The organism is Sphingomonas oleivorans (assembly GCF_003050615.1).
Lineage (GTDB): Bacteria > Pseudomonadota > Alphaproteobacteria > Sphingomonadales > Sphingomonadaceae > Sphingomonas_H > Sphingomonas_H oleivorans.
This window is the reverse complement of sequence record NZ_NWBU01000010.1, coordinates 573369-666956: the sequence shown is the minus strand read 5'-3', so window position 1 is coordinate 666956 and position 93588 is coordinate 573369. Positions and strand designations below refer to the sequence as shown.

Sequence of the window (93588 nt, the reverse complement as noted above, 5' to 3'; positions counted from 1 at the left end):
ATCACCTGCTCCGCATGAACACGGAGCCCTATGAATCAGTGATTAGCCCGCTTGGGAATCCTGAATGTCGATCGGCCCTAGCCCGATCCTTCAGACCCGGTTGTCCGCAGGACCAGCCTCGCCCGCGGGCCACTCATATCGCTCCGCGCTCTTGTCGATCCTTCCTGCTCCCCCCAAGGTGAGGACTGATAGGAGGATGTCGACAAGCGATGAGGTCGGTCTTGATGAATCGCATGAACATGCGCCGGGTGCCCGCGGACGCCTCGCTTTGAATAGTCGTGACGGCATAGTCTTTGTTTCCAGTAGGACCGCGTTTCTCCGAATACCTTCCGGGGTGCCAGGGGCGGGCGGGCAATGATCCGATCGGGGGCCAAGGCGACGAACCGGGGCGTCGCCTATCTGCGTCCCGAACGATCCTCGATATTGCGGGCACGAACGGCGCGGGGCAGCCTCGTCTCGTTCACCCATGCCGTGGCCGCCGGCCGACCGCATATGACCGGTTCCTCACAGCTTGAAGACGGCCTCTTCGCCCTCATCCCCTTATGTCGGTTCCGCGCGCTTCATTGGTGCGGGGGGCGGCTTCAACCTGCGATCGATTATGAGCCCTTCGCCGCCTCGTTTCACGACATGCGCGAGAAGTGGCGGGCCGAGTTCACCGACGGCTTCGATCTCTGGCATCTCCATGTGCCGAGGGCGGCGCTCGAAGAAATTATTGGCCGGTCGAATGTGGAATGGGCGCTTCCGCCCGCCATGGCAGCGCCAGACCCGGTTCTGGCGTCGTTGATCGATGCTCTTCGCCCCACTCCGATCGGAGGATCGTCTTCACCGCTCTTCGTCGACCAGATGCTTGCCGCCATCGTCACTCATCTGGCGAGCCGATATTTCCAGATCGGTGAGGCCGCGGCGCCTCGTGCCGGGCTCGGCCCGGATCAGGAGAAGCTCGCCAAGGACATGCTCGAGGCTGTCGGCCGGTCTGGCAACAGGCTTGCCGACGTGGCGAGCGCGTGCGGCCTGTCGATCGGGCAATTCGCCCGTCGGTTTCGCGCGACCACCGGTCTGCCGCCCCATCGCTGGCTGACGAGCATGAGGGTCGCCCGCGCAAGGGACTTGCTCGCCCATTCAAACCTCACCCTTGCAGAGATCGCCATGCGATGCGGGTTTGCCGATCAGAGTCATCTTATCCGGGTCTTTCGGACAGCGATGGGGAGCAGTCCGGGACGATGGCGGCGTGAAATGATCGGATCGACGCTCGACACCGACGATGACGGGAGCCTCTGAACAATGTGGAAATGCTGCGCTTAGCAATTGCCCCAACGCCTCGAGAGGAACCAGACCCGCTGTTCTTCCCTGGCTCCCGGCCATTCGTGATTGGGGTATTCGCTGACGATGTGGCCCGCGATCTTGGCGCCGAAGTGCCACTCAGCCGCGTCGGTACTCGCGACCGCCGTGTCGAGGAGCGCCAGAGCCCTGTCTTCCGCAGCGCTGAGCATCACAAGACGCCAGGTCTCGGAGATGTGCCTGCCTTGGCCTGTCGCCTTACAGCTCGATTATGCCGCGCCTGGCGGCGATGGTGACGGCATGGGTCCGATCCGCAACGCCCAGCTTCGAGAAAATCGTCTTCATATGGCCCTTGACCGTTTCCTCGGCGAGCTCGAGCCGGTGCGCGATCTGCTTGTTGGAATTGCCGATCGCCGCCAATTGGAGCACGCGGATCTCCCTGGCGTTCAACGGTTCCTCGGCGACCCCGAAGGCGATCTCAGTGGCGATCTTCTGCTGCAGGTGCCGGCCTCCCTCGTGCACGGCCCGGATCGCCTCGATCAGTTCATTCCTCAGGCTGAGCTTGACGAGATAGCCGAGTGCGCCCGCCTTCAAAGCCCGCAGCGCCTGCGCGTCACCGGAATAGGTGGTCAGCACGATGATGCGCGCCTCGGGAAATTCACGGCAGATCCTTGAGATCGCCTCGACGCCGTCCAGAACAGGCATCTGAAGGTCCATGAGGACGATGTCGGGGCGCAGCTCGCGATACAGGTCGACCGCCTCGGCTCCGTCCTGCGCCTGGCCCACCACCATCATGTCGGGTTCCAGCGCAAGCACGGCAACGATGCCCTCGCGAAGCAGCGGATGGTCGTCGGCGATAAGGATGCGGATCGGATCCGAGCGCTCGTCGGACATGCTAACTCCTGAAGGGTTCGATCAGCCGGCTTAATGAGGACGCGCTCGGTCCGCCAGCCGAGACATAGGCGCGGGAGGCGGGGACCGAAAGCTCGATTGCGTCCCGATCCCCGGCTAGCTTGAAACCGCCAGCTCGCCACGGATCCGGCGAGCCCGTTTGGCCATTGCCTACCCTCGGTCGAGGGGCGCCCGACCCCCCGATCCGGGCTGGCGTAGCGCAGCCTGCCCACGGCAAATATGAACCATGTTGACCATCTCTCCGAGCTTTCCGAGCGGGGCTGCCGGCCTCGGGCTGTTCATCTCCGCAGCGCTCTGTTGTCTCGTATTGCTTGTTGCGTCGGCTGTTCATGTCCCTTCGCCTTTGGATGTCGCTCCACATGGAGCGCTTGCATTGCGCCCGTTTATCCGCCTCCATGGAGAGGGACGGCACCTATGACGACCAGAGCAGTGGGCCGCAAAGAGACAGAGATGCCGAGCGCCGACGACAGGCCCGAGATGCAGCTGACGCCTGAAGCCGACATGATTGCCGAATGGAAGCATCCCCTGCAGACCATTCAGGCATATGTGGAGGCGGTTGGTCGATGGAGCCGGCACGATCCCGTCAATTGCGACGAGATCGAATGCGCCCTAGACGGCATCGAAGCAGCTCTCGACCAGGCGCGGCTTCTCCTGGCGCATGTCCGCGCGCGCCAGTGCTGACGGACAGGCGAGGGCCGGGGGGCCATTCCGGCGACCCCGTCCGCTGAAGATCGAGTTTCGTCGTTTGCGCCGTTGCCGGCGAACGCCGTTCTTTGGGCGCTCCTGACGCGAACCTGAGGTGTTCGGACCGGTTCACTGATAGGCGATACGGGCCGGCACCAGCAGTCTCACCTCCGTTCCTCCATCCGACCGATTGACAAAGGTGATGGAGGCGCTGAGCCGCTCTGCACGCTCGCGCATGCCAACCAGTCCATAATGGCCGTCGCGTCGCTTCGCGGCCCGCACGTCCGCAGGAAGGCCAATGCCGTCATCGGCGATGATCACGGTCAAGACGTCCCGTCCATGATTCACCTCGATCATGGCGTTTTGGGCGCCGGCGTGGAGAATGACGTTGGTCAAAGCCTCGCCAGCGATACGAATGATCTCATCAGCGACGGGTGCGCAGATTTTGCGCGAGACGCCCTGCTCTTCGACAGTCCAACATATGGGCGAGGGGCCGACCACCTCAGCCGCTAATGCGGATAGCCGCGCCCGGAGGTCGACCGGCTCGGTTTCCTCGCGCAACGCGCGGACTCGTTCGCGGCCCTCGATCAGTATGTCGTCCGCCCGCTCAAGCGCGCCTTCCAGCGCAACGCGTGCCCGGCTGCCGGGAACAAGTTGCTCCACCACTGCCTGGAATCGCAGCATCAGTCCCTGGAAGCCTTGGAGCAGCGTGTCGTGGAGCTCGCGCGCGATCCGCTCTCGTTCCGCCAACCGTTCTTCGATCCGTCGGCGGACAGCGGTGGTAGCGACGCGCAGACGCCAGCGCGCGAGGGTCCAGAAAACGGCCCCGGTAGCGAGCAGAACGAGGGTCGCGAACCACCAAGTCTGCCAGAAGGCAGGCGCGATCGAGAAGGCGACGCCGGCTCCGGGCGTGATCCATGCACCGCGCTCGTCGTTGGTCTGCACCAGAAAGCGGTAGCGACCAGGGCCGAGATTGGCGAAGCTGACCTGGCGACGCGTCCCTACGGCAGTCCAGTCATGATCGATGCCGTCGAGGCGAATACGAAATCGACGGTGCATCGGCGTGCTAAGGTCCACCGCGCCATATTCGAACGTGACAGCCTTGGTTCCGCTGGGCAGGACCAACCCGTCCCATTGCGTCAGGCGACGATTGCCCATCACCACTGCGCGGACGGCAACGCCGATCGGCGGTGCCCGATCGATGGTGGGCGAAACATGTACGACTCCCTGGCGGGTAAGAAACCAGAGCCGGCCGTCGCCTCCTGTGGCCGCCTGGAAGCCGACGTTGCGCTGCCGGATGCCGACCGTTGCGTCATCGTCGTCGAAGATTTCGTGGGGAATTGGCTGCCGTGGATGCGCGAAAGCGTGCTCCAGATTCTCCTGCCGGATCCGGATGATGCCGCGATAGCCGGTCAGCCACACATAGCCGTCGGCGGACATCGTCGCGCCCACGATGCTCCTCAGCCAGGGATGGTCGCTGAAGTCGAGCTTCTCCACGCGGTCGCCCCGCAGGCGCAGCAGGCCGGTTAGGCCGCCGACTAGCAGGTCACGGGTGCCCGCGGAGAAGGCGAGCGGCCGCTCGAAGCCGATCCGGTCGCCATGCCAGATCATCATACGGCTTCCGTCTAGACGCAGCAAGTTGCGCCGCGCCAAAATCACGACCGGTCGGTTCCGCCCGTCAATGGCGACGGCCGCGGGAAAACCGAGCTGCTCGGGAATGGCATATCTGCGCCACGCGCCGCCCACATGTTGGATCAGACCGACACCCTCCGCCGCGACCCATAATGTGCCGCCCTGGTCCACGGCGCAGGAGATTTGGTCGGCGGTTCTGCCGGGATAGAAAAGGCGTCGATCCGGGCGCCCGTCGACGATGCGGACGATGCTGTCGCGCATGGAGACCCAGACGACCGCACGATCGCCCGCGCACAGCGCTTGGGCGGGTTGCGGCAGCAGCGCCCACAATTCGGGCGGCTGCCCGGGCAGCGCACGCCAAATGCCGCGTTCGGCCGCGAAATAGGGCACCCCGTCGCGATCGATCGCGAGCATATACCCTTGGGAGGCATTGCGCGGAATTTCCGGTTCCTCGCGCAGCACCGGTCGCGAGTATCGGTCGAGGCCGCGTTCGGTCCCGACCCACACATTGTTCTGCCGATCCACGAATAAGTCGTAGGCGCGATCCGAGGTCAGCCCATCCCTTTCGGTGATCCTGTGGATGCTTTTCTCACCTGCGGCGACATGGAAGATGCCGCTGACTATCGTCGCGCCCCATAGACGGCCCGTCCGATCGAATTTGGTCTTCAGATATCTGTTCGGCGGCGGCGGACCGCCCAGGCGCTTCGGCGGTCCGGTCTCGTCCTGATCATAAGCAGGCAAGCGCCACATGCCGCGCTCGTCGGTCAGCCAGACCATGTCCGCACCGTCGATCGCCAGCGATCCAATTCCCGCAACCTCGACTGGCGCTGCTTTTAGTTCCGCAGTTCCCCTCCGCGCGAAGTATACGCGATGGTCGGCGATCAGCCAGATCGTGCCGTTGCTGGCTGTTTGGAGCTCGTTGGCGTAGATGAAGGAGCGGCCGTTCGGCCCAAATACGGGCGACCATTTACCCTTGTGCATGCGCATGATCGCAAAGCGCCCATCTCCACCAGCGATCCACGGATCGCCATCAGCATCAATGGCGATGTCGGTGACTTCGGCCGGCGGATCGGGAACGCGCGCATCGCGTAGCTGACCGTTTCGAAACACAGCCACGCCGCCCCATCCCGCGTAGCCGACCCAGACGTCGCCGTTGGGCGCCGCCGCGAGCGCGGAAGCCGCGATGGCCGTACGCCGGTGCCCGGGAGGCGCGGCGATCTGGTCGAAGCTGAGGCCGTCGAAACGGAACAGGCCGTCCGCGCTGCCGACCCACAGGAAGCCGGCGCGGTCCTGCGTCAGCGACTGGATGAAGAATGGCGCGCCGGTCCGCGTCGTCCAGCTTCGGTGCGCAAGCGCGGGGCCGGCCGAGTTGCCTGCCGGTGACGCAATCGTCGCGCTCCAAGGCAGGAGCGCGACGAGGATCGCCGCCGCCCTCGCGAATAATTGATGTCGTGCGCGAAAGACCGGCAACAGCCAACTCCTAGCCATAGTTCGCTAGGTGCCTCGGACGCGCCAGTCAGGCAATGGTGCTGCGGGTCTGATCGGCCATCATCGGCTGCGGCGTGACCATGTTCGTCCCGCTGGGATAGATCCATAACGCAATTGGCCCGGTGAGGCGCCACTGCGGCAAGATCGAAATGGCTGCGATGAAGGATTCACGACACGAACATTCCACCGCAATGTCAGCCCGGTAGGGGCGTGCTATCCAAGCAAATCCACACCCGGTCAGGGACGAATTTTACCCGAAATCGCCGTTCCTGAGCATCGCAATCACGCTTAGAGCCCGTCTTGAATCTTAAGCGTAACGAGCGATGCGTCTGAGCAGGAAGATGGCAGCCGCAGCATACAGGAAAGCGGTAGCGGATTTTAGGGTTCGTTCGAAGTCCTTGCTGAGACGGCGGTTTCGGTTGATCCATGCGAAGGTTCTTTCGCCTCCCTCCGCCGGCCTTCCCCGTGCTCTGCACGCAGAACCACCGGAAAACCGTGCGCCAGGGCGGAAAGCTGTCGGGAAGAAGACGCCACGGAGAGCCCGCCCGTAATATGTAGAAAATGGCGTCGATGATCTGCCGCATGGACCAACGCCGCTGCCGACCGCGGTGGCGAGGCGGAGGCAGATATGGCGCAATTAAATGCCACTCCGCGTCGGTAAGATCGCCTCCATAGCGAAGGTCGGCACGGCTATGCTGTGCCCGGGCGGTCGACTTGCGGCAGCGATAGGCGCGATCATCCGTACCACCACTCCGCGGGACTAAACACCTAGTTCGTGCGCCGACCCGAACGTCGGCTCACCCAACTGAAGCCGCCGGCGGACGAAGCGCTTCGATCAGCTCGTTGGCGCGACGCATGTCAGCTGTGTTGCCGGCCGATGGGAAGTCAGCCAATGCGGCCTGCAGGCGGTCGAGGGCCTCCTCCGATCGCCCCTCGGCGGTGAACAGGGACGCGAGATCGGTGGTCGCCCTCAGCTCCCATGCGCGCGCGCCCTGGGAACGACCGAGCGCGATGGCGTCCTCCAGAATGGAGATCGCCCGCGCCTCGTCATTGGAGACAATCATGATCTCCGCCTTGATGCGGAGAAGCTCCGGCATCGCGAACCGCTCCCCGTTGGTTTCGCAACGGGCGATCGACGCGTCGATCAGTTCGCCGGCCTCGCGGATCCGGGCGTCGAGGATGAGGCCGCGCGCCAAGGCGATGGAGAACGGTGTGGTCAGCAGCTCGTAGCGCGCACCGCGCAGGCGGGCGAGGCTCTCCTCGACCGCGCCCAGGGCGTCCCGGGTCCGGCCGCGCAGGATCGCTAGCTCGCCCCGGAAGCCGGTCGCCGCCGCGATGTACGGGCCGAGCGCGTTCACCTCGGCGCATTCGGTGAATGCCTCGAGCGCCTCGTCCGCTGCATCGAGATCCTCCATCCAGGTGTGGACGGCGAGGGACCAGATCAGCGCGATGCAGTGCGTGACGGGATGGTTGAGCCGCGCGGCCGTGCTGACGGTATGCCTGGCGACTGCATCCGCCTGCGCAGAGTGGCCTGTCAGCCACAGAGCGCGCGCGAGCGCGATGCCCGACCGGTTCCGGTGGTCGAAGCCGTAGTGGATGGTCCGGCTGCGAACGGAGACGGGTGTCTTTGCGAGAGAGATCTCCAGTTCTTCGCGCGCCCTCATCTGGTCGCCTGCGAGGTGGTGGGAGATGCCCGAGAGTGAATAGGCAACACCGATCGCCTCCGCATCGTCGATCGCCTCCGCGACCTCGACCGCCCGCCGGGCGTGACTCATCGCGACTTCATACTCGCCGATGCGCTCATGGAAGATGTGCAGCCGGCCCAGCATGCGCAGCTGGTTCCAGCGGTCGTCGAGGGCGGTGGCGATCTCGAGCGCCCGGGATAGCGCGGTTCCCGCCGCCTCGCTGTTGCCGCGGGTGAACATCAGCGAGATGCCGAGCGATCCCTGAAGCTCCAGCTCAATGGCGGTGCCGCGCGAGGCATCCTCCATCTCCGCCAGCCCGCGGCCGCACCAGGTGCGGCATTCGATCAGGTGCGACAGGTTGAGGAACACCGGCGCGCTTGCGGCCGCTAGCCGCACGGCGATCCTGCGGTCGCCATCGCGGCCGAAGGCCCAGTCGAGCGCGCTGCGGATGTTGCCCAGCTGCTGGCGCAGTGGGCGCTGGTCCTGAAGGAAATCCTCCTCTTGCGTGGCGATGGCCTCAAGCTCGGCGAGGAAGAAGCGGGCATGGCGATGGGCGGTGCCGTTGAATGCGTCCAGACCACGTGCAATCAGCCGTTGCTTGGCGTACGCGCGCGTCATCTCCAGAAGGCGATAGGTGCCGGTACCCCGCGCGCGGTCAGGCTTGATCAGCGACTTCGAAGTGAGCTCGTCCACCGCGAAGGCTATCTCGTCGGACCCGAGCGTGTCGTCCACGACCACTTCGAGCGCGGCGTCGATCGAGAAGGGGCCCACGAACATCGCCAGCCGCTCGAGCACGGTGCGTTCGACGTCGGAGAGGAGGTCATAGCTCCAGTCCAGCGTCGCCTGGAGGGTCTGCTGACGGGGCAGGGCGGTGCGCCTTCCAGGCCAACCCAGGCTGAACCGCTCGCCGAGTTGCTTCGCAGTTGCCTGGACGCCGTGCGTCGCGACGCGCACCGCCGCCAACTCGATGGGCAGGGCCATGCCGTCCAGTCGCTGGCACATGGCGGCGATGAGCCGGGCGGCCGCCTCGTCGATCTCAAGCGAGCTGTCGGCGGCGGTCGCACGCTCGGAGAACAGCTGAACTGCAGGATAGGCGAGCAGCTGATCCAGGGTTAGGCGCGAGGGATCGTCGGGATAGGCGAGCGCGTCGAGGCGGTGGACGTGTTCATCCCGCACGCGCAGCGGCTCGCGCGACGTGGCGAGGATGCGGACCTGCGGAGCGTCCTCCGCGATGCGCTCGACGAGCCTCGCCGCAGGTTCGATGACATGTTCGCAATTGTCGAGCAGGAGGAGGAAAGAACGGTCCCGGACGTGGCCGAGGATGACCGCCAGCGGATCGTCGCTATGCACCGGTATGCCCATCGCGCCGGCGATCATTGATGGGACGAGCGTCGGGTTCTCGAGCATGCTGAAGTCGACAAAGGCGACCTGGCCGTCGAACGTGCTGGCGAGGTTGTGACCGATCTCGATCGCGAGCGACGTCTTGCCGACGCCGGCTGATCCCACAATCGTGAACAGCGGCGTGTCGACCACGCGGGCCTGCAGGAGCTGTACGTCGCTTTCCCGACCAATCAAATGCGGAAGTCGCGCGGGAATGTTGAGGGAGCTCGCGGCGGCCCGGGGTGCGGCCTCCTCGGCGATCATGGGCGCTGGGACGGGAGCTAGGCCCGGTAGGCCTTGCCTCTCGATGGAGGCCACGAAGGCGTATCCGACCCCGACCTGCGTCGCGATATAGCGGGCGCCGTCCGCGCCCTCGCCGAGCAGCTTGCGAAGGCCCGCCATGTGAAAGCGGAGACTACCGTCCTCGACGACCACGTCCGGCCAGACGCGCTTGAGGAGTTCGCGCTTCGAGAGGACGCGACCGGGTTGTTCGGTCAGGACGACCAGGAGGTCGAACGAGCGTCCCCCAATATCGAGAGGCTCGCCGTCCTTCGTCAGCAGCCGCTCGCTCGGCGACAGCGAGAACGGGCCGAAGGTGAGCCGTTCGCGAACGGGTTGATTCTCTACATCCGCCACGACTGCACCGCTCCCCATGCGATTGTGGCGTCACGAGCCGCCATTGAATAGACGGAGCCCATAGGGCCGGCCTGCCGCCCGCCGTGAAAGCCGGGTAGGGCGGAAAATGCAGGCGTGTTGCTGCTGATGATCTCGCTCTTTCGCACCATAGTCCCCCTCCCGTACCACAAGGCATGGCGTTTTTGAACTATCGTTCCAGTAGCGGCGCAATTCCGGCACGGTTTCCCACATCATCCGAACGTGAATGAGTAGGCCCGCACGCCCGGCCGCGAGAATTCGATGGTGACAGTCCGGTCCCGGATGACGCCGGCCTGCCGAACGAGCTGATAGAGCCGGTCCTCCCTGACCTCTCCCCAGCCGTCCGCGTCGACATCGGTGCCGTGGCTGGCCCCTGGCGCGGCGCCGTCGATCGTCACCCGGAAGCGGACCGGGCGGCCGTCGGGCGCGCCGCCGATGACGAGATGAGCGTCGCGCGCGTGGAAGCGGAATCGTAGCGCGCCGAGCGACTCGTCGAGCGTCGTAAACTCGCGGCCGACGGTCCAGGCGCCGGCCAGATCCCAGCCGTTGAGCGGCAGGCTCGCCGCCGAGGCGTAGCGAGCGCTGGCGTCCTTCCTGATCCCGCCCGGGGAGCGGAAGTTCACCGCCTTGGCATAGCCGACATAGGCTTCCGGGGAGCCGAGATTGCTCCAGTCGGCCTGCGCTTCGATGCCGGTGCCGGTGATTGGAGTGACGGGGACGTCGGAGGGATCGTGTCCCGCCTCTGCCAGCAGCTTGCGGATCAGCTGCTCCGAGTCGGCGTAGTTGCCCTCGCCGATACGGTAGCCGCGCACGCGTCCCTTGGCGTCGATGAAGTAGAAGCCGGGCCAGCCCTCATTGCCGAAGTCCTGCCAAACGGCATAGTCATTGTCCTGGAGGTTCGGATAGCGCACGGCGAGCTGGCTTGTGGCCAGCCGCACCTTGGCGGCGTCATGCTCGAACTGAAACTCGGGTGCATGCACGCCGACCACGACTAGGCCCTTGTCGCCGTACCTCTCCTGCCAGGCGCGCAGATACGGTAGCGCGCGCAATGAGTTGATGCACGAATAAGTCCAGAAGTTGACCACCACGACCTTGCCGCGGAGCGACTGGGGTCCGCCCGGAACTTCGGTGAGCCAGGGTTTCGCGTTCTGCAGCACGTCAGTTGGCCTCGAAGGAGCGCCGATCGGCGCGGATCGGGCTGACGTCAGGCTAAGCGCATCACCGAAGCAGACCGCGGTGGTGACGCCTGCAGTCAGGAGGGCGGTCGCGATGAAGCCGATCGAGCGCGTCTTGGTCATATCACTAGTCTTCAGTTGCAACCGGTGCCGGTTGATCTCGTGATCCGATATGTAATGCCCGCCCGTGACGCATCATGTTAGGGGGCGATGAGCGGTGTTAGTTTCTGAAAGGGGGCGGAGCGCCCGACTTTTCATCCTCGCAGGGAAGGTGCGCCACGCGGTTCGGGTGGATCGCGAACGCTAACGCGCCATCATTCCACCTAACGAGCGTCCCGCGCTCGCTCCTCTATTTTCCGGGACACCAAGTCCCCGGTTGAGGAGATCACAAGTGATCGGAGAGTATTCGACATCGCGCCGCCAGTTCGTGGTCGGCGCGGCCCTGGCCGGGGCGACGAGCGCTGTGCCGTCCGCGATACGCGCTCAAGTCAGCGGTGCCGCCATCCGGCCGTTCAAGGCCGTGATCCCGGCGGCGGACATTGCCGCGATGAAACGCCGCATCGTGGAGACCCGCTGGGCCGACGCGCAACCTGCGACCGACGACAGCCAGGGCGTGCGCCGGCAGACGATCGAACCGCTGCTGCGCTACTGGGCGAATGGCTACGACTGGCGCAAGATCGAGGCCCGCCTCAACGCGCTGCCGATGTTCATGACCGAGATCGATGGCCTGGACATCCACTTCATCCACATGCGCTCGCGTCACGAGAACGCGCTGCCGATGATCCTGACCCACGGCTGGCCGGGATCGATCCTCGAATTCCTGAAGGTCATCGACCCGCTGACCAACCCGACCGCCCATGGCGGCAAGGCCGAGGACGCGTTCCACTTGGTCATCCCGTCGATCCCAGGCTTCGGCTTCTCGGCGAAGCCTACCAAGCTCGGTTGGGGCTCGGATCACATCGGTCGTGCATGGTCGACGCTGATGCTGCGCCTGGGCTATGACCGCTACGTCAGCCAGGGTGGCGACTGCGGTTCGGTAATCTCGCAGCGCATGGCACTGCAGCATGTGCCGGGTCTCCTGGGCATCCACCTCAACATGCCTGCTGTCGTTCCGGCGGACATCGCCAAGACCCTCGCCGCCGGCGATCCCGCACCGTCCAATCTCACCGCGAAGGAGCGCGAGGCGTTCGACCAGCTCGAGGCATTCTACCGCGACAACTCCGCCTACGCGGCGATGATGAACACGCGCCCCCAGACCATCGGCTACTCGCTGGTCGACTCTCCGGTCGGCATGGCCGCGTGGATGTACGAGAAGATCGCGCAGTGGACCTACAGCGACGGTCAGCCCGAGCGTGTTCTCGGCCGCGACGCGATCCTCGACGACATCTCGCTCTACTGGCTGACCGGAACCGGTGCGTCGGCCGCGCGGATTTACTGGGAGGACCATTCCAACAACTTCAACGCGCGTGGCATCATTGACCTTCCGGTCGCCGTCAGTGTCTTTCCGGGCGAGATCTTCCGCGCGCCCAAGACCTGGGCGGAGCGCTGCTACCGCAACCTTTACTACTTCAACGAGGCCTCGAACGGCGGGCACTTCGCCGCCTGGGAGCAGCCTCAGATATTCACTGAGGAGGTGCGTGCCGCCTTCCGTCCGCTCCGCTGATCCACCGCATCCACACTGAAGGAGGAGAACGATGCCCGACACCAAGACCCTGTACACGGCCAACGTCCATGTGACCGGCGGCCGCGATGGCACCGCCCGCAGCTCGGATGGTCGCCTCGATCTCAAGCTCTCGACCCCCGGTGGGCTTGGTCAGGGGGTCAATCCGGAGCAACTGTTTGCCGCCGGGTGGTCGGCCTGCTTCGAAGGTGCGATAGCGATCGCGGCGAAATCCAAGGGGACCACGCTGCCGGATGATCTGGCGATCGATGCCGAGGTCGAGCTGCGTCATGGCGCGGACGGCTTCTCCCTCGCGGCGCGCCTGAACGTGCATGTTCCCGGCGTCGATCCCGAAATTGCCCGCCAGATCATCGAGACCGCGCACCGCACCTGCCCGTACTCGAAGGCAATCAAGGGCAACATCGACACGCTCGTCACCCTCGCCTGATTGGCGACATCGAAGAGGAGATCCACATGAACAGGTTCATTGCCGGCGGGCTCGTGCTCGCCGCTGAGCTGCTCGCCTCGACGGCCCAGGCACTACCCGCGGATTCCCAGCCCACCAAGCCGACGGTCGTGCTCGTCCACGGGGCGTTCGCGGACTCGTCGAGCTGGAACGGGGTGATCACCATCCTCGAGCGTGACGGCTACAAGGTCGTCGCGGCTCCGAACCCGCTGCGCGGCGTCCGTGCGGATGCCGACGTTATCGCAGACGTGGTGAGGGGCATTGACGGTCCGGTGGTCCTCGTCGGCCACTCCTATGGTGGCTCGGTCATCAGCGAGGCGGCCGAAGGCCGGCCGAACGTGAAGGCGCTGGTCTTTGTCGCCGCCTTCGCGCCGGAGGCTGGAGAGACCGCACTGGGGCTGACTGGCAAGTTCCCAGGAAGCACTCTGGGTCCGACGCTCGCCCCACCGGTGAAGCTCACCTCGGGCGGCAACGACCTCTACATCCTGCAGGCCCGGTTCCACGACCAGTTCGCGGCCGACGTGCCGGCGGCAGAGGCCCGGCTCATGGCCGCCGGTCAGCGTCCGATAGCCGAGGCGGCGCTGTCGGAGGCGTCGACCGAGCCTGCGTGGAGGAGCACGCCCTCGTGGTTCATCTACGGGGACAAGGACAAGAACATACCTCCCGCCGCCATGGGCTTCATGGCGGAGCGGGCGAAATCCCGACAGACGGTCGTGGTCAAGGGTGCGTCGCACGTCGTGATGGTCTCGCACGCCCCCGAGGTCGCCAGTCTGATCGAGCGGGCCGCGACAGCCCGCTGAGGTGCGGCGCCGGCGTCCTCCCTCTGTCGCCCCCAGAACCGGCGCGCATGCTCACGGTCGGTCATGCCATCGCGTGGCCGGCCGTGAGGTCATATCACCCGCCTGCCATAGGACAGGAGGTTTCCACATGAAAACCGCCATCGCGCTGCGCCACGTCGCCTTTGAGGATCTTGGCACCTTCGAGCAGCCGCTCGTCGAGGCCGTATACGAATTGCGCTACCACGATGTCGGGTTGGATACATGGGACGAGGACGGGCTGGATGCGGCTTGCCTGCTGGTCGTACTTGATGGTCCGATCGGGGTCTATGAGACCAAGGAAGACCCGTCCCTGGCCGACGAGTTGGCGTTTGTCCGGAAGCGTCTCGACGGCGGCGCACCGACATTCGGCGTCTGCCTCGGTGCCCAGGTCATGGCGGCGGCGCTTGGTGCCAGCGTATCGGCGACGGGTTAGAAGGAGATCGGCTTCGCGCCGGTCACGCTGACGGACGCTGGAAGGGCGGGACCATTGAGGCACCTCGTAGACGCCCAGGTGCTCCATTGGCATGGCGACCTGTTCGAAATCGCGGTTGGGGCCTCCCGGCTAGTCTCGACCGAAGTGCGCGAGATCCAGGCATTCTCGATTGGCCGCACCGCCCTGGGGCTCCAGTTTCACCAGAGGTGGACGCGTCCCACGGCTTCGAGCGGTGGCTGGTCGGTCATATGCTGGAGATCGCCTCCGCCGACATCGATCCGCGCTAGCTACGGGCACGAGCGCAATTGCACGCCGACGACATTCGGCGTGCTGGACAGTGCTCTGTTCAGGGCGTGGCTAGACGGGACCGCCGCCCTGTAGCCGGTCGGAGGCGCTCAAACCGGCCGAACCCTCACTGCGAATAGCCGGTGAAAACGAAGTCGGCACCGTGCTCGAGCTTCTCCAGCTTCACGTGGCAGGCGAAGCACGCCTGCACGACGGCCGGGTCCCTGTTCGGCAGTTCACCCTCAAACTGACCGTAGCCCCAGCCTCCCGTCGCGGCGTAGCGCTTGGAGTCCTTCACGCTCACCTGGATGTTGGTGGGCGGTCCCGCCACGAAGGACTGAGGCGCCAGGAACACCGCGTCGTTGCGATATGAGGACTGGTAGCGCCATGCGAGCCGGACGATAATCGTCCCATCCGGGAAGGGGCGCTTACCCTCCCTGAAGGCCTTCACCGCGATCTCATTTCCGAGGATGGCGCGAATGTCGTTGTTCTTACCGTTTTCCTGCGCGACGCTGATCAGCTTCCAGTCGCGATAGCCCTTAGGCAGCTTCACGCCGTAGATCGGCGACCTCAGGTCGTCTTTTCGCTGGGCGGCGGCGACCGCCGAGATGCCGAACACGATCGTCGCGAGGCCGAGCGCGCATGCGCCAATTCTCTTCATGGCATACTCCTCGGTTCAGTGCGGGATGCCGCCGCGGCGCTCATCACGCCAGTTTGGCGGCGTGCAGCACGGCCTGGGCGAACGCTGCCGGCGCTTCCTGGGGAAGGTTGTGGCCGATGCCGCCGGTGATGAGCCGGTGATCGTAGGGACCGGTGAACTTCGCGCGATACATGGTCGGGTCCGGGTGCGGCGCACCGTTCGCATCACCCTCCATCGTGATCGACGGGATCGTGATCGGAGGCCCAGCCGCCAGCTTGGCCTCCAGATCGTCGAACTTCCGTTCGCCCTCAGCAAGGCCGAGCCTCCAGCGGTAGTTGTGAATCACGATCGCGACGTGGTCGGGGTTCGCGAAGGATGCCGCCGAGCGCTCGAACGTCGCATCGTCGAACTTCCATTGGGGCGAGGCGAGCTGCCAGATCTGGCGATTGAAGGCATTGGTGTTCGCGGCGTAGCCCGCCTTGCCTCGCTCGGTAGCGAAGTAGAATTGATACCACCACTGAAGCTCCTGAGCCGGGGGCAGCGGCTTGGCGTTCCCGGCCTGGCTACCGATCAGATAGCCGCTGACCGAGACCAGCGCCTTGCATCGTTCCGGCCAAAGCGCCGCCATGATGTCGGCTGTGCGTGCGCCCCAGTCGAAGCCCGCGACGACCGCCTGGCGGATGCCCAGTGCATCCATCAGCGCGATGCCGTCGGCGCCAAGTGCGGCCTGCTGGGCGTTGCGCGGATCCGATGCCGAGCGGAAGACCGTCGTGCCGTGGCCGCGTAGATGCGGGATGATGACGCGGTGGCCCTTTGCCACCAGCAGCGGGGCGACCTCTGCGAAGGCGTGGATATCGTATGGCCAACCATGGAAGAGCAGGATCGGCGCGCCGCTCGCCGGACCCATGTCGACATAGCCGATCTTGAGGACGCCGGCGTCGACCTGCTTGATTGGCCCCAACGGTGCTGCGGCGCGCGACGGCATCGTTCTTGCGGCCGCCGTCTGCACGGTGCCAGCCCCCGCCATCAGAGTCGCCGCCACGGCTGCGGCGACCTGCACGAATTCCCGACGACGGGGGTCGGCGATCTCAAGCTGCTCATTCATGTTTCTTCTCCCTTCCAAGGGCGTTCGGGTATGTGGCTGGGATACGCGCGAGGTGCGGGCTGCGCTCGTTAATCGCTGTGATGTCCTGTGAGCGGCCAGGACCGGGCGAGCCGTTCCGTCCGGATGTGGGGGCGGACAGGGCCGCTCGAACGAACTAACACCAACTAACTGGCATCTTCGGCGAGGAGCGCCATTATCGACGTGAGCGGACGTCGACGGCTCTTGGGCGACCGGGCGCGGAAGGCGGAATGCTCGCTTCTTGGATTATGATGGAAGTCCAGATGTCCCGATTGAGTCCGGCCATGCAGCAGCGGGTCCGCGACGCTGAATGCGCCTGGAATACGCGCAGCTGCGACACGATCGTCCTGAGCAACACGATAGACTGCCAGTGGCGCAACCGCGTCTACTTCCTCTGGGGGCGCGAGCAGGTCAGGACCTACGTCGAGCGCCAGATGAGGCGGGAGATAGATCAGCGCATGATCTTCGAGCCCTGGGCGGAAGGGGAACGCCAGCTCTCGCTCCGGTTCGCCTCCGAATTCCGCAACGACAGCGGCTTGTGGTTCAGGGTGTACGGCTGCGAGGAGATGGAGTTCGATGAGGCCGGCCTTGTTAGGCGCCGCTTCACCTCGGCCAACGAGCACGCCATCCAGGAGCATGAGCGCGTCCTGCGCTGGGCAGCAGGACCTAGGCCGAGCGATCACCCCTCTCTCTCCGAACTCGGCTTTTGACAGCCGGGCTCGGTCACGGTCAACAAGGGGCGAGCGCCACTAGGCGCTCTGGCTCGCGACGAGATCGATGCCGCGGGTCTCCTGCAACAGCGCGGTGGCGAACAGAACGGCACCGTAGGAGGCCGCGACATAGAGGCCGATGGCTTGGGCATATCCGAGCGCTGCGATGCTGCCCCCGACCGCCAGCGGCGTGACGCCTGCCAGTCCGCGGCCGATATTGTAGCAGAAGCCCATGCCCGAACCGCGCAGCGATGTCGGGTAAAGCTCGGTCAGTACCGGGCCCACGGCGCTGTAGATCCCAAGAGCGAAAAGGCCGAGCACGGGACTGAGGGCCAGAAGCACGGCATCGCTCAGCCGGAGCTGCGTCGCGGCGAGCACGACGACGATGCCGGCGAACGCGAAGCCTCCCAAGGTCGCCCGACGGCCCGCATGGTCGCTTAGCCAGGCGCCAAGCACGTATCCGAGGAAGGATCCGCCGATCAGCGTCGCCATGTGGACGGTGGTCTCCAACGCCGACATCCCGCGCTCGAGCCGCAGCATCGTCGGCCACCATGTCGCGATCGCCCAATAGCCCCCGTGCGTGCCGGTCGCGAGGAGGCTACCCTTCACGGTGTTGCCCCGGACTTCGCGCGAGAAGATCCGGTGCCATGCCTGGCGCGACCCCGCGGCGTCGAAGACGGGTGTGTCGTCCATGCCCGATCGGACTCGGAATAGCACCAGCGCCGGCAAGAGCCCCACGAAGAAGGCGATACGCCAGCCGGTGTCGGGCGGCAGGAGCGCGAGCGAGACCGACGTGATCGCTGCTGCCAGCGCCCAGCCGGCCGCCCAGGCGCTCTGCAGCGTGCCTAGAACGCGTCCGCGGGTTGCAGCTTGTGCGATCTCGCTCATGAAGACGACACCGACCGCCCATTCGGCGCCGAAACCGAAGCCCTGGATCAGACGCGCGATCAGGAGTTCGTCATAGCTGCGCGCAAACCCGCAAAATGTCGTCGACACGGCGAGCCAGAGGATGGAGACGCGCAGGACCCGGATCCGGCCGATGCGATCGGAGAGCGATCCGGCGAGCCAACCACCAGCAGACCCGGAGATCAGGGCTGCGGACGCCAGAAGGCCGGCGGCTGAAGGCGTTAGTTCCCATAGCGCAAGCAGCGCCGGGAGCACGAAGGCGTAGATCTGCACGTTCATGGCGTCGATGCTGAATCCGGAGTACGAGCTCCAGAACGCGGTGCACCCTTTCTTGCCGAGCGATCGATACCAGGTCGGGGGCGTCATCCCACGCGCTTCCCGTCGTGCCGTGCCGATGCCTCGTCGGCGCCCCTCGCGTCGAGGCGAACCGTGCGCTCGGTGGAGATGTTCTGGAGAAAGGTTTCGTCGTGGCTCACGACGAGCATGGCGCCGTCATAGGCTTGGAGAGCTACCTCGACCGCGTGGATCGAGTCGATGTCGAGGTGGTTGGTCGGCTCGTCGAGGATGAGCAGCTCGGGCGGTCGCAGGCTACCTAGTCGACATACAAGGCCCGCACGTAACATCTGCCGACCGCTGAGTGTGCCAACGATCTGGAGGGCGGCGTCCGCCCGGAAGAGGAAGCCCGCGAGGATCGACCGGCAGTTGTCCTCGTCAGCCTCGGGGTTGAGGGCGCGGAAGTTATCCAGGATCGACGCCGCCGGGTTGAGGAAGGAGACGTGCTGGTCGATCATGGCGGTTGACACTCCGACCACGACTTGCCCGGCCATAGGCGCCAGCTCGCCCGAGACGAGCTTGAGCAGCGTGCTCTTACCGATGCCGTTGCGTCCGACGATCGCGACGCGCTTGGGACCGGTCATGCTGAGGTCTACGTGCTGAAATAGCAGGTGTGCTGGTTCGTAGCCGGCGGACACGCCGTGCATCCCCAGGACCTTCCGGTCGGCATGCAGGCCGACGGGATTTACCGTGCCGCACGGCACTAATGCCAAATCGGCGCTGCTAGGGCAATGGCGTCTATTAGGCAGCGTAGTTTGTGCGAGACAAAGGTGTGCGACTACATAGCCTCAAAATCCGCTAAGCCCTTGTAAAACAAGGAATGGTGACCCCTACGGTAGGCAACCGAAGTCCCATTAGCAGTCAGGACGTCTCACCCATCGATATTACTGGATTGAGCTAACAGGCTCGGAGCCATTTGGTCCCACTGAAGCTCACCAAATCCGGCACAATGTGTGGGACGGAATGTGGGATTTCGGAGCACGCTGATGCCGCTTACCGCGCTCAAGGTTCGCACTGCCGGTCCCGGGCGTCACGCTGACATTTATGGTCTATACTTGGTTGTCCGCGAGAGCGGCTCCCGCTCGTGGGTCCTGCGCATGCAGCACAAGGGGTGCCGACGCGACTTCGGCCTCGGACCAGCGCATGACCTCTCGCTGGCAGATGCGCGCCAAATGGCTGCGGCACTGCGCAGGATGGTCCGCACCGGCCTCGATCCTGTCAGGGAGCGGGAACGGAGAAAGGTTTGCACCATACCAATACTTGAAGTGCGGAGACGCCATCGTCGCACGTCGCTCATTTGGAGCCGGCGGTTGGAGCGGCGCGAATGTCCATCCGCTAAGTTGCCTTGCCCGCCACTCTTCGATGAGGAACTGGTCGAAAACCATTCGTTGGAGATTGTCCTGAACGAAAAAGCGAGCTGTGCTTGACGTTGAAGGCGGGCTTCCGCTGCGGCCTCGCGGAGGATATCGCTCGCTATCGAGCCGGGCGCCCACGGCGTGCTGTTGATGGATCAAGCCGGGTGGCACATGACAGGAAAGCTGGAAGTGCCCGAGAATATCAGCATCATTGCGCTGCCACCGAAATGCCCAGAGCTCAACCTGGTCGAAAATATCTGGCAATTCATGCGCGATAACTGACTGTCCAACCGGATATTTACCTCCCACGACAACATCATCGACCTTTGCTGCGAGGCCTGGAACAGGCTTGTCGATCAGCCGTGGCGCATCATGACTATCGGACGCCGCAAATGGGCACGTGGGTGATCAATGCGGGTCGGTATGAGCCGTTGTGCGATCGGCTATAATTCGTCGCACGAGACACACAACTCATCGCTTGAGTATTGATGAGGCGCTCGTGGCGCGCGCAACTCGCGCTGCAGAGGGTTTAGCGGTAAAGCACGTAAGAACGCGGTTTGAACGCCGATCTCTCAGCGCGAAATATTATAAAGTAAATTGGGAGAGAGATATGAGGGCTTGGTGGATCCCGGCTGCGTTAGGTGCCGGCTGCTCGTTATCATCAATGATAGCCGCACAGGCCATGGCGAGCGAGTTTGAACCGCAATCAACAATGATAAATATGAACACGGCCAGTCGCTCCTCTCATTCGGAGTCGCAAGCGCCAACGCCGCAGACCCCTGCCGGCCCCGCAGATGATCCGCAGCCGAGTAATGCCGATATCGTCGTCACCGGCATCCGCGCCAGCCTCAGCTCGTCTGCTCAGGTCAAGCGTGATGCCAATCAGATCGTCGATTCCATCAGCGCCGTCGATGTTGGAAAATTTCCGGACTCCAATATAGCGGAATCGCTCCAACGCATCACCGGGGTCGCCATCGACCGTTCGGGCGGCGAGGGCCAGTTCATCACAGTTCGTGGCCTGGGGCCGGAATTTAATACCGTGCTTGTCAACGGCCGCGTTATGGCGACCGACAATGCGGGCCGCGAATTCTCGTTCGATGTTCTTTCATCGAACATGATCCAGCGAACCGACATTTATAAGTCGTCCGTCCCCGAGTTGCAGGAAGGCGGCATTGGCGCCACCGTTAACATCGTGACGGCCCGACCTCTTGAAGGTCGCGACGGCTTCCACGCGACGGCTCAGCTCGGCGGCATCTACGACACGCTGCGAGAGAAGGTTTCGCCCGACCTCGCAGCCACCTTATCCTATGCCAATCCCGACAAGACCTTCGGCATCGTGCTGGCAGGCTCATATACCAAGCGGAAGAACCAGATCGATACGATCGCCGTCGACGGATGGATCAACGGCAGACCGGACATCGTTTCGACGATCGGTGGTCTGCCGACATTGTTGACGGGATCTGACCCCCTTTATCCGATTGCGGGTAACGTCAACGTTCCCCAGAGCCTCTATTATCAGCGAGCACAGGAAGAGCGGGAGCGGATCAATTTTTCCGGCTCGATCCAGTACAGGCCTGCCGATAATCTGGAAGTAACCATCGACGGCATCTATTCCAAGTTCGACGTTTCCGGCGTGACGCGCAAGATGGATAATTTCCTCGCGGCGCCTTATTACCAGCCGACATTCGACCAGAATGGGACGGCGATGAGCCTGAGCATGATAGGTCGCGACTTCATCGCCCAAAACCCGCAATTCCTGGCAGATAATCGGGATCGGCTCGTCAACAACGGCGTGAACGCGAAGATCGATCACGTCTATAATCTGTCGAACCGGCAGTCCGACAGTTATCAGGTCGGCGGAAACGTGAAATGGCATCCGGCCGACAATATCGAATTGAAGCTGGATGCGTCCTTCACCGGTGCGAACCGGGCTTCGCCGAACCAATATCTCGTTATTGGCGCCCTCCTGCCATACACCTACCAATTCCAGCTCGACGGTGGTCAGGGACTGCCGACCGTGTCGTTCGACAACAATATCATCAACGATCCCGAATTCATGCGACTGCATTATATGGGCATCGACAGAAACACGTCACGGGACAGGGGATCGGAATTTCATTTCGACACGAAATGGGAGGTTGACGATTCTATCCTGAAATCCGTGCAGATGGGCGTGTCCTACACCGAACGGCGCAAGATCAACCGATCGTTCAACAACAGTGATTCAAGCTGCACTTATTGCGGATATCAGGTTCCAATCGCGCCGGGTCTTTTGAAGCCTTATGATTGGGGCGATCTGCTGGGGGGCGGCAGGAGCATTCCGCCGACGGCATTCGAATTCGATGCAGCGGCGTTTCTCGCTTATCTCAATAACCCTTCGACATTGGCGATCCCAAGCCAGGGCCGCACGCCTGAAGAACAGGCGGCGTTTGCCCAGCAGATGCTCGCCCTGGAAGGGGGCCCGTTCGGTGTGCGCGAACAGCTCCGCGGGACGGTCAACGTCCAGGAAAAGCTGACCGCAGGCTATATCAGCATGCAGTTCGGCGGTTCGCGATGGACGGGCAATGTCGGCGTTCGCGTGATCAAGACCGACGTGCTATCCTCCGGCTTTGACACGCCGGTCACCAGCATCGCCAACACGCCTGGCGACGATACGCTACAATATACCTATGGCCCGGCAACGGCGGTTTCGGTGCGCAACAGCTATGTGGACGCACTGCCCTCGGCGAACATCAAGTTCGATGTCACCGACAATCTGATCGCACGCGCCGCATTCTCGCAAACGATCACCCGGCCGACGCTCACCGACCTTGGCGTCAATAACAATTTCGGCGGAAGAATTTCCGTGCCGCAGTCATCGGGTGGCAATCCCAATCTTCTGCCGTTCAGGTCGACCAATTACGACGCGGCACTGGAATGGTACATATCGCGTGTCAGTTATCTGAGCGTCGGCGGATTCTACAAGGATCTCTCTGACTTCCTTGAGCTTCAGACATTGCCTGTCGAGCGGTTCGGACGCGTTTTTCAGGACACTCGAACTCGTAACGGCCAGAGTGGTACGATCAAGGGTATCGAAATTGGCGGGCAATATTCCTTCGATGCGCTTGGGGGTTTCGCATCAGGATTCGGCATGACTGGTAACTACACCTATGTGTCGAGCACTGCTAAGCGCGATAGGGTTTTGGCTGATTACTCCTGCGGCTATAACGGACTATCTCCGCACTCGGCAAATGGCAGCCTATTCTTTGAAAAATACGGAGTATCCGCACGAGTTTCATATAATTGGCGTTCGGATTATCTGCGTAACTGCCGAGACAGCCAGTCCCGTCCGCGCAACCGATCATCCTATGGTCAGTTTGACTTCAATATTTCATACGATCTAACGCCAAACTTCCAAGTGTATCTGCAAGGTGTCAATGTCACGAATGAATATGTTGATGAATGGTCGGCTATCAAAGATCGTTTTCTTTTGCTACAAGACACAGGCGCACGGTACAACTTTGGCGTCCGCGCTAAGTTCTGAGATCGCTCGCCTCCCTATGACGTTTACTTTGGTTCGGTAGCACTTTAAAGGATAGCAAAAAGCATATTCATAAGGCGCGGCCCGTTCTCTACCCGATTTTCTAACCTCAGTGCGGTTTAAGTCGGTATGAATGTACGGGCCGCGTTAAATCTGAACTCGAAAAAGAGATGAAATTCCGTCACATCTTGCTGGGTATTGCGAGTATCGGGGCTTTTGTTGTTCCACAGGCGGCATCAGCCTATAACTGGATGTATGAGGGCTATGTCAACGCGGTGGAACCCACCTGCATGCCTGTCTCCGTCGGATTTCAAACCGACAATGGCGCGGGCAGTTGCCCAGCGGGATCATGGCTCAATTGGCTCGCCAAGGGCAGCGACGCGGCGGCGAAGGCTGCAAATACGCAAGCAGTCCTCTCCGTCCTGATCACTGCGCAAGTGACCCACAGGAAAGTCCGCCTGCACGGTAACAACCTTAATTGCACCATTGATTTCATTCACCTGCTGTAAACGAGTTTCGGCGGTAGTTCACGTGACAGATGGCTGGCGGCTGGCGCCCACCTCCATGAACGACAATATCAAAACAGCCATGGGTAAGCCCGGAAATGGGCCTTGGTCGCTTCCGCCGGCTCAAAACCCGTCTGGAAAGTCGTAAAAACGGGTGGCAGGATAGGTAGGAGGAAGGGAAGCAGAAAACCGTCCCGTCATGTTCCGAATCATCCCATCAGGCCCCACGCAAAATGTGGGAACATCTGTGGTGCGGGGCTGCGATATTTCTTATACTATCGCGTAAAATCAAGACTATACCGCACTTTACTGGTGACCCCTACGGGACTCGAACCCGTGTTTTCGCCGTGAGAGGGCGACGTCCTAGACCGCTAGACGAAGGGGCCGTCGCGGAGGCGCGGCATTATGAGGGTGAGGGGCTGCTGTCAAGCTCGATGCACGCATTCATTTCCATCGTCGTGAGAAAATGTCGGTGCCAGGATGATGCCACTTGCGATAGGCTCGAACCGGGCAGGTGCCCGCGAGCGGGGTAGTGCGATGACGGATGATCGAGAGCAGCTTCCCGAACCCACCAAGCTCACCGCCAGCAAGCAGCGATGGGCGCGGGAAGGGCGTTTCCTTACCGGCCAGCCCTCGCGGCCGGAGGCGGAGCGGCTGCCGCCCGGCCAGCATCTCGTCCGGGATTGGCCGGTGCTCGATCTCGGCCGGCATCCGTCGATCGCGCGCGACGAGTGGAAGCTCCTCATCCTGGGCGCCGTCCAGAATCCGGTCGTCTGGGATTGGGCGACCCTCATGCGGCAGCCGCAAAGCCGCAAGATATCCGACATTCATTGCGTGACCAGCTGGTCGCGCTACGACAATGCGTGGGAGGGCGTGGCAACGCGCGATCTGCTGGATATCGTCATGCCCCGGGGAGAGGCCCGCTTCGTCATCCTGCACGGCCATGACGGCTATACGACCAATCTTCCGCTGGAGGATTTCGCCGCGGAAGATGCGATATTGGCGCATAGCTGGCAGGACCGCCCCTTATCGAAGGAACATGGCGGGCCGGTGCGGCTGATCATGCCGCATCTCTATTTCTGGAAAAGCGCCAAATGGCTGCAGCGGATCGATTTCGCCGCCACCGACGAGCCCGGATTCTGGGAAGTGAACGGCTATCATAATCGCGGCGACCCGTGGCGCGAGCAGCGCTACAGCGGCGATTGATCGACCATCCGCAACGGGGCAGGGGCCTATCGGCCGGGCAATGTTTCGAGCCAGCTCACCACGGCAGCGGATAGCGCGATCCGCTGATCGGCGAAGCTATGGTCGGAGGGTAGGTTGCGGACCGTCAGCCGTGCGCCCGGCGCGACTTCGGTAATTGCCCGGGCCAGCGCCTGATTCTGCGCGGCAAGGCCATGTTCGGCATAGACGATCAGCAGCGGGACGCGCGCCAGGCCCGGCGCCGCGGCAAGCAGGTTCCACGCCTTGCCATGTCGCGCGATCTCGGTGGCGATGCTCCCGGGCGTGGCACCGGCCAGGCTATTGCCGAAATCATTCATGTCGGCGACGAAGGCGGCGCGGGCAGGGGGGCCACCTTGCGCAATCTGCTCGCCGGTTGCGCCGGCATTCCAGGCATCGATCAGCACGACGCCCGCAAGCCCCGCATCGCGTGCAGCATGTCGCGCCGTCGCAAATCCGCCCATACTATGTCCCGCCATGACCAGCCGGTCGCGATCAACGCCATATTTGGCCGCGATTTCGGGCGCACGCAGGAAGGCGATTGCCGCTGCCGCATCCTTCAGCGCATGGTCCACCGAGAAGATTCCCGGCGAACCCCAGCTACCGCGATAATGCAGCGTCAGCACATTCCAGCCCGCACGGCGGACGGCCTGTGCCAGATCGAGATTCTGCTCATTGCCGGGAAGGCCGTGCAGGAGCAGCATCGTCGGATGCGGACCCGGTCCTGCGGCGAGCAGGAAAAGGGCGTTCATGCCCATGCCGTCGCTCGGCACCAAAAGCTGGGCGTTGCGCGCAGCATGCGCCATATCGCGCGGGCCATCGGCGATGACGGCATCCGGCACGGGCGCAGCCGCCACAAAGCCGCCCGCCGCGAGGAGCATCACGGTCATCGCCGCATGGATTTTCCGCATTCCAGTCCTCCCGGCTGCCATAGGGTCCTTCTTGTGGGTGGCAAAGTGGCTCAGCCGAACCGGGAGCGCAACGGTCGATCGGTCGGCCGCGGGGCAACAGGTGGACAGGGAGAACGGCCTGCGGCAAGGAACTTTCGCGTCCGGCGAGAAAGGAGCAGGGCTTTGGGTACGGATCAGCCATATGTGCTTTACGCGGCGCGCGGCTGGGGATCCGTGCTCGTCGAGGCCATGCTCGCCTTGTGCGGCGCCGATATGCGGATCGAGCAGATCGACGGCTTCGATCATCCGGGCGAGAACCGATCGAAGCTGCTCGCGGTGAACCCGCTGGCGCAGGTGCCGACGCTGTTGCTGCCGGACGGCACGGTCATGACCGAGAGCGCGGCCATCGCGCTGCTTCTCGCGGAGAGCTTTCCCGAGGCCGGGCTCGCGCCGGCGCCCGATGATGTGCGCCGGCCGATCTTCCTGCGGCACCTGATCTGGCTCGTCGCCAATATCTATCCGACCTTCACCTTCGCCGATTATCCGGAGCGCTGGGTCGAGCGGGAAACCGATCGGCTGATCGATACGGTCAGGCGGCATCGCGAAGCATTGTGGCGGATGTTCGAGGCGGAGATCGATCCGGGCCCCTGGGTGCTGGGCGATCTCTTTTCGGTGCTGGACATCTATGTCTGCGCCATGACGCATTGGTATCCGCGCCGGGCTTGGTTCGAGGCCGAATGCCCGAAGCTCCACGCCATCGCGCTGGCATGTGAGGCCGATGCTCGGCTTTCGCCCGTCTGGACCCGCAACTTCGGTCCGGAGACGGCATGAGACAGCCATCCAGCCACCCATATTTTACATAATATATATTATCGGACTTTGACCATGCTGAACCGTCTTACCGAAATCATGGCGCGGCTGCGTGATCCGGAAAATGGATGCCCATGGGACGTCGCGCAGAATTTCAGCACCATCGCCCCCTATACGATCGAGGAAGCCTATGAGGTGGCGGACGCGATCGAGCGCGACGACATGGCGGCGCTGAAGGACGAGCTTGGTGATCTCCAGCTCCAGGTCGTCTTCCACGCCCGCATGGCCGAGGAGCGCGGCGCCTTCGCCTTGCCGGACGTGATCCGCTCGATCTGCGACAAGATGGAGCGCCGCCATCCGCATGTCTTCGGCGACGGCACCAATCCCGGCTGGGAGTCGATCAAGGCCCAGGAGCGCGCCGACCGGGAGCCCGACCCCAGCGCGCTTGCCGGGGTCGCGTCCGCGCTGCCGGCATTGCTCCGCGCGGAGAAACTGCAGAAGCGCGCCGCCCGCACCGGCTTCGACTGGCCCGATGCCACCGGCGCCCGCGCCAAGGTCGTCGAAGAGATTGACGAAGTTGATACTGCCGCCAGCGAGGCCGAGCGGATCGAGGAAATCGGCGATCTGCTGTTCGCCGTCGTGAACTGGGCGCGCCATCTGGGCATCGATCCCGAAGCCGCCTTGCGCCAGGCCAATGCCAAGTTCGAGCGACGCTTTCGCGCGATGGAGGCATCGGCCGGCAATGGCTTCGCCGCGCTGCCGCTCGATGAAAAGGAAAGCCTCTGGCAGCAGGCGAAGCGTGGCTGATGGCAATCAGGCGGGGAAAGGAGCGTCCTTCACGTGACCGCGCTCAGCCCGAGCGCGGTGATCCTATCCAGATGAAATCGGGTTAGAAGGACAGGCCGGCACCGCCATTACGCCGTCCACGCGCTTCGTACCGGGCCCAGTCCGCCTCGGACAGCCGGACATTTATCGACAGCCTGTCGCCATCGATCTGCTGGCCGATCACCTCGCCATGGGCATGCAGCCAGGCGATGGCACCGCCGTCGCTTGCCGCCACCGTCACGCTGTGGAGGCGACTGCCCTGGTTCAACCGCTCCGAAACCGTGCGCCTCAGCTGTTCGACACCGTCGCCGCTGAGCGCAGAGATCGGCATCACATCCTCGCGCCGCGCTGCCTCCGCCGCGATACGCTCGGCTTCCTCGGCCGGCAGCGCGTCGATCTTGTTCCAGGCTTCGAGGATCGGGGCCCCTTCCCCCTCGCCCACGCCGATCTCGGCCAGCACGGCGACGACATCGTCGCGTTGCGCCTCCGTATCAGGATGCGAAATGTCGCGGACATGGATGATGAGGTCTGCCGCGGTCACTTCCTCCAAGGTCGCGCGGAAGGCGGCGACGAGCTGGGTCGGCAGATCGGAGACGAAGCCTACGGTGTCGGATAAAATGGCCTTGTCCATGCCGGGCAGGCTGATCTGTCGCATCGTCGGATCGAGCGTCGCGAACAGCAGATCCTCGGCCATCACATCGGCGCCCGTCATCCGGTTGAACAGTGTCGATTTGCCGGCATTGGTATAGCCGACCAGCGCGATCACCGGCCAGGGCGCGCGTTGCCGCCGGGCGCGATGCAGCCCGCGCGTCTTGCGGACCTGCTCCAGCTCGCGGCGCAATTTCGCCATGCGGTCCCGGATCATCCGCCGGTCGGCTTCGATCTGGGTTTCGCCGGGACCGCCGAGAAAGCCGAAGCCGCCGCGCTGCCGCTCGAGGTGGGTCCAGCTCCGGACGAGGCGCCCCGCCTGATAATCGAGATGGGCGAGCTCCACCTGCAGGCGCCCTTCCGCGGTCGCCGCCCGTTCGCCAAAAATTTCGAGGATCAGGCCCGTGCGATCGATCACCTTGGCTTCGAGTGCCTTTTCCAGATTCTTCTGCTGGATGGGCGTCAGCGCGGCATCGACGATCACCAGCTCCGCCTCGGTCATGCGCGCGGCGACGGCGATCGATTCCACCTGGCCCGCGCCGAACAGCGTTGCGGGCTTGGGATCGCGCAGGCGGAAAGCGAGGCGATCGACCACATCGACGCCGATCGCCTCAGCCAGCCCGGCGGCTTCCTCCAGCCGCGCTTGCGCGCTGCGCTGGCTCTCGCCACGTTCGGGCAAGGCGACAACGGCCTTGGCGCCACGCGCCAGGCCGTCATCCTCGTTACGATTGAATATGCTCAATCCGCCTCCGAATCCTCGCTGCTGAACAGGTTCAGCGGGCTTGCCGGCTGCACGGTCGAGATTGCATGCTTGTAGACGAGCTGGCTGAGACCATCCCGACGCAACAGCATGCAGAACAGATCGAACGCAGCGATCTCCCCCTGCAGCATCACGCCATTAACGAGGAACATGGTCACCGGCTCCCGCGATTTCTTCACCGCGGAAAGAAAGATTTCCTGGAGCAGCGCGGCTTTGCGCTCCTCGAAATTTTTCTCGATCTCGTTCAGGTCCAGCGGGTGCGCCGGCATCACGGTCGAGATCGCATGTTTGTAGATAAGCTGCGATTGGCCATCGCGGCGAAGCAGCACCGAGAAATTGTCGAACCAGGTGATGATACCCTGGAGCTTCACGCCCTTCACGAGGAACATCGTGACGGGCGTTTTGGATTTCCTGAGTGTATTTAGGAAAATATCCTGAAGGTTGTTGACCTTGTCGGCCATGTCCGGTTCTCCGGTTACTTGGCGGGTCGTAGCCCGCGTGAGCGCCTTTCCACGGCGTCGTGCGCCCCCGCCGCATGCGGGATTGCCGGGGAGTCTAGCCGAGGCTTCCCGGGTCGTCCATCTCGCATATGCAAAATGACGGTGGCTTATTCCTCCTCGCCCTTGCTGTCCGCCAGGCCCAGCGTCTTGAGCTTGCGATGAAGCGCGGACCGCTCCATGCCGATGAAGGTCGCGGTGCGCGAGATATTGCCCGAAAAACGGCGGATCTGGACGCGCAGATATTCCCGCTCGAACGTCTCGCGCGCCTCGCGCAGCGGCGTTCCCATGATCGATCTCGCGGCATTACCGGGCGCGAGCTGCACCTGTTCGTTCAACACCTCGGGCGGCAGCATGTCGATGTCGATCCGCCCGATGCGGTCGCCGGGCGCGAGGATGATCGTGCGTTCCACGACATTGCGGAGCTGGCGGACATTGCCGGGCCAGTCATAGGCCTGAAGCGCCGCCATCGCCTCCTCGGACACAAGCGGCGTATGGACGCGACGCTCGGAGGCGTAACGCGCGACGAAATGATCGACCAGCACGGGAATATCCTCGCGCCGTTCGGCCAGTGCCGGCAAATGCACGGGAACCACGTTCAGCCGATAATAAAGATCTTCGCGGAAACGCCCCGCGGTGATCTCGGTCGACAATTCCCGCGCGGAGGCGGACACGACGCGCACGTCCACCTTCACGGTGCGCGTGCCGCCGATCCGGGTGAAGCTCTGATCGGTCAGGACGCGCAATATCTTCGCCTGGGTCGTCAGCGGCATATCGGCGATCTCATCGAGGAACAGCGTGCCGCCATGCGCCTGTTCGAGCAGGCCGGGCCGGATGAGCTCATTCCCCTCTTCGACGCCGAACAGCTCCTCCTCCACCCGCTCGGGCGTCATCCTTGCAGCCGAAACGACGATGAAGGCCGCATTGGCGCGCGGGCTCCACAGATGGAGCAGCCGCGCCGCCACTTCCTTACCGACGCCAGCCGGGCCGCTGATGAGCACGCGGCTGCCGGTGGCGGCGACGCGCTTCAGCGTCGCGCGGACGGCATTTATCGCGGCGGATGTACCGGTCAGTTCCTCATCCTGGCCGATCTGCGCCTTGAGCGAGGCATTTTCCCGCCGCAGCCGTTCCGTCTCGGTCGCGCGCGCGACCAGATGCAGCAGCTTCTCGGATTCGAACGGCTTTTCGATGAAGTCGACCGCACCGCGCCGGATCGCGGCCACCGCCGTATCGATATTGCCATGGCCGGAAAAGACCAGCACGGGCAGCGAAGGATCGCGCCGCTTGATCTCGTCGAGCAGGTCGAGCCCGTCGAGCCGCGAGCCCTGCAGCCACACGTCGAGCAACACGAGCGACGGTCGCCGCTCGCCGAGTGCGCCGAGGGTCGCGTCGCTGTCGCCGGCCGTCCGGGCCTGATAGCCCTCATCCTCCAGCACGCCCGCGACAAGCTCGCGAATGTCCTGCTCATCGTCGACGATCAACACTTCCAGGGCCATGGGATCAGACGCTCCTGATACGGGTAAGCTCGTTGGGCCGTTCGTCGCCATCCTCCGCCTCGGCATCGGTGCGGCCATCGGCAAGGGGGGCAAGCGCGGCGCGATCGAAGGCGAGCCGCACGATCGTGCCGCCGCCGGGACGATCGGCGAAGGACATGCTGCCGAGATGCTCCTCGACGATCTTCTTGACGATGGCGAGACCGAGGCCGGTGCCCCGCACTCGCGTCGTCATATAAGGCTCGGTCAATCGCTCGCGTTCCGCGGGCAGGCCGATGCCATCGTCGGCCAGCTCGATCAGGATGCGCTCGTCCACCACCGTCATGGTCATGGCGATCGTGCCGGCGCCGCCCTCCCCCGCCTTGGCCTCTACCGCCTCGACGGCATTTTTGACGATGTTGGTCAGCGCTTGGCCGAGCTGACGCCGGTCGCACACCATCAGTGGCGAGGGATCGGGCGCATCGAGGCGGAAGACGATGGCGGGGTGCGCCACCTCATGCAGGAACAGCGACTGGCGGGCGATATCGACGATCGCCTCCTCGCGGAATTCGGGCTTGGGCATGCGCGCGAAGGAGGAAAATTCATTCACCATCCGGCGCATATCGCCCACTTGGCGGACGATCGTTCCGGTCAGCCGCTCGAACGTGCCGGGATCGGATACGACCTCGCGGCCATAGCGGCGCTGGAGCCGCTCCGCCGCAAGCTGGATCGGGGTCAGCGGGTTCTTGATCTCATGCGCGATACGCCGCGCCACATCCGCCCAGGCGGCGCGGCGCTGGTCTGCCAGCTGTTCGGTGATGTCATCGAATGTCAGCACATGCCCGCCGCCCACGCGGACGAGCTTCACCGCCAACGTGCGTGGCTCGCCGCCGCTGGAAAATTGCGTCACCGTCTCACGCTCGCCTTTTTCGAGCAGTCGATCGAGTTCGGGCGCCACGTCGGCGAGCGTGCGGCCGATCGGGCTTTCCGCGCCCGTCTTGAGCAATGCCTCGGCCGATCTGTTGATCAGCGTCACGCGGTGATTATCGTTGATCGAGACGACGCCCGCCGTGACACCGGAGAGCACCGCCTCGGTGAAGGCACGGCGGCTGTCGAGCTGGCTGTTAGCCGTCACCAGCGCGCCGGTCTGCTCCTCCAGCCGCCGCGTCATGCGATTGAAGGCATTTGCGAGCGTGCCGACCTCGTCCTTGGTGCGCGCCGAGCTCACCCGCGTCGAAAGATCGCCCGCCGCGACGCGCCGTGCCGCTTCCACAAGCTCGCTCACCGGCCGCACCAGCCGGTCCGCGACCTTGAAGGCGATCCAGATCGACGCGCCGACGATCAGCAGCGACACCACGAACAGCGCCGCATTGAAGCGCAGTTGCAGGATGCGCGACCGATCGAGCAGTTGATTATAGTCGCCCAGCGCCGATGCGGCACGCGCAGCCTGCGTCAGCACCAGCGGATCGACGAGACGCGAGACATAGAGATAGAGCCGGTTGTCCGGATCGAGCAGGACGATCGCCTCCACCCGATCGCCCGCATCGATCGAGATACGCGGCTGCCCGTTCGCCAGGGCGGGGAGAATAGGCACTGGCACACGCGTCTCCAGCGGCCGCTTGTCGAGATTGGCGCCGCCGATCAGACGCAATGTGTTGTCGGTCCCGACGCTGACGATCGCGGCCTCGTCGAGCGTGCGATAGGCGACCTGTCGCGCGAACGCTTCGCGAAAACGGGGATCGTCGATCCGCGCGATGGTGAGCGCGTAGGAAAGGTCGCCCGCCATCGGCACGATTTCGCCCGCGATGCGCTGGCGATTTTCGTCGACATAGGCCTGCGCCACCCGGTCGGCATTTTCGAGTACCGTGCGCGCGCGATCCGAGAACCAGAATTCCACGCCATATTGGAACAGGAGCGAGGCGAAGATCACGACCAGCAGGGTCGGCACCGCCGCGATCACCGAGAAAAGCGCCACCAGGCGGACATGCAGCCGCCCCCGGCCGCCCACCGGCGACGTCGCCGTCCGCCCCTTGGCGATGCGCCGGGCGAGCAGCACCAGGAGACCCATCGTCGGCACGAGATTCGCCACCAGCAGCAGCGCCACCACCGGCGGCGTCAGCAACCTCTGGGGCGCGCTCTCCCCGGCGACGATGAAGTAGGTGAAGAGCATCATGCCCAGCGCCGCGAGCAGCGTGCCGCCCTCGATCACCGGCATCATGCCGCCACGCCGCAGGAAGATCGCCAGCCGTCTGCGCCAGCGCGGCGGCTCGTCGACGGGATGGATGCTCAAGCTCATCGTGGCGACGCTACCACAATGGCGTTGCATACAAAACACAAGCTTTGGTTAAGGAATACTCTCCAGCGTAGCGACTACTCTGCTCGCCGCCGGGCAATCGGATCAACGCCGTGTTCGAGCAATTTCTTGCGCAGCGTATTGCGATTGATCCCGAGCAACTTGGCCGCCTTGAGCTGATTGCCCTTCACCGCCGCGAGGCTGAGCTGCAGCAGTGGCCGCTCGACTTCGGCGAGCACCCTGTCGAACAGGCCGTCGGGCGGCAGATCGCGGCCAAAAGTCGCGAAATAGCGGGCGAGATGATGCTCCACCGCCTGCGCCAGCCCGCCCGCGGACGGCGCCAGCACGGGCATGGCTTCGGGCGCGGCGGAGCCATCGAGCTGCTGCTCGACCAGCGTCGCGGTGATCACATCCTCGCGGCTGAGCGCGGCCAGCCGGCGCATCAGATTTTCCAGCTCGCGGACATTTCCGGGCCAGCCATGCCGTGCCAGCCGATCGACCGCCGCGCGGGAGAGCTGCTTGCGCGGCAACCCGTCCGCCGCTGCCCGCTCGAGGAAATGGCGGGCGAGTTCGGCCAGATCCTCCGGTCGCTGGCGCAGCGCCGGCAGCCGGATCGGCACGACGTTCAGCCGATAATAAAGATCCTCGCGGAACAGCCCGTCGGCGATCAGCCTGGGCAGGTCTTTATGGGTAGCCGCGATGATGCGCACATCGGCGCGGATCGATCGCGCGCCGCCGACCGTGCTGAACTCCCCCGATTGGAGGACGCGCAGCAGCCTGGTCTGCGCCTCCATCGGCATGTCGCCAATCTCGTCAAGGAACAGCGTGCCACCCTGCGCCTGCTCGAATCGGCCGGCGGTGCGTGCCGCAGCCCCGGTAAAGGCGCCGCGCTCATGGCCGAACAGCTCCGATTCGATCAGCTCGCGCGGGATCGCCGCCATGTTGATCGCGACGAAGGGCTTGTCCGCCCGCGCCCCGAAATCATGGATCGCCCGCGCCACCAGTTCCTTGCCCGTGCCCGATTCGCCCAGCACGAGGACGGTCAGGTCGTTGGAAACGACGCGCGCGATCGTGCGATACACTTCCTGCATCGGCGGCGATCGGCCGATCAGCGGCAGATCCTCGGTGGGGGAATGGTCAAGCCCGGCCGCGTCCGCCGATCCGCGCGAGGCAAGCGCGTCGGCAACGGCCCGGCTCAGCTCGGCCAGATCGAAAGGCTTGGGCAGATAATCGAACGCACCCTGCTCCGTCGCGCGGAGCGCGGTCGTGAAGGTATTCTGCGCCGAAAGCACGATCACGGGCATGCGCGGATATTCGGCGAGCATTTCCGGCACCATATCCAGCCCGTTGCCGTCCGGCAGCACCACGTCCGTCACCAGCACCTGAGGCGCGAAGCTCTTCACCAGCCGGCGCTGCTCGGCGACCGTCGCGGCCGTTTCGACGACATGGCCGTCCCTGCGCAGCGCCTCGCGCACGACGGTGCGGATCGCGGCATCATCATCGACCACGAGGATCCGTCCACCGCCCATATTCATCCCGCTCATGTCGCTTCCTTATTGCCTTCGTCGCCGGGCGCGCCCAATGCCCGCGGCAGCAGCAGGCGGAAAACCGTGTGGGGCGGCATGCCCTCGCGCGCATATTCGACCATGCCGCCATGATCCGCGACCAGCTTCTCCACCAGCGCCAGGCCGAGCCCGCCGCCCGATCGCTTGGAGGTGACGAAGGGATCGAACAGATGTTCCTCGATCTCCGGCGGCGCGCCCGGCCCCTCGTCGATCACCGAAACCTCGATCGGCAGTGAACGATGCCCCGCCCCCTGCTCCATCCGCATTCGCACGCCATGGCGATAGGCGGTTTTCAATGTGATCGTCCCGCCTTCACTCTTCATTGCTTCCGCTGCATTCTTCAGAAGATTTATGAGGATCTGGACGAGCGAGTCCCGATGCCCCATCACCGGCGGCAGCGAGGGATCATATAGCTCTCGAATGGCAAAGCCCTTGGCGAAGCCCTGCAAAGCCACCTCGCGGGCATGGGCCAATATGGCATGAATATTCTGCGGACCGAGCTCGATCGGTCGCGTGTCCGTGAAGCCTTCCATCCGGTCGATCAGCGCGGCTACGCGGTCCACCTCATCGCGGATCAATCGGGTCAGGTCGCGTGAATCCGGGTCCGCGCTCGCCTCGAGCAATTGCGCTGCACCACGTATGCCGGACAGCGGGTTCTTGATCTCGTGCGCCAGCATCGCGGCAGCGCCGATCGCCGTCAGCGTGCCGCCCTCGCGCCCGCTCCTGCGCCCGATCATATGGCCGGGCGGATGCCCGTGCACCACCACCAGCCGCCAGCCCTGCCGTTCGGGAAGCGGTGCCACCATGATGTCGGCGCGCTGAGGGCGGCCCACCGGCAGGACGATATCGATATCATAGGCGGCGAACGGCGCATCGTTCGACACCGATGTCAGCGGATGGCCGATCATCTCCTCGATGCTCCGGCCCGTAATCGCCGCGCGGGAAAGGTTGAGCAGATTTTCGGCGGCCGGATTGGCGTCGATCACCTGCCCGGCGCCGTCGATCGTCAGCAGCGGCGCGGGCAGCGCGGCAAAAAGCTCGCTCAGCGCCGGCCTGTCCGGCACGGTGGCCGGCTTGCGGCCGAAGCGGATCAGGCTGCCGCCCGGGAGAGCCATGGCCCGTAGAAATCCGCCAGCATCTTCAGGACGGTATCCGGATTGGGCTCCTGGTTCACCTTGTTGCGGAACTCGGCCGAGCCATTCAGTCCCTTGGTGTACCAGCCAATATGCTTGCGCGCCATATTGACGCCGGTTTCCCTGCCATAATGTTCGAGCAATATGCGGTAATGTTCTGTAATCACCGCATATTGCTCATCGATGGTCGGATCGGCACGACGCTCGCCCGTCTGGAGATAGCGCATCACCTGCGCCAGCAGCCACGGCTTGCCATAGGCGCCGCGCCCGATCATCAGCCCGTCCGCGCCCGACTGTTCGAGCGCGGCTTCGGCATCCTCGATCGAGCAGATGTCGCCATTGACGATCACCGGCACGCTGACAGCTTCCTTCACGCGTCGCACGAACGCCCAGTCCGCCGATCCCTTGTACATCTGGCAGCGGGTGCGGCCATGGACGGTGATCATCCGCACGCCCAGATCCTCGGCGATGCGCGCAAGCTCGGGCGCGTTGAGGCTGGCATGATCCCAGCCCATCCGCATCTTGAGCGTCACCGGCACATCGACCGCCTTTACCGTCGCGGCGATGATCTCGGTCGCCAGCTCGGGCACGCGCATCAGTGCCGATCCGGCATCGCCGTTCACCACCTTGCGCACCGGACAGCCCATATTGATGTCCACGATCGCAGCGCCGCGATCGGCCACCAGCTTCGCCGCCTCGGCCATCTCATTGGGCGTGCAGCCGACGAGCTGCATCGACACCGGTTCCTCGATCGCGTCCCACATCGCCTTCTGGACGGACTGGCGCGTCTCGCGGATGGCGGCCTGACTGGCGATCATCTCGGTGACGTTCAGGCCCGAACCATAGCGCCGCACCATCTTGCGGAACGGCAGATCGGAGACGCCCGTCATCGGCGCCAGGATCACCGGCGTGTCGATATATACCTTGCCGATCTCGATTGGGTTCAGTCGGGGCATGTCCACTGCCTAAAAAAGTGGCACAGCCTGTATCGTCAAAGCGGCTGGCGGGCAAGGCCGGCCTAGGCTAACGCTCGCGCGCATGAAGCCAGAAGGCAAGACGACCGCGCTGATCGTCGCCGCCGGTCGCGGTGAACGCGCCGGTGGCGGCATCCCCAAACAATATGCCTCCGTCGCGGGCAGAGCCGTGCTCGCGCACGCCATCGACGCCTGCATGGCGCATGGCGGGATCGACGAGGTCCGCGTCGTGATCGGCGAAGGACAGGAGGCGCTCTATGCCCAAGCGATCGAGGATCGCAGCCTGCCGTCCCCGATCATCGGCGGCGCGGAACGCCGGCTTTCCGTGCTCGCCGGCCTAGAGGCGATCGATGGCGAGCGGGTGCTGATCCATGATGCCGCCCGCCCCTTCCTTCCCGCCGCCGTGATCGATCGGCTGCTCGCCGCGCTGGACGAGGCGCCCGGCGCCGTTCCCGTGCTGCCCGTGGTGGATACGCTCGCGCAGGCCGATACGGCGCTGGGCGATATCGTTCCGCGCGACGGGGTCGTGCGGGTCCAGACGCCGCAGGCCTTCCATACCCACGCGATCCTCGCCGCGCATCGCGCCTGGGACGGCGCGCGGCCGGCCACCGACGATGCGCAGATCGCGCGCGCGGCCGGCCTTTCCGTCCTGCCCGTAACCGGAGACCGACTGCTGGAGAAGCTGACCTATGCCGAAGATATCGAGGCGGCCGAGCGCCGGTTGCGCGCGACCATGATCTCGCGCACTGCGCTCGGCTATGATGTCCATGCTTTTGCCGAAGGAGATCATGTCTGGCTCGGCGGGATCCGGATCCCGCATGGCCAGTCCCTCGCCGGTCACTCCGATGCCGATGTCGCGCTCCATGCGCTCACCGACGCGCTGCTGGGCACGATCGGCGACGGGGATATCGGCACCCATTTCCCGCCATCCGATCCCCAATGGAAAGGCGCTGCCTCCTGGCGCTTCCTGGTCCATGCGCGCGATCTCATCCGCGCCAGAGGCGGCGTGATCGATCATGTCGACGTGACGATCGTGTGCGAGGCACCGAAGGTGGGCCCCCACCGCCCGGCCATTCGTTCGCGCATTGCGGAACTGCTCGAAATGGCGGAGGGAGATATCAGCATCAAGGCGACCACTACCGAACGGCTGGGCTTCACCGGCCGGCGGGAGGGGATCGCCGCGCAGGCGGCCGCGACCGTGCGGCTGCCGCAGGGAGGATAACTGATTGATAAAGCGCCTGATCCTTGCCGCGCTCCTGACCGCCTCGCTGCCCGCTGCGGCCGTCGCCCAGACGGCATCGCGCTGCATGCCGAATGATGAGGCCGCCGGACTCGTCACCTTCGCCTTGCCGACTCTCGTCGAGCGGCTGGCCGAACGCTGCCGTCCGACGCTGCCGGGCAACGCCTATCTTTCGGCCTCCTCCGTTGCGATCGCCGATCGCTACCGCGCCGATGCGGCTTCGGCATGGCCCGTCGCGCGCAAGGCGCTCGAAAAGCTGTTCGACCAGTTTATGGGCCAGCCCATGCCGGCCGATTTCAATTCCGAACTGGCGCGCCAGCTTGCAGGGCCGATGATCGCGACCTTGCTTGCCGAAAAGGTGAAGACGGAGGATTGCGCCGCGGCCAGCCAGACGCTGGAGACGCTGACCAGGCTGTCGGGCCGCGAGACGGGGCGGCTGGTGGCGCTTGCCGCCGCCGTCGCGGATCGCAAGGGAGATGGGATCGCGGGCGCATTGCGCGTCTGCAAGCCGGGTATGACAAGATGAATGACCAGAATTATTGCCTTCCGCCGGAACTGATCGCGGCCGCGCGCCGCGTGATCGAGGCCAATCGCGCTGCGGGCCTGCGCGTCGCGCTGGCGGAAAGTTGTACCGGCGGCCTCGTCACCGCCGCGCTGACCGAAATCCCCGGCTCGTCCGACGTGCTCGAAGCCGGTTTCGTGACTTATTCGAACGAGTCGAAGAGCGAGCTTCTGGGCATCAGCCCGGACATCATCGACACGTTCGGCGCGGTTTCGATCGCGGTGGCCTGGGCGATGGCCCGAGGCGCGGTCGCCAAGACCAATGCCGATATTGCCGTCGCCATCACCGGCATCGCCGGGCCCGAGGGCGGATCGGAGAAGAAGCCGGTCGGGACCGTCATCTTCGCCCGTGCGCTGAGCGGCGCCGATCCCGATGAGATCGTCGCCGATCAGCGCAATTTCGGCGATCTCGGCCGTGGCGCCGTCCGCCTTCAGGCGGCGCTGTGGGCGCTCGAGCTACTGATGCCGGACACTTCCTTCCCGTAAAGCGCGGCGGCGCGACTTTCGAACGCGCCGATCATCTTGCGAAGCGCCCGGTCGAACATCTGCCCGGCCAGCGCTTCGAAGATGCGGGACTTGAACTGGAAGTCGACATGGAAGTCGACGAACGTGCCTCCATGCCCGTCCGGGCGGAATTTCCATTCATTATGGAGATGTTTGAGCGGCCCCTCGACATAGTCGACGGAGATATGTCTCGGCCGATGCTTCCTGACACGCGAGGTGAACCTCTCGCGGATCGCCTTGAAGCCCACGACCAGATCCGCGACCATCTCGTGCGGCCTGTCCGATTTCACCCTTACCGCCGCCACCCAAGGCAGGAATTCCGGGTAACGCGGCACATCCGCGACCAGATCGAACATCTGCTCCGGCGTGTAGGGAAGATGGCGGGTCTCGATATGTCTAGGCAATTGGCCTGGCCTTCGCCAGTTGCGCTTCCCGGGCCGCGCGCAGTTTCGCGAAATCGTCGCCGGCATGATAGCTTGATCGGGTAAGCGGGCTCGATGCGACCAGCAGGAAGCCCTTGGCACGCGCAATCGCGGCATAGGCCTCGAACGCCTTGGGCGTCACGAATTCCGCCACTTTGGCATGTTTCGGCGTCGGCTGGAGATATTGGCCGATCGTCAGGAAATCGATGTTGGCGGAGCGCATATCGTCCATCACCTGATGGATTTCGAGTCGCTCCTCGCCCAGCCCGACCATCACGCCGGATTTGGTGAAGATGGACGGATCGAGCTTTTTCACGCTCTCCAGCAGGCGCAGCGACGCATAATAGCGCGCGCCCGGCCGGATCGTCGGATAAAGCCTCGGCACGGTTTCCAGATTATGGTTGTAGACATCCGGCCGCGCCGCGACGATCGCCTCCACCGCCGCATCCGCCTTGTTGCGGAAATCGGGGGTGAGGATTTCGATCGTGGTCTTGGGCGTCGTCCGCCGCAGCGCCTCGATCACCTTCACGAACTGCGATGCGCCGCCATCCTTCAGGTCGTCGCGATCGACTGAGGTGACGACGATATGTTCCAGGCCCAACTCGGCGGCCGCATCCGCAACATGCTGGGGCTCAAGCGGATCGACCGCGCGCGGCATGCCCGTCTTGACGTTGCAGAAGGCGCAGGCCCGCGTGCAGACGTCGCCCAGGATCATCACCGTGGCATGTTTCTTCGTCCAGCATTCGCCGATATTCGGGCAGGCCGCCTCCTCGCACACGGTGGCGAGGTTCAGTCGCCGCATGAGCTGGCGCGTCTCGGCAAAGCCGGTGCTGGTGGGGGCTTTCACCCGGATCCAGTCGGGCTTGCGCGGACGGGCGGCGGGCGCGGGGGCGAGCGGTTCGGTCATGCCGGGACAAATAGCGATACGGGCCGGCTCTTGCCAGCCCTTCCCCGGCCCCGCTAGGGCGCGGCGGGGCCGCCGGGTGGCCTGAAGCAAGAGTAGCGGGGGCGTCATGACCGACATCAGCAGCGATTTCGAGGGACTCCTCGCCGGCTATCGCCGCTTCCGCAACGGCCAATGGGCGCGGGAACGCGCGCGCTGGGCGGAGCTTGCCACGGGACAGAGCCCGCGCGTGATGGTGATCGCCTGTTCCGACAGCCGCGTCGATCCCAGCGAGATATTCGATGTTTCCCCTGGGGAGATTTTCGTCGTACGCAATGTCGCCAATCTCGTCCCGCCGTTCGAAACGGGCGGCGGCCATCATGGCGTGTCGGCGGCGCTCGAATTTGCGGTGAACCAGCTCGAAGTGACGGAAATTCTCGTCATGGGGCATGGCGCATGCGGCGGCGTGCATGCCGCGCTGGCTCGCAAATTTCACGATGCGCCCCCCGGCGAAGGCGGCTTCATCGCCGATTGGATCAGCCTGCTCGACGAAGCGCGCGACCGGGTCGAGGCGAAGCATGGCCATGGGCCGGAGGCGATCCATGCGCTGGAGCTGGAGGCGGTGAAGGTCAGCCTCGCCAATCTGCGCAGCTTTCCCTTCATTCCGGCGCGCGAGGCGGCAGGCAAGCTCCGCCTGCGCGGCGCCTATTTCGCGATCGCCGACGGCCTCCTCCATGTGCTGGATGAAGCGACCGGCCATTTTTCCGTGGTCACGTCCGCTTGATCCCCGAACCTGAAGCCGGCCAGGCCCGGCGTCTCCTGCCCGAGCTCGTCCTTGTCGGCATCACCATCATCTGGGGCTTCACCTTTTACGTCACCCAGATCGGCCTGACTCACTCCGGCCCCTTCTTCTTCGTCGGCCTGCGCTTCGCGACCGCGACATTGGTGCTCGCGGCCGTGTCGACCCGGTCGATCCGCGCGGGCTTCACGCGTCTGGAACTCGGCGCATCGCTGTCAATCGGGCTGGTGATGGTCGCCGTCTTCGGCTTCCAGGCAGCGGGGCTGTTGACGATCCCGAGCAGCAAGTCCGCCTTCATCACCGCGCTTTACGTGCCGCTCGTGCCGCTGATGGAGCTGTTCTTCCTGCAGCGCATGCCACGCCGGATGGTGTGGATCGGGATCGTCATGGCCTTTATCGGCCTGATCCTGCTGGCCGGCCCCGAGCAGGTCGTCGCGCTCCGCCTGGGCGTAGGCGAGACCTTCACCCTGCTCTGCGCGGTCGCCGCCGCGGCGCAGATCGTGCTGATTGGCCTCTTCGCCGACCGGATCGACACGCGCCGTGCCGCGCTGATCCAGCTCGGAACGGTGTCGATCGGCTGCTTCGCACTGATGCCGGTCTTTGGAGAGCGCGTGCCCTCGCTCAGTGCTCCGCTGTTCCTTACCACCGGCGGGCTCGGCGTGGCGAGCGCGCTCATCCAGGTGGCGATGAACTGGGGCCAGCGCAGCGTCGCGCCCAGCCGCGCGACGCTGATCTATGCCGGCGAGCCCATCTGGGCTGGCCTGATCGGCCGTGTCGCGGGTGAAAGGCTGCCGGGCATCGCGCTCATCGGCGCGGCGCTCATCATCGGGGGCGTGATCGTCAGCGAGCTGAAGATCAGCCGGAAACCGAAAATAGTGCCGGCCTGACACTGTCCCGGCAGATGCCGGAGCCGGAACGAGGCCGGCCCCGGCGCCAAAAGGTCAGCGGGTCAGCTTCTTATAGGCGAGCCGCGTCGGCCGGTCCGCCGCATCGCCCATGCGGCGACGCTTATCTTCCTCATAGGCCTGGAAATTGCCCTCGAACCATTCGACATGGCTGTCGCCCTCGAACGCCAATATGTGCGTGGCGAGGCGATCGAGGAAGAAGCGGTCGTGGCTGATGACGACCGCGCAGCCCGCGAAATTCTCCAGCGCCTCCTCGAGCGCGCGCAGCGTCTCGACATCGAGGTCGTTGGTCGGCTCGTCGAGCAGCAGGACGTTGCCGCCCTCCTTCAGCATCTTGGCCATATGGACGCGGTTGCGCTCGCCGCCCGAAAGCTGGCCGACCTTCTTCTGCTGGTCCGATCCCTTGAAGTTGAACGCGCCGACATAGGCGCGGGTCGACACGTCATGCTTGCCGAAGGTGAAGCGATCGAGCCCGTCGGACACTTCCTCCCACACATTCTTGTTGGGATCGAGATGGTCGCGGCTCTGGTCGACATAGCCGAGCCTGACGGTCGTGCCGACCTTGATCTCGCCCGCATCCGGCTGCTCCTGGCCGGTGATGAGCTTGAACAGCGTCGTCTTGCCCGCGCCGTTGGGCCCGATCACGCCGACGATACCGCCCGGCGGCAGGTTGAAGTTCAGATCCTCGAACAGCAGCTTGTCGCCGAAGCTCTTCGTCAGCCCCTTGGCCTCGATCACATTTCCGCCCAGCCGTTCGGGGATCTGGATCAGGATCTGCGCTGCGCCGGGGCGACGGTCATTCTGCTTCTCGACCAGCTCGTCAAACGCCTTGATGCGCGCCTTGGACTTGGTCTGGCGCGCCTTGGGGCTCTGGCGGATCCATTGCAGCTCCTGCTGGATCGCCTTCTGCCGGCCTTCCTCCTCGCGCTCTTCCTGCTCGAGCCGCTTCGCCTTCGCGTCCAGCCAGGCGGAGTAGTTGCCCTCGAAGGGGATGCCCCGGCCGCGATCGATCTCGAGCACCCAGCCGACGACATTATCGAGGAAATAGCGGTCGTGCGTCACGAGGATGACGTTGCCCGCATATTCCTTCAGATGATTTTCGAGCCAGGCGACGCTCTCCGCGTCGAGATGGTTGGTCGGCTCGTCGAGCAGCAGGATTTCGGGCTTTTCGAGCAGCAGCTTGCATAGCGCCACGCGGCGGCGCTCGCCGCCCGACAGCTTGGTCACGTCCGCATCGCCCGGCGGGCAGCGCAGCGCTTCCATCGCGATTTCGAGCTGATTGTCGAGCGTCCAGCCGTCGACCGCGTCGATCTTCTCCTGAAGCTCGCCCATCTCGGCCAGCAGCGCGTCGAAATCCGCATCTTCCGGCGGATCGGCCATCAGATTGGAAATTTCGTTGAAGCGATCGACGAGGTCGGCCACGCCGCGCACACCGTCCATCACATTGCCCTTCACATCCTTGTTCGGATCAAGATGGGGCTCCTGCGGCAGATAGCCGACGCGAATGCCTTCCGCGGCCCAGGCCTCGCCGGAAAATTCCTTATCATAGCCGGCCATGATCTTCATCAGCGTCGACTTGCCGGCGCCGTTCACGCCGATGATCGCGATCTTGGTGCCCGGCAGGAACTGAAGATGGATGTTGTTGAGAACGGGCTTGGGCGCGCCCGGGAAGGTCTTGGTCAGACCCTTCATCACAAAACTATATTGCACGGCCATCGGCTGTGGACTCCACGTGTCGATATGCTGCTGGAAACTGGCGCCGCACTAGCCGAGCGGGCCCATCTTGGCAAACATGGGGAGCGCCGCCTAAAGAATCCACCCATGAAGAAGATGATCCTCCTCGCCGCCTTCCTCTCCACCTCCACCATCGCCACAGGCCAGACCGCCGAGATACGCGACGCCGCGCTGCAGGACGATGTCGCCTGGGACATCACCGAGGGCCTGACCACCGAGGTCGGCCAGCGCCTGGCTGGCACCGAGGCGGAGGCGCGTGCCCGCGATTGGGCGACCGCGAAGCTGAAGTCGCTCGGCTTCGCCAATGTCCGCGTCGAGCCGTTCGACATGCCCGTCTGGGTGCGTGGCGCGGAAAGCGCAGAGATCGTCTCGCCCTTCCCGCAGAAGCTCGTCCTCGCCGCGCTGGGCAACAGTGCCGCCACGCCGGACGCCGGCATCACGGCGGAGGTGATCGGATTTGACGGCATAGAGGCGCTGAAGGCCGCACCCGATGCGTCGGTCCGCGGCAAGATCGTGTTCGTTACCCATGCGATGAATTCCACTCAGGACGGGTCGAGCTACGGCGCGTTCGGCATCGTCCGCCGCCAGGGGCCCTCGATCGCGAGCCGCAAGGGCGCCGCGGCGATCGTCATCCGCTCGATCGGCACCGATCATCATCGCAATCCGCATACCGGCGTCCAGATGTGGGCCGAAGGCACCACGCCCATCCCCGCCGCCGCCCTTTCCGTGCCCGATGCCGAGCAGCTCCAGCGTATCCTCAAGCGAGGCAAGCCCGTCACCATGAAGCTGGTGCTAACGCCGAAGAATATCGGCACGCGCCAGTCGGGCAATGTCATTGCCGAGGTGCCCGGCCGCGATCCCAAGGCGGGGATCGCGCTGGTCGGCTGCCATCTCGACAGTTGGGATCTGGGCACCGGCGCGATCGACGATGCGGCCGGCTGCGGTATCGTCGCCGCCGCCGCCAAGCAGGTAATGGATGCCGGCCGGCCGCTGCGCACGATCCGCGTCGTCTGGTTCGGCGCGGAGGAAGTGGGGCTGTTCGGTGGCTTCGCCTATCGCGATCGTCACAAGAGCGAGAAGCACGCGCTGCTTGCCGAATCCGATTTCGGCGCCGATCGCATCTGGAAGATCGAAAGCAAGGTGGCGCCGGCGGCGCTTCCGCTCGTGGCGACGCTTGCAACCCGGCTCCAGCCGCTCGGCATCGGCCTCGGCGGCAATGAGGCGCATGGCGGATCGGATATCGGCCCGCTTGCCGCCACGGGTGTTCCGGTGATCGCGCTCAATCAGGACGGCAGCCGCTATTTCGATCTGCACCACACGCCCGACGACACGCTCGACAAGATCGATCCCGCGCAGCTTCGCCAGAATGTCGCGGCCTATGCGACGATGCTGTCGGTCCTCGCCAACGACACGACCGATCTCGGCCCCGTGACCGTCCAGCCCGAAGGCTGACCCGATCCTCCGCCCTCTCCTCCTCGGGGGAGAGGGCAAGGCTCATCGCATCGAGGCGAGCAGTTCCGGGATCGGCACGAAGACGAAGGCGACCGAGCTATCCGCGACGCCATAAGGCACGAACAGCAGATCGTCCTGTTTCAGCGCGCCGCAGGTATAGACGACGTTGGGCACATAGCCTTCGCGATCCTCGTCCGCCGCGGAGAGCAGCGGCTGCGTCATCCGGCCGATCACCTTGGACGGGTCTTCCTTGTCGAGCAGCACTGCGCCGATCGAATATTTGCGCATCGCGCCCACGCCGTGGGTCAGCAGCAGCCAGCCTTCATCCAGCTCGATGGGCGATCCGCAATTGCCGAGCTGCACCATTTCCCACGGATATTTTGGCGTCAGCAGAAGCTCGCCCTCGCCCCAATGGTCGAGCCGATTCGATCGGATCAGGAAGACATTTTCGCCATCTTGCCGGCCGATCATCAGATATTGGCCGTCTATCTTGCGCGGGAACAGCGCCATGCCCTTGTTGCGCGCGGCGGGCCCCGCCATCGGCGCGAGCACGAAGCTGCGGAAATCATGGGTGCGCAAAAGCTCCGAACGGACCGTCGCGCCATTATAGGCGGTGTAGGTGCCGATCCATTCCCGCGTCCCGTCCTCATGGGCGAACTGGACGAGACGGAGATCCTCCAGCCCGTTGCGCTGCGCAGCCGTCATCGGGAACAGCACGGTGCCCGAAAGCGAGCTGTCGCGGTTGCGGTGCACCTCGATCGCGCCATTCTCCAGCTCCGCCGCGCTGTCCGCCGCGGTCGCGAAGGGCGGCTCGGGCATCAGCTCGAACAGCGGGCCGGGGCCAAGAATGCCTTCGCGGAACGCGACCGAGGAGATATGCCCCTCGCCCACCGCCCGCAAAGACATGGCGATGCGCACCGCGCCTTCGGAAAGGCCGCTCTGATCGGGATGGGCGATGATGCTGGGATTCATCAGCGCCGCCGCGGCATAGCTATATTCGTGGCAGAAATAGGCCCCGATCAGCTGCTTGTGCACCTCCGAGATGGTCGCGCCGTCGAGCCTCAGCGCATTTTCGATCGTGACGTAACGGCTGCGGAAGACGTTGCGCGTCTGCCAGTGCCGTGCCTCGAAGTCGCGCAGCACCAGATCCAGCTCGGCTTCCGCTTCCTCCCCGTTCATCGCCAGCACTGCATCGACGATGCGCCGCACGCGGCCCGGCCGCCCGGATGCGGCTTCGATTGCGATATGAAACGGGCGCACGACGACGCGAGCCGGATCCGCCTGCAACCGCAAAGGGCAGTGGATAACGTCGAACAAGCGCGCCCATCCCCCTCCAGGCGACGGAAGGCGGATCAGGATGCTTTCATCCCGCCGCCGATCCGCGCCGACAATGTAATGCCGGCCTCCGATGCCAGCCGCTTCATGGCGCAGCAGGCGAACTGAAAGGCGAGCACCGACTCGGCGCCCTGATTAAGGTTCACGCGGTCACTCATCAACCCGTCGAAACAGCCCCCATCACCCTGCGAGGCGATCGGCAGACAGAGATCATTATCGCCCAGATACCAGCCATAGGCACGCCATGCGCTGTCTCGCCAGCGTTCGTCTCCCGTCGCTTCGAGCGCGCAGATCGCGGCATCGATCGTCGCCCAGGCCTCCAGCGGCTGCTGGTCGCACGGCAACGGCGGATGATAGGCGCGGCCGAAGCTGTCCGTGCCGACCGCGCGGAAATGGCCGGCATTGTTGGTCTGGATCCGGTCCAGCCAGTCGAACGCGGCCAGCCCGTCCGCGAGCATCGCCGAATCGCCCAGCCGCATACCCGCCCTGATCAGCGCCTCCGGCATGCGCGCATTGTCATAGGCCAGCACCGGCTCGAACCAGTTCCAGTCCCCCCGTCGCCATTTGGCGAGCTGCGCGCGCAGCCGGACGCCGAACTCGGCGATCATCGTACGGGCCACCGCATGGCCCGGGTGAGTCGAAAGCACCGCTTCCGCGCCGAGCAGGGCAAAGGCCCAGGTGCGCGGGCTCCCCAGTGCCAGTGATTGCGGTGCTACCTGATCGAAAAGATGGAGCGCCCAGCGGCGCAGATCCTGTGCCCGCGCCTCGCCTACGGTGGCACCGATCGACCAGAGCGAACGGCCGAAACTATCCTCGGATCCTTCCGGCTCCAGCCAGGTGCGATCGAAGGCCATGAAGTTGCGAAACCGGCCCCGTTCGCCATTCCAGGCATGCTGGACGAAGGCGGCATAGGTTAGGGCAAGCCGGTCGGCACGCTCGGCATCCGGCCCGTCGAAACGGTGCATCAGCATCAGGGCACGGCAATTATCGTCCACGCAATAGCCATGATTGCGATCGGGCACGTGGAAGACCGAATGCTGGATCATGCCGCATCCGTCGGTCAGCCGCTCCACCGCATCGAGGCTGGGAAGGACCGCCTCGGGGACCTCCTTCGGAACACGTGCGAGCCGCATCGGCTTCTTTGCGATCGCCCGGCCGCACACCGCCAGATAGGCCTGGGCGAGCTTTTCCCAGGTCGTGGCGCGTCCCTTGTCCCAGGCGCGACGGCCCAGCCTTTCCAGCCGTTCCGGCGCATCGAGCAGGCCGTTGATTGCGGCAGCGAATCCCTCGCTCGCGCCGAACGGGGCCAATATACCGACATCGTCCGCCAGCAGCTCCACCGCATGCCAATAGGGCGTGGAAACCACCGCCTTGCCGAGCGCCACCGCATAGGAAAGCGTGCCCGAGACGATCTGCGCCTCGTTGGGATAAGGCGTCACATAGATGTCGGCTGCGCCCAGATAGTCGAGTAGCAGCTCTTGCTCCACGAATCTGTCGATGAAGCGCACATTCGCTGCCACGCCTATCTCTTGGGCAAGTGCGGCCAGGCTTTCGCGATAGATTTCGCCCTCACGCGCGACGAGATGCGGATGGGTAGCCCCCAGGACCACATAGAGCACGTCGGGATGCGCCGCGGCGATGGCCGGCATCGCCCGGATCATCGTCTCTATGCCCTTGCCGGGCGAAAGCAGCCCGAAGGTCAGCAATATGCGACGCCCCTCGAATCCGAAGCGCCGCTTCATCTCCTCCGTGCCGGTGAATGGCCGGTCGGGCGCGCCATGTGGCACGATCTCGATCTGGCTGCGCGCCACGCCATGGACGCGTTCCAATATGTCGCGGCCCTTCTCGGCCATCACGATCAGCTTGTCGGCCCGGCGCACCAGCGCCTCGATCACCGCGCGCTGGTCAGCATCGGGATGTCCCAGGACGGTGTGGAGCACAACCACGACAGGCGCTTCTACCCGGTTCAGCAGCCTGGGCAGCAACGCGCCGGCCTGGCCGCCGAATATGCCATATTCATGCTGCACGAGCAGCACGTCCGCGCCGCTTTCGTTGATGCGCTGCGCCGCGAGATGATAGTCGCCAAGCTCTTCCTGGCCGATGGTGCAGACGACTTCGGGCCCATATTCATAATGTTTCCCGGAGTCGTTCATCGCATAGATATCGACGGCAAGATCGGGATAGGCCGTGATCAGGGCGGCACGGACGTCGGCCGTAAAGGTAGCAATGCCGCACAATCGGGGCGGGCTATTACCGATCATCGCAATTTTCTTTATGCTCCCGCCCGTGCGTCTTGCCGCCATTCTCCTGCTTCCTCTCGCCGCGGTATCCGGTCTGGCTTCGGGCCCGATTTGCCAATGTCTTGCCTTCCGGTCCGCATTGAAGGGGCAATGCGCGATGGTGGGAAAAGTTGCGGAAATGGCTTGTGCGATGCAGCGGAAATCGGCGGCCCGTGTCCCGCCTGCGTCAATTTCACCGTTGACGGTTGTTAGGGGTGCGTTATGGGAGCGGCTGGGACGGCATTCGGGCCGGGCCCGTAATGGACTATGGAGCTGCTCGAATGAAGAAGCTTAGCTTTGTTCTCGCCGCTGCCGGCCTGATGTCTCTGGCCGCTTGCGAAAAGCCCACCCCGACCGAGAACGCGGTCGAGAACGCTGCCGAGGCCCTGGAGAATCAGGCCGACGTGCTCGAGGAAGCCGCTGACAACGTCACGGCGAACGAAGCGCTCGAAGCCGTCTCGAACGAGGCCGGCAACGCGCTGTAATCGGTCGATCGCATCCTTCGGGTGCGGCATCGAGATAGGAACGGGCGCCCCTCATGGGGCGCCCGTTTTCTTTTGAACGCTTGGCAGAGCGTGCCGCCATGCGATAGACGCCCCCGCCTACCGGCCGCTCGACGAAAGAGATTTCCAAGCCATGCCCAGCCCCGGCGCGCCTCTCCAGCTTTTCGACAGCATGGCGCGCGCCGCGCGCGATTTCGTGCCCCTGGATCCGGAAATGGTGCGGATCTATAGCTGCGGCCCCACCGTCTATCATTTCGCGCACCTCGGAAATCTGCGCGCCTATATCTTCACCGACAGCCTTCGCCGTATCCTCAACTGGAAGGGCTGGCCGGTGAACCATGTCATCAACATCACCGATGTCGGTCATCTCACTTCGGATGCCGACGAGGGCGACGACAAGATGGAGGCCGCCGCCCGGCGCACCGGCCGCACCATCTGGGACGTGGCTGCCTTCTACACCGACGCCTTCAAGCGCGATCTGGCCCAGCTCAACATATTGCACCCCACATTGTGGAGCGTCGCGACCGATCATATTCAGGACATGATCGCCTTCGCCCGCCGCATCGAGGCTTCGGGCGCCACCTATGAGCTGGACGGCGGCCTTTATTTCGACACGTCCAAAGTGCCGGGCTATGGCCGCCTCGCGCGCGCGGCCGGCGAGGGGCCGGAAGTCGGCCGGATCGACACGGTCGAGGGCAAGCGTCATGCGGCGGATTTCGCGGTGTGGCGCCGTTCCGCACCCGGCGAGCGGCGCCAGATGGAATGGCAGTCGCCCTGGGGCGCCGGCGCGCCGGGCTGGCATCTCGAATGCTCGGTGATGAGCATCAAATATCTCGGCACCCAGTTCGACATCCATACCGGCGGGATCGATCATCGCGAGATCCACCATTGCAACGAAATCGCCCAGAATCAGGCTTTCACCGGCTCCGAAAGGAGCGGTGCAAACTTCTGGATGCACAATAATTTCCTGATCGACCGTACGGGCAAGATGTCCAAGTCGAAGGGCGATTTTGCGACGCTCCAGTCGCTCGTCGATCGCGGCGTGCATCCCCTCGCCTACCGGCTGCTCTGCCTTTCGGCCCATTATCGCAACGAGCTGGAATTTTCCGCCGACAGCATCGCGGCCGCGCTCACCCGGCTCAAGCGGCTGGTGATCGCGGTCGCCCAGTTGCGCGAAAAGGCAGGCGACCCGGCATGGCTGCGCGTCGCCCATGAGGCGAAGGATACACGCGGCGCCTCGCTCGCCTATCAGCGCGCGGCGATCGAGGAGGGTTTGTCCGATCAGGGCCAGAAACTGCTCGCCGAATTCGACGCGGCGATTTCGAGCGATCTCAATCTGCCCGCAGCGCTCCCGCTGCTCGAAACCGCGATCGGACTCAAGAAGCTCGGCGCCGAGGAGCGTCTCCGCCTCGTCGCCGCGATGGACCTGGTTCTCGGCCTCGACCTGATCGACGTCGATCGCCGCGCGCTCAGCCTGCGTCCGCAATCCGCGTCGATGACGGATGAGGACGTCGAAGCGCAGCTCGAGGAGCGCAAGGCTGCACGCGCCGCCAAGGACTTTGCCGCGTCGGACGCGATCCGGGATCGGCTGCTCGCCCAGGGCATCGAGATCATGGACGGCGATCCGCTCCGCTGGGAATGGCGCCCCCTATTGGTGGATTGAGTCTCTGTCCCATCCTGAGATGGCTGGTCTACTCGGCCTTCCACGCTCGTCCTGCGACGATATGGAGCGGCAGCGAACACTCACCCACGCGGTCATGGCCGAGGCCCGCCTTCCCTCATGGCGATGGTCACTCATCGGAAAGAATTATATCAGCGATCGAAGAACATCATCTGGCCCGGAGGCGTGACAGGAGGGCATGATTCGTCTAGGGCGCAACGCCTTAGAAAGCGAGAAAGAAGACGTAAGATGGCCACGGACTGGACGCCCGACAGCTGGCGCAACCACGAAGCGCGGCAGCTGCCCGAATATCCCGATGCGGATGCGCTGGCACGCGCCGAACGCGAGCTTTCGAGCTATCCGCCGCTGGTCTTCGCCGGCGAGGCGCGCGACCTGACGGCGGAGCTCGCCCAGGTCGCGGCGGGCAAGGCCTTCCTGCTCCAGGGCGGCGACTGCGCGGAATCCTTCGCCGAATTTCATCCCAACAATATCCGCGACACCTTCCGCGTCATCCTTCAGATGGCGGTGGTGCTGACCTATGCCTCCAAGCTTCCGATCGTGAAGCTCGGCCGCATGGCGGGGCAGTTCGCGAAGCCGCGCTCGGCGAATAATGAGGAACTGGGCGGCCTGTCGCTGCCCAGCTATCGCGGCGACATCATCAACGACATCGCCTTCGATCCGGCTTCGCGTGCGCCCGATCCGCAGCGGATGATCCGCGCCTACAGCCAGTCGGCGGCGACGCTCAACCTGCTTCGCGCCTTCGCGCAGGGCGGCTATGCCAATCTCCAGCAGGTCCATGCCTGGACGCTCGATTTCATGGGCCGCAGCCCCTGGGCCGCGCAATATCAGGCGCTTGCCGATCGCATCAGCGAGGCGCTCGATTTCATGGCCGCCTGCGGGATCAGCCCCGAAACGGTACCCCAGCTCCGTTCGACCCGCTTCTACACCAGCCATGAGGCGCTGCTCCTGCAATATGAGCAGGCGTTGACCCGGCAGGATTCGCTGACCGGCGACTGGTACGACACCTCGGCCCATTTCATCTGGATTGGGGATCGCACCCGCTTCGAGGGCTCGGCGCATGTCGAATATCTGCGCGGCGTGCGCAATCCGATCGGCATCAAATGCGGGCCGAGCCTGGAGCCGGACGTGCTGCTGCGTATGCTCGACACGCTCGATCCGGCGCGCGAGCCGGGCCGCATCACGCTCATCACCCGCTATGGGCATGACAAGATCGAGAAGCATCTGCCGACGCTCGTCCGCGCGGTGAAGCACGAGGGGCGCCCGGTCGTCTGGTCCTGCGATCCGATGCACGGCAATGTCGTCAAGGCCGCCAATGGCTACAAGACACGTCCGTTCGAACGCATCCTGGCGGAAGTACGCGGCTTCTTCGCAGTGCACCGTGCGGAAGGCACGCATGGCGGCGGCATCCATGCCGAAATGACCGGCCAGAACGTCACCGAATGCACTGGCGGCGCGATGGCGTTGTCCGAACAGTCGCTGGCGGACCGTTACCACACCCATTGCGATCCGCGCCTCAATGCCGGCCAGTCGATCGAGCTGGCCTTCCTGCTCGCGGAAATGCTCAACCAGGAAATGCGCGAGCGCGAACGCGACGCGGCCTGACCCATGATCGAGCCATCATCCCGGCCATTGTCGGGATGATGGCTCGGCTCCGCGACACATCCCTTATAAGTTAACGGACTTTAGGGGCGCAGGATCAGCGTTCCCTGCTCGACGCCCCAGCCTTGCAAGCTGGACAGGAAGTTCATGCCGAGCACATTCGTATCCCCGAATTCGGGAGCGCTGATCGCGCCGAGATCCTGACGCACGACATTGGCGAGCTCGAGCCGATCTATCCTAAGGCGCCGGGCATAGATTAGGCCATTGGCGGTGTTCACGGCCACCGGAAAGCCGCCATGATCTATGTCGATCCCCGCCGATCGCGCACCATCCACCGACAGGGCCGTCATGGTCGCCCCGCTGTCGATCAGAAAGCGCAGCTCCGTGCCGTTGACGTTCGCGCGCACCCAGAAATGGCCGTCGCTCGCCATCGGAATGCGCAGCTCGCCACCCTGTGCTACGGGCGTTTCGGGATAGAGCGCACCGCGCAAGCGGTCCCCCAAGCCTGCGAATTCATGGCGATAGGCATAGATCAGGAAACCCGCCATGAAGATCGCCAGCCAGCCCAGCGCCATCTTCACGAATGTCGCCGGTGGCAGCCGACGCGCGGCGAGCGCGCTCACGACCAGCACCAGCATCAACATGATCATGACGACCGAAAGGCCGTCACCACCCGTCATCACGGGATGATCTCCATGCCGTCATGGGCCGGCTCCACCCCGGCCGGCAGCTCGCGGCACAAGCTCGCATAGTCCATCGACTGGTCCATATGGGTCAGGAGCGCCCGGCGCGGCTTCAGCGCGGCAATCCAGCCCAGCGTGTCCGCGAGATGCGCGTGCGTCGGATGCGGACGGCGGCGCAGCGCATCGACGATCCACAAGTCCACGCCTTCGAACAGCGCGGCCATTTCATCCGTCATCCTGTTGAAATCGGTAGAATAGGCGATCGATGTGCCGCCCTGTTCGAAGCGCAGTCCGGCCGATGTGATCTGGCCATGCGGCTGATCGACGCAGCGGACCTTCACATCCCCGATCATCATCTCGTCCTGCAGCGGATGGAGATCGGCCGTAGGCGGATAGCCGAAGCGCCCGTCAAAGGCATAGGCGAAGCGATCCTTCAACTCGGTCGCGGTGGTCCCGCGCGCATAGCCGGGCACCGGAGCACCCCGGACATGGTAGATTTGCCGCAGATCATCGAGCCCATGACAATGGTCGGCATGTTCATGCGTCCAGATCACCGCATCGAGCGCGCCGACGCCTGCGCTCAGCAGTTGCTCGCGCATGTCGGGCGTGGTGTCGACCAGGATACGCGTCGCGTCCGTCTCGACCAGGATCGAGGCGCGCAGCCGCCGGTTGCGCGGCTCGGCGGGATCGCAATCGCCCCAGTCGCCGCCGATCCGGGGCACGCCGGAGGATGTGCCGCAACCGAGGATACGAACCTTCACGCGCGCGCCTTATCGAAGAGATTGAAGAAGTTGGAAGCCGTTTCTGCTGCCAATTCTTCACTCGTCTGGCCGCGCAGCCCGCTCAGGAAACGCGCCGTATCCGCGACGAAGGCAGGCTCGCAGCTTTTGCCCCGATGCGGCACGGGCGCGAGGAAGGGCGCGTCCGTTTCGATCAGCAGCCTGTCGCTTGGCAGCGTCGCGGCGGTGGCCTGAAGGTCCCGGGCATTCTTGAAGGTGACGATGCCGGAAATGGAGATATAGAAGCCCAGCTCCAGCGCTTTTTCGGCGAAATCGGCGCTGGCGGTGAAGCAGTGGATGACGCCCTTATAGTGGCCCTTTTCCATTTCTTCCCGTAGGATAGCGGCCGTGTCTTCCTCCGCCTCGCGGGTATGGACGATCAGCGGCAGCCCCGTCTCGCGCGCGGCGGCGATATGGGCGCGGAAGCTCGCCTGCTGCCGTTCCCTGTCGCTATGGTCATAATAATAATCGAGCCCCGTCTCGCCGATGCCGATCACGCGCGGATGCGAAGCAGCGGCGACGAGGCGCGCCATATCCACCTCGGGATGGGCATCGGCTTCATGTGGATGGATGCCAACCGTAGCCCACACGTCCGGCTCGCGCTCGGCGGTGGCGATCACATCGCCCCATTCCCGCTCGCGCGTCGATATGTTGAGCATGGTGGTAACGCCCGAGGCGCGCGCGCGGGCGAGGACGGATGCCTGATCCTCGACGAGGCCGGCATAGTTCAGATGGCAATGACTGTCGACGAGCATGGCCCTGAGATAAGCCCTCCGCCGCCTCCCGTCACGGGCAAGTTGCGGGATCAGAGGCTACGCGCGAGTATGATATCGTCATAGCTGCGCGATCCGACCGAAAATTGGCGATGCCCGATGGGCAGGAAGCCGGACTTGGCATAAAAGGCGAGCGCAGAATGGTTCTCGCCATAGACACCCAGCAGCAGCCGTTCCTGGCCGGCGGCGCGCGCAATCTCCGCCGCGCCTTCCATCAGCGCGCGGCCGAGCCCCGCGCCGTGAAATTTGGAGAGGAGATAAAGGCGCTTTATCTCCATGTCCCGCTCGCCCACCTCCACCGGCAGCGCCGGCCGGGTGAGCACGATATAGCCGATCGGCGCGCCGCCCGGCGGCGCTTCGGCGAGCAGGATGGTGGTGGTGGGATCGGCCAGCCATGCGGCATAGACTGCCACGCCATGCTGGGTCGCGCTGTGCGCGATGATATCCGCCCCGTCGATGATGCCGGCATAGGATTCGAGGAAGGTCGCGGCGCCCACCAGCGCAAGTGCCGCGGCATCGGCGGGCGTGGCGGGACGGATAGTTGGCGGATTGTTCATGTGCGTCCCCATAGAATAAGATCGGACCAGCTCGAAACCAGGCGCATGACCATGATCACGACCGACGAGCGAGGCGCCGGCTGATGCGGATGGACCCGCCCTCCGCCGGCGAGCATGGCCCAGCCGAGCTCGCTCCCGCTCCGCCTCAATTGCCTGCCCCGCGCAGCCGCCGCTGGATCTGGATCGGACGCGGCCTCTTCGCCTTTGTGGGCCTTTTCCTTCTCCTGATCCTTTGGCTTGCGGTCACCACCCCGCTTTCCAAGGCGCTCCGCCCCTTGCCGACGCCGACCTTGGTCTTCGTCTCCGCCGAGGGGCGGCCGATCGCGCGGCAGGGTGAGCTCAAGGAGCGGCCGGTCTCGGTCGCGGCACTGCCTGCCCATGTGCCGGCCGCCTTCATCGCGATCGAGGATCGCCGCTTCCGGACCCATTTTGGCATCGATCCGCGCGGTATCGCGCGCGCCGCCTGGAACAATCTGCGCGCCGGTTCCGTGCGTCAAGGCGGCAGCACCATCACCCAGCAGCTCGCCAAGACGGTGTTCCTCACCGCCGACCGCACCGCCACGCGCAAGCTGCGCGAGCTGATGATCGCCTTCTGGCTGGAGGCGTGGCTGTCCAAGGACGAGATACTCTCGCGCTATCTTTCGAGCGTTTATTTCGGCGACGGCGTCTATGGGCTGCGGGCCGCGGCACGCCATTATTTCGATCGCGAGCCCGAGCGGCTGACGGTGCCCCAGGCGGCCATGCTGGCGGGCATGGTGAAGGCGCCCTCGCGCCTTGCGCCCACCCGCAATCTCAAAGGCGCGCGCGCCCGGGCGAAGCTCGTCATCGCCGCGATGGTCGAAACGGGCAGCCTCGATGCGGACGAGGCGCGCCGCCTGCACCCCGCCCGTATCGCCGCCGACGACGGGGCCCGGCTGCCCAGCGGCACTTATTTCACCGACTGGCTGCTCTCCGCCGCTCGTTCTGCGACCGAGGCGGATTATGGCGAGCAATATGTGCAGACGACGCTCGACGCCGGATTGCAGCGCAGCGCGGTGCGCGCGCTCTCGCGTGCGGGGCTCGGGCCACATCAGGCGGCGCTCGTCGCGATGCGGCCGGATGGACGGGTAGTGGCGATGCTCGGCGGGCGGAGCTACCGGCAAAGCAGCTTCAACCGCGCGACCCAGGCGCGCCGCCAGCCCGGATCGACCTTCAAGCTGTTCGTCTATCTCGCGGCGTTGCGCGCCGGCATGCGCCCCGACGATGCCGTGGAAGATCGGCCGATCACGATCGAAGGCTGGACGCCGAAGAATAATGACGGGCGCTATCGCGGCCGGATCAGCCTCAACGAAGCCTTCGCCATTTCGAGCAATGTCGCGGCGGTGCGCCTGTCCGAAGATGTCGGCCGGGGAGCGGTGATCCAGGCCGCGCGCGATCTGGGGATCGCCAGCCCGCTCGCCGACCGGCCGAGCCTGGCGCTCGGCACATCGGGCACGACGCTGCTCGAAATGACCGCAGCCTATGCGGCGGTCGCCGGCGGCACCTATCCCGTGGCTCCTTATGGCCTGCCCCGGCCGCCGGCGAGCTTGCTGGAAAGGCTCCGCAACCGGCAGGTGCATTTCCCGCGCGAGACGACATGGCCGATGCTGCTCGATCTGCTGTGGAGCGCGGCCAATTCCGGCACGGGGCGACAGGCCGCGCTCGCGCTTCCGACCTTCGGCAAGACCGGCACGACGCAGGACCATCGCGATGCGATGTTCATCGGCTTCGTCGAGGATCTGGTCGTCGGCGTGTGGATCGGCAATGACGACAACAGCCCGATGAACGGTGTCAGCGGCGGCGGGCTTCCGGTCCGCATCTGGCGCGATTTCATGCTGGATGCGCTGCGTGCCGGCAAGGCCCGGGATCCGGAGAGCCGCCGGAACGACGACGCGGCCGCCGCGATCGAGGCGGGCGCGCGCCTGTTACGCGAGGTACGGCGGTTCGACGACTGAACCCCGCGCGTTCAGCGGTGGAGATGAACGCGCGCCCAGACCGGCAGATGGTCCGACGCCGTCTGCGCGATCAGGCTGCGATGGACGCCCGCCTCCTCCACCGATATGCCATCGCCCGTCAGGATCCGGTCCAGCCGGGCGATCGGGCGGCGCGCATGGAAGCTCGGGCCGATATGCGCGATTTTATAATGCGCCGCGAAATCATGCAGACAACCTGAAGATGCGGTCCATTCGTTGAGATCACCCATCAATATGGTCGGCAGCTTGGTCGGCTGCTGCTCGATATGGGACAGGATCGCGCGCGCCTGCCGCCGCCGCCAGAGCCCCGAAAGATCGAGATGCATGCCCACCACGCGCAGCTCATGTCCGCCGATGCGCAGATCCGCCAGCACCGCGCCGCGCGGCTCCAGCGCGGGCAGCACCAGCGGCATGTGACGCAGGATCGTCACCGTGTCGCGCACCAGCAGCGCATTGCCGTGCCAGCCGATGCTGCCCGCCCTTATGTCGAAGGGAACGGGGCGATAGTCGCTATGTTCGCTCAGCATGTGCGGCGGAATGGCGCTCTGCCGCGCGCCGAAGCGGCGATCCGCTTCCTGCAGCGCGATGATGTCGGCATCCAGCTCCGCCAACACCTCCAATATCCGCTCCGGCCGTCTCCGCCTGTCCGAACCGATGGCCTTGCGGATATTGTAGCTGGCGACGAGCGGCATGGCCTTCCGAACCTCCCTTGCAAAGCCGTGTTCCGCCGGCTCTCGCAAGGCGATGTCCTATCGCAGCGCGACTGCGGCAGGAAGGCAACAGCTCGAAATATAAGCATCCGCGCTGCTGCAGGGCCAATATGTCAATACCGCCATATTGCGGTGTGAAATTCGCCTGTGTAACGATCTTGCAATCGTGGAGTCGCGTAGGGGAAATGCGCCATTCACGGTCGCGTAATGATCGAGCGCCATCGCCGCGCGCATAGCGAAATCAAAGGGGGAAATCTTAAAATGAAGAAGTTGTTTATCGGCTGCGCTGTAGCTGCGCTGGCCACGAGCGCTGCCTATGCGCAGGAAACGACATCTTCTATTCGGGGATCAGTGGATGCCGCTGGCGAGCCTGTCGCCAATGCCACCGTCCGAGTGACGCATGTTCCATCAGGCACCGTCTCGACCACGACCACCGGGGCCGATGGCAGCTTCAATTTCTCGGGTCTTCGCGTCGGCGGCCCTTTCACCGTGATGGTCAGCGGGCAAGGCTATCCCGAGCAGTCGGTGACGGATCTTTTCCTCACCGCCGGCCAGCCGCTTCGTCTGCCCGTATCGCTCGAAACGGGCTCTAACGAGATCGTCGTCACGGCCGCGCGAGTGAACAGCGCAGAGCTTTCGACAGGGCCGATCACGTCCATTGGTCGCGAACAGATTGCGGGCATCGCCACGGTCAATCGCGACATACGCGATATTGCACGTCGCGATGCCTTCGTGACCATCGACCAGACCAACAGCCGCGCGATTGAAATCGCTGGCCAGAATGGACGCCTCAACAAATTCTCGATCGATGGCGTCAACTTCTCCGACAATTTCGGTCTGAACAATGGTGGCCTTCCGACCAATCGCGGTCCGGTCCCGGTCGATGCGATTGAACAATTGTCCGTCAAGGTTGCGCCCTATGACGTGTCGGAAGGCAATTTCCAGGGCGGCGCCATCAACGTCGTGCTGCGTTCGGGCGAGAATAAGTTCACCGGCTCGGCTTTCTACACCTATTCCGACGATAGCCTGACCGGTGACAGGACTCGCGAACTCTCGCAGAATCTCGATTTCGAGAGCAAAAATTACGGCGGGTTCCTGTCCGGCCCGATCGTCAAGGACAAGCTGTTCTTTGCCATATCCTACGAGCGTATGGATGAAGGCTCCCCCGTTCAGGACAATCCCGATCTCGTTCCGAACATCAGCCAGGCAAAGATCGATCAGGTAGCGGCCATTGCCAAGAGCCGCTACAATTATGATCCACTCGGTGTTCTACGCACGGCCGACGAGTTCGATGAGAAATATACCGCCAAGGTCGACTGGAACGTCACCGATGGCCAGCGCGCCTCCTTCACCTATATCCATAATGAAGGAACGCGCGGCTTTCAGCAGGGTGTCTCGCTCTCGACAACATCGCCGGGTGTCGGCCTTCTTTCGAACTCCTATGAGCTCAGCGAGAAGGTCGATTCGGGTGTTTTCCAGCTGAACTCCGACTGGTCGGATAATTTCGCAACCGAGACCCGCATCAACTATCGCAAATATGATCGCGGGCAGGATACGTTCGGAGCTCTCACGCAGGGCCAGTTCACCGTCTGCACCGATCCGAGCAATCCGGCAGGCGATCGTCTCGATCGCTGCTCGCAGGGCACGAGCGCGGCGCCGGGCGGGCTACGCGTGCTTTTCGGCCCCGATCCCTCGCGCCAGGCAAATGTGCTCAACACCGAATCCTATGGCGGCGACATCGCTGCTCGCTGGACCTACGGTGCCCATAATCTGAAGCTGATCGCGGGCTTCAATCATCTGAAGGTCTATAATCTGTTCCTTCAGAACGCGCTCGGCACCTATTATTTCGACTCTCTCGCAGACTTCCAGAATGGCCGCGCAGGCCAGCTGATCCTTGCGGGTTCGCTCACGGGCGATATCAATGATGCCGCCGCGCGCTATAATTATAATCAATATAATTTCGCTCTGCAGGACAGCTGGGATGTCAGCGATGCGCTGAATCTCACCTTTGGCGGCCGCTATGATCTCTTTCAGTCCAGCAGCCGTCCTTTCCTGAACCGCAATTTCGTCAATCGCTATGGCTTCGCCAACACGGAAACCTACAATGGCAAGGGTGTCTTCCAGCCCCGCTTCGGCTTGACCTGGAAGGCTTCCGATCGCCTACAGATTCGCGGCGGCGGTGGGTTGTTCGCGGGCCAGTCGCCCGACGTCTGGCTATCGAACAGCTTCTCCAATACCGGCGTCGTCACCAACTCGGTAACGATCACGCGCAATGCGAGCTGCAACACCGATCCGGTCTGCAACGCTGCGCTCAATGGCGTGACCGGTCAGGGCAATTTCAGTCCGGTAGTTCAGAATTTCCTGCTCACGAACACCGGTTCGCTGGCGCAGGCGGCGACAAACGCCATCGATCCGGATTTCAAGATCCCATCGATCTGGAAGGCGAGCGTTTCGGCCGATTATGAGTTGAACCTGGGCCCGCTCGGCGATGGCTGGGTTGTCGGCGGCGATTTCCTCTATACCAAGGTCGATCAGGCGGCCGACTATGTCGACCTGCGCTCGGTCCGCATCGGCACGATGCCGGATGGCCGTCCCCGCTATGCTCCTATTACGGGCACACCGGGCAATGTCACCAACCAGGATTTGCTGCTCACGAACGATGATCGCGGCCGCGGCTATATCGCCGTTGCGCGCCTTAGCAAGAGCTGGGATTTTGGCCTCGATGCCAATGTGAGCTACACTTATCAGGACATCAAGGACGCGAACGCCGTGACCTCGTCCACGGCCAGCTCCAACTATGGCCAGACGGCCATGGCTGATCCGAACAGCGCGGCTTATGGAACGTCGATCTACCAGATCAAACATTCGCTGAAGTTCGGCGTCGACTATAATCACGCCTTCTTCGGCGATTATAAGACTCGTATCAGCATCTTCGGTGAGCGCCGTTCGGGACGGCCCTACAGCTACACAATGAACGATCCGAACTCGAGCGCCGGTCGCGGTTCCAGCACGTTCGGCGTGGTCGGGACGAGCAACCGCCATCTGCTCTATGTGCCGAACGTGGCGTCGATCACCGCTGATCCGCTGGTGCAATATGACAGCGCGGCGACGTTCACGGCATTGCAGAACTTCATCCAGAACAACGGGCTGGAGAAATATCAGGGCAAAATCATCTCGAAGAACACGGCTCGCTCGCCGAGCTTCTTCAAGGTCGACCTCCATGTCTCGCAGGAGGTTCCGACCTTCGTGGGCGGCAGCCGTATCAAGCTGTTTGCAGACATGGAAAATGTCCTGAACTTCATCGACAAGGACTGGGGCTCGCTGCGTCAGCTCGGCTTCCCCTATTTCGCCAGCCTGGTGAATGCGAGCTGCGCGGCCACTTCCAACGGCAACTGCACCAAATATCAATATTCCAGCTTCCAGGATCCGCGGATCGTCAATCAGACCCGCTATTCGCTGTGGCAGATTCGTATCGGCGCGAAATTCGAATTCTGATTTCAGACACGAATAGCCAATGGTTGGCCCGTCGCTCCCCCGGAGCGGCGGGCCTTTCCTTTTCAAGGCGGCAGATATGCCTGCGGCGAACGGCCCCGGCTCGGTTCGAGGCCCAATGATAGCGAGATGACATTCTCACCGTTATGGTGAGTTTCCGCTCAGCGCGTGAAAGCCGCCGCCAGCTCGATATGCGTGGACCAGCGGAACTGGCCCACCGGCCGGATCCATTCCAACCGCCAGCCGCCATCCACCAGCATCTTCGCATCGCGTGCGAAAGTGGCCGGATTGCAGGAGACATAGGCCAGCCGGGCAAGATCGGCCTTTACCAGTTCGGCTGCCTGTTCCTTGGCTCCGGCGCGCGGCGGGTCGAGCGCCACCGCCTCGAAGCGGCCGAGTTCCTTCGCATCCAGCGGACGGCGGAAGAGATCGCGATGCTCGACGAAGACGGGGCGCCCGGCGCGTCCCGCCGCCGATTTCAGCGCCAGGGCCGCATCGCGCGCGCCTTCCACCGCCAGCACGCGCACGCTGGCCGAAAGCGGCAGGGCGAAGGTGCCGAGCCCCGCGAAGAGATCAGCCACCGTCTTTGCATCACCCAGCGCCTCGCTCACCGCCGCGCTCAATGCCGCCTCCCCGTCCGCCGTCGCCTGGAGGAATCCTCCGGCCGGCAGCGCCACGGGCACGCCCCCCAGCGTCACCGTCGCCGCATCGGGCTCCCAGCGCGCCTGCGGCCCATAGCCGTCATCGATCGACAGGCGAGCAAGGCCATGCGCGCGCGCGAAATCGGTCAGCGCCTCGGTGGGGCCAAGCCCGTCCACCTCCACCTTGCCGAGCAGCAGATCGACGCCCTGGTCACATAATGTCATCTGCACGTCCGCCGCGCGGCGATCGCGGACGAGCGTGGCGAGCAGGCCCCGCAATGGCACCATGAGCGCGAACAGCTCGGGCCGCAGCACATGGCATTCGGCCAGATCGACGATGCGATGGCTCCCCGCCTCGTTGAAGCCGAGGAGCAGCCGGCGGCCGATCCGCTCGGCGCGGAGCGAAGCGCGCCGCCGCGTGCAGGGCGGCGAAATATGGGGCACGCGCATCTCGGGCGCGTCCAGCCCCTGGGCATGGAGCGCGCCGACGATCCGCGCGGTCGCGAAATCGGCAAAGGCCGCATCATCGACATGCTGGAGCTGGCAGCCCCCGCATGTCGGGAAATGGCGGCAGGGCGGCGCCGCATGATGCGGGCCGGGATGCACCGCGCCCGAAGCATCCAGCCTGTCGCCCGGCGCCGCCAGCGCCGCATGGCGCCCATCCGCCGTAACCCCGTCGCCGCGCGCGGCAATCCGCACGATCAAATCCGCATCATTCATCCGCAGGCCGCTAGCGCGGGGGCGAGGTGCTGCGCAAGATCATCCGCGATCAGGGCAGGCCCCGCCATTTCCGCCGCGCGGCCATGCAGCCAGAGCGCCGCGCATCCCGCATCGAACGCATCGAGCCCCCGCGCCAGCATCGCGCCGGCAATCCCCGCCAGCACGTCGCCCGTGCCCGCGCTCGCCAGCCAGGATGGAGCGGGCGGCGCGATCGCGGCCCGGCCGTCGGGTGCTGCGATCACGCTATCCGCGCCCTTGAGCAGCACCACCGCGCCGGCACGCGCAGCGGCCAGGCGCGCCCGCTCCACCTTGCTGCCTTCGATCCGGCCGAACAGGCGGAGAAATTCGCCTTCATGCGGCGTCATCAGGGTGGGCGCCACGAAGCGCGGCAGCGGGCGTCCGGCGAGCAGGCTGAGCGCATCGGCATCGAGCAGGAGAGGCTTGCCCGTTCCGAGCGCCCGATCAAGCGCAGCGCGCGCCTCCTCCGTCCGGCCGAGCCCGGGGCCGATCACGATCGCGCATAGCCGCGGATCGGACAGCGCGGCCTGATCGCCTATGTCCTTGCGCACCAGCGCCGCCGGTGCCCCCGGCCCGCCGCCGAACAATGCCACATAGCCGGCACCCGCGCGCTGTGCGGCGGTCGCCGCCAATATCGCAGCACCCGGCATCTCGCCGCCGATAACGGCCACCATGCCGCGACTATATTTATTGTCGGCCGGTCCCGGCGGCGGCAGACGCGGCCGCGCTACCTCGCCGAGCCGCGCCGTGACGGGAACGCCTATATCCGCCACGGCAACCCGTCCGCATAGAGCTGCGGAGGGTTGCAGCCGATGCGCCGGCTTGAGCGCGCCAAGCGCGATCGTCAGGTCGAAGCGCGGCACGGGTCCCAGCAATATACCATCATCCGTGCCGACGCCGCTCGGCAGATCGACCGCGATCCTGTATCGCGCCGCCCCCGCCAGCCGATCCAGCGCATCGCCCAGCGACGGATCGAGCGGCCGTGTCAGCCCGGTGCCGAACAAGGCATCGATCAGCAGCGGCGCCGGCCGCGCGTCGGCGAGCGGCTCGACCGGCCCATCCCAGGCCACGCGCGCCGCCCGGGCGGCATCGGTGCGCGGCTCGGCCGAGGCGGCGATGCGGACGGGAACGCCGCGCTCGCGCAACAGCCGGCCCGCGACATAGCCATCGCCGCCATTATTGCCCGGGCCGCACAGGATCAGCGCGGGCGCGGTGCCGGCATAGCGCCATGCCGCCTCCGCGATCGCCTCCCCCGCCCGCTCCATCAGCGTTTCGACCGACGTGCCACCGCCGATCACGGCCGCTTCGGCGGCACGCATCTCGGCGGCGGTCACGATCGGCTTCATCGCCGAAGGGCCGGATCAGATATCGGCATAGACATGGGTTTCGGCCTTGGCGCCGGGATGCGTCACCGCGCCCTGCCAGGCCGGGCCGACATTCTGCGCATAGCGCCACAGTGCGCCCGACTGATAATCGTTACGGCGCGGCTGCCAATGGACCCGGCGTTCGGCCAGCACCGCATCGTCCACCAGCAGATCGATCGTGCCCACCTCGGCATCGATGCGGATCAGGTCGCCATCCTCGACGAGTGCGATCGGCCCGCCATCGGCGGCCTCGGGCCCGACATGGCCTATGCAGAAGCCGCGCGTGCCACCGGAGAAACGCCCGTCGGTGATCAGCGCGACCTTCTCGCCCAGCCCTTGGCCATAAAGCGCGGCGGTGGTGGACAGCATCTCGCGCATGCCCGGCCCGCCCTTGGGCCCTTCATAGCGGATGACGATCACCGATCCTTCGGCGATGGTACGGGCTTCGACCGCTTCGAACGCCTCTTCCTCGCAATCGAACACACGGGCCGGCCCCTCGAACTGGAGCCGGTGCATGCCCGCCACCTTCACGATCGCGCCATCCGGCGCCAGGCTACCGCGCAGGCCGACGACGCCGCCGGTGGGCGTGATCGGGGTCTTGGCATCGTAGATCACCTTCTGGTCGGGGTTCCACGTCACCTCGTCGATATTCTCGGCGAGCGTCTTGCCGGTGACGGTCAGGCAGTCGCCATGCAGATAGCCTTCGGCCAGCAGCGTCTTCATCAGCATATAGACGCCGCCCGCCTCATGCATATCCTTGGCGACATAGCGCCCACCCGGTTTCAGGTCCGCAATGTAAGGCGTTGATTTGAATATCTCGGCTACGTCGAACAGGCTGAAGTCGATGCCCGCCTCATTGGCCATTGCCGGCAGGTGCAGCGCGCCGTTGGTCGAGCCGCCCGTCGCCGCCACGATGCGCGCGGCATTCTCAAAGGCCTCGCGCGTGCAGATGTCGCGCGGGCGGATATTCCTCGCCAGAAGCTCCATCACCTGCCGCCCCGCGGCGCGCGCAATCTCGTCACGTCCCCTGTAAGGAGCGGGCATCATATTGCTGTTCGGCAAGGATAATCCGATCGCCTCACCGACGCAGGCCATGGTGTTGGCGGTGAACTGGCCGCCGCAGGCGCCATGGCCGGGGCAGGCCACCTTCTCGAGCGCGGTCACCTCGGACAAGGGACAGGTCCCGGCGGCATAGCGGCCGACCACCTCGAACACGTCGACGACGGTGACGTCATGGCCATGGAAGCGGCCCGGCAGGATCGATCCGCCATAAACGAAGATCGACGGCACGTTCAGGCGCAGCATGGCCATCATCATGCCCGGCAGCGACTTGTCGCAGCCCGCGAAGGTAACGAGCGCATCATAGCAATGGCCGCGCACCGAAAGCTCGACCGAATCCGCGATCACCTCCCGGCTGACCAACGAGCTCTTCATGCCCTGATGGCCCATGGCGATGCCGTCGGTAACGGTGATGGTGTTGAAACGGCGCGGCGTGCCGCCGGCGGCAATCACGCCCTCGCGGCAGATGTCCGCCTGTTCGTTGAGCGTGGTATTGCAGGGCGCGCTGTCATTGCCGGCGGATGCGACCGCCACGAACGGGCGGGCGATATCCTCCTCGGTCATGCCCATCGCATAATAATAGCTGCGGTGCGGCGCGCGCTCGGGGCCGACGGAGACATGTCGGCTGGGCAGGCGGGACTTGTCGAACTGATGCGTCATGAATGCTTTCCCAATTTTGCCGCGCCTCTTGGCCCCTTGGAGGCATCTATGCAAGCCTTGCGGGGCAGCTGTGCGTTAAATTATTTCAAAACAGAAGCGTACCACGCAATCTCCGTGCGATTTGCGGCGCGAAGCCCGCCGCTATGCCTCCGCAAGCGCAAGATGCGTCGCGCGGATTACGGGCGCGAGGCGCGCGGCCCACAGCGCCACGCCATGCGCGTCGCAAATCAGGTCCTGCCGCACTTCCAGGCCCAGATAGGCGATGCCGTTCGCCTCGCCATGGCGGTTCATCGTCGCGTTCAGCACCCGGCCCGAATAAGGCAGATTGTCACCCGTGACGATGCCGCCCTCCTCCAGCAGCGGGATGGCGATCCGCGCCGCGCGATCGTCCCGATTATAGAGGATGCCGATCTGCCAGGGCCGCGCATCCTGCGGCCGCGTTTCCAGTTGCGGCGTGAAGCTGTGCAGCGACAGCAGCAGGCGCGGCGCGCTATGCTCGATCCGATGCGCGAGATGATCATGATAGGGTCGCCAGAAACGCGCGACCCGCGCCGCGCGCGCCGCATCGTCCAGCCCGGAATTGCCGCTTATGACATGGCCGTCGCTCGTTGCCGGGATCAGGCCATGCGCATCCTCCTCGCGATTGAGGTCAATCACCAGCCGGGAGATTCCCGCCAGCACAGCCGGGCAGCCGAGCGCGTCGCACAGCGCATGGGCGAGCGGCGCCACGCCGATATCGATCGCAACATGGCGATCGAGCACATGCGCCTCGACGCCCAGATCCAGATCGGCCGGAACATGGTTGGAGGCATGATCCGCGATCAGCAACATGCCTCCGGCCGGATCGCCGTCCAGCTCGGTCCAATGTGGTGCATATATCTCGCTCATTCTCTTTTGTTGCCCGGACGGCGCGTGGATGTCACGACTGCATCCGGGAAAATCGGGGGAGATTAATGGGGTTGGAAGGCACGCGACGGGAAGCGATGGCGATGCTCGCGGCCGGCGCGGCCCTTCCGTCCACCGCCGCCCCAGGCAGGTCTCCGCCCGTCTGTCCGGTCATGGCGCCGCTCGATGCGGTCGCCGACCGGCTGTTCGCCCATCTGCCGGAGATCGCGACCTATAATGGCCTGCCCGACGCGCTCGACGGCGGACCGCTCGCCCGGCGGATGGACGATCATTCCCCGGAGGGCGAGACGGCGTGGCGCGCGGCGCTGAAGGCTGCCGAGCGCGATGTCGCCGCACTTACCTGCCCGGGCGACCGGGCGGGAACGCTCCGCCTCGCCATTGCCCGGACCGTCCTTGCCAACGGCACGCGCAGCACCGCCATCCCCTATGGCCGGCCCAATCCCTTCTCATTTTCGGGCCACGCCCCCTATGCGGTGACGCAGATTTCCGGCCCGCACATCGATACGCCCAGCCTGATGCAGAACCAGCAGGCACTTTCCAGCCCGCCCGAGGTCGATGCCTGGATCGAGCGGCTCGACGGCTTTCAGCAGGGCTTTGCCGGTCTGATCGAGAAGTTGAAGACGGATATGGCGGCCGGCTGCCGTCCGCCGCGCATCCTGCTCGAAAAGACGCTGCCGATAATCGACGCCTTTCTTGCGGGGCCGGCCGCCGATCATCCGCTGATCGCGGCGCTGCGCCGGCGCACCGCCACCGCCGCGCTCGATCCCCGGCTGCGCGCGGCGGCGGAACAGCGCGCGATCGTCGCGCTCGAAAAGCGCGCCCGCCCTGCCTATTCCGCGCTGCGCGCCTGGATCATGGAGACGATCCCACGCGGGCGGGAAGATGCGGGCCTGTGGGTCCAGCCCGATGGAGACGCGCTCTACGCCGCCAATATACGCGCATTGGGTGACACGGCGCTGTCGCCGGAGCAGATCCATGCGATCGGGCTGGAGGAGGTGCGACGCATATCCGCCGCGCTCGACGCGCTGCTCCGCCTGCAGGGCATGGGCAAGGGCAGCGTCGGCGCCCGCCTCGTCGCGCTCGCCGCCGATCCGCGCCAGCGTTTCCCGGACAGCGAGGCCGGCCGCGCGGCGCTGCTCGATCATGTCCGCGGCCTGATCGCCGCAATGGAGAAGCGCCAGCCCTCCTTCCTGCCTGCCGTGCTCATCCCCAGCGAGCCGCTGGAGGTGCGCCGCGTGCCCGTCGCCACGCAGGATGGGGCGCCTGGCGGCTATTATGACGCCCCCTCGCTCGATGGTTCGCGGCCGGGCATCTACTGGATCAACCTGCGCGACATGGCCGGCGTGCCCCGTTTCCGCCTGCCGACGCTCAGCTATCATGAAGGCGTTCCGGGCCATCACACCCAGGCGACGATCGCGCTTGCCCTGCCCCGCCCGCCGCTGATCAACGCATTTGCCAGCTTCAACGCCTATTCCGAAGGCTGGGCGCTCTATGCCGAGCGGCTGGCGGCCGATCTCGGCGCCTATCGCGCCGATCGCCATGGCGATATCGGCCGGTTGCAGGACGAATTGTTCCGCGCCGTCCGTCTCGTCGTCGATACGGGATTGCATCACCATCGCTGGAGCCGCGAGCGTGCCATCGCCTATATGCGGCAGCAGACGGGTGCCGCGGAAAGCCGTGTCACTGCCGAGGTGGAACGCTATATGGCCTGGCCGGGGCAGGCGCTCGGTTACAAGCTCGGCCAGCTTCGCATGCTGGAGCTGCGCCGCCAGGCCCGCGCCGCGCTCGGCCGCCGGTTCGATCTGCGCAGCTTCCACGCCGCGCTGCTCGGCAATGGCGCCATGCCGATGGATCTGGTCGCGGCCGAAGTCGCGCGGCTTCTGCCGAAGCGCCGGCGAAGATAGCCGGATCGGCTCAGCGCAGCCGCGTCGCCAGCCGCCACCAGCCGGGTTCGGCCCGGGCGATATCCCGATCCGCCGCATCGCGCGCGGCTTCGTCCTCGAACAAAGCGAAGCAGGTCGCGCCCGATCCGGACATGCGAACGAGACGCGTGCCCGCCTGCCCGGCCAGCCGCTCCAGCACCGCCCCGATCGCGGGGAGCAGCATGCGCGCGGGCGGCTCCAGATCATTGCGCCCGGCCAACGCCGTCTCAAGCGCATCGCCCCGCGCCAGCACGCCGCGATCCCGGCCGTCCCATGCGCGGAAAACCGGCCCCGTCGCGAGCGGCGGCCCCGGATTGACGAGCAGCAGCGCCATGCCGCTCAGCCCTTCGCCGTCGATCGGGACAAGCGCATCGCCCCGTCCTTCGCCGCGCATCGTGCGCGAAACGAGGCAGGCGGGCACATCCGCGCCGAGCGAGGCGGCAATCGCCATCAGCTCGGGCGCAGTCGGATGGATATCATGGCGCCGGCAGAGCAGCCGTAGCGCCGCCGCAGCGTCCGCCGATCCTCCGCCAATCCCCGAAGCGACGGGCAGCCGCTTATCCAGCCCGAAGGCCGCCCCAGCCGGTAGGCCGAACCGATCGAGAAAGGCGCGCGCCGCGCGCAGCACCAGATTATCGTCCCCCGCCAGCGGGCCCGCAAAAGGCCCGGACAGGTCGAGCGACAGCCCCTCCCCCTCCGCCAGCGTCAGCCGGTCGCCATCCTCGGCAAAGGCGAAGAGCGTTTCGAGCGCATGATAGCCATCCGCGCCCCGGCTGCGGACGTGGAGGGCGAGATTGATCTTGGCGTGGCCCGTCTCGGCAAGAAGCATCAGCGTGCCGCTGTCCTGCCGCTCAAGCCTTCGTCGAGCTTGTTCCGGATGCGCGCGGCGTCGCGCTCGCCCGCCTGGACGAGCGCCGCCCGCCAGGCATAGCGCGCCTCATATTTGCGCCCTACGGCCCAATAGGCGTCGCCCAGATGCTCGTTGATCGTGGCCTCGCCCGGCTCGCCCTGCGCGGCGCGCTCCAGCGTCTCGATCGCCTTGGGCAGGTTGCCGCGCAGATAATAGGCCCAGCCGAGCGAGTCGGTGATCGAGGGATCGTCCGGACGAAGCTGGCTCGCCCGTTCGATCAGCTTCTGCGCATCTTCCAGATTTTCGCGCCGTTCGAGCTGCGCATAGCCCAGATAGTTGAGCACCACCGCTTGGTCCGGCGCCAGTGCCAGCGCCTTTTCCAGCGCCGTTCTGGCCTGGGGCCAGTCGCCGCCCTGCTCCAGCGCACCGCCGCGCAGCAGCCAGAGCGGCCAGAGATCGTCGGTCGGCGCCCGTGCCGCCTCGGCGAGCTCGAGCGCCCTGCCATAGGCCCCCGCGGCCTCGCTCCTGCGGCCGAGATCGCCATAGAGATCGCCAAGCGTGGTCCAGTCGCGGAAGGTCGCGTCGGTCCGTCCGGTCCGCTTGAGCGATTCCGCCAGCGCGGTTTCCGTCTGCCCCTGGCGGACGAGGATCTTCAGCCGCAGGGCCTGCGCCACGTCGCTGAACGGATCGTCCGCCGTTACCTTGTCGAGCGCCGCCAACGCCAATTCATTCTGCCCGACGCCGCTCAGCATCTCGCTGCTCGCGAGCCATGCGGAGGCATTGGCGGGAGCGAAGAAGGTGGCGATGCGCACGAGCGCCAGCCCCAACGGCGTCACGCGCTCGCGATTGACGTCGATCGCAACGCGGACGATCAGCTCGCTTATCCCGTCGCCTGCCGTGACGATCGTGCTGGGAAGCCTGTCGCCCGCCGCGATCCGCGCCCGCGCTGCCGCCAGCAGCGGATCGTCACCTTCGAGCAGTGCGAGCGCGCGCTCCTTCTGCCGGGCCTTGGCCAGCCCGGCGGCGGCCGCGATCCGCAGGCGGGTGTTGCGCGCCGGCGGCTGCACCGAAAGCGCACGAAGCGCCGCGACGCCCTGTTCCGTCTGTCCCTCCGCCAGCATCAGGAGCGCGCGATGCTCGGCAATATAGGAAGTCCCGAGCGGATCGGGCGCAGCCGCGTCGAGCTTCGCCACCGGATCGCCGTCATGCGCGCCGAGCGCGATCCAGGCGCGCAGCACGGGCACCAGAAAGGCGAAGACCCGCTCCTTCTCGATCCGGTCGGTCAACACGCCCGCCGTCCGCCAATCCTTCTTCTGAACGGCGTTGGCGAGCAGGAGGAGCGGCCCGTCGGGCGGCAGGCCGTTGCGCGCGTCGAGCGCCTTGGCGGCCCTGGTCGCCAGCTTCCGGTCGCCGGCCATCATCGCCTGGCGATAGGCACGCATCGCCAGCGCCATATCGTCCGGTGAAGCCTCCATCACCGCGGCATAGCCCGTTGCCGCCTTGTGCAGGTCCGCACCCGCTTCGGCCACGCGCGCGCGGACATAGGCGGTGGTCGGCTCGGCCTCCCGGATGCGGGCACCCTCGGCGGAAACCGCGAGCAAGGCGGCGAGTACGCATCCTCCGGCCAGTTTAAGCGGCGACATCCGTTTCCCCGTTCCTGCCCAAAAGGCGACTCGCCCGTTACGAGACTTACATGTTGGGATAATTAGGCCCGCCGCCGCCTTCGGGAACCACCCAGTTGATATTCTGGGTCGGATCCTTGATGTCGCAGCTCTTGCAGTGCACGCAATTCTGCGCGTTGATCTGCAGGCGTGGCCTGTTCTCCTCCTGGCCGACAATCTCATAGACGCCCGCCGGGCAATAACGCTGCTCGGGCGCGTCATAGAGTGCGAGATTCACGTCGATCGGCACCGACGCGTCCTTGAGCGTCAGGTGGATCGGCTGATCCTCCTCATGATTGGTGTTGGAAAGGAACACCGAGGAAAGCCGATCGAAGCTGATCACGCCATCGGGCTTGGGATAGTCGATCTTCGGCGCGATATCCTTGCGCCACAGCCCTTCATGATCGGGATGATGCTTGAACGTCCAGGGCAGCGTCAGGCCCAGGCTGTGCACCCACAGGTCGAAACCCGCATAGAGCGTGCCGGCGAGCTGGCCGAATTTGGCGAGCGCAGGCTCGGCATTGCGCACCATCTTCAGCTCCGTCGCGACCCAGCTCGCCTCCAGAGCCTTCGGATAGGCGTCGAGCGCGTCGCCCTCGCGCTCGACGCTGATCGCGTCGAATGCCGCTTCGGCCGCCAGCATGCCCGATTTCATCGCCGTGTGGCTGCCCTTGATGCGCGGCACGTTGACGAAGCCCGCCGAGCAGCCGATCAGCGCCCCGCCCGGAAAGACGAGCTTCGGCACCGATTGCCAACCGCCCTCGTTGATCGCGCGCGCGCCATAGCTGATCCGCCGCCCGCCCTCCAGGATCGCGCGGATATCGGGATGCTGCTTCCAGCGCTGAAATTCCTCGAAAGGCGAAAGATATGGGTTCTTGTAGCCCAGCCCCACCACGAAGCCGAGCGAGACCTGACCATTTTCCTGATGGTAGAGAAAGCCGCCGCCGACCGCGTCGCTGAGCGGCCAGCCCTGGGTGTGGATCACGCGGCCCGGCACATGCTTGGCGGGATCGATGTCCCACAATTCCTTGATGCCGATCGCATAGATCTGCGGCTGCCGGTCTTCGCTCAGGCCGAACAGGCGGATCAGCTCCTTGGAAAGATGGCCGCGCACGCCTTCGGCGAAGAAAGTATATTTGGCGTGCAGCTCCATGCCCGGCTGATATTCGGGCTTGTGCGTACCGTCGCGCGCCACGCCCATGTCGCCGGTCGCGACGCCCTTCACCGATCCGTCCTCGTTGAACAATATCTCGGCCGCGGCGAAGCCGGGGAATATCTCCACGCCCAGCGCTTCCGCCTGCCCTGCCAGCCAGCGGCAGAGATTGCCGAGCGACAGCGTATAAGTGCCCTTATTGTTCATGAAGCGCGGCATCATCAGATGCGGCAGCGCAAATTTCCTCTTCCTGGTAAGAACCCAATGATGGTTCTCGGTCACGGGCACGGTCAGCGGGCTGTCCAGCTCCCGCCAGTCGGGGATCAGTTCGTCGAGCGCGATCGGATCGACCACCGCGCCGGACAATATGTGCGCCCCCACCTCGGAACCTTTTTCGAGCACGCAGACGCCGATCTCGCGGCCCGCCGCCAGGGCGAGCTGCTTCAGCCTGATCGCCGCGGACAGCCCCGCCGGTCCGGCTCCGACGATAACGACGTCGTAAGCCATGGATTCGCGTTGCGGCATGCTTCTTCGTTCCTCCGATCCGTCCGATCATCGCGCCGATAAAACGGCCCGGCACAAAGCCCGGTGCCCGCAGATTGACCGTTGCGTCAACTCCTGACTGTATATCGGGGCGAGAGGGCGGGACTTTCAACGGATGTATGATGCAGCGGCGCTGAGCGCGCTCGAATGGTGGCGATTGGCAGGGGTCGACATGATTGTCGACGAAGCGCCGCGCAACTGGCTGCGCCCCACGCCGTCCGTCCCAGCGGGTTCATCCTCGGCTCCGGCTGCTGCTCCCAGCGCCGTCCCAGCTCCCGCCGCCGCACCGGAATCGCTTCCCGCAACGCTCGACACCTTCCGCCAATGGCTTGCCGGGGCGCCAGGGCTTCCCGGTGATGCGAGCTCGCGCATCCTTCCCGTCGGCAATCCCGCGTCCGGGCTGATGCTGCTCGGCGATATGCCGGAGAGCGATGATGTCCGTGCCGGCCAGCTTTTTTCCGGCGATCTCGGCCGGCTGTTCGATCGCATGCTCGCCGCGATCGGGCGCGACCGTGCCTCAATCTATCTTGCGGCGCTCGCCCCGGGCCGCCCCGCCGGCGGCCGGATCGATCCGGCGATGCTCGATCGGCTGACCCGCATCGCGCGCCACCATGTCGCGCTGGCCGCGCCCCGCCGGCTGCTGCTGCTCGGTCCCCGGCCGGTCCGCGCGCTGCTCGGCCTCGAAATGGCCGAGGCCCGGGGACGGTTGCATGAAATCACCCTGAACGGCGTCGCGACGACCGCCGTCGCCACTTTCGATCCGCAGATGCTCTATCGCCAGCCGGCGCTGAAGGCCGGCGCCTGGGCCGATCTGCGCCTGCTCCTGGGAACGGCCCGATGATCCGCAAGACCCTGCTCGCGCTGGCGATGCTCGCCGGAACCGCCGCACCCGCGCTCGCCGCGAGCGAGACGCTGTCGCTGGCGCCCCGCCCGATCATCTCGCAACGCACGACCGTCGCTCAAGGCCTGTCGCTTCCCGCGCAGCTTACGCCCGCCGATCGCGCGGCCTATCGCGCCATCTTCGCCGCGATCCGCGCGCGCGACTGGACCAGCGCCGCCGCCGCGCTCGATGCCCGGCCGGATGGGCTGCTCACCCCCGTCGCACGCGCCGAGCTCTATCTCACCAAGGGCTCGCCCAAAGTGGCGACCGCCCCGCTCCTCGCTTTGCTCGTCAAGGCGCCGGAACTCCCGCAGGCACAGCAGATCGCCCGGCTCATGGCCGCGCGCGGCGTCACCGCGCTTCCCGCGCTTCCCGTCCAGCGCGATCTCGTCCGCCTTGCGGGCGCGCCGAAGCGGCGCAGCGCGCGCTCGGTGCGCAGTGATGCCGCCGCCGCGGCGCTCGCTGCCCAGGTCCAGCCGCTGCTCAAGGCCGATCGCGCCAGCGAGGCCGAGATGCAGGTCGAGGCGCGCGCCGCCGATCTCACGCCCGAGGCGCTGACTGAATGGCGCGAGCGCGTCGCCTGGTGCTATTATCTCGCCGGCGACGACGCCTCCGCCCGGCGGATGGCGACGATGGCACGCTCGGGCGCGGGCGAATGGATCGTCCAGGCCGATTGGGTCGCTGGGCTCGCCGCCTGGCGCGCGCGCGACTATGCTGCGGCTACCGATCATTTCTCCTCGGTCGTCGCCCGTGCCAGCGATCCCGAAATGACCGCCGCCGGGCTTTTCTGGGCAGCGCGCGCGGATATGGCCTCCGGCCATCCGGAACGGGTGCAGACGCGTCTGCGCAGCGCGAGCCGCCTGCCCGAGACTTTCTACGGCATGCTCGCAAATGCCTCGCTCGGCAATGCGCTGCCGGCCGTCGATCGCACGCTCGATCTCGCCGAGCGGGATTGGGCCACATTGTCGCAGCGCTCCAATGCGCGCGTCGCAGCTGCGCTGGTCGAGGTGGACGAGCCTGGCCTCGCCGATCAGCTCCTGCGCCATCAGGCGCGGATCGGAGCGCTTGCCGATCATGAGGTGCTGCTCCATCTCGCTGCCCGGCTCGATCTTCCCGCCACGCAGATCTGGCTTGCCCAGCACGGCCCGGCAGGCGTCACCATGACGGCCAGCGCGCGCTATCCGATGCCGGGCTGGACGCCGCAGGGCGGCTGGCGCGTCGACAAGGCGCTGCTCTTCGCCCATGCGCTCCAGGAATCGCAGTTCCGCGCGGATGCAGTGAGCCCGGCCGGCGCGCGCGGGCTGATGCAGCTCATGCCCGGCACCGCGCAGCTCGTGGCGAAGCAGCGGGGCGAGAGCGCGCCGATCGGTCGCCTCAACGATCCCGCCTTGAACTTCGAATATGGCCAGAGCTATCTCCAGCAGCTCGCCGATTTCTCCGGCACGGGCGGCCTGCTGCCCAAGGTGATCGCGGCCTATAATGCCGGCCCCGGATCGGTCGCCAACTGGAATGCACGCGGGCGCAACCTCGCCGATCCGCTGCTTTTCATCGAAAGCATCCCCTTCGTCGAAACGCGCGCCTATGTCGCGATCGTGCTACGCAACTATTGGATGTATCAGCAGCAATCGGGCGTGAAGTCGGATAGTCTGAAGGCGATGGCGCAGGGCATGTGGCCCCGCTTCCCCGGCCTTCCCGGCAAGACGGCGCTGCGGCTCGACTCGCTCGGCCGAACCGCCGCCGCGGACTGATCAAGCTTTTGCTGGAATGATCGCGCCGGAACGCTAGTCTGGCGCCATGCCCTTTGACGAAAGCATCGCCTTCCAGCCGGTCCGCATCGCGGTCCTCACCGTTTCGGACAGCCGCAGCCTCGCCGAGGATCGATCGGGCGACACGCTCGTCGCCCGGATCGAGGGCGCCGGCCACATCCTCGCCGACAGGACGATCGTGAAGGATGATGTGGCGGCCATCGTCGCCCGGCTGAACGGCTGGATCGACGATTCCCTTGTCGATTGCGTCATCACCACCGGCGGCACCGGCGTCACCGGGCGCGACGTGACGCCCGAAGCCCTGGCGCAAGTCTGGGACAAGGAGATACCGGGCTTCGGCGAACTGTTCCGCTGGCTGAGCTATCAGAAGATCGGCACCTCCACGATCCAGTCCCGCGCGACGGCGGGCGTCGCGCGCGGCACCTATCTCTTCGCGCTTCCGGGCTCGACGGGCGCGGTCAAGGATGGCTGGGACGGCATTCTCGCCAGCCAGCTCGACATCCGCCATCGCCCCTGCAATTTCGTCGAGCTTATGCCGAGGCTGATGGAGCGATAAAAGACTCCCGCCTGATTAATCCCACGCGCTCAGGTGAGCGCGGTCAGGTGGAAAATGCTCTGGGCCACTGCCGGTTAGCCGGCTTGTGTTCTCTTTTTGTTCTGTTACTCTGGGGCCATGCCAGACATTGCCCGCCCAGGTCGCGGCGCCACCGCCAATCGGCCCAGCACCCGCTTCAACCTGCCCGGCCGCGAGGAGGATGGCGACTGGCTCGATGCGCGCGAGGCGGTGGACGGGGTCGAACCGCCGCTGCGCACGACCGTCACCATCGAGCGGCCGAAAACTATCATCGCGCGCAACAATTCGCCCGACATCCCCTTCGACCGCTCGATCAACGCCTATCGCGGCTGCGAACATGGCTGCATCTATTGCTTCGCCCGTCCGACGCATGCCTTCCACGATCTCTCGCCCGGGCTTGATTTCGAGACCCGCTTGTTCGCCAAGCCCGATGCGCCGGCATTGCTCCGCGCCGAATTGGGCAAGCGCGGCTATGTCGCGCGGCCGATCGCCATGGGCACCAATACCGATCCCTACCAGCCGATCGAGGCGGATTGGCGGATCACCCGCGACTGCATCGCGATATTGGCCGAGACGCGCCATCCGCTGACGATCACCACCAAGTCGAACCGCATCCTGCGCGATCTCGATCTGCTTGCGGAGATGGCGGGCCATAGCTTGGTCGCGGCCGCAATCTCGATCCCGACGATCGATCCCGCCATTGCCCGCACCTTGGAGCCGCGCGCGCCGCATCCCGCGCGCCGCCTTGCCGCGATCCGGGCGCTGAGCGAGGCGGGCATTCCCACCTATGTCTCGGTCTCGCCGGTCATCCCCGCGATCACCGATCATGAACTGGAACATATTTTGGAGGCGGCGGCGGAGCATGGCGCGCGTGCTGCCTTCTTCCTCCCCATCCGCCTGCCGCATGAGGTGGCGCCTCTGTTCAAGGCCTGGCTCGACGCGCATTATCCCGATCGCGCCGCCAAGGTGATGGCGACGATCCGCGACATTCGCGACGGCCGGGAGAATGATCCCGCTTTCTTCACGCGGATGCGCGGCAGCGGCCCCTGGGCGAACCTGATCCGCACCCGTTTCTCGATCGCCTGCCGCAAATATGGCCTCAACCGCGAGCGCATCCTGCTGCGCAACGACCTGTTCCGCCCACCGCAGGGGCCGCAATTGTCACTGCTTTGACGCGAATTCCAGTCCAGCCGATCTAATCGTCATGCCGGAATGGTGGATATAGGCGCGCCTACAGCAGCCGCGCAAATTCGATCGCCACGCCCGCCATGACCAGCGCCGCACCCACGCCAAGGCGCGCATTGCTCACCATGTTCCGCATCGGCAGGCCGGTGCCCCGTTCGATATAGCTCATATCCAATCTCCTTCAGGAGGCGAATATAAGAAGCATTATCAATAAGGCTATCGATCAATCCCGTTATTTGTGATCGATCCCGCCAATCATGACACCAGCCTTAATTGCGAGACCGTCGCCAGCGTCACCGATGCGCCCGGCAGCCGCTCGATCCGCGCCGCCAGCTCCGCATCGAGCAGATAATCCTTGCCCAGCAGCACCGTCGCCGTCTCGCCGCCCGGCAACATCGCACGCAGCACCAGTTCTCCGCGCCCGCCCCGCGCGCCCTCGACCAGCGCCGCAAGCCCCGGCAACACCGCCGGATCGGACGCCTCGACCTCCAGCCTCAGCCGTGCGGCGGTCGTCATCTGCTCGAAGGGCTGGACACGCCGGATCGTCACACGGGGCGATTCCTCCCCCGGCTTGCGATCGAGCTCGACCGTCAGCAGCGCGCAACTCCCCTCCTTCGCAGCGCCTTCCAGCTCGGCCGAGACATCGTCGTCGAAGCAGGTGGCAATGAACTGGCCCGATGCGTCCGAACAGGTCGCCATCATATAGCGCCGCCCGCGCGCCGAGGTCCGCCAGCGCGCATCCTCCACCAGCGCCGCCATCTTCACGGTCGGTGCCTGCGGCCGCTTGCCATCCGCCGAACGCGGCTGTTCGGCCGGCGCCGGCATGGCCTGCAACTCGGCGAAGCTGCGCGCGCCATTGGCTTCGCCCAGATGGCGGTAACGGTCGGTCGGATGCGCCGAGAAATAGAAGCCGAACGCCTCCTTCTCCGCCGCCATCCGTTCGGCCAGCGACCAATGCGCCGTCTGGGGCAGGCGGATCGGCTGGGGCGTCGCGGCGGGGCCGCCGAATAGCGCATGCTGCGCGCCATTGCGTTCCTCATTCGCCACCACCGCATGGGCGAGGATCGTCTCGGCCGCACCGAACACGCCCGCCCGGTCGGGCGCGATCGCGTCAAATCCCCCCGCGGCCGCGATGCTTTCGAGCTGGCGGCGGTTGAGCAGCTTGGGGTTCACCCGGTCAGCGAAATCGTCGAGGTCGGCGAAGGGCCCCTTGGCCTCACGCTCGGCGCAGAGCTGCTCCATCGCCGCCTCGCCCACGCCCTTGAGCGCACCCAGCGCATAGCGCACGCTGCCATTCTCGACGCTGAACTCGGCGGAAGACGCATTCACGCAAGGCGGCAGGCAGGCCACGCCCATCCGCCGCATATCGTCCACGAACACCGCCAGCTTGTCGGTCTGCGCCATGTCGTAGCACATGGAGGCGGCGAAGAATTCGGCCTTGTGATGCGCCTTCATCCAGGCCGTCTGATAGGCGACGAGCGCATAGGCCGCCGCATGGCTCTTGTTGAAGCCATAGCCGGCGAACTTGTCGATCAAGTCGAACAGCTCATTGGCCTTTGCGGGGGTAATCGCATGGGTCGCGCAGCCTTCGACGAAGCGCTGGCGCTGCGCATCCATCTCCGCCTGGATCTTCTTGCCCATGGCGCGGCGGAGAAGGTCGGCTTCGCCCAGCGAATAGCCGGCCAGCACCTGCGCCGCCTGCATCACCTGTTCCTGATAGACGAAGATACCGTAGGTTTCCTTCAGGATCGGCTCGAGCAGCGGATGAGGATATTCGATTTCCTCCCGGCCATTCTTTCGCGCGCCGAACATCGGGATATTGTCCATCGGTCCCGGCCGGTAGAGCGAGACGAGCGCGATGATATCCTCGAAGGTCGTCGGCCGGACGGCGGCGAGCGTGCGCCGCATGCCTTCGGATTCGAGCTGGAACACGCCCACAGTGTCGCCACGCTTCAATAGCGCATAGACTTCCGCATCGTCCCAGGGGAGCTGGCTCAGATCCACCTCGATGCCCCTCAGCGCGAGCATCTGCACCGCCTTCTGGAGCACGGACAGCGTCTTCAGGCCAAGGAAGTCGAACTTCACCAGCCCTGCGCCCTCGACGAACTTCATGTCGAACTGGGTGACGGGGAATTCGGACCGCGGATCGCGATAGAGCGGCACGAGCTGGTCGAGCGGCCGGTCGCCGATCACCACGCCCGCGGCATGGGTGGAGCTGTGGCGCGGCAGGCCCTCCAGCTTCATGGCGAGATCGAACAGCCGCTTTACGTCCTTGTCGCCTTCATATTCATTGGCGAGCTCGGACACGCCGTTCAGCGCGCGGTCGAGTGTCCAGGGATCGGTCGGATGGTTGGGCACCAGCTTGGCGAGCCGGTCCACCTGGCCATAGCTCATCTGCAGCACGCGGCCCGTATCCTTCAGCACCGCGCGTGCCTTCAGTCGCCCGAAGGTGATGATCTGCGCCACATGGTCACGCCCATATTTCTGCTGGACGTAGCTGATCACCTCGCCGCGCCGCGTTTCGCAGAAGTCGATGTCGAAATCGGGCATCGACACGCGTTCCGGGTTCAGGAAGCGTTCGAACAGCAGGCCCAGCCGCAGCGGATCGAGATCGGTGATGGTGAGCGCCCAGGCGACCACCGATCCTGCGCCGGATCCGCGCCCCGGGCCCACCGGAATGTCATGGTCCTTCGCCCATTTGATGAAGTCCGCGACGATCAGGAAATAGCCTGGAAAGCCCATGCGGATGATGATGTCGATCTCGAATTCGAGCCGGTCGAAATAGGCCTGCCGGTCCACGGGGCCCGTCATCTTGGCGAGCCGCGCCTCCAGCCCCGCGCGCGCATCGCGCCTGAGCGCCTCGGCCTCGCCCTCGCGGTCGCCAGCAAGGCTGGGCAGGATCGGCTTGCGATAGGGCGCCGCCACCGCGCAACGCTGCGCCACTACGGCGGTGTTGGCGATCGCCTCGGGCAGGTCGGCGAACAGCCGTTCCATCTCGCCCGCCGGCTTCATCCAAGCATCGGGCGAGGATCGCACCCGATCGGTCGAATCGACATAGGAGGAGCTGGCGATGCACAGCATCGTATCATGCGCCGCATGGAAGCCCGCCTCGGCGAAGCAGGCCGGATTGGTCGCGACGAGCGGCAGGTCGCGCGCATAGGCGAGGTCGATCAGCGCTTCTTCCGCCCGTTCCTCCGCTTCATTCCCGCGCCGCGCGATCTCGATATAGAGCCGGCCAGGAAACAGCGCCTCCAGCCGGTCGGCATAACGCGCCGCTGCATCCTTCTGCTCGTCCGCAAGCAGCCGGGCAAGCGCGCCCTCACCGCCCGCCGACAGCGCGATCAGGCCGGAGGTGCGGCCTTGCAGCGCATCGAGCGGGACATGCGCATCCTCATGCCCGGGCCGATCGAGATGCGCGGCCGAAACGAGCGCGCAGAGATTGTCATAGCCCGCCTCATCCTGCGCATAGAGCGCCAACCAGTCGATGATCGGCGGCTTGCCCTCAGGCATATCCGGCCGCGCCACGCCCAGCATCGTGCCGATGATCGGCTGCACGCCGTCCTTCTTCGCCGCGTCCGAAAAGGCCATGGCGCCGTAAAGACCGTTGCGGTCCGTAATCGCGGCCGCCGGAAAGCCCAGCTTGCGCGCCTGTTTCGAGATCGCCTTGGGGTCGATCGCGCCTTCGAGCATGGTGAAGGCGGAAAAGATGCGAAGCGGAACGAACGGGGCTTGGGCCATCCTCACCTTATGGGGACGACGCCCGATTCGGAAAAGGCCGTCTCCGCAATCCGTTCGGAGCGGGAGGAAGCGCTGGTGGGCCCGGCAGGACTCGAACCCGCAACCTAGCCGTTATGAGCGGCCAGCTCTAACCATTGAGCTACAGGCCCCGCACAGCGCGGCCCCGCGATAGCGGAGCCGACCGGCCGCTGGCAAGCGCTCTCAGCCTTGCCCCTCATCTGCCTGCTTCACACGCTCGCGCAGCGGCAGGCAGAGGATGAAGCGATCAGGGTCGATATCGAGCCGTCCGTCCGCCTCGGTCGCGAGATTGCGCACGAGCCGCAGCGCGAAGCCCAGTGCCAAGAACGGCGCATCCGGAAAATCGCCCTCCGATCCGGTGCCCGGCCCCAGCAGCGCGCGCTCGTCCTGCCCCACCAGCGCCCCCGGGCGCGACAGGGAGAAGGCGAGCAATCCGCCGTCGCGCCGATCGCGGCCGACGCGCACGACGATGCGCTCGCCCCGCCTCGCGATCGCGACCGTCGCCGCCAGCAGGCGGGCGAACATCCGCTCCACCGCGACGGGATCGGCGATGATCGGCGGCAGGCCCGCCGCGATCCGGAATGAAAAGGAAACGCCGCGCTGCTCGGCAAGCGGCAGATAGGATTCGTGCAACCTGGTCAGCAGCGTGGAGGCATCGGCGCGGTTGCGCTCTGCAGCACCCGCGGCGGCGGCGGCGGCATCGAATTCATCCACTGCCGCGAGCAGGCGCAGACTATGCTCGATCACCTCGGTCGCCGCGCTGCGATATCCGGGCGTCTCGGCCCGTTCGGGACCGGCAATTTCCGAAAAGCCCGCAATGGCGTCGAGCGGCCCACGCAGATCGTCCACGATCCGCTCGAAACGGTCTGCCCCGGTCGCCCCCGTTACGGCTTCGCTACGGAGCGGCGTCTCGTCGGCGCGCGGGCGGCGGGCATCTCCACGATAACCCAGGAAGCGGCCATCCTCCGCGTCGAACAGCGGATCGGCCGAGATACGCCATTCGCCCGATGCCGGCCCCTCGCCCGCCAAGGACAGGCGCGCATCGGCAAAGGAAGCACGCCGCCGCCAGGCACCGGCGGCATGGCCGTCCACACCATGATCGGGATCGGACGCGACGACCGCGATCGTCTCCCCGACGATCCCGTCCGCTGGCGCGCCCTCGATCGAGACGAGCAGGCCGTCCGCATCGGTGAGGAAGGAAAAGCGCTCGATCGGCTCCTGCGGCGCGATCTCCTCGGGCGCGTCGGCGGGCGCGGCCGGCCGCGCGCGGAAGGCATCGATGCGCGACAGCAGGTCGCTGATGCTGTGCCCGCCCTCGGCCGTGGCGTCCGGCTCGGCATGGCCAAGCGCCACCACCACCTCCGCCGGAAGATCCTCTCGCCCGGCGAGGCAGGCTTTGGCATCGGATGACAGCATCGGCAGGATTGCGAGCCATTCCTCGGTGTCGAGGCCGACCGCCGCGATCACCGGCCCGGCAATCACGGGCACTTCCTCCGCGAAGAAGGCCACCAGCGCCGCCGGGATGCGCCGGCCGAGGATGGAGGCGGCCGCCTCTGCGCGGATCGACACCGGAATTTCGGCCCTGAGGCGCCGGGCGAGCGCATAGGCCCGGTCGGCCAGCCGATCGTCGGCGGCACCGGCCTTGCCCTGGGCGAGAAGATCGACGAGCTGACGCCATGCGCGCAGACGGCCAGCCGGTTCATCCAGCGGCTGGGCGATCACCGTCGCCAGCATATCGTCGAAACGCAAGGCCGCCCTCCCGGAGCTTGCAATTCGGCATCCGCCTGGATGCGCCCCCAAAAGCCAGACTAGGCCAGTTTGGCGCGGGCGGAAAGCGGCTTTTTCATTTCCTGGGCGAGCATGTCCGTTGCACCGCAGAGACAGATAATTATGATGGCTGGAAATGAATTGAAAGGATATGCCAGTGCCGGGGCCAGCCCAGCTCGATACGATCGATCGGACGATCCTGTCCGCCCTGCAGGAGGATGGCCGCATGACCAATGTGGAGCTTGCCCGCCGCGCCGGGCTCACCGCGCCACCCTGCCTGCGGCGCGTGCGCGCGCTGGAGGAATCCGGCGTCATCGAAAGCTATCATGCGAAGCTCAATGCCTCGGCGCTCGGCTATGGCATCATGGTCTTCGCGCTGGTCAGCCTGAAAAGCCAGGCGGAGGATGATCTGCGCGCGTTCGAAAATCATGTCGCGACGCTGCCGGAGGTCCGCGAATGCCATATGCTCAATGGCGAGATCGACTTCATCCTGAAGATCGTCGCGCATGACCTCCAGGCCTTCCAGGCCTTCCTGACCTCGCAGCTCACGCCCGCGCCCAATGTCGCCAGCGTAAAGACCTCGCTCACGATCCGCACATCGAAGGACAGCTCGGGAATCCCGGTCGATCCGGCCTGAGCGGCCCAAAGAAAAGGGGAGGCGGAACCCGGTTCCACCTCCCCTTCCCTTCTTTCGTCCCGATCAGCCGGCGACGGGCTTGTCGATATAGATGGTCCAATATTTGGCGAGCGCGGCGCGCGGGCCGGTGATCTGCGCGAAGGCCTGCTTGGCGGCATCCTTCTGGCCCGCCCGGACAAGCGCCATGCCGAGGCGGGTGTTCACCACATTGGTATCGACGCCGCCCTTGGCGAGCGCCACCTTGTACAGGTCGATCGCCTGCTGCCACTCATTATAGCCCAGGAAGGCATCCGCGGTGGACAGCGCCGAACGGCCGTTCGCGGCGGACTTGGCGGAGGCAATGCCGGCGTTGAGCGCGGCCTTGTCCGCTGCCACCTTGCCCTTGGTCAGATCGGCGATTTCCTGGAGGTTGCGGTTCCCGGCGGGATTGATCATGCCCGCCGCGACGCCTTCGGTCAGCACCGCGCTGGCTTCGGCCGGGAAGCGCAGATAGGTGGCCGAGATATAGTCCATATAGTCGCGCTCGCCCTTCAGCCCGCCGATGGTGCGCAGCAGGCGATACATGTCGAGCTCGATGTCCGCGGGAATGTGATTGAGGTCGCGATAGATCATCAGCGTATCGCGCCAATTATTCTTCGTCGGATAAGCGGCGACCCAGAGCTGAGTGAGGCGCTGCGCCGCCTCGCCCAGTTCCGGCGTGGCCGGCTTGGCGGCGAGCGCCAGGTTGATGCCGCGGCCATACCATTCGACCGGCACCGGCTGGCCCGCGGCGGTGCGCTCCTTAATACCCTTTTCGAGCAGCGCCAGCGCCTCGCCGAGCTTGCCATTGGCGTTCTTCGCCTCGACGAGCACGGGCAGGATGTCCGGATCGGTGCTGCCCGCCTGGAGCGCCTGCTCCAGCGACGTCTCAGCCTTCGGCATGTCCTTCATCTGATAAGCGAGCTTGCCGCGGCTGGTGTAGAAGCTCGCAAGCTGCTCGGGGGCGACCTTGTTGCTGGCCAGCATCAGGTCGATGCCCTCGGCGAGCTTGGCATTATCCTTGGTCAGCCGGCCCAGCTCATAGGTGAGGTTGCCGGTGGCATAGCGATCATCGTCGGTCTGGACGGCGGCGTTGGCCTCGGCGATCCTGGCCGCAGCGGTCGCCAGGTCATTGGCCTTCAGCGCCTCCTGCGCGGGGGCGAGCGCGGCGCGGACGGCGGGCGAATAGCTGGCGGGCTTTTCCTTCTGCTTCTTTTCCTTCTGCGCGGCCACCGGCTGGACGGCCAGGGTCGTCGTGCCGAGTGCGAGCATCAGGCCCAGCGCCATCGTCGAAACGCGTTTCATTCTGTTCAAGCCTCCTCATGGGCGGGCCGGACGGCCACGGACAGCGGACTGACTAAAGATCGCTCGGGGCTGCCGCAAGACATCGCCCCTCCACGCTGCTTCGATCAACCGCGCTGAACCCGCGTTTAACCGCTTACGTTACGCGCCCGGCTCAACTCGCGCTTGCGTGGCCGCGCCGGGATGATAGGCGGTGCGCCCATGATAGCCGTGATCAGCCCCGCAAAGTCGCTCGACTATGAAAGCCCGCTTCCCCCGCTCGAAATAACCAGGCCCCGCCTCGCCGAGGATGCGGAAAGGATCGCCGCCGCCGCGGCCAAGATGTCCGCGGCGAAGCTTTCGGATCTGATGGGCATTTCGGACAAGCTCGCCACGCTCAACGCAGATCGCTTCCGTAATTTCGCGGACGCGCCCGAGCGGCCCGCCCTCTATGCCTTTGCCGGCGACGTCTATACCGGCTTCGACGTGAAGAGCCTGGAGGAGCCGGGCGTCGCCTATGCGCAGGATCATCTGCGCATTCTCTCCGGCCTTTACGGCCTGCTCCGCCCGCTCGACGCGATCCGCCCCTATCGGCTGGAAATGGGCACGCGCTGGGCGCCGGGGCGCAAGAAGGATCTTTATACCTGGTGGGGCGACCGGCTGGGCAAACTGCTCGCCGCCGATCTCGACGAAAGCGGCTCTGACCTGATCGTCAATCTCGCCAGCAAGGAATATTGGCATGCCGTCGCGATCGCGCCGCCCAAGGGCGCGCGGATCATCGCGATCGATTTCCGCGAGAATGGCCCCAAGGGGCTCCGCTTCAGCAGCTTCGCCGCCAAGCGCGCGCGCGGCATGATGGCGCGCTGGATCTGCGAGCATCGCATAGCCCGTGCCGAAGCGCTCAAGGGTTTCGACAGCGACGGCTATCGCTTCAGCGCCGAAGGCTCGGACGAGGCCGTCTGGCGCTTCGTGCGCGGCGCCTGAAGTCTCGCGCGCGTGCGCCCGCGCGCGTGCGGGGTGGCGCTCGGCGGATCGTTCGGCTAGGACGATCCCGAGCCCGCGAACCCGCGGCATTGCACTATTCATCACGCAACGGAACCGATCTTGGCCAGCACTCCGCCGTCCATCGAAAATAGCGACATCTCTCCCGTCTCGATCATCGACGAGATGAAGTCGAGCTATCTCGACTATGCCATGTCGGTTATCGTCAGCCGCGCGCTCCCCGATGTGCGCGACGGGCTGAAGCCGGTCCACCGCCGCATCCTCTATGCGTCGCAGGAGGGCGGCTTCGTCCCCGGCCGGCCCTATCGCAAGTCCGCCAAGATCGTCGGCGACGTGATGGGCAATTATCACCCGCATGGCGATGCCGCCATCTATATGGCGCTGGCCCGCCTGGCCCAGGACTGGTCGATGCGCGTGCCGCTGATCGACGGCCAGGGCAATTTCGGCTCGATGGACCCCGATCTTCCGGCGTCGATGCGTTACACCGAGGCGCGGCTCGCCAAGGTGGCGATGACGCTGCTGTCGGATATCGACAAGGACACGGTCGATTTCCAGCCCAACTATGACGGTTCGCTGCAGGAGCCGGTGGTCCTTCCCGCCCGCTTCCCGAACCTGCTCGTCAACGGCGCGGGCGGCATCGCGGTCGGCATGGCGACCAATATCCCGCCGCATAATCTGGGCGAGGTGATCGCGGCCTGCAAAGCCTATATCGCCAATGGCGGCATCACCGTCGACGAGCTGCATGAGATCATCCCCGGCCCCGATTTCCCGACGGGCGCGCTGGTGCTCGGCAAGGGCGGCGCGCGCAATGCCTATCAGACGGGCAAGGGCTCGATCATCATGCGCTCGCGCCATGAGATTGAGGAAGGCCGGGGCGACCGCCGCTCGATCGTGCTCACCGAAATCCCCTATCAGGTCGGCAAGTCCGCGCTCGTCGAAAGCATCGCCGAGGCGGCCAAGGACAAGCGGATCGAGGGCGTTTCCGACATTCGCGACGAATCGAACCGCCTCGGCGTCCGCATCGTCATCGACCTCAAGCGCGATGCCACGCCCGAAGTGGTGCTGAACCAGCTCTGGCGCCACACCCCGGCGCAGTCCAGCTTCCCCGCGAACATGCTTGCGATCCGCGGCGGCCGCCCCGAAGTGCTGTCGCTGCGCGACATCATCGAGGCCTTCGTCAAGTTCCGCGAGGAGGTCATCACCCGCCGCTCCAAGTTCGAGCTGCTGAAAGCGCGCGAGCGGGCGCACATCCTGCTCGGCCTCGTCATCGCCGTCACCAATCTGGACGAGGTGGTGAAGATCATCCGCGGCTCCTCCAGCCCGGCCGAGGCGCGCGCCAATCTCCTCGCGCGCGAATGGCCGGTGGCGGAGATCGCGCCCTATATCGCGCTGGTCGAAGCGGTCGAGCATGAGGTGGAGGGCGAAGCCTATCGCCTGTCCGACGCGCAGGTCCGCGCGATCCTCGACCTGCGCCTCCATCGCCTGACCGCACTCGGCCGCGACGAGATTGGCGACGAGTTGCAGAAGCTCGCCACCTCGATCGGCGAGCTTCTGCACATCCTCGGCAACCGCACGCGCCTCTATGAGGTGATGGTCGAGGAACTGGATGCGATCGCCGCCGAATTCGCGACGCCCCGTCGCACGACCATCGCGCCCGCCGGCGACGATATTGACGACGAGGATCTGATCGAGCGCGAGGAAATGGTCGTCACCGTCACGCTCGGCGGCTATATCAAGCGCACCCCGCTCGATGCCTTCCGCGCGCAGAAGCGCGGCGGCAAGGGCCGTTCCGGCATGGGCACCAAGGAAGAGGATGCGATCACCGCGCTGTTCGTGACCTCGACGCACACGCCGGTCCTGTTCTTCTCCACCCATGGCAAGGTCTATCGCCTGAAGGTCTGGCGCCTGCCCGAAGGCGCGCCGCAGGCACGCGGCCGGCCGATGATCAACCTCCTGCCGCTGGCCCCAGGCGAGACCATCTCGACCGTGCTGCCGCTGCCCGAGGATGAGAAGGAGTGGTCGAAGCTTCACATCATGTTCGCCACCGCAAAGGGCTCGGTGCGCCGCAACTCGATGGATGCCTTCACCAACGTGCCCAGCAACGGCAAGTTCGCGATGCGCTTCGACGAGGGCAGCGAGGATCGCCTGATCGGCGTGTCGCTGTTGACGGAGGAGGATGATGTGCTGCTCGCGACCCGCGGCGGCAAGGCGATCCGCTTCGCCGCCACCGACGTGCGCGAATTCCAGAGCCGCACCGCCGCCGGCGTGCGCGGCATCAGCCTGGGCGAGGGCGACGAGGTGATCTCGCTCTCCATCCTGCGCGGCTTCCAGACGACCACCGAGGAGCGCGACGAATATCTCCGCGCCGCGCCCTGGAAGGAAAATGGCGCCACGCCGACGCTTCCGCCCGAGCGCATGGCCGAATTCGTCGCTGCCGAGGAATTCGTCATGACGGTCTGCGCCAATGGCTATGGCAAGCGCAGCTCGGCCTATGAATATCGTCGCACCGGCCGCGGCGGCCAGGGCATCACCAATATCGACAATCTCAAGCGCAACGGCCCCGTCGTCGGCAGCTTCCCGGCGCATGACGGCGAACAGCTCATCCTTGTCACCGATCAGGCCAAGCTGATCCGCATGACGGTGGGCGATACGCGCGTCATCGGCCGCAACAGCGCGGGCGTGCGCCTGTTCAACGTGGCGGATGACGAGCATGTCGTCGGCGCCGCGCGCATCGAGGAGAGCGAGGAGGAGGCCGAGGCCGACCTCCGCTCGGAGGACGAGATCCTGTCCCCCGAGACCTCTCCCCTCCCCGACGCGGATACAGGCGAGGACCTCGCCGACGGCGGCGAGGCGAACGGGGCGGACGAATGAACGAAGCCGTCGCCTATAAGATATTGACCGTCGACCAGATGGCGCGGCTCGATGCGGACGGCCTGTTCGCCGGCGCACCGATCGACATTGCCGACGGCTATATCCACATGTCGACGCGCGACCAGGTCGCCGAGACGGCCGCGAAACATTTCGCGGGTGAAACTAGTCTCGTCCTCGCCGAGGTCGATCTGTCGAAGCTCGGTGACACGGTCCGCTGGGAGCCGTCGCGCGGCGGCGCGCTCTTCCCGCACATCTACGGTGCCCTGCCGCTCGCCGCCGTCACCCGCAAATGGGACCTGCCCCTCGACCGCCACGACCGTCATATCTTCCCCAACGATCTGTAACGCCCCTGTCCTCGCCCCTGCCTGCGGAACCCCATCAACATGGTATTTTGATGGGGTTCCGCAGGCAGGGGCCCATGTCTCTCGCCACGAATGCCGCTTGCGGATCCGGCGGAGATGAACAACGCCCCCTCCGCACATGAAGATTGCATGCATCCGCCGTGGCGAGCGCGCTCCCAGCTACGCTCGCCACAGGCAGGATCAGGCTCGATCAACGTGTCCGATCACGATCCGTGCCGACGCGATCGCGTTCGGCTTTGGTCCGCTCGTCCTCCTTTTCGATATCGACCTCGGTATGCCGGACGGTTTCGTCGATCGTCTTGACATGCTCCTCCGCCGTCTTGCGGATGACGACCTCCTCGCGAACCGTCGCCTCCTTGGAGACGACCGCCTCTTCGGCGCTCTCGCTGACCTCGACCACCCGTTCACGCATCAGGTCGGCCTCGTTCAGATCGGCAGTGCTGACGCGCTCTCCGACCGGACGCCGCTCGACGCTGACATGCTCCTCGCGCAACGTCACATCCTCGTGAACCGGCGTCTCGACGATATAGGAGCGGACGCGCACGCCGCCGCGCGACACCTCGCGCTTTCCGACGCGAAGCTGCTCCTCGACGATCGGGATATGCTCCTCGGAAACAGCCTCGCCCGTCGTCCTCCTGCCGGCACTGGCGGAGGTATCTACAGCCTCGCCGCTTGAGGGAATGCCCGTCCAGCCGGAGCTGCGCCATTCCTCCTGACGTTGATCGAAATCGACGCTGCGCGACTCTTCCAGGATGCGGATGGCCTCATCGGATTCGAGCTCCTCGACCCGCGCCGTGACGAGCACGCAACCGCGGCGGATACCCTCCTCATAGGCTTGGCGATCCTCATCGGGCAGGAAGAAATCCTTGACCGAGGCCCATAGGCCCCGCTCTCCATTGGCGCGTTCGCCATAGCCCGGGCTGGTCTGATCTATCACATGGATCCGGTCGGCATCGATGCGCGACTGGCGCAGCCGGTCGGCGGCTGCCTCCGCATCCTGACGGTTATCGAAAAGGGCAGTGATTGTACGCGACATGGGGCTACTCCTTGCGTGCGGGATTGAACCGTCTCCGCGGCTCTGTTCGCGTTCGACGATGGCGCGTTGCGATCTGAGCGTTACCGGCTGCTCGAACGGCTCGAGCGCATGTCTGCGGCGGATGTGCAGCTCTTCCTTGAGGACGAGCCGCTTCTCGACGACGAGAAGCTCGCCGACGATCGGAATGATCAATATGTCACCCTCTTCGCGCGGTTCGGGCACAGTATCGATCACGCGATCGATCGGCACGCGCTCAATCTCCACGTCGCTCCGCATCAACTCTTCGCGGACGACGGTTTCTTCCTCGTCGGTTATCGTCCGCACCCGGATCCGGCCCGTCTCGACAATTTTCTTGCGCGCAAAGGCCCGCTCCTCGACAAGCGGGATGACCTCCACGGGATCTGTGTCGGTCATGCTCAAATTCCGTTACAAACATGCCGGCTTGCGGCGGGTGGGTCATCAGCGTCAACTTATTGGAATCACTGACGTTCCGCTGCCCTGCGTAACGATCGGCGGGCATTATACAGGGCGCCCCGAAACAACGACGAACCGACCGGCAAGGCAATGGCGGGACCAGCCGAGGGATGCAGGAAGCCGCCCCTTCATCGCCAACGGGCCCTGTCCTACATTGTCATCATCGCGTAAGAGGTCGCCGCCGGGCGTCCGGACCGGACGAGCGCGAGGTCGAGACCGCCTTTCCCTGGCATGGCTTTTGTGACTTTCTGAATGGTGCGAGCGGACGAACATATGATCCATATCATCGGCGGCGGGCTCGCCGGCTCCGAGGCTGCGTGGCAACTCGCCGAGGCAGGCATAAGCGTGAAGCTTTCCGAGATGCGTGGTGTCGAGGGTACGCCCGCGCATCAGACCGATCATCTTGCCGAGCTGGTCTGCTCCAACAGCTTCCGCTCGGACGATGCCGAACGCAATGCCGTCGGCCTGCTCCATGCGGAGATGCGCGCGCTCGGCTCGCTGATCCTGCGCGCGGCGGACGCACATAAGGTCCCCGCGGGCTCGGCGCTCGCAGTCGATCGCGACGGCTTCTCGGCCGCCGTCACCGCCGCGATCGAAGCGCATCCCAATATCGAGCTGGTGCGCGAGCGCGTCGATACGCTGCCCGAAGGGCCCGCCATCATCGCCACCGGCCCGCTCACTGCGGCGCCGCTAGCCAGCGCGATCGGCGCGGAGACGGGCGAAGATGCGCTTGCCTTCTTCGATGCCATCGCGCCCATCGTCCATCGCGACAGCATCGACATGTCGATCTGCTGGTTCCAGTCGCGCTGGAACAAGGGCGAGGGCAAGGATTATATCAACTGCCCGATGACGAAGGACGAATATCTCGCCTTCCATGCAGCCCTCCTCGCCGGCGAGAAGGGCGAGTTCAAGGAATGGGAGAAGGACACGCCCTATTTCGAGGGGTGCATGCCGATCGAGGTGATGGCCGAACGCGGCGTCGATACGCTGCGCTATGGGCCGATGAAGCCGGTCGGGCTCGATGATCCGCGCACCGGGCGTTGGCCTTATGCGGTCGTCCAGCTTCGGCAGGATAATGCGCTCGGCACGCTCTGGAATATGGTCGGTTTCCAGACCAAGCTCAAATATGCCGAGCAGGTCCGCGTCTTCCGCACCATTCCCGGCCTGCAAAATGCCGAATTCGCGCGGCTGGGCGGGATGCATCGCAACACCTTCCTCAATTCACCGCGCCTGCTCGATGGCTCGCTCAGGCTCAGGAGCGCGCCCAATATCCGCTTCGCCGGCCAGATTACGGGCTGCGAAGGCTATGTCGAATCCGCCGCGATCGGCCTGCTCGCCGGCCGTTTCGCCGCCGCCGAGCTGAAGGGCGAAGCGCTCAGCCCGCCGCCCTCCACCACCGCGCTCGGCGCGCTGCTCGGCCATATCACCGGCGGCGCGGAAGCCGAGACCTATCAGCCGATGAACGTCAATTTCGGCCTCTTCCCGCCGATCGAAGGCCGCACGAAAAAGTCCGACCGCAAGGAACTGATGACCGCCCGCGCCCGCGAGGCGCTGGCCGAATGGGCCGCCTGACGCCCCCGCCCGGTTCCGATCAATCCTCCTCCACCTTGGCCGGAGGGCAATCGAGCCGGGCGCTCGTCTTGCGGATCACCCGCGTCGTAGCGAATTCGGTCGGGGTCAATGCGCCTGAGCCATCCTTGTCCGCGCCTGCGAATTTGGTGCTGGTCTTGATCGCCCATTCCTCGAAGCTCAACCGCCCGTCGCCATTGGCATCCAGCTTCGTGAATGCCTTGTGCCGGCTCGCCAGATATTCCTCGCGCGCGACGGCGCCGTTCCTATCCTTGTCATAGCGGGCAAAGCGCTTTTCTTCGCGCGTCTTCACGCTGGCCTGCGGCGGATCGGAAACGGGCGCCAGCGCCACCGGTCCGGTAGCGGCAGCCTGTGGCATGGCGGGTATCGGATTCTCCGCATCCGCCCCGCTCTTCCACCAAAGGACACCCCCCGCCACCAGCAGCAATGCCGATGCGACCCCGGTCAGAAAACGCAGCATAGCCCCTCCCCGCTCGTTTCTCGTCCGGCTTAGCGCCCCGTGAAACGATGGGCCAGCATTCGCGCTACCCGCCCCGGCGCGCCCTGCCGGCGGACGGCGGCCTCCGAAGCAGCATCACGCCGCGCAAGCGCCGCGAGCATCCCCAGCGGCCGCAACGGCGCCGGCCATCGCCTTCCGGCAACGCCGCGCAGCCGTTCTGCCGCCAGCCGGCGGGCCATAGTCCGACCGGCAGGATCCAAAAGCCGGTAGCTGAGATCGGCGAGCGCCCAGCCTTCGCCCGCGATCGCCGCCATCTCATCCTCACTTCCCACGAGCAGCCGCGCGGCGAGAGAGAAAAGCGGCCGGCCGCGCGCACGACCATGAGCCGCGATCGCCTCGGGATCCGGCGGATCAGTTTCGAGCAGCATGGCCCAGCCTGCCTCGAGTTCCGCAAGCTCGGCACCGGAAATGCCTTTTGGCAGGATATGCGCCGCCACGTCGCGCAACAGCGGCTCGGCAGGCGCCCCTTTCATATCGAGCGCCTCCAGCGCCTCGCGCCACCAGGCGAGGCGGATATGGCCGATCATCGTCTCGCGAGTCGATCCGACCACGCCGCCCAGCCGCTCGTCGAGCCGCCATAGCGTGGTCAGCGCCGGCCTTTTCTCCGCCGGCACATAGGCAAGCATGAGGGCGCGCTCGGGATCGGCAACGCCCTCATGAGAATCGGATGTCAGCGGTAAGTGACCTTCCTGACCGCCGCGACGACATCATCCGCCTTAAGCAGCGCCGCCTTTTCGAGATTGGCGGCATAAGGCATCGGCACGTCGATATTGGTGACGC

The 93588-nt window shown here is 65.2% G+C and carries 75 protein-coding genes, 2 tRNA genes and 2 pseudogenes (1 of these 79 cut by a window edge); 35 read left to right on the top strand and 44 right to left on the bottom strand.

Features of this window, described 5'->3' with window-relative positions:
- Positions 1-627: 627 nt before the first annotated feature.
- On the top strand, positions 628-1278 hold the full coding sequence (locus CLG96_RS14360; RefSeq protein WP_165799659.1) for a helix-turn-helix transcriptional regulator: 651 nt from the start codon (positions 628-630) through the stop codon (positions 1276-1278).
- Positions 1279-1536: 258 nt separating this feature from the next.
- Here CLG96_RS14360 and CLG96_RS14350 read toward each other — a convergent pair whose 3' ends face one another.
- Positions 1537-2172 (bottom strand): response regulator transcription factor, encoded by a 636-nt coding sequence (locus tag CLG96_RS14350; RefSeq protein ID WP_107968675.1) that lies wholly within the window; start codon positions 2170-2172, stop codon positions 1537-1539.
- A 468-nt stretch (positions 2173-2640) separates the two neighbouring features.
- On the opposite strand from CLG96_RS14350, the gene CLG96_RS14345 reads away from it, so the two are divergent.
- Positions 2641-2871 (top strand): hypothetical protein, encoded by a 231-nt coding sequence (locus CLG96_RS14345; protein ID WP_107968673.1) that lies wholly within the window; start codon positions 2641-2643, stop codon positions 2869-2871.
- Between the two features lie 132 nt (positions 2872-3003).
- Here CLG96_RS14345 and CLG96_RS14340 read toward each other — a convergent pair whose 3' ends face one another.
- The 4 genes and pseudogenes from CLG96_RS14340 to CLG96_RS14325 form a co-directional block, all read right to left on the bottom strand.
- Positions 3004-5976: a sensor histidine kinase gene (locus tag CLG96_RS14340; RefSeq protein WP_107968671.1), complete on the bottom strand. Its 2973-nt coding sequence runs from the start codon at positions 5974-5976 to the stop codon at positions 3004-3006.
- Between the two features lie 325 nt (positions 5977-6301).
- A pseudogene (locus tag CLG96_RS14335) lies at positions 6302-6704 on the bottom strand (transposase); the annotation flags it as partial.
- A gap of 87 nt (positions 6705-6791) precedes the next feature.
- On the bottom strand, positions 6792-9695 hold the full coding sequence (locus CLG96_RS14330) for an ATP-binding protein (RefSeq protein WP_107968829.1): 2904 nt from the start codon (positions 9693-9695) through the stop codon (positions 6792-6794).
- A 230-nt stretch (positions 9696-9925) separates the two neighbouring features.
- The gene (locus CLG96_RS14325) at positions 9926-11011 is read right to left on the bottom strand and encodes a redoxin domain-containing protein (RefSeq protein ID WP_107968669.1); all 1086 of its coding nucleotides are present in this window, start codon (positions 11009-11011) and stop codon (positions 9926-9928) included.
- Between the two features lie 268 nt (positions 11012-11279).
- On the opposite strand from CLG96_RS14325, the gene CLG96_RS14320 reads away from it, so the two are divergent.
- From CLG96_RS14320 to CLG96_RS19000, 4 genes are all read left to right on the top strand, one after another.
- Positions 11280-12551 carry an epoxide hydrolase family protein gene (locus CLG96_RS14320; RefSeq protein ID WP_107968667.1) on the top strand — a complete coding sequence of 424 codons (1272 nt, stop codon included), beginning with the start codon at positions 11280-11282 and terminating at the stop codon, positions 12549-12551.
- Positions 12552-12582: 31 nt separating this feature from the next.
- Complete coding sequence (locus tag CLG96_RS14315; RefSeq protein WP_107968665.1) at positions 12583-12996, top strand: organic hydroperoxide resistance protein; 414 nt, start codon at positions 12583-12585, stop codon at positions 12994-12996.
- 26 nt (positions 12997-13022) lie between these two features.
- Positions 13023-13814: an alpha/beta fold hydrolase gene (locus tag CLG96_RS14310; protein ID WP_107968663.1), complete on the top strand. Its 792-nt coding sequence runs from the start codon at positions 13023-13025 to the stop codon at positions 13812-13814.
- A 127-nt stretch (positions 13815-13941) separates the two neighbouring features.
- Positions 13942-14265, top strand: a complete 324-nt coding sequence (locus tag CLG96_RS19000; protein ID WP_207796698.1) for a glutamine amidotransferase-related protein — start codon at positions 13942-13944, stop codon at positions 14263-14265.
- A gap of 412 nt (positions 14266-14677) precedes the next feature.
- Here the strand turns inward: CLG96_RS19000 and CLG96_RS14300 are convergent, their stop codons facing one another.
- Both CLG96_RS14300 and CLG96_RS14295 read right to left on the bottom strand, forming a co-directional pair.
- Positions 14678-15211 (bottom strand): cytochrome P460 family protein, encoded by a 534-nt coding sequence (locus CLG96_RS14300; protein WP_107968661.1) that lies wholly within the window; start codon positions 15209-15211, stop codon positions 14678-14680.
- Positions 15212-15254: 43 nt separating this feature from the next.
- Positions 15255-16295 (bottom strand): alpha/beta fold hydrolase, encoded by a 1041-nt coding sequence (locus tag CLG96_RS14295; protein WP_107968659.1) that lies wholly within the window; start codon positions 16293-16295, stop codon positions 15255-15257.
- A gap of 302 nt (positions 16296-16597) precedes the next feature.
- On the opposite strand from CLG96_RS14295, the gene CLG96_RS14290 reads away from it, so the two are divergent.
- Positions 16598-17023 (top strand): DUF1348 family protein, encoded by a 426-nt coding sequence (locus tag CLG96_RS14290; RefSeq protein ID WP_243395786.1) that lies wholly within the window; start codon positions 16598-16600, stop codon positions 17021-17023.
- A gap of 39 nt (positions 17024-17062) precedes the next feature.
- On the opposite strand, the gene CLG96_RS14285 is transcribed toward CLG96_RS14290, so the two are convergent.
- Positions 17063-18295 (bottom strand): MFS transporter, encoded by a 1233-nt coding sequence (locus tag CLG96_RS14285; RefSeq protein ID WP_107968655.1) that lies wholly within the window; start codon positions 18293-18295, stop codon positions 17063-17065.
- On the bottom strand, positions 18292-18966 hold the full coding sequence (locus tag CLG96_RS14280) for an ATP-binding cassette domain-containing protein (RefSeq protein WP_243395793.1): 675 nt from the start codon (positions 18964-18966) through the stop codon (positions 18292-18294). Before CLG96_RS14280 ends, CLG96_RS14285 begins: the two co-directional genes overlap by 4 nt.
- Before the next feature lie 282 nt (positions 18967-19248).
- On the opposite strand from CLG96_RS14280, the gene CLG96_RS14275 reads away from it, so the two are divergent.
- The 4 genes and pseudogenes from CLG96_RS14275 to CLG96_RS14260 all read left to right on the top strand — a co-directional run bounded on the left by CLG96_RS14275 (position 19249) and on the right by CLG96_RS14260 (position 23646).
- Positions 19249-19689, top strand: coding sequence for an Arm DNA-binding domain-containing protein (locus CLG96_RS14275; protein WP_107968653.1), 441 nt, complete (start codon positions 19249-19251; stop codon positions 19687-19689).
- 36 nt (positions 19690-19725) lie between these two features.
- Positions 19726-20025, top strand: a pseudogene (locus CLG96_RS19210) (transposase); the annotation flags it as partial.
- Positions 20026-20299: 274 nt separating this feature from the next.
- The gene (locus CLG96_RS14265; protein WP_165799657.1) at positions 20300-23140 is read left to right on the top strand and encodes a TonB-dependent receptor; all 2841 of its coding nucleotides are present in this window, start codon (positions 20300-20302) and stop codon (positions 23138-23140) included.
- 167 nt (positions 23141-23307) lie between these two features.
- Positions 23308-23646, top strand: a complete 339-nt coding sequence (locus CLG96_RS14260) for a hypothetical protein (RefSeq protein WP_107968647.1) — start codon at positions 23308-23310, stop codon at positions 23644-23646.
- A 307-nt stretch (positions 23647-23953) separates the two neighbouring features.
- Here CLG96_RS14260 and CLG96_RS14255 read toward each other — a convergent pair.
- Positions 23954-24029 (bottom strand) — tRNA-Glu (locus CLG96_RS14255).
- Between the two features lie 151 nt (positions 24030-24180).
- On the opposite strand from CLG96_RS14255, the gene CLG96_RS14250 reads away from it, so the two are divergent.
- The gene (locus CLG96_RS14250; RefSeq protein WP_107968645.1) at positions 24181-24849 is read left to right on the top strand and encodes a sulfite oxidase-like oxidoreductase; all 669 of its coding nucleotides are present in this window, start codon (positions 24181-24183) and stop codon (positions 24847-24849) included.
- A 26-nt stretch (positions 24850-24875) separates the two neighbouring features.
- On the opposite strand, the gene CLG96_RS14245 is transcribed toward CLG96_RS14250, so the two are convergent.
- Positions 24876-25775, bottom strand: a complete 900-nt coding sequence (locus CLG96_RS14245) for an alpha/beta hydrolase family protein (protein ID WP_165799656.1) — start codon at positions 25773-25775, stop codon at positions 24876-24878.
- Positions 25776-25937: 162 nt separating this feature from the next.
- Here CLG96_RS14245 and CLG96_RS14240 point away from each other — a divergent pair, with 162 nt between their 5' ends.
- The gene (locus CLG96_RS14240; RefSeq protein ID WP_207796696.1) at positions 25938-26585 is read left to right on the top strand and encodes a glutathione S-transferase family protein; all 648 of its coding nucleotides are present in this window, start codon (positions 25938-25940) and stop codon (positions 26583-26585) included.
- Between the two features lie 54 nt (positions 26586-26639).
- Positions 26640-27371, top strand: coding sequence for a nucleoside triphosphate pyrophosphohydrolase (gene mazG / locus CLG96_RS14235; protein ID WP_107968643.1), 732 nt, complete (start codon positions 26640-26642; stop codon positions 27369-27371).
- Positions 27372-27453: 82 nt separating this feature from the next.
- Here the strand turns inward: mazG and hflX are convergent, their stop codons facing one another.
- The 7 genes from hflX to dusB form a co-directional block, all read right to left on the bottom strand.
- Complete coding sequence (gene hflX / locus CLG96_RS14230; RefSeq protein WP_107968641.1) at positions 27454-28779, bottom strand: GTPase HflX; 1326 nt, start codon at positions 28777-28779, stop codon at positions 27454-27456.
- Complete coding sequence (hfq, locus tag CLG96_RS14225; protein WP_279330694.1) at positions 28776-29408, bottom strand: RNA chaperone Hfq; 633 nt, start codon at positions 29406-29408, stop codon at positions 28776-28778. The genes hflX and hfq overlap by 4 nt, the downstream gene beginning before the upstream one ends.
- The gene (ntrX, locus tag CLG96_RS14220) at positions 29405-30790 is read right to left on the bottom strand and encodes a nitrogen assimilation response regulator NtrX (protein ID WP_107968637.1); all 1386 of its coding nucleotides are present in this window, start codon (positions 30788-30790) and stop codon (positions 29405-29407) included. The genes hfq and ntrX overlap by 4 nt, the downstream gene beginning before the upstream one ends.
- A 4-nt stretch (positions 30791-30794) precedes the next feature.
- The gene (locus CLG96_RS14215; RefSeq protein ID WP_243395785.1) at positions 30795-33062 is read right to left on the bottom strand and encodes a sensor histidine kinase; all 2268 of its coding nucleotides are present in this window, start codon (positions 33060-33062) and stop codon (positions 30795-30797) included.
- A 74-nt stretch (positions 33063-33136) separates the two neighbouring features.
- Positions 33137-34588, bottom strand: a complete 1452-nt coding sequence (gene ntrC / locus CLG96_RS14210) for a nitrogen regulation protein NR(I) (RefSeq protein WP_107968821.1) — start codon at positions 34586-34588, stop codon at positions 33137-33139.
- Between the two features lie 11 nt (positions 34589-34599).
- The gene (locus CLG96_RS14205) at positions 34600-35739 is read right to left on the bottom strand and encodes a two-component system sensor histidine kinase NtrB (protein WP_107968633.1); all 1140 of its coding nucleotides are present in this window, start codon (positions 35737-35739) and stop codon (positions 34600-34602) included.
- Complete coding sequence (gene dusB, locus CLG96_RS14200; RefSeq protein WP_107968631.1) at positions 35715-36713, bottom strand: tRNA dihydrouridine synthase DusB; 999 nt, start codon at positions 36711-36713, stop codon at positions 35715-35717. Before dusB ends, CLG96_RS14205 begins: the two co-directional genes overlap by 25 nt.
- An 82-nt stretch (positions 36714-36795) precedes the next feature.
- On the opposite strand from dusB, the gene CLG96_RS14195 reads away from it, so the two are divergent.
- From CLG96_RS14195 to CLG96_RS14185, 3 genes are read left to right on the top strand one after another with little or no spacing between them, the layout of a single operon-like run.
- On the top strand, positions 36796-37953 hold the full coding sequence (locus CLG96_RS14195) for a bifunctional 2-C-methyl-D-erythritol 4-phosphate cytidylyltransferase/2-C-methyl-D-erythritol 2,4-cyclodiphosphate synthase (RefSeq protein ID WP_107968629.1): 1158 nt from the start codon (positions 36796-36798) through the stop codon (positions 37951-37953).
- A 4-nt stretch (positions 37954-37957) separates the two neighbouring features.
- Positions 37958-38497, top strand: a complete 540-nt coding sequence (locus CLG96_RS14190; protein ID WP_107968627.1) for a hypothetical protein — start codon at positions 37958-37960, stop codon at positions 38495-38497.
- On the top strand, positions 38494-39018 hold the full coding sequence (locus CLG96_RS14185) for a CinA family protein (protein ID WP_107968625.1): 525 nt from the start codon (positions 38494-38496) through the stop codon (positions 39016-39018). The genes CLG96_RS14190 and CLG96_RS14185 overlap by 4 nt, the downstream gene beginning before the upstream one ends.
- Here CLG96_RS14185 and CLG96_RS14180 read toward each other — a convergent pair.
- Complete coding sequence (locus CLG96_RS14180) at positions 38964-39440, bottom strand: type II toxin-antitoxin system RatA family toxin (RefSeq protein WP_107968623.1); 477 nt, start codon at positions 39438-39440, stop codon at positions 38964-38966. The two genes, CLG96_RS14185 and CLG96_RS14180, sit on opposite strands and share 55 nt — an antisense overlap.
- A complete protein-coding gene (lipA, locus tag CLG96_RS14175) occupies positions 39433-40365 on the bottom strand; it encodes a lipoyl synthase (protein ID WP_107968621.1) in 933 nt (310 codons plus the stop codon). The genes CLG96_RS14180 and lipA overlap by 8 nt, the downstream gene beginning before the upstream one ends.
- Positions 40366-40471: 106 nt before the next feature.
- On the opposite strand from lipA, the gene CLG96_RS14170 reads away from it, so the two are divergent.
- A complete protein-coding gene (locus tag CLG96_RS14170) occupies positions 40472-41125 on the top strand; it encodes a carbonic anhydrase (protein WP_107968619.1) in 654 nt (217 codons plus the stop codon).
- Positions 41122-42027 (top strand): DMT family transporter, encoded by a 906-nt coding sequence (locus tag CLG96_RS14165; RefSeq protein ID WP_207796695.1) that lies wholly within the window; start codon positions 41122-41124, stop codon positions 42025-42027. Before CLG96_RS14170 ends, CLG96_RS14165 begins: the two co-directional genes overlap by 4 nt.
- A 54-nt stretch (positions 42028-42081) precedes the next feature.
- Here CLG96_RS14165 and ettA read toward each other — a convergent pair whose 3' ends face one another.
- Complete coding sequence (gene ettA / locus CLG96_RS14160) at positions 42082-43761, bottom strand: energy-dependent translational throttle protein EttA (protein ID WP_107968617.1); 1680 nt, start codon at positions 43759-43761, stop codon at positions 42082-42084.
- Positions 43762-43866: 105 nt separating this feature from the next.
- On the opposite strand from ettA, the gene CLG96_RS14155 reads away from it, so the two are divergent.
- A complete protein-coding gene (locus CLG96_RS14155) occupies positions 43867-45231 on the top strand; it encodes a M28 family peptidase (protein ID WP_165799655.1) in 1365 nt (454 codons plus the stop codon).
- 42 nt (positions 45232-45273) lie between these two features.
- On the opposite strand, the gene CLG96_RS14150 is transcribed toward CLG96_RS14155, so the two are convergent.
- Both CLG96_RS14150 and CLG96_RS14145 read right to left on the bottom strand, forming a co-directional pair.
- Complete coding sequence (locus CLG96_RS14150) at positions 45274-46548, bottom strand: glycoside hydrolase family 130 protein (RefSeq protein ID WP_107968615.1); 1275 nt, start codon at positions 46546-46548, stop codon at positions 45274-45276.
- Between the two features lie 35 nt (positions 46549-46583).
- Positions 46584-48827, bottom strand: a complete 2244-nt coding sequence (locus CLG96_RS14145) for a glycosyltransferase family 4 protein (RefSeq protein WP_243395784.1) — start codon at positions 48825-48827, stop codon at positions 46584-46586.
- 299 nt (positions 48828-49126) lie between these two features.
- Between CLG96_RS14145 and CLG96_RS14140 the strand changes: the two genes are divergently transcribed.
- The 3 genes from CLG96_RS14140 (at position 49127) to CLG96_RS14130 (ending at position 52631) form a co-directional block, all read left to right on the top strand.
- A complete protein-coding gene (locus CLG96_RS14140) occupies positions 49127-49330 on the top strand; it encodes a hypothetical protein (protein ID WP_107968611.1) in 204 nt (67 codons plus the stop codon).
- A gap of 151 nt (positions 49331-49481) precedes the next feature.
- Complete coding sequence (gene cysS, locus CLG96_RS14135) at positions 49482-51011, top strand: cysteine--tRNA ligase (RefSeq protein WP_107968609.1); 1530 nt, start codon at positions 49482-49484, stop codon at positions 51009-51011.
- A gap of 246 nt (positions 51012-51257) precedes the next feature.
- A complete protein-coding gene (locus CLG96_RS14130) occupies positions 51258-52631 on the top strand; it encodes a class II 3-deoxy-7-phosphoheptulonate synthase (protein ID WP_107968607.1) in 1374 nt (457 codons plus the stop codon).
- Positions 52632-52711: 80 nt separating this feature from the next.
- On the opposite strand, the gene CLG96_RS14125 is transcribed toward CLG96_RS14130, so the two are convergent.
- The 4 genes from CLG96_RS14125 to CLG96_RS14110 are packed head-to-tail and all read right to left on the bottom strand — an operon-like array spanning position 52712 to position 55420.
- Positions 52712-53308, bottom strand: coding sequence for a retropepsin-like aspartic protease family protein (locus CLG96_RS14125; RefSeq protein WP_107968606.1), 597 nt, complete (start codon positions 53306-53308; stop codon positions 52712-52714).
- Positions 53308-54072, bottom strand: a complete 765-nt coding sequence (locus CLG96_RS14120; protein ID WP_107968604.1) for an MBL fold metallo-hydrolase — start codon at positions 54070-54072, stop codon at positions 53308-53310. The genes CLG96_RS14125 and CLG96_RS14120 overlap by 1 nt, the downstream gene beginning before the upstream one ends.
- Positions 54069-54845, bottom strand: a complete 777-nt coding sequence (locus tag CLG96_RS14115; protein WP_107968602.1) for a TatD family hydrolase — start codon at positions 54843-54845, stop codon at positions 54069-54071. Before CLG96_RS14115 ends, CLG96_RS14120 begins: the two co-directional genes overlap by 4 nt.
- A gap of 50 nt (positions 54846-54895) precedes the next feature.
- On the bottom strand, positions 54896-55420 hold the full coding sequence (locus tag CLG96_RS14110) for a GNAT family N-acetyltransferase (RefSeq protein WP_107968601.1): 525 nt from the start codon (positions 55418-55420) through the stop codon (positions 54896-54898).
- Between the two features lie 83 nt (positions 55421-55503).
- On the opposite strand from CLG96_RS14110, the gene CLG96_RS14105 reads away from it, so the two are divergent.
- Positions 55504-57393, top strand: coding sequence for a transglycosylase domain-containing protein (locus tag CLG96_RS14105; RefSeq protein WP_107968599.1), 1890 nt, complete (start codon positions 55504-55506; stop codon positions 57391-57393).
- Between the two features lie 11 nt (positions 57394-57404).
- Here CLG96_RS14105 and CLG96_RS14100 read toward each other — a convergent pair whose 3' ends face one another.
- The gene (locus tag CLG96_RS14100; protein ID WP_107968597.1) at positions 57405-58103 is read right to left on the bottom strand and encodes an endonuclease/exonuclease/phosphatase family protein; all 699 of its coding nucleotides are present in this window, start codon (positions 58101-58103) and stop codon (positions 57405-57407) included.
- 279 nt (positions 58104-58382) lie between these two features.
- On the opposite strand from CLG96_RS14100, the gene CLG96_RS14095 reads away from it, so the two are divergent.
- Positions 58383-61616 carry a TonB-dependent receptor gene (locus CLG96_RS14095; protein WP_165799654.1) on the top strand — a complete coding sequence of 1078 codons (3234 nt, stop codon included), beginning with the start codon at positions 58383-58385 and terminating at the stop codon, positions 61614-61616.
- A 158-nt stretch (positions 61617-61774) separates the two neighbouring features.
- Here CLG96_RS14095 and CLG96_RS14090 read toward each other — a convergent pair whose 3' ends face one another.
- From CLG96_RS14090 to CLG96_RS14075, 4 genes are all read right to left on the bottom strand, one after another.
- Complete coding sequence (locus CLG96_RS14090; protein WP_107968594.1) at positions 61775-62974, bottom strand: class I SAM-dependent RNA methyltransferase; 1200 nt, start codon at positions 62972-62974, stop codon at positions 61775-61777.
- Positions 62971-64338 (bottom strand): NAD(P)H-hydrate dehydratase, encoded by a 1368-nt coding sequence (locus CLG96_RS14085; RefSeq protein WP_107968592.1) that lies wholly within the window; start codon positions 64336-64338, stop codon positions 62971-62973. Before CLG96_RS14085 ends, CLG96_RS14090 begins: the two co-directional genes overlap by 4 nt.
- Before the next feature lie 15 nt (positions 64339-64353).
- Positions 64354-66075 (bottom strand): dihydroxy-acid dehydratase, encoded by a 1722-nt coding sequence (gene ilvD, locus CLG96_RS14080; RefSeq protein ID WP_107968590.1) that lies wholly within the window; start codon positions 66073-66075, stop codon positions 64354-64356.
- A gap of 141 nt (positions 66076-66216) precedes the next feature.
- Positions 66217-66963 (bottom strand): N-formylglutamate amidohydrolase, encoded by a 747-nt coding sequence (locus CLG96_RS14075; protein ID WP_107968588.1) that lies wholly within the window; start codon positions 66961-66963, stop codon positions 66217-66219.
- A 95-nt stretch (positions 66964-67058) separates the two neighbouring features.
- Here CLG96_RS14075 and CLG96_RS14070 point away from each other — a divergent pair, with 95 nt between their 5' ends.
- On the top strand, positions 67059-68885 hold the full coding sequence (locus CLG96_RS14070) for a DUF885 domain-containing protein (protein WP_243395783.1): 1827 nt from the start codon (positions 67059-67061) through the stop codon (positions 68883-68885).
- 10 nt (positions 68886-68895) lie between these two features.
- Here CLG96_RS14070 and CLG96_RS14065 read toward each other — a convergent pair whose 3' ends face one another.
- Genes CLG96_RS14065 through CLG96_RS14055 form a run of 3 tightly spaced genes read right to left on the bottom strand, consistent with a single transcriptional unit; the run spans position 68896 to position 73092 of the window.
- The gene (locus CLG96_RS14065; RefSeq protein ID WP_107968583.1) at positions 68896-69732 is read right to left on the bottom strand and encodes a 4-(cytidine 5'-diphospho)-2-C-methyl-D-erythritol kinase; all 837 of its coding nucleotides are present in this window, start codon (positions 69730-69732) and stop codon (positions 68896-68898) included.
- Entirely contained in the window at positions 69732-71396 is a 1665-nt protein-coding gene (locus CLG96_RS14060) for a tetratricopeptide repeat protein (protein ID WP_107968581.1), read from the bottom strand. The genes CLG96_RS14065 and CLG96_RS14060 overlap by 1 nt, the downstream gene beginning before the upstream one ends.
- 46 nt (positions 71397-71442) lie before the next feature.
- Positions 71443-73092, bottom strand: coding sequence for an electron transfer flavoprotein-ubiquinone oxidoreductase (locus CLG96_RS14055; RefSeq protein WP_107968579.1), 1650 nt, complete (start codon positions 73090-73092; stop codon positions 71443-71445).
- Positions 73093-73225: 133 nt separating this feature from the next.
- Here CLG96_RS14055 and CLG96_RS14050 point away from each other — a divergent pair, with 133 nt between their 5' ends.
- From CLG96_RS14050 to CLG96_RS14035, 4 genes are all read left to right on the top strand, one after another.
- Complete coding sequence (locus CLG96_RS14050) at positions 73226-73951, top strand: uracil-DNA glycosylase family protein (protein ID WP_107968577.1); 726 nt, start codon at positions 73226-73228, stop codon at positions 73949-73951.
- Positions 73948-75738: a lytic transglycosylase domain-containing protein gene (locus CLG96_RS14045; protein ID WP_107968574.1), complete on the top strand. Its 1791-nt coding sequence runs from the start codon at positions 73948-73950 to the stop codon at positions 75736-75738. Before CLG96_RS14050 ends, CLG96_RS14045 begins: the two co-directional genes overlap by 4 nt.
- Before the next feature lie 46 nt (positions 75739-75784).
- Entirely contained in the window at positions 75785-76312 is a 528-nt protein-coding gene (moaB, locus tag CLG96_RS14040) for a molybdenum cofactor biosynthesis protein B (protein ID WP_107968572.1), read from the top strand.
- A 117-nt stretch (positions 76313-76429) separates the two neighbouring features.
- A complete protein-coding gene (locus CLG96_RS14035) occupies positions 76430-77503 on the top strand; it encodes a PA0069 family radical SAM protein (protein ID WP_107968570.1) in 1074 nt (357 codons plus the stop codon).
- 58 nt (positions 77504-77561) lie between these two features.
- Here the strand turns inward: CLG96_RS14035 and CLG96_RS19340 are convergent, their stop codons facing one another.
- The 4 genes from CLG96_RS19340 to CLG96_RS14020 form a co-directional block, all read right to left on the bottom strand.
- Complete coding sequence (locus tag CLG96_RS19340) at positions 77562-77684, bottom strand: hypothetical protein (protein ID WP_279330681.1); 123 nt, start codon at positions 77682-77684, stop codon at positions 77562-77564.
- Between the two features lie 86 nt (positions 77685-77770).
- The gene (gene dnaE, locus CLG96_RS14030) at positions 77771-81253 is read right to left on the bottom strand and encodes a DNA polymerase III subunit alpha (protein WP_107968568.1); all 3483 of its coding nucleotides are present in this window, start codon (positions 81251-81253) and stop codon (positions 77771-77773) included.
- A gap of 73 nt (positions 81254-81326) precedes the next feature.
- Positions 81327-81402, bottom strand: a tRNA-Ile gene (locus tag CLG96_RS14025).
- Between the two features lie 52 nt (positions 81403-81454).
- Complete coding sequence (locus CLG96_RS14020) at positions 81455-83020, bottom strand: ATP-binding protein (RefSeq protein WP_107968566.1); 1566 nt, start codon at positions 83018-83020, stop codon at positions 81455-81457.
- 244 nt (positions 83021-83264) lie between these two features.
- Between CLG96_RS14020 and CLG96_RS14015 the strand changes: the two genes are divergently transcribed.
- Entirely contained in the window at positions 83265-83675 is a 411-nt protein-coding gene (locus CLG96_RS14015; protein WP_243395791.1) for an Lrp/AsnC family transcriptional regulator, read from the top strand.
- A gap of 63 nt (positions 83676-83738) precedes the next feature.
- Here the strand turns inward: CLG96_RS14015 and CLG96_RS14010 are convergent, their stop codons facing one another.
- Positions 83739-84998: a tetratricopeptide repeat protein gene (locus CLG96_RS14010; RefSeq protein ID WP_107968562.1), complete on the bottom strand. Its 1260-nt coding sequence runs from the start codon at positions 84996-84998 to the stop codon at positions 83739-83741.
- Between the two features lie 198 nt (positions 84999-85196).
- Between CLG96_RS14010 and yaaA the strand changes: the two genes are divergently transcribed.
- The 3 genes from yaaA to CLG96_RS13995 all read left to right on the top strand — a co-directional run bounded on the left by yaaA (position 85197) and on the right by CLG96_RS13995 (position 89191).
- Entirely contained in the window at positions 85197-85958 is a 762-nt protein-coding gene (yaaA, locus tag CLG96_RS14005; RefSeq protein WP_107968561.1) for a peroxide stress protein YaaA, read from the top strand.
- 120 nt (positions 85959-86078) lie between these two features.
- Complete coding sequence (gene gyrA / locus CLG96_RS14000) at positions 86079-88847, top strand: DNA gyrase subunit A (protein ID WP_107968560.1); 2769 nt, start codon at positions 86079-86081, stop codon at positions 88845-88847.
- Positions 88844-89191 carry a DUF952 domain-containing protein gene (locus CLG96_RS13995; RefSeq protein WP_107968559.1) on the top strand — a complete coding sequence of 116 codons (348 nt, stop codon included), beginning with the start codon at positions 88844-88846 and terminating at the stop codon, positions 89189-89191. Before gyrA ends, CLG96_RS13995 begins: the two co-directional genes overlap by 4 nt.
- Before the next feature lie 208 nt (positions 89192-89399).
- Here the strand turns inward: CLG96_RS13995 and CLG96_RS13990 are convergent, their stop codons facing one another.
- Positions 89400-90659 (bottom strand): YsnF/AvaK domain-containing protein, encoded by a 1260-nt coding sequence (locus CLG96_RS13990; protein WP_207796694.1) that lies wholly within the window; start codon positions 90657-90659, stop codon positions 89400-89402.
- Positions 90660-90992: 333 nt separating this feature from the next.
- Between CLG96_RS13990 and trmFO the strand changes: the two genes are divergently transcribed.
- Positions 90993-92291, top strand: coding sequence for a methylenetetrahydrofolate--tRNA-(uracil(54)-C(5))-methyltransferase (FADH(2)-oxidizing) TrmFO (trmFO, locus tag CLG96_RS13980; protein ID WP_243395782.1), 1299 nt, complete (start codon positions 90993-90995; stop codon positions 92289-92291).
- Between the two features lie 19 nt (positions 92292-92310).
- Here trmFO and CLG96_RS13975 read toward each other — a convergent pair whose 3' ends face one another.
- The 3 genes in view from CLG96_RS13975 to CLG96_RS13965 are tightly spaced (at most 29 nt apart) and all read right to left on the bottom strand, a layout consistent with a single transcriptional unit that may run on beyond the window.
- Positions 92311-92769, bottom strand: coding sequence for an EF-hand domain-containing protein (locus CLG96_RS13975; protein WP_107968557.1), 459 nt, complete (start codon positions 92767-92769; stop codon positions 92311-92313).
- Positions 92770-92798: 29 nt separating this feature from the next.
- Entirely contained in the window at positions 92799-93482 is a 684-nt protein-coding gene (locus tag CLG96_RS13970; RefSeq protein ID WP_341476956.1) for a squalene/phytoene synthase family protein, read from the bottom strand.
- Positions 93479-93588, bottom strand: the 3' portion of a protein-coding gene (locus CLG96_RS13965; RefSeq protein ID WP_107968555.1) for a pyruvate dehydrogenase complex E1 component subunit beta. The gene runs 1249 nt beyond the window's last position; 110 of the gene's 1359 nt are visible here — the last part of the coding sequence; the start codon falls outside the window, past its right edge — the gene reads right to left on this strand; the stop codon is at positions 93479-93481. The genes CLG96_RS13970 and CLG96_RS13965 overlap by 4 nt, the downstream gene beginning before the upstream one ends.

Excerpts from the sequence above, each read along its gene's own strand:
- CLG96_RS14155 (WP_165799655.1), top strand. The coding sequence starts at position 43,867 with ATGAAGAAGATGATCCTCCTCGCCGCCTTCCTCTCCACCTCCACCATC.
- CLG96_RS14290 (WP_243395786.1), top strand. The coding sequence starts at position 16,598 with ATGCAGCAGCGGGTCCGCGACGCTGAATGCGCCTGGAATACGCGCAGC.
- CLG96_RS14215 (WP_243395785.1), bottom strand. The coding sequence starts at position 33,062 with ATGAGCTTGAGCATCCATCCCGTCGACGAGCCGCCGCGCTGGCGCAGA.
- trmFO (WP_243395782.1), top strand. The coding sequence starts at position 90,993 with ATGATCCATATCATCGGCGGCGGGCTCGCCGGCTCCGAGGCTGCGTGG.
- CLG96_RS13990 (WP_207796694.1), bottom strand. The coding sequence starts at position 90,659 with ATGACCGACACAGATCCCGTGGAGGTCATCCCGCTTGTCGAGGAGCGG.
- CLG96_RS13975 (WP_107968557.1), bottom strand. The coding sequence starts at position 92,769 with ATGCTGCGTTTTCTGACCGGGGTCGCATCGGCATTGCTGCTGGTGGCG.
- CLG96_RS14325 (WP_107968669.1), bottom strand. The coding sequence starts at position 11,011 with ATGACCAAGACGCGCTCGATCGGCTTCATCGCGACCGCCCTCCTGACT.
- CLG96_RS14245 (WP_165799656.1), bottom strand. The coding sequence starts at position 25,775 with ATGCGGAAAATCCATGCGGCGATGACCGTGATGCTCCTCGCGGCGGGC.
- CLG96_RS14015 (WP_243395791.1), top strand. The coding sequence starts at position 83,265 with ATGACCAATGTGGAGCTTGCCCGCCGCGCCGGGCTCACCGCGCCACCC.
- CLG96_RS14170 (WP_107968619.1), top strand. The coding sequence starts at position 40,472 with ATGACCGACATCAGCAGCGATTTCGAGGGACTCCTCGCCGGCTATCGC.
- CLG96_RS14110 (WP_107968601.1), bottom strand. The coding sequence starts at position 55,420 with ATGAACAATCCGCCAACTATCCGTCCCGCCACGCCCGCCGATGCCGCG.
- CLG96_RS14310 (WP_107968663.1), top strand. The coding sequence starts at position 13,023 with ATGAACAGGTTCATTGCCGGCGGGCTCGTGCTCGCCGCTGAGCTGCTC.
- lipA (WP_107968621.1), bottom strand. The coding sequence starts at position 40,365 with ATGACCGAACCGCTCGCCCCCGCGCCCGCCGCCCGTCCGCGCAAGCCC.
- CLG96_RS14260 (WP_107968647.1), top strand. The coding sequence starts at position 23,308 with ATGAAATTCCGTCACATCTTGCTGGGTATTGCGAGTATCGGGGCTTTT.
- CLG96_RS14350 (WP_107968675.1), bottom strand. The coding sequence starts at position 2,172 with ATGTCCGACGAGCGCTCGGATCCGATCCGCATCCTTATCGCCGACGAC.
- CLG96_RS14295 (WP_107968659.1), bottom strand. The coding sequence starts at position 16,295 with ATGAATGAGCAGCTTGAGATCGCCGACCCCCGTCGTCGGGAATTCGTG.
- cysS (WP_107968609.1), top strand. The coding sequence starts at position 49,482 with ATGCCCAGCCCCGGCGCGCCTCTCCAGCTTTTCGACAGCATGGCGCGC.
- CLG96_RS14285 (WP_107968655.1), bottom strand. The coding sequence starts at position 18,295 with ATGACGCCCCCGACCTGGTATCGATCGCTCGGCAAGAAAGGGTGCACC.
- CLG96_RS14130 (WP_107968607.1), top strand. The coding sequence starts at position 51,258 with ATGGCCACGGACTGGACGCCCGACAGCTGGCGCAACCACGAAGCGCGG.
- CLG96_RS14345 (WP_107968673.1), top strand. The coding sequence starts at position 2,641 with ATGCCGAGCGCCGACGACAGGCCCGAGATGCAGCTGACGCCTGAAGCC.
- CLG96_RS14045 (WP_107968574.1), top strand. The coding sequence starts at position 73,948 with ATGATCCGCAAGACCCTGCTCGCGCTGGCGATGCTCGCCGGAACCGCC.
- CLG96_RS14070 (WP_243395783.1), top strand. The coding sequence starts at position 67,059 with ATGGCGATGCTCGCGGCCGGCGCGGCCCTTCCGTCCACCGCCGCCCCA.
- ntrX (WP_107968637.1), bottom strand. The coding sequence starts at position 30,790 with ATGGCCCTGGAAGTGTTGATCGTCGACGATGAGCAGGACATTCGCGAG.
- CLG96_RS19000 (WP_207796698.1), top strand. The coding sequence starts at position 13,942 with ATGAAAACCGCCATCGCGCTGCGCCACGTCGCCTTTGAGGATCTTGGC.
- moaB (WP_107968572.1), top strand. The coding sequence starts at position 75,785 with ATGCCCTTTGACGAAAGCATCGCCTTCCAGCCGGTCCGCATCGCGGTC.
- CLG96_RS14065 (WP_107968583.1), bottom strand. The coding sequence starts at position 69,732 with ATGCTTCTTGCCGAGACGGGCCACGCCAAGATCAATCTCGCCCTCCAC.
- CLG96_RS14250 (WP_107968645.1), top strand. The coding sequence starts at position 24,181 with ATGACGGATGATCGAGAGCAGCTTCCCGAACCCACCAAGCTCACCGCC.
- CLG96_RS14115 (WP_107968602.1), bottom strand. The coding sequence starts at position 54,845 with ATGCTCGTCGACAGTCATTGCCATCTGAACTATGCCGGCCTCGTCGAG.
- CLG96_RS14300 (WP_107968661.1), bottom strand. The coding sequence starts at position 15,211 with ATGAAGAGAATTGGCGCATGCGCGCTCGGCCTCGCGACGATCGTGTTC.
- ettA (WP_107968617.1), bottom strand. The coding sequence starts at position 43,761 with ATGGCCGTGCAATATAGTTTTGTGATGAAGGGTCTGACCAAGACCTTC.
- CLG96_RS14145 (WP_243395784.1), bottom strand. The coding sequence starts at position 48,827 with ATGATCGGTAATAGCCCGCCCCGATTGTGCGGCATTGCTACCTTTACG.
- CLG96_RS14315 (WP_107968665.1), top strand. The coding sequence starts at position 12,583 with ATGCCCGACACCAAGACCCTGTACACGGCCAACGTCCATGTGACCGGC.
- CLG96_RS14055 (WP_107968579.1), bottom strand. The coding sequence starts at position 73,092 with ATGCCGCAACGCGAATCCATGGCTTACGACGTCGTTATCGTCGGAGCC.
- CLG96_RS14360 (WP_165799659.1), top strand. The coding sequence starts at position 628 with ATGCGCGAGAAGTGGCGGGCCGAGTTCACCGACGGCTTCGATCTCTGG.
- CLG96_RS14105 (WP_107968599.1), top strand. The coding sequence starts at position 55,504 with ATGCGGATGGACCCGCCCTCCGCCGGCGAGCATGGCCCAGCCGAGCTC.
- CLG96_RS14060 (WP_107968581.1), bottom strand. The coding sequence starts at position 71,396 with ATGTCGCCGCTTAAACTGGCCGGAGGATGCGTACTCGCCGCCTTGCTC.
- CLG96_RS14100 (WP_107968597.1), bottom strand. The coding sequence starts at position 58,103 with ATGCCGCTCGTCGCCAGCTACAATATCCGCAAGGCCATCGGTTCGGAC.
- ilvD (WP_107968590.1), bottom strand. The coding sequence starts at position 66,075 with ATGACGCATCAGTTCGACAAGTCCCGCCTGCCCAGCCGACATGTCTCC.
- mazG (WP_107968643.1), top strand. The coding sequence starts at position 26,640 with ATGCTGAACCGTCTTACCGAAATCATGGCGCGGCTGCGTGATCCGGAA.
- CLG96_RS14140 (WP_107968611.1), top strand. The coding sequence starts at position 49,127 with ATGAAGAAGCTTAGCTTTGTTCTCGCCGCTGCCGGCCTGATGTCTCTG.
- CLG96_RS14075 (WP_107968588.1), bottom strand. The coding sequence starts at position 66,963 with ATGAGCGAGATATATGCACCACATTGGACCGAGCTGGACGGCGATCCG.
- yaaA (WP_107968561.1), top strand. The coding sequence starts at position 85,197 with ATGATAGCCGTGATCAGCCCCGCAAAGTCGCTCGACTATGAAAGCCCG.
- CLG96_RS14205 (WP_107968633.1), bottom strand. The coding sequence starts at position 35,739 with ATGGCTCTCCCGGGCGGCAGCCTGATCCGCTTCGGCCGCAAGCCGGCC.
- CLG96_RS14185 (WP_107968625.1), top strand. The coding sequence starts at position 38,494 with ATGAATGACCAGAATTATTGCCTTCCGCCGGAACTGATCGCGGCCGCG.
- CLG96_RS14195 (WP_107968629.1), top strand. The coding sequence starts at position 36,796 with ATGAAGCCAGAAGGCAAGACGACCGCGCTGATCGTCGCCGCCGGTCGC.
- CLG96_RS13995 (WP_107968559.1), top strand. The coding sequence starts at position 88,844 with ATGAACGAAGCCGTCGCCTATAAGATATTGACCGTCGACCAGATGGCG.
- CLG96_RS14050 (WP_107968577.1), top strand. The coding sequence starts at position 73,226 with ATGTATGATGCAGCGGCGCTGAGCGCGCTCGAATGGTGGCGATTGGCA.
- CLG96_RS14010 (WP_107968562.1), bottom strand. The coding sequence starts at position 84,998 with ATGAAACGCGTTTCGACGATGGCGCTGGGCCTGATGCTCGCACTCGGC.
- dusB (WP_107968631.1), bottom strand. The coding sequence starts at position 36,713 with ATGCCCCGACTGAACCCAATCGAGATCGGCAAGGTATATATCGACACG.
- dnaE (WP_107968568.1), bottom strand. The coding sequence starts at position 81,253 with ATGGCCCAAGCCCCGTTCGTTCCGCTTCGCATCTTTTCCGCCTTCACC.
- CLG96_RS14085 (WP_107968592.1), bottom strand. The coding sequence starts at position 64,338 with ATGAAGCCGATCGTGACCGCCGCCGAGATGCGTGCCGCCGAAGCGGCC.
- CLG96_RS19340 (WP_279330681.1), bottom strand. The coding sequence starts at position 77,684 with ATGAGCTATATCGAACGGGGCACCGGCCTGCCGATGCGGAACATGGTG.
- CLG96_RS14125 (WP_107968606.1), bottom strand. The coding sequence starts at position 53,308 with ATGACGGGTGGTGACGGCCTTTCGGTCGTCATGATCATGTTGATGCTG.
- CLG96_RS14095 (WP_165799654.1), top strand. The coding sequence starts at position 58,383 with ATGAAGAAGTTGTTTATCGGCTGCGCTGTAGCTGCGCTGGCCACGAGC.
- CLG96_RS14090 (WP_107968594.1), bottom strand. The coding sequence starts at position 62,974 with ATGAATGATGCGGATTTGATCGTGCGGATTGCCGCGCGCGGCGACGGG.
- CLG96_RS14275 (WP_107968653.1), top strand. The coding sequence starts at position 19,249 with ATGCCGCTTACCGCGCTCAAGGTTCGCACTGCCGGTCCCGGGCGTCAC.
- CLG96_RS14265 (WP_165799657.1), top strand. The coding sequence starts at position 20,300 with ATGGCGAGCGAGTTTGAACCGCAATCAACAATGATAAATATGAACACG.
- ntrC (WP_107968821.1), bottom strand. The coding sequence starts at position 34,588 with ATGGGCGGTGGACGGATCCTCGTGGTCGATGATGATGCCGCGATCCGC.
- CLG96_RS14035 (WP_107968570.1), top strand. The coding sequence starts at position 76,430 with ATGCCAGACATTGCCCGCCCAGGTCGCGGCGCCACCGCCAATCGGCCC.